This window comes from [Zimmermannella] alba NBRC 15616 (assembly GCF_001570905.1).
In the GTDB taxonomy this organism is placed as follows: domain Bacteria; phylum Actinomycetota; class Actinomycetes; order Actinomycetales; family Microbacteriaceae; genus Pseudoclavibacter; species Pseudoclavibacter albus.
This window is the reverse complement of the sequence record NZ_BCSO01000001.1, coordinates 223,737-338,492: the sequence shown is the minus strand read 5'-3', so window position 1 is coordinate 338,492 and position 114,756 is coordinate 223,737. Positions and strand designations below refer to the sequence as shown.

Sequence of the window (114,756 nt, the reverse complement as noted above, 5' to 3'; positions counted from 1 at the left end):
TGTTCGAGGTAGCTGCGCGAGTTGCCGAGCGCCCCATCCACGCACTTGGGGTTCTGTTCGGGTGCCCCGAGCTGGTCGGGGCTCACCACGATCGGGGCGAGGCCGTGGTGCTCCGACTGGATCTGTTCGAGCACCGAGACGGCGTCGCCACCGCCTGCCACCACGTCATCCGGGCTCCCGGGCTGGCCCGAGAGCATGAGCACGACCGGAAGGGAGGGCGGGTTCGCAACTTGCGCGGCAGGAGGTAGCCACACGGATGCGTTGCGTGCGGCAAAACCAGAGGTGGTGCCGGGAATGCTCACGTGCATGAGGGTGCCGGACGATGGCATGTCGCTCGGCGGCGTCCACTCGGATTCCGTGATGGCGTGGGATGCTGCTGGCTGCGCGAGCGGTGCGATCGTTTCAGCCGGTGAGCCCGCGAGCGTCGAGGCGAACTGCTCGGTAGTGCGCACCACGCCGAAGACGGAGTTCACACCGAGGGTCGCGCCAACGATCAGGGCCAAGCTTGCAAGGACCGCGAGCGTACGACTCACGGGGAAATGACGCCGTTCGGCGTGCGCTGGTGACTCCGCTGCGCGTGCACAGGCAATCCCGAATCCACCGCACATGACCGCAACGCCGACGACACACCAGGCGCGTGCAGCGAACGGGACATCCACCGGGATGAGGGCGAACACATCGCACACCAGCCACGTCGCCAGAGCTGCGACGGCAAGGCCGCAGACAGCCGAGACGCCAGCACCGCGAAGGCGGAGGCGCCGCCCAAGGCGCGCGGTCACGATCGCAAGCATCGCGATGGCAACAGCAACCACTGCCGCTGCCAGAAACGGGGAATCCACGCGCATCTCGTCCTCCTCGTTCCGGGGTTCCGGAGGGAGAAACTACCCCCTTCGCGTCGGATGTTTCCCCTGAGTGTGAGCGTTTCTGCCGAGCGGCAACAACGCTCTATCGCGAGGACGAGGACACCCTGCGCGCTGGCTGTTCTGCTGCACCCGTGTTGAGCTCGACGACAACATCACACGACTCGACAGCCTTCGTATTCGTCGTACACAGCACGGTGGTCACGGCGTGCTCCTGCACGAGCGCGCGCACGAGCGCCATGAGCACAGCGCCACCGTGCGCATCGTCCCCGGTGAAGGCTTCACGAAGCAGCAAGAGCCCCGGCCGAAGCGCCAGGGCGCGAGCGATGGCGGCACGGTCGTGCCGGGCGCTGCAGAGCTCGAAGGGGTACCGGTGGAGGTCATCGCCGAGACCAAAGGTTTCGACGAGGCGATCGAGCCAGGCACGGTCGGTGTCGCGCAGTGGCATCTCAGCGATCTGGAAGGGAAGCTTCAGGTTTTCGGCGAGCGTACGCGAGGAGGCGAGGCGGTACCCGGGCCCAACGATGCCGACCCGCTCGCGGCGCAGGCGTAGCACTTCGGCACGCGTGAGCTGCGCGATGTCGACGCCGCCCACCAGCACGGTGCCCCGGGCAGGATGGATGCCGCGCGTCAGGGCTTCGAATGCTCCATCGACGGCGTCTCGCTCAGGCGAGTACAAAGCAGTGAGTTTGCCCGGCGAAATGGTGGCGGTGAGACCGTGGACGAGCGTGCGGCCGCCGACAACAAGATCAGCGTCAGTAAAGACGAACCCGCCGAGGCTCCCACGGCGATGCCCGAACAACGTCGGGATCGTTTGGGATGAGTTCACGGTCATGCCTCCACAGTAGAAATCCGCAGCGAAAAGGGCATCGGAAGGGGTTCTGAATCGCCGTCATCCATTCGAATGACACGCGCACACGCAACAGCACAACCCCACGAACGGTGCTGCGGCAATGCGTGACTAGATGAGGCCGTGCTCGTAGGCGTAGACGACGAGCTGCACGCGGTCGCGAAGCTCAAGCTTTGCGAGCACACGCGAGATGTGGGTCTTCACGGTCGCCTCGGAGAGGAACTCCTGTTTCGCAATCTCACCGTTCGAAAGACCCTTCGCGGCGAGGAAGAACATTTCGCGCTCCCGCTCGGTGAGCTGCTGGAAGGCTTCAGGCTCACCACCGAGACGTCCCGGCGACTCCGAAAACTTACGGATGAGCTCAGCCGTTGCCTGAGCGGCGAACACGCCCGCGCCCGAGTACACGGTGCGGACCGCGGCAAGGAGGAACTCGGGGTCGGCGTCCTTGAGGACGAAGCCCGAGGCGCCAGCGGCAACGGCCTTCGCGACGGCCTCGTCAAGGTCGAAGGTCGTGAGCACCAGGATGCGGGACTGAATACCGCGCGCCACGATCTCGCGCGTTGCCTCAAGGCCATCCACGCCCGGCATGCGCACGTCCATGAGGATGACATCCGGCTGGATCGTCGCGGCGAGGGCAACCGCCTGGCGACCATCGCTCGCCTCGCCGACGAAGGTCATGTCGGGCTGGCTTTCGATCAGCATTCGGATGCCGCCGCGGAACAGCGGCTGGTCATCAACGAGCGCGACACGAATCTTGTCTGCACCTTGGCTCATTGCTCGAAGCTCCGTTCTCGGGCGTGGTCGCGAGTACTGGCAAGAATATCGCTCGGTGCCGTTGCGGGCGTCTCAGACACGGGCGCGGGGCGCGAGCTGCCCGCTGAGACCGGCACACGGGCGGCCACAACAAACTGATCACCAACAACGCCCGTCTCGACGGTGCCGCCGATCATGCCTATGCGCTCTCGCATGCCGATGAGGCCATGGCCCGAACCCTCGCGGGGTGGCTGCGGTGTCGGGTTCAAGTAGTTCTCGATCGTGAGTTCGAGGTGCGTCTCAGTCCACAAGACCGTCAATCGCGCGCCACGCTCGGGGGCCCCGTGACGAAGCGCATTCGTGAGCGCTTCCTGCACGAGACGGTACACGGCAACTTCTGCTGCCTGGCCAATCGGTCGACGGGTGCCGCGGAGACGATGCTCAACGCGCAGCCCTGCGCCTTCCATGCGAACGAGGAGCGTTGCGACATCGTCGAGGCCAGCCTGCGGCCCCTCCCCCTGTGAGTGACGCAGCTGCGCGAGAAGGCTGCGCACATCCGTGAGTGCTTCACGGGCGATCTCGCTAATGGTCTGAAGGGTCGGCTCGGCCGCCGCCGGATTGGCTCGCACGGCGTAGCGTCCACCGTCGGCCTGCGCGACAACCACGGCAAGTGAGTGCGCGATGACGTCGTGCATGTCGCGTGCGATGCGGTTACGTTCCTGCTCGACGATGAGCTGCTCTTGCGCGCGCAGCGACTCGAGTTCAGCAAGCTCGCGCTGGTGCTGCACGCGGCGCGAACGCATCTGCGTACGTCGCAGAATTCCGGCCGACCAGAAGAGCACGTTGACGGTCGCGATCGCGAGCCAGAGGAATCCACCGACCATAACGACGATCACGGCGCCATAGGCGACGGTCTCGGCGAGGATGCTCCACCCAGCAACATTCAGCGGCACGAGGAAGACGTAGAGCGCGAGGAGCGCCGGTGCAACCAGCGACATAATGCCCGCCGCAATCTGACTCGTCCGCGAGCCGAAGGCTGCCGCCGAATAAATGAGGATGCAGAGGCCGAGGTCACAACCGTGCGGCGGCGCGTGCAGGAGCGGCTGCAGCGAAATCGCGAACATGCCGAGCACGAGCGCCGGCCCCGGCATCCAGCGGCGACACGCGATCGCGACAGTGAGCAGGATGACGGTCGGGATAAGTTCAAAACCGAGCCGAAGACTCAAGTCGGTCGAAATGACGAACGGCCAGCCGATGATCGTTTCAAAGGCGACCGCAAGGGCGATGTCGACCACCCAGTTCACCCAGCTCATGTGCCGGGGGTGAATGGTGAACGCCCCGTGCTCCGGGTCCGGCAGGCGGTCGTGATCGTCACCGCGAAGCTGCGATTTCGTTTCCCCCGCGTGCTTGTCGTCGTGTGTCGTCGTCGGCACAGCCCGTCCTAGAACCCGAGACGACCCAGCTGCTTCGGGTCGCGCTGCCATTCCTTCGCCACCTTGACGCGGAGCGAGAGGATGATGCGTCCCTCAGAAATCTCTTGAATTTCGCGCTGTGCACGCTCACGAACCGACTTGAGTCGTGAACCGCCGTGCCCGATGACGATGCCCTTCTGGCTTTCGCGTTCCACGATGAGGTTCGCGTACACCTCACGTGTGTCGTCATCGTCTTCGCGTTCGACGATGTCTTCGATCGTGACGGCGATCGAATGCGGCAGTTCGTCTCGGACACCGTCGAGCGCGGCTTCACGAACGAGCTCTGCCGCGCGCTGGTCGAAGCTCTCTTCGGTGATCATGTCGGCCGGGTAGAGCGGTTCTGATTCGGGCATGAGCGCGAGCATTTCGGTGACGAGCGTTTCCAAGTGGATGCCGTCAACCGCGGACACCGGAATGATCGCCTCCCAGTCGTCACGAATCATCGAAACGGCGAGGAGCTGGTCACCAAGCTCGGCCTTCGTCACGGTTTCTGCCTTCGTGACGAGCGCGATTTTCTTCGCGCGCGGCGCTTCGTTGAGCTGCTCTGCGATGAAGCGGTCGCCCGGGCCGATCGGTTCACCGGCAGGCACACAGAAGCCGATTACGTCGACATCCGACAGCGTCGAGGCAACGAGGTCATTGAGGCGCTCACCGAGGAGCGTGCGCGGACGGTGGACACCGGGCGTGTCCACGATGATGAGCTGGCCGGCATCCCGGTGCACGATGCCGCGCACGGCACGACGCGTGGTCTGAGGCTTCGGCGAGGTGATGGCGATCTTCTCCCCGACGAGGGCGTTCATGAGGGTCGACTTGCCAACGTTCGGGCGACCGACGAAGGTCGCAAAGCCTGCGCGGAATGGCTCGCTCATGTGCTCTTGGTTCGTGTCCGTCATGGTCATGCCCGTTCTGCTGGGTTGGTGTCGTGCGTTCGTTCGCGCATCGATTGGGTTGCACGCGCGTGCAGCGCCTGTTCAACGACGTCGTCCTCGTGGAGCGCTTCATTGTCGAGTTCGTCATCCGTGAGTTCACGAACAATGATCGTTTCGATCCTGCCACGTCGGCCGACCCGCTCTGCCGTGAGCTCGAGCCCGAGGGCAGTGGCACGCTCGCCCGGATCGGGGATCGTGCCGAGCGCCTTCTGCAGAAGACCACCTACCGAGTCGACATCGCCATCGTCGAGTTCGCGGCCAAGGAGCTCGGCAAGGTCCGCGATGCTCATACGCGACCAGACGCGGAGCGTGCCGTCGTCGAGAAGCTCGTATTCACGGTGACCGCGATCATACTCATCGGCAATATCGCCGACGAGTTCTTCAATGAGGTCTTCCAGCGTGACCAGGCCAGCCACACCGCCGTACTCGTCGATGACGATCGCGACGTGAGTTGCCTCGCGCTGCATGTCACGAAGGAGCGGCTCGGCGCCGAGCGACTCCGGAACAAAGCGCGCGTCACGAGCAATCGAGACCGCGGTCGCTGTGCTCTGCTCGTCGGTGAGGAGGCTCCGCGCGAGGTCCTTCGTATAGACGATGCCGAGGACGTCGTCGCTGTCCTTACCGGTGACGGGAGCGCGCGAGAAGCCGTGCTTCAAGAGTTCTTCGAGCGCTTCGCGCGCCGTCACATCGTGGTCGATCGTGACCATGTCGGTGCGGGCGACCATGACCTCGCGCACGAGCGTGCCGGAGAAGTCGATGACGGCGTGAATGAGCTGACGGTCTTCGTCTTCGAGGACGTCGTCTTCTGCTGCTTCGTCCACCATCGACAGTAGCTGGCGCTCGCTCGTAAGTGCGCCCGCGCGTCCGGGCCGTCCCGGGGTGACCCGGTTGCCGATCGCGACGAGGAGATCTGCGAGCGGACCAACGAGCATGCGGCACACGCGGATCGGCTTCGCGGCTGTCTTCAGCACGCGCAATGCGTTCGCGCGCGCGACCGAGCGAGGACTCGCGCTCGTGATGATGAACGAGACGAGGATCATGACGCCAACCGCGACGAGGAAGACCTGCCACTCTTCGGTGAAGAGGCGGCCGAGGATGAGCGTCGTGAGGACGACGGTCACGGTCTCGAGGAGGACCCGCGCGAAGGTGAGCGCGTTGAGGTGCGCGCTCGGGTCGTCCGCGATGGCACGAAGCGCGGTCGCAATGCGGGGCGAGCGTTCAGCGAGCTGTTCGATTTCGTGTCGGGAAGCTGATCCGATCGCCGTTTCAGCGGCCGCCATGAGGCCGCTGATCCCGATGAGCAGGATCGTGACGATCGCAAGCAGGACGATGATCACGCGCGCTGCTTCTCCTCGCGCTCGCGCAGAGCAAAACCCACGAGCAGATCACGCTGCAGACCAAACATGACGCGGTGCTCTTCGGGCTCGGCGTGGTCAAAGCCCACGAGGTGCAGCATGCCGTGCGTGACGAGGAGCAGAATCTCCTCCATCATCGAGTGTCCTGCCGTGCGCGCCTGCTGTTCGGCGACCTCCGGGCACACAACAATGTCGCCGAGCAGGCCCGGGTCGGTCGGTCGGTCGACGGCGCCAGGGCGAAGCTCGTCCATGGGGAAGCTCATGACGTCGGTCGGGCCCGGCTCATCCATCCACTGAATGTGGAGTTCTTCCATGGGACCCGTCTCGACGAACATGATCGCGAGTTCGGCGTCCTGATGGATGTGGAGCTGGTCGAGCACGTAGCTCGCGAGCTTCAGAATGCGCGCTTCGTCGACCTCGGCGCTGGTTTCGTTGGTGATTTCAATGCTCACGAGGAACTCGTTTCCTGCTTCGCGGTGGATGCGGTCGACCGCTTCTGCTGCCGGTGTCGTGCCACCTGCTGACGGGCGTCATAGGCGGTGTAGGCGTCGACGATCTTGCCGACGAGCGTGTGACGGACGACGTCATCGCTCGTCAGATTGGCGAAGGCAATGTCGTCCACGCGGTCAAGAATCTTGCTCGCGAGTTTGAGCCCCGACGCACCTGTCGGCAGGTCCACCTGCGTGATGTCGCCGGTGACGACCATGCGCGAGCCGAAGCCGAGTCGCGTGAGGAACATCTTCATCTGTTCCGGTGTCGTGTTCTGCGCCTCGTCGAGGATGACGAAGGAGTCGTTGAGCGTACGGCCGCGCATGTAGGCGAGGGGCGCGACTTCGATGGCGCCAGTCGCCATGAGCTTCACGACGAGCTCCGGGTCCATCATCTCGTTGAGCGCGTCGTAGAGGGGACGCAGGTACGGGTCGATCTTGTCGGTGAGGGAACCGGGCAAGAATCCAAGCCGCTCCCCCGCTTCCACCGCGGGCCGGGTGAGGATGAGGCGCGAAACTTCCTTGCGCTGGAGTGCTTGGACGGCCTTCGCCATGGCGAGGTAGGTCTTGCCGGTACCTGCGGGCCCGATGCCGAACACGATCGTGTGTTCGTCGATCGCTTCGACGTACGCCTTCTGACCCTGCGTCTTGGGGCGCACGACCTTGCCGCGGCTCGCGACGATCGCTTCGCCGAGCACCTCGCTCGGGCGCGAGCCATCGCTGTCGAGGAGCTCTTGCGAGAAGCCGACGGCGGAGGGATCGAGGTCGATGCCCTTGCACGTCATGTCGACAAGTTCGGTGATGAGCCGCTCGGCTCGGGCGACGTCGTGCTCTTCACCACTCAGGTGAATCTCGTTGCTGCGCACGAGCACACGCACCCGCGGATGCTCGCGCTCGACCATCTTCAAGAGGCGGTCTCCTGGACCGAGCAGCCGCACCATTGCCACCCCGTCGACCGCAATCGTGCGCTCGACGAAGGACTGAGCACTACTGGCCAAGGGATGCTTCCGAGAGGTCGCCACCCAGCACGTGCGCGTGCACGTGGAAAATCGTCTGACCGCCACGCTCACCCGTGTTGAACACGAGGCGGAACTCGCCGCCGCACTCGCGGTCAGCAATATCTTGTGCGAGGCCGATGAGTTCGGCGAGGAGCGCCGGGTCTCCCTTGGCAAGCTCCGAAACGTTGCGGTGCTCGGCGGTCTTCGGCACGACGAGCACGTGCACCGGCGCCTGGGGCTGGATGTCGCGGAAGGCGATGAGCGTTTCGGTCTCGGCGACGATGTCGGCCGGGATTTCGCGGTCGACGATGCGGCTGAACACGGACTTCTCTGCGGCGTCACTCATGCTTCAAGCCTAGGCGTTTCCGTCGGGGCGTTCGCTGGTCGCTGCCAGTGGCCGGTAAGAACCGAAAGCGCCGAGATCGCGGCAGGCCCTGCCGTCGAGGTGCGCAGCACGGGTGAGCCGAGCTGTACCGTGAGCGCGCCGACTTCACGGAAGTGTTCGATCTCCTCCGGCGAAATCCCGCCCTCGGGGCCGATGACGAGTGCAATGTCGCTCGCCGCGCGGTATTCCTCCACGTGTTCGTCAAGCCACGTGTCGGCTGCCGGATCAAGGACGACGACGAGCACATCCCGCTCTTGGAACCGTGCGACAAGCTGCGCGGTCGTTGCGAGCTCATTGACGTGCGGCACCTGGGCCCGGATGCTCTGCTTCGCGGCTTCGCGGACGATCGTCTGCCAGCGCTGCTGACCCTTCACCTGCTTCTTGGCATCCCACCGGCTGATGCTGCGCGCGGCCTGCCAGGGCGTCACCTCTGCCACGCCAAGTTCGGTGACGGCTTGGACAGCGAGCTCGTCGCGGTCGCCCTTGGCGAGCGCTTGCACGAGGTGGAATCGGGGGCTCTGTTCCTTATGGCGGGTGATGCGCTCGGCACGCACCTCGACACGGTCACGGCTTGCCGAGGTGACCTCACCGTCGACGAGCGTGCCGCGGCCGTCCCCAACGCTGATGTGTTCGCCGACGCCAATCCGGGAGACCACGGCAGCGTGCTTCGCCTCGTCTCCGGTTACCGCGACGAGATCTCCGACACAGAGCGTGCCGGGAAGCTCGTCAACGTAGTACAGCCAGGCCACCTAGCGGCCTCCGAAGCGGCTACGGAACTTCGAGAAGAGGCCCTGTCGCTCCTCCGAGAGGCTCGGTTCCGGAGCCTTGATGCGCGCCGCGAGCTGCTCGACGAGCTCACGCGAGGTGGCGTCGAGCTTCTTGGGGGTCACGAGCTGGACGTGAATCTCGAGGTTGCCGCGCTCAGTGCTGTGGAGACGGGTCACGCCGCGCTGGCGAATCGTGAGCACCTCACCCGACTGGATACCCGCGGGAATCTCGACTTCGACGTCACCGTCGAGAGCCTTGATACTCGTGGTTGTGCCGAGCATGGCATCCGGCAGTGACACATCAAGCTGGCAGTGCAGATCGTCGCCATCACGGGTGAAGGCATTGTGGTGGCGAACGCGCAGTTCGAGGTAAAGGTCGCCGTTTGGGCCACCGCCGGGGCCGGTCTCGCCGTGGCCGGCGAGGTGGATGCGCATGCCGGTGTCGACACCGGCGGGGATGTCGACGGGGATCGTCACGTCATCCCGCACGCGGCCCTGTCCGTGGCATTCCACGCACGGGGATTCGATGATCGTGCCGTAGCCCTGACACTGGTGGCAGGCCTCGTTCGTGACGACGATGCCGAGGATCGAGCGCACCTGTCGCTGCACGGAGCCCTGGCCCTGGCAGGCGGCGCAAGTCACCGGGCTCGTACCCGGCTCACAGCAGCTGCCCTCACAGCGCGGGCATCGCGTCGCCGTGCGCACCGGCACCTCGCGGTGGGTGCCAAACATGACCTCGTCGAGGTCGAGTTCGACGTGGACGAGGGCGTCCTGGCCGCGAGCCTGTCGGGAACGTGGGCCGCTGCGACGTCCGCCCGCGGCACCCCCAAAGAAGGTGTCGAAGAGATCCGAGAAGCCAAAGCTCTGGGCGCTATCGCCGCCCATGTCATACTGGCGACGACGCTCGGGGTCGCTCAGGGTGTCGTAGGCGTGCGTGACGAGCTTGAACTGCTCAGCGGCTTCTTCACTCGGGTTGATGTCCGGGTGAAGTTTGCGTGCGAGCTTGCGATACGCCTTCTTGATCTCCTCTTGGGATGCGTCGCGTGCGACGCCAAGCGTCTCGTAATGGTCGTGCTCTGCCACGTGTGTGGACTCCTTAGCTGTGGAAATGGATGGAGCGACTAGCGCTGTTCGTCTTCAAAGATCTTGCTCAAGTATCTGGCGACGGCCCGGACGGCGACAATGTTGCGCTGGTAGTCCATCCGCGTCGGACCCAACACGCCAAGGCGCGCCTCACCCGATTCGCTCGCGTAGCCGGTGGTCACGATGGCCGTCTCAGTGAGGGATGCATCCTCGTGTTCGCCACCGATGCACACGCCGAGATCGCGATCATCAAGGCTCAATTCGCTGATGAGGCGAAGCAGGGCGACCTGTTCTTCAATCGCTTCGAGCACGGGCGTGATGCTCGACGGGAAGTCACGCTCGGTGCGGGCAAGGTTTGCCGTACCGGCCATGATGAGCCGATCTTGTGTGTTCGAGAGCACCTGGTCGAGGAGGTTCGCCACCACGGGCGCGATGAGGTCCGCGTGCTCAGCTTCGATGAGCTCGGACACATCGCGCAGCTGGGCGGCTGCCTCCGACACCGTGCTCCCCACGAGTCGCTCGCCGAATCGGTGGCGAAGGCGCTCAACGAGCTCGTCGTCGATGATCGCGTCGAGCTCCCCGATGCGCTGCTCGACGCGGCCAGCATCCGTGATGACGACCGTCATGAGGCGGCGTTCGCTGAGCTTCACGATCTCGACGTGGCGGATGCGTGCCTGCGCGAGCGACGGGACCTGGAGCACGGCGACCGACTGCGTGAGGTGCGCCAGTGTGCGCACGGCCGTCGCGAGCGTCTGATCGTAGTCGCCCCGGCCCGGCTCGAGAAACGCCTCGATGGCTCGCCGCTGCGCGAGGGTGAGCGGCTTGAAATCGGCCAAGCGGTCGACGAAGAAGCGGTAGCCCTTGTCGGTGGGGATGCGACCAGAGGAGGTGTGCGGCGCGGCGATGAGCTCTGCTTCTTCGAGCTGCGCCATGTCGTTTCGAATGGTCGCGGCGGAGACATTGAAGCGGTGGCGTTCGACGATCGACTTCGAACCGACCGGCTCCCGGTTCTCGACGTAGTCACTCACGATGACTCGGAGCACTTCGAGTCCACGCTCAGAAACATCGTGTTCGCTCACTACAGTCACCTCCGTGCCACCTTGTGTTCGCCTTGGCAATCTCCGAGTTTAGCGAGGCGAGTACCCTGTTCTTTCGTGCGCGCTCGCGCCATGAGCGAACGTACCCCGACAAGACTTTGAACTGAAGGGCACTGTCCACCATGAGCTATCCAGAGAACACCGGTCAGAACCAGCCGAACCCGTACGGCCAGTCAGCAGACGGCCAGCAGGGTTGGGGCGGCCAGGCTGATGCACCCTCGGGGCAGCCCGATCAGCAGCCGAGCTACGGTCAGCAGGCAGCGGACTATGGTCAGCAGGCTCCGCAGTACGGTCAGCAGCCCGATTACGGTCAGCAGCCCGGTTACGGGCAGCAGCCCGGTTACGGGCAGCAGCCCGGTTACGGGCAGCAGCAGTTTGCGTACACGCAGCCTGGCATGTTCCCGGGCGGTGCGGTCAGCGCTGAGGACCACTCGGGCGCCTACATCTGCCACTTCCTTGAAGCGCTTGGCCCGGTGGGTTCGGGCATTGGCTGGGCGCTCATGAAGGACCGCGGCCCCGCCTCGAACCGTGAGGGCAAGGAGGCCTTCAACTTCGGCCTCACGATGGCGATCATTATTGCTGGCCTCTTCGTGCTCCAGACGATCCTGGCCTTCACGATCGGTCTTTTCGACTTTGGCCTCACCTCGGCGCTCGTCGGTCTGCTCTATCCGGTCGTCACGATCGGCAACATTGTCTTCGCGATCATTGGTGGCATGAAGGCGAAGGACACGGGCTCGTACCGTTACCCGATCAACTTCCGCCTCATCAAGTAGCGGCATCACGGAACGGGGCCAGGCAGCAGTGCTGTCTGGCCCCGTTCTCGTGCAGGTGAAGCGCTATGCCACGTCGAGGCCATGCACGATGCGGTCGGCGAGGAGGCGCCCCTTGAGCGTCGGGATGACGCGTCCTGCAAGCGCCGCGCGCCCGTCCACGAGGCCATCCGCGATGAGGCCCGCAAGGGGTGTCCGATCCCGCAATACCGCGACCGGCAGCCCTTCACGGATGCGGGTTTCGAGGAGGATCCGTTCGGTTCGTCGCGTTTCCTCATCCAGCACCTCGCGGCCAACAGCCGGGGTGACGCCGCGACTCAAACGTTCTGCGTAGGCGGCGGGATGCTTCGCGTTCCAGAAGCGCACGCCACCGATGTGGCTGTGTGCACCGGGCCCGAAGCCCCACCAGTCCGCGCCGCGCCAGTAATTGAGGTTGTGACGCGAAGGATGCGCTCCCCCGCGCGACCAGTTCGAGATCTCGTACCACTCGTAGCCTGCCGCTGCGAAGCGTTCATCGGCAAGCTCGTACATGGTCGCCTGGAGGTCGTCGTCCGGCGCTGGCACCTCGCCGCGCGCGATCTGACGGGCAAGCTTGGTGCCCTCTTCGACGATGAGCGCGTAGGCGGAGATGTGGTGTGGCTCATGCTCGAGCACAGCATCGATTGAGGCTCGCCAGTCCTCGAGCCGTTCCCCCGGCGCACCGTAGATGAGGTCAACGCTCGTCTCGAGGCCGACCGCCTTGGCTGCCGCGACGACGGGGCCGATTCGCTCCGGATTATGGGTGCGATCAAGCACACGGAGGACGTGAGGAACCGCCGACTGCATGCCGATGCTCAGGCGCGTGACGCCAGCGGCGGCAAGCTCCTCGAGCTCTCGCGGCCCGACGGTGTCAGGGTTTGCTTCGACCGTGACTTCCGCGTCCGGCTTCCATCCGAAGGTCTCGCGGAGCGTGCCGAGCATGCGAGCAAGCTCTCCGGGTGGCAAGAGCGTGGGCGTTCCGCCACCGACGAAGACGGTCGCGGCCTCACGAAGGACGCCCGCATCGTCCATCACGCGATGTGCGAGCGAAACTTCTTTCGCGACCTCATCCGGGTAGGACGCCTGTGAGACGCCGCGCAGTTCCGTCGCGGTGTACGTGTTGAAGTCGCAATAGCCGCAGCGGACGCGGCAAAACGGCACGTGCAAGTAGATACCGAACTCGCGCGAATCGACGCCATCGCGGCAGCTGGCGGGAAGGGCACCGTCGTCCGGAACCGGCTCGCCGAGCGGAAGAGCGCTAGGGGGCAACGCGACCGTTCTCGTCGAAGGTTTCGGCGGTGAGCGGCATGAGCTCGCGCCAGAACGCTTCCATCTTCTCGGCGCACATTTCGATCTCACGCTGCGGGAACGACGGGAAGCGCGAGTCTTCACGCTTCGTGCGCAACGAGAGGAAGTTCATGAGCGCGCGAGCGTTCATCGTGACGTACATCGACGAGTAGATGTTGAGCGGGAGGACGGCGCGCGACACCTCGCGAGCGATGCCGGCCGCCAGCATTCGCTGGTACGACTCATAGGCGCGGATCGAGCTCTCGCGAATCTCACGGTCGACGAGTTCGTGCTGCTCGGCGCTGCCCGGGACGAAGACGTACTTGCCGGGCTTGCCTTCCTGGACGAGGTTGCGCTCGGGAGCGGGCGTGTAGAACACGGGGCGAAGTTCGCGGTAGCGGCCCGACTCCTCGTTGTAGGACGCGATGCGGTGACGCTGAAACTCGCGGAACACGAAGATCGGTGCCTGCACGTAGAACGTCATCGAGTTGTGCTCGAACGGCGAACCGTGACGGTCGCGCATGAGGTAGTTGATGAGGCCGCGGTCGCGGGCGCTTGCCTCGGCGTCCGACTGGGCCGATTCGAGCGTCTGCTCACCCTGCGTGGACACGCGTGCTGCGTAGAGCACATCGCGGTCGCTCGCGGCGGCGCGGACAAGCTCAACGGTGACATCGCTACGGAACTGTGGTTCGAGGTGTTCAGCGTTCTGGCTCACGCCACGAGAGCCTACCGGACGCGTCGTTCCTCCGGCCGCCTCAGGCGAAGCGCTGTCCGGATCCGACAGGCGCGTTGAGGAGAGCCTCAAGCCGTGGCGGCATCCCCCGCGCGCGACTCGGCACGCTCGAGTTCGATCGCGCGACGCACGCTCGCTCGGGCCCGGCCATTGTCTCCGCTCGCACGGTACGCGAGCCCGAGGCGATACCAGGCGCGCCAGCTCTCCGGCTCTGCCTCGACCTGAGCCTTCCACTTCGGGAACTCGGCGTCGGCGGCGGCACGGTCAGGGCGTCCACTCGGGAGCTTCGGGAGCGAATCCTCCGGCAGTGACCCTTCGGCTTCCATGCGCTTGAGCAGGTGCTCAGCCTGGAATCCGAACATCACTTCGCGTCCGATGAGCCACGCGCCGAGCACCGGCAAGATGATCATGCCGACGCCGAGCGCAATGTTCACGGCGTCGCCGGAGCCAAGGAGCGTCCAGGCGATGCGGATACTCATGACGAAGTAGAGCACGAGGACCGTCGCGATGACGAGGGCGAAGATCTTGGCGCGGGTGCGTGCGGTCATGACAGCTCCAGCAGTTCGTCAAGGCCCGTGATGAGGCCGCGGGCTTCGGGCGCACTTCGAAGGGCGAGCAGGATGCCGCGGTCGTAGGCCGTGGATGAGGTGGTGAGGTGGCGGATGTCGAGGGTCTCCCCCGTGCCGCCGAAGATGACACGCTGTTCGGCGACCACGCCCGGCAGACGCATGGCGTGCACGGGTACGCGGCCGATCGTTTCACCGCGCGAGGTTGCATCTGCGTTGGCCTGCGGCGACGCATCCCGTGCCACGAGCACCTCGTTGATGCGTTCTGCCGTGCGGACGGCGGTTCCCGAAGGTGCATCGACCTTGCTCGCATGGTGGGCCTCGAGAATTTCCACGTCGTCGAAGAAGCGCGCCGCGATCGTCGAGAGGTGGGTGCCGAGCACGGAGCCGATTGAGAAGTTCGGGACCACAAGCACACCGAGATTGTCGGGAATGCGCGGTGCCAGCTGCACGAGGCGCTCAGCGTTCCAGCCGCTCGTACCGACGACGACCGGCACACCCGCCTGCAGTGCGTACTTCACGAGAGGCTCGGAAGCATCGATGTGCGTTACATCAATGACGACATCGGCACCGGCAATCTCCTCGAGTGAGGACCGGCTCGACAGCGCCGAGTGTAGTGTGAGATCTTCGGCATCGTTCACGAGCTCACAAATGTGTGAGCCGAGGCGACCGGTGGCGCCGTACACAGAAACCGCGAGAGTCATAGGCTCCAGCGTACGCGGGCTAGAACGGCAGTTGCGCGAGGGTCGCCCCGGTGCGCTCTTCTGGCGCGAGGTGTGCGACGTCGTTGAGGACGAGGAGTTCGGCTGGCTTCGTTGAACGAATGCGCAGCACCGAGATCGAGGCATTGAGCGTGTTGAGGCCGAGCCAACGCCAGCTCGGGCAGTCGAGCGCCTTCGCAATGAACGCGCCGATCACGAAGTTGTGGGTCACGATGAGCGTGTGCTCATCGCCGCGGGTACGCGTGAGAAAGGCGTCGAAGGCGTCGTGCATCTGGGCGATGCCCGCGTCGATGTCTTCGTTCGGAATGCCGGTGAAGAAACGCTCATAGAACGCAGGTGTCTCGTCGGTGAGGCCAGAGGGAATGCAGTCAAAGAGCAGCGTCGACTCCTCAGCGTCCGGCCCTTGTGTGTAGCCGTCGATGATGCGCGCTGTTTCGAGTGCACGGTCGAGCGGTGAGGTGTACTTCGCGGTGAACGGCACCTGGGCGAGACGCCGCCCTACCTTGTGGGCCTGGCGCTTGCCGAAGTCATCGAGCGGTGCATCGACGACGCCGTGTTCTGCGTCACGCTGCTGTGCGTGGCGGACGAGGTAGATGTAGTGGCTCACGGCAGTTCCTCGAGTGCGGTGCGGGCGTCGTCGGGCAGCGTGCCGACGGCTGCTGCTTGGAGTGATCCGCCGAACACACGCTCCGCGACACGTCGGCAGTCTTCTGTCGTGACGGCATTCATGCGCTTGAGCGATGCGGGGAGGTCAAGGAACTCCCCCAGGTGAATTTCGCTGCGGCCCAGGCGGTGCATACGCGTGTCGCTGTCTTCGAGCGCGAGGGCCGAGACACCGGCTGCGGCGCCCTTCGCGTCGCTGAGTTCTTGTTCGGTGACGCCGTCCTGGATGAGCTTGTCGAGTTCTGCGCGCATGACGCGGATGACATCAAGCGTCCTCTGCGGCGCGCATCCCGCGTACATGCCGGCGAGGCCTGCATCCGAGTGTCCGCCCGCGAAGGAGTGCACCGAGTAGGCGTAGCCGCGCTTCTCACGGATTTCCTGGAACAGGCGCGAGGACATACCGCCACCAAAGATGCGGTGCGTGAGGGCGTGCGCGTGCCGGTCACTGTCGTGGATGGTGAGGCCCGGCGTACCGATGAGGAGGTTCACCTGCTCAAGCGGGCGTTCAACGTGCACGAGCTTGGGGCCCGCCTCACGCTCGGGGGCGATGTGGGGACGGCGCGCGCAGGGGCTCTGCACCTCATCGAGGTTCCAGCCGCCAGCGCGGAGTGCGCGGTCGACCTGGTCGACGAGCGCCGCGTGATCGACAGCACCAGCAACGGTCACGACGAGTTCGGCCGGACGGTAGTGGGCGCGGTAGTGGTCCCACACGTCGTCCCGCTTCGCTGCGCGGATCGACTCTGGCGTGCCTCCGATCGGGCGTCCGAGCGGGTGACCTTTGAGGATGGCCTCGTGGAAGCGTTCCCAGAGAACGTCGTTCGGGTCGTCGTCGGCCATCGCGAGTTCTTCGAGGATGACGCCGCGCTCGGTCTCGAACTCGTCTGGGTCGATGACGGAGGCGCAGAGCATGTCGGCGAGCACCTCGACGGCCATCGGGAGGTCGGCGTCGCGCACCTTGGCGTGGTAGACCGTGTGCTCCTTCGCGGTAGCGGCATTGTGTTCGCCACCGACTCGGTCGAAAGCGAGCGCGATGTCGAAGGCGCTGCGCGTTGCCGTGCCCTTGAAGAGGAGATGCTCGAGGAAGTGGGTTGAGCCGTACTGGTGCGGCGCTTCATCACGCGAACCAACCGGCACCCAGAAGCCGATGCTCGAGCTTGCCGCGCCCGGCACGGACTCGGAGAGGATGCGAACGCCCGAGGGCAGGATCGTTCGGCGAAGTCGCGTGCCCTGCTCGAGGGTGATGTCGAGTTCGGCTTGGTCGAGAGGAAGGCTGATGGCGTCCGTCATGGCTCACCCACCCTAGGCGATGGACGGACAGTTTCGGATCAGCCTCGCGACGGTTCCACATGCCACGATGGGCCGAGCTCGGGTTTCTCACGCCGGGCGGATTGGAGACAGCGAAGTGAAGAACGGAAACGACCCGTACGCGCAGCTCGATGAGGTGCCGATGATTCGTGTCACCGCCGAGTTCCAGGATGGCGGCGAGCTGCCCCTCGCGCAGGTGTCGAAGGACCAGGGTGGCAGCGAGCGTTCGCCGAAGCTCGCATGGGAGCACGTACCGAACGCGAAGAGCTACATGGTGACGGTGTACGACCCGGATGCGCCGACCATGTCGGGCTTCTGGCACTGGGTCGTGACGGACATTCCGGCGTCGGTGCAGGAGCTTGCCGAGGGTGAGCTGCCGGAGGGTGCGACGGCACGCCTCAACGAGGCTGGTGGCACGGACTTCATCGGTGCTGCTCCCCCGGCAGGCCACGGTCCGCACCGCTACTTTGTGACGGTGCAGGCGCTTGATGTGGAGCGCCTTGAGGTTCCGGCCGACCTCACGCCGGCCCGCGTGCACTTCATGGCGCGCGAGCACATCATTGCCCGCGGCCATGTCCACGCGACGTGGGCCAACCCCGACCAGCGCGCATAGCGCCCGCTCCCGCGCCTTCCCACGCCAGCTCAGGTCGCAGTTTCGACCTCAGGTCGCGCGACCTCAGGTCGAAACTGCGACCTGAGCGGTGGGGACACGGGTGTCAACGGCGAATGGCCCCGGCATGGTGCCGGGGCCATTCGCCGTGTGAGAGGAACCTACTCAGCGTCTGCTGCGCCTTCTGCAGCCTTCTCCTCGAGGACGGGAGCGAGCGAGAGCTTGCCGCGGTCGTCGACCTTCGTGATCTCCACGAGGATCTTCTGGCCAACGCCGAGGACGTCTTCAACGTTTTCGACTCGCTTGCCACCGGCGAGCTTGCGGACCTCCGAAATGTGGAGGAGGCCGTCCTTGCCCGGGAGGAGCGAGACGAAAGCACCGAAGGTGGCGATCTTCACGACCGTACCGAGGTACTGCTCACCAACCTCAGGCTGCTGTGGGTTCGCGATCGCGTTGATCGCGGCGCGAGCGGCCTCGGCCGAGGTGCCGTCGGTTGCGCCGATGTAGACGGTGCCGTCTTCCTCGATCGAGATCTCGGCGCCGGTGTCGTCCTGGATCTGGTTGATGACCTTGCCCTTGGGCCCGATGACCTCACCGATCTTGTCGACGGGGACCTTCACCGAGATGATGCGCGGTGCGGTCTCGGCCATTTCGTCCGGCTCGTCGATGACGGCGGTAATGGCCTTGTCGAGGATCTGGACGCGGGCGTCGTAGGCCTGCTTGAGGGCGGCGTCGAGGACCGACGAGGGGATGCCGTCGAGCTTCGTGTCGAGCTGAATGGCGGTCACGAATTCCTTCGTGCCGGCAACCTTGAAGTCCATGTCGCCAAGGGCGTCTTCAGCGCCGAGGATGTCAGTGAGTGCGGCGTAGCGCATCTCACCGTCGACCTCGTCGGAGACGAGACCCATCGCGATACCTGCGACCGGGGCGCGCAGCGGCACACCGGCGTTAAGGAGCGAGAGAGTCGAGGCGCAGACCGAACCCATCGAGGTCGAACCGTTCGAGCCGAGAGCCTCCGACACCTGACGAATGGCGTACGGGAACTCTTCTCGCGACGGGAGCACCGGCACGAGGGCGCGCTCGGCGAGGAAGCCGTGGCCGATTTCGCGACGCTTCGGCGAACCCACGCGGCCGGTCTCACCGGTCGAGTACGGCGGGAAGTTGTAGTGGTGCATGTAGCGCTTCGCGGTGATCGGCGAGAGCGAGTCGATCTGCTGCTCCATCTTGAGCATGTTGAGCGTGGTGACGCCGAGGATCTGCGTCTCACCGCGCTGGAAGATGGCCGAACCGTGGACGCGGGGAACGACGTCCACCTCAGCGTCGAGCTGACGGATGTCGGTCATGCCGCGGCCGTCGATGCGCTTGCCTTCACGGAGGATGCGGCCGCGAACGACCTTCTTCGTGACGGCCTTGTATGCGTTCGAGACCATGCCGAGGATTTCCTCGTCGAGCTCGCCCGCTTCAACCTTTTCGGCGATGGCAGTCTTGACGCGCTCCTTGAGAGCGTCATCAGCGTCCTGACGCTCGAGCTTGTCGGCGATCTGGTAGACCGAGCCGAGCTCCTCTTCGGCGAGTTCTGCGACGGCGTTGTAGGCGGCATCGTTGTACGGGAGGAAGATCGGGTATTCGCGAACTTCCTTCGCGGCCTGCTCGGCGAGCTGCTGCTGTGCCTTCACGAGCTGCGAGAGGAACGGCTTTGCAGCCTCGAGACCCTCAGCGACAACCTCTTCGCTCGGCTTCTTCGCGCCAGCCTGGATGAGCTCCCAGGCGTGCTCGGTGGCCTCAGCCTCAACCATCATGATGGCGATGTCTTCCGAGCCGTCAGCCTTCGTGATGATGCGGCCAGCGACGGTGAGGTCGAACACGGCGTTTGCGAGCTGCTCGTGCTTCGGGAAGGCAACCCACTGGCCCTCGATGAGGGCGAGGCGGACACCAGCGATCGGCCCCGAGAACGGGACGCCCGAGAGCTGCGACGACATCGATGCGGCGTTGATCGAGAGCGCGTCGTAGAACTCGCCCGGTGCGATCGAGAGGACCGTCACAACAACCTGCACCTCGTTGCGGAGGCCGTCAACGAAGGAGGGGCGCAGCGGGCGATCAATGAGGCGGCAGGCGAGGATCGCTTCCGTCGAGGGGCGGCCCTCGCGGCGGAAGAACGAACCCGGGATCTTGCCGGCTGCGTAGGAACGCTCTTCCACATCGATGGTGAGCGGGAAGAAGTCGAAGTTGTCCTTCGGCTGCTTCGAGACCGAGGTGGCCGAGAGGAGCATCGTTTCGTCGTCGAGGTAGGCGACGGCGGAGCCCTGCGCCTGCTGGGCGAGGCGGCCAGCCTCAAAACGAATCTTGCGGGTACCGTGCTTGCCGTTGTCGAGAACGACTTCGGAGAACTTCACGTCAGGACCTTCCAAGGACCTGTCCTTTCTGTCGATCGCGGCAGACAGCAACAGAACATGTACGTGCACGTCTGGCTGATCGTCAGAAGTGGCGCCTCTGGACGCTGCCCAGAAACCCGCTACCGAGGATCAGCATGTGCCGACCGCGAGTATGTACTTGCGAGGCTGAGCCTAGCAGCGGGGTCTGACATTTCCGGAAGTCAGTGTCAGCGTTCCTTGAAGAACTTGACGAGGTGCGATTCGCGAATTGATCCAACACAGCAGGAAACAGCAAAGAGGACGGCGAGCGCGCCAGCCGCTATGGATGGCACCCCATGCCGGAACGCGGTCTCAGCATCGATCTGACAGTTCCACGCCACAATGCTCGACGCCAGGGCCGCAAGCACCACGCCGCACAGAATCCATGTGCCACTCTCGAGCAGCTGCCACGTCAACAGTTCGTGTTGTCGTGCGCCGCAGTGTCGCAGGGATGCGAACTCGAGCCGCCGCCGGCTTGAGGCGAGACATCCGAGGGCGGCGCCCATGAGTGCGCTCAGACACGGTGCAAATCGCGACAGGCGCCCCATGAATCGATCATGACCGTCAAAATGCGCTCCATGGCTCATGTTGAGTTGACCGACGATGGGCTGCGCCCCATGCTGGTCACCGCTACCACGAAGCGTCGAGCGCACGAGCGAGGCCGCGTCCTCCCGTTCAGGCCACATCGCGATCCAGCACTCGTCGTATCCTGTCGCGCTCACCGCCTCCTCTTCCAAGGCAGCGAAACCAAACCCACCGCGACGACCGTCGTCGGGGTAGGGGAAGACGCCTGCGACAGGTAATTGCCCTTCACTGGTTGCGAGCTCGCGCTGAAGTCCAAGCGTGCGGACGACTTCCTCGGAGAGGAATAGTCCGGCGCGCCCCTCCCCCACCAATTGAACAAAGAAGACTTCACGCACATCTCCAGCCACCACATAGTGTTCGAGCGGTGTCGTGGTGAGCGATGTGACGTTGATTGGATCTTGCTCGTGGCGGAGTGCTACCGATGCAACGCCCGGCAGTTGCCCAAGAGCCACGCAGGCGCTGCCACTCACGAGACCCTCGCTCTGGACGGTCATCACATTTGCACCCGAGCTCCGGTACTCATTGGATTCGGCTGTGAGCTGAGCGATGGACAGGAATTCAAAGGCAACGGGCACGCCAACGGCCACTGTGAACGCCATCGTCCACAAACCCAGTCGTGTCGTGCCGGTCAAGACGTTACGCCAGATCTCACTGATCAGCACTCCAATTCGCATGTTCACCCCCAAGCGGTCTGTCGCGATAATCGGCCAGGTTAATGACGCGGTCGCACGCGGCGGCAGTGTCATCATCGTGAGTCGCCACGATGACAATCGCCCCACCGTCGCTCAGACGTTGAACCGCCTCATTCACCGCTTGCGCGGAAGCTCGATCAAGCTGTGCAGTCGGCTCATCCACGAGCATGAGCTGAGGCCGACTGGCAATGGCGCGAGCGAACATGAGCCGCTGCGCTTCGCCACCAGACAAGCGTGAAAAGGGCCGCCGATCCACGAGATGCTCAAGATGAAGCGATGCGAGCAGATCAACCGCTTCCTGCTCCGCATCGGCGCGTGTGAAACCACCGACGAGCATCGGCAAGACAACATGATCGAGTGCATCCCGGTGGGCAACGCCGTGCGGATTCTGAAATACCCATTGCGTGCGTTCAATGCCCGCGAGCTCGACCGTGCCCGCTGCGGGTTCGATCCATCCTGCAATCAGCCCAAGTAGCGTGCTCTTTCCGCTCCCGCTTGGACCGACAAGCGCCACTCGCTCACCGGCAAGCACAGACGCACTCACATCGCGAAAGAGCCACGGTTGGTCGTCGCGAAACCGGTGTCCAATGTTGTCGAGGTGCAGACTTGGTGAGTCCGTCATGTCGCGTGACTGCAGGTCAGGCTGAGATCGTTCGGTGCAGTGGCGACATGCGGCAGGGGCTTCTCACCTGCTGGTTCAACGAACGTGACGCCTGTTCGCGAACCAAGAACCGTCACCGGCACGATCTCCGTACCATCCGTCATGCATGCCTTCGTGCCAACGGTTCCGAACAGGGCCGCGGGTGACACCGAGCCAACCGTGCGCGGTGTCGCCAATGACAGCATCACGGTGAGCGTTGCGTGCTGCGCCTCGCTACTTGTTGAGCTGTTCGTCGCGTCCGTCCCTGCGTCGCTGTTTCCATTGGCTGGGGCCCCAGCCAATTGCATCCGCGCATCCTGAACCTCGCTGCTCGCGGCAAGCTTGGCAAGATCGGAGTCCGCGATGCGCCCGGCGTCGTCTACGGCAATTCCTTGCTCGCCAACCTGAAGGACGTGGGCGCCGGTTGCGACGTCACGCGGATAGTCGACCACTTGAGCTGACTCGACTGCACCAGAGATATGAATCGCCGCAGCATTCTCTTCGGCTCTCATACCGACACGCAAAGGACACGATTCAACGAGCCCACCTTGGTCGGAAAGCCATATAAACATGCCGGGATTCACCGACTTCACCGTCTCGTGGGGCTCACCGATGAAATCTGCAACTGCGGCAAGAACGCTTGAGTTGAGCGAACCTGTTCTGTCAAGTGGCGCGCCAAGGTCTGCAAGCGCAGCACGAAGAGCATCCACATCCTCCCCGGAGTCACCATTCTTGAGTTCACGCCACAGCGGCTTTGACGTGGCGAGGGCTAGCACGGCCTGTCCATCAATCTCGATGGGGGTCGTGCCTGAACTCACCGGCTTGCCAACCTCACATGAGACCGCTGTCACTGTTCCCGGACGATTGACTGTGAGTGAAGTCGATTCGGCAAACCCGATATCGAGTTCAACGTCGCGAGCATCATCGAACAACTCCTCGGCGACGGGATAACTGCCATCTACGGGGGCCGCCAACTCACTCGGCCCTTGTTGCGGAGCGAGAAAATATCCCACGAGAACACCGGTGAGGAGAAGACCCAGCCCACCAATGAGTCCAAGCGAGATCAGGCCGCTTCGTCGATCAGCCCGCATACGCGTGTTCGGGGTCTGCATCGCACGAGTTGTACGCCGTGAAGTACTCCTGTCGGGACACCGTGGCCTGCTCGAGGTCCTTGCCCGCCTTGAGATCTTCCACGGTCAAGGTAGAGGGGACGACGCCAGCTCGAATCAGACATGCAACCATGGCTTGCGATGTGTCTGCATTTGTTGGATTTTCGCGAACCGTGTAGTACATCCACATCACAGCGTCGACGCCTTCACTCCTCGAACACTCGTCTGCGGCAGCATTGGCTTCGTCCGAGGTCATTCCTGATTCGAATGTGAATGAGGAGCTTCCATCCGATTCAAAACCCCCGTGAGTAACGCCTCGGCTCGACAAGCATGTGGAATATCGCTGCTCAACGGTCTGAAATTCCTTATCCGAAATCGTCTCGTCGACAAGCATTTGCCGAATTTCATCATCCGGGGCCAACGCAAACGCCTGGTGGAACTCCGCGGCATAAGGACCTGAGAAATTGGGTTCTGGAATAGTGGACGGTTCTGCGGCTGGCGAAGCAACTTCCCCAGCGGACGACTCTGCGCATCCTGCCAGTGCGCACAGCACCCCCATGAGCGCCACGGCCGTCGCCAATCGTTTCATATGCACCCCATTCACAAAGTGGTGGGGCCACTAACAGCTGCCCCCACCACATAGTTGTCAGTAATTGTAGTAGTAGGCCTCGTTGACCTTGCCAAACAAGGAGACCGTCGTAACGACGCTCGCCTCAGAGCATTTGCCGGGGTTGGCATTGCGGCTGCGCACACACCCCTTGGTGCCACACGCAGTGCTACGGTGGACGGTCTTCGGGTGGAAGTAATCCGAAAACACAATGAACTGGCTGGACGGTTCCTTCACTCCGTAGTGCCACTTGCCACCATCAACATACTTGGTGATGTCAGTGGCCGAGGCTGGCTCGCTCACGACGAAGCTGCCGCCAAGCAGGGCAGCGCCGAGTGCAAGTGCCCCAATGACTCGATTCAGTTTCATTACCCCTCCATGGGTCCCTAGATACGTGGCGCTCGGCGCTGCAGCATTGTTCGAGCAACATCAATATCCCACGCCGGGGGGGTAGCGCAATTCACAACACTTATCAGTAACCGTCTCGTCACCGGATGTTCTCACCCCGGAGGATGAACTGAGCGGGATCGTGTCAGGACACAGTCTCAGGAGGTCGACTCGAAGACCGCTGCCGCACGGGCAATGCCCGCCTCGAGATCACCAAGCAGCGCCTCCACCGGCTCAATCCCGATCGAGAGGCGCAGCAGCTCGTCACTCACGCCGGCATTCGCGCGCGCCTGCGGTGTCATCGACGCGTGCGTCATGGTGGCGGGATGCGCAATGAGGCTTTCCACTCCCCCAAGAGACTCGGCCAGGCTGAAGTACTCCAGGCCGTCGAGGAATCGCCGGACAGCAGCCTCACCACCTCGCAATTCGAACGAGAGCATGCCACCGAACCCCAGCTGCTGGCGACGTGCAAGCTCATGTCCGGGGTGCGTCGCAAGGCCGGGAAAGTGCACGCGCTTCACTGCGTCGTGCAATGCGAGGAACTCGGCGACCACCTGGGCACTCTCCTGATGCCGGGCAAAACGAAGTTCGAGCGTGCGAAGCCCCCGGAGCGCAAGGTAGCTGTCGAAGGGACTTCCCGTCAGGCCGAGTACGTTGCCCCACCAGTCGAGCTGCTCGGCCAGTTCCTTGGTGCGTCCGATGGCGACACCGGCCACGACATCCGAATGACCGTTGAGGTACTTCGTCGCCGAATGGACAACAACACCCGCACCGAAGTGGAACGGCCGCTGCCCCAAGGGGGTCAGGAAGGTGTTGTCGACGACGCTCGTTGCACCAACGTTCTTGGCCACCCCGATGAGCGCTTCGAGATCGGTAATGCGAAGGAGCGGATTCGATGGGGTCTCGAGCCACACAAGCTTCGGCTCGATGTCGCGAATGCGCGCTACCGCTGTCTGCGTGTCCGTGAGGTCGAGCGTGTGCACAACAATCTCACGCCGTGTTGCGAGCGAGTCGAAGAGGCGCCACGAGCCGCCGTATGCGTCATGCGGCACGACGATGTGGTCGCCTGCTTCGGTGAGTGCAACGACAGCGAGCGCGATCGCTGACATCCCGGTCGAGACAACGGTCGCTCCGGCACCGCCTTCGAGGGCTGCCACCGCATCACCAAAAAGCGCACGAGTTGGGTTCCCGCTCCGCGTGTAGTCGAAGCGACGCGGCACTCCAAACGACTCGAAGCTGAAGTTCGAGGAGACATGGATCGGCGGTGTCACTGCACCGTGTGAGATGTCGGATTCGATTCCCGTGCGCAACGCACAGGCAAGTTCATCGGGCGTGTGTGTCGTCATGCCTGAGACCGTAGGAAGAGCCAGCCACACGGCGCATCTTGCGTCGTGACCTACGGTCAAATTCCGTCACCTGGCGTCATCTGGGCCCTCACACAATCGACGGCGGCAAACCGAAGCCTGCCGCCGCCGTGGATACCGTTAGAACCGGTGCACCGAGCCAAATTCGCCCGAAGGCTGCTCGCCCTCGTCGTAGATCACGCGGGGCGAACCGACAATCTTTTTGTCGGGCTTCGTCGCAACCTTCGTGTTCTTCTGCGGGTAATCGAAACGCGAGAGCACGTAGCGCATCGCTTCGAGGCGGGCACGCTTCTTGTCGTTCGACTTGACGACTGTCCACGGCGACTCAGCCGTGTCCGTGTAGAAGAACATGGCTTCCTTCGCCGCTGTGTAGTCGTCCCACTTGTCGAGCGAGGCAAGGTCTGTGGGGCTCAGCTTCCACTGACGCACCGGGTCATCGCGGCGCGACAGGAAGCGGGCGTGCTGCTCTGCGCGCCCCACCGAGAACCAGAACTTGATGAGCGAGATCCCCGAATGCACGAGCATGCGCTCAAACTCGGGCGCCGAACGGGTGAACTCAAGGTATTCCTCAGGTGTGCAGAAGCCCATCACGCGCTCGACACCGGCACGGTTGTACCATGACCGGTCAAACATGACGATTTCACCAGCTGCTGGCAGATGCTGCACATAGCGCTGGAAGTACCACTGGCTCCGTTCACGCTCGGTCGGCTTCTCGAGCGCAACCACGCGAGCACCACGCGGGTTGAGGTGCTCCATGAAACGCTTGATCGCACCACCCTTGCCCGCAGCATCGCGACCCTCAAAGATGATGACGATCTTCTTACCCGATTCCTTCACGTGCGTCTGCAGCTTGAGGAGTTCAATCTGCAAGGCACGCTTCTGACGCTCGTACACGCGGCGCGACAACTTGGATGCATACGGGTAACCGTGGCGCCACGCCTCACCATCAGCTTCGTCACCGCGGAGGTCTGCGAGCTCGTCCACTTCGGGAGTCATATCCGGGATTCCGGCAGGGTTCAGCGTGAATTCATGGGATGCGGGCATAGTTCCAGTTTACGTTTGCGCGCACCGCGCGCCGCGCCACGGTCAACACCCAACAACGCAACATCGCCCCAGGCCGTAGCCCGGGGCGATGCGAAAGATTGTGGCGCGAAGTGTTATCGGCGGAGACCGAGGCGCTCGATGAGCGAACGGTAACGCTCAATGTCAACCTTTGCGAGGTAACCGAGCATGCGGCGGCGCTGGCCGACGAGCAGGAGCAGGCCACGGCGCGAGTGGTGGTCGTGTTTGTGCGACTTGAGGTGCTCGGTGAGCTCCTTGATGCGGTACGACATGATCGCGATCTGGACCTCGGGCGAGCCGGTGTCACCGGGGTGCGTTGCGTACTCGTCGATGATCTGCTTCTTGATTTCGGCGTTGAGTGCCATGTGGCTCTCCCTTTCGTGTCCGTTGCGCGGCGCCCAACACCCGATGTGTGAGCTCTCTGGTTCCGCGGCCGGTGGACGGCAACTTGTCAATGCTACCACCGAGTAGACAAGCCAGCGACCGCACGGGAGAAGAGCCGTCGGAAACGCGACAGGCCGCCCGAGTCCGAGCGGCCTGTCGAGCAAGTCCGCGCCTACTTCACACCGAGCAGGTCGATGACGAAGATGAGGGTCTTGCCCGAAAGTGGGTGACCCATGCCGGCCGGACCGTAGGCGAGCGCCGGCGGGACGATGAGCTTGCGGCGACCGCCAACCTTCATGCCGGGGATGCCCTCCTGCCAGCCCTTCACGAGGCGCGAGAGCGGGAACTCGATCGACGAGCCGCGGTCCCACGAGGCGTCGAACTGCTCGCCCGAGTCGTACTCAACGCCGAGGTAGTGCACGTCGACCGTCGAGCTGGCCTGCGCCTCAGCGCCGTCACCGACAATGATGTCTTCAATGACGAGCTCCGCGGGAGCTGGCCCCTCGGGGGCGTCGATCTCAGGCTTGGTACGGTTCATGTCCATGTCTGCTCCTTGATTGGGGGCGAGTTGGGTCGGTCGAAGCGTAGCGCGGGAAACGCTGTGGAATCGCTCCGTCTAGCCGAAACGATGCTGCTGGGCCTGATTGAGGCGCGTGCGCAGCGAGCTCAGGATGTCGAGGGTTTCCTTCTCATCGAGGCGATAGCGCTGCTCATTCGGAGACTTGAGGATTCGGTACCGGCACACGGCGAGGTGCGTCGATTCAGAGATGAACTCGCGCATGTCCTTGCCGACGCCCGGCCCCATGTGACGCGCCCAACGACGGGCGGCACTGCGGCCACGCATCGTCGAGAGCATGTCAACCTCGGCGGGTGAATACCATCCGACCGCTGCGTAATCCTGGATGCGGGAGCGTGTGAACTTCGACTCACCGCGACGCAAGAGTCCCACGAGCACGATCCAGCCGACGAAGGCCGGAACCATGATGCCAAAAAAGCCAATGAGGAGCGTCGAGAACGCTTCGTCCTCGGTGGATGCGGCACCTGCGAGCGTGGCGGTCGAGTTCCACGCGAAGTGGAGCAGCATCCCGGGGATGAGACCGAGGTGCCAAGCAAGGATGATGCGGAAGGCTCCCCCACGACGTGCCGCATACCCCACGGCAAGACCCGTCATCGACACACAGATAGGGTGCAGCAGCGGCAACGCAATACCGCGGACAAAGAACTGCTGCGTGATCCCGGCAACGCCATACTCGGCGAGGGCACCGCTGAAGTACAGGATGTTTTCAGTGAAGGCGAACCCCGCGCCCATGAGCGCGCCATACACGATGCCGTCGACCGGGTTATTGAGGTGACGCTTCGCAGCAAAGGCAATGAGCAACAGCCCGAGTCCCTTTGACCACTCTTCCGTAAGAGGTGCACCAACGACAGCGCCGGCGGCTTCCTGTTCCCAGCCGAGCAGGGCGAAGACGGGCATCATGAAGACGAAGTTGAGCAAGAAGGTCAACCCGACCGCGATACCACCACCCCAAAATACGGCAGCAAAGAGGTAAGACGGAGGCTCAGGCTCCCAGCGGTCGATAAACCAGACAACAAGCCACACGAACGAGATGGGAAGCACCGCGACGAGAACGCTAATCGCGGCAGCCAGACCATTTCCGCTCATCCACATCATGAACAGAAAGAACGCGAGCACGATGGCAGCAATCACGCCCACGATAATCGTGACAGCCACCATGCCGACGTTCTCACGCTTGGGCGGTGCGGCTTCAAGAAAGCGACTGTGGAGGTGCGCCTGCTGTGATTGAGGTTGTGCGACCGCACCGTAGGCGTTCGGCGATGCGAAGCCGCCCTGGCGGTAGCCACTCGCCTGCTGAGCGCCGTAGGGCTGCATGCCAGCTGGCTGAGCGTACTGTCCGTACGGCTGCTGCGGAGCACGCGGCTGCTGGTAGGACTGCTGTGCCTGGCCATAGGGCTGCTGCTGGGGCTGGCCGTAGCCGGGAGCCTGCCCGTAGGGCGCGTTCTGGCGATACTGCGGGTTCTGTCCCGCGCTCGGCTGCATCTGCGCAGCAGGCTGGCCCTGATGCCATCCCGCCTGCGAGGCACCCGGCGAAGCCCCAGGCCCTGCGGCGGGCCGGCCATCGGCTCCGAGCACAGGCTGTCCGTACTGCGAAACTCCCCGATTGGGCTGCTGGGGTGCTTGCCATTGACCGGTCACAGATGAAACTCCTCAGATGGACGCGGGCCGCGAATGCGACACCGGGCACCTAGGGTAAAGCCCGCGTGTGTCGAGAAAACTGCATGCCGAAGCGCATCCGGCGAGATTCCATCTTGCGAGGGAGACTCGTGAATCCCAGCACGGAGGAATTACGCGGGAGTCAGGGGCGCCTGATCTTCGTCACGGAGTGTCGGCTCGTCCTGGCGAATGATCGGGATCTGTCCCGTGGCGGCTGCGGCAATCGCGGTGGCTGTCGTTCCTGCCCGCTGGATGCGGGAACGGTCTTCCTGCACGCGCTTCAGGAGCGAACGCTCGACGCGACGACGATCAGGGTCACGCTTGTCGATTCGTGCGTGCTCGCGTGCATAGGCGAGGCGCGTGGCGTCCTCGATGAAGTCACGCATGGCGCGGTGTCGTTCGTCGCCGCCTTGCTTCGCCCACCGGAGCGCTTTCACGCGGGATCCCCAGTCGGTGATCATGGCGACCTCGTTCGGGGTAAACCAGCCCTTTTCACAGTATTCCTCGAGGCGCGCCTTCGTCATGCGGCGGTCGCGCTCGCGAAGGTGCAGGAGGAACCAGACGATGACGCAGAACAGCGGGATCTGCACGAGCACATAGAACGCGATCCACGCCACCGGGTTCGACGGGTCAACCCCGACAAGCGGCAGGAGCAGCACCGAACCGGTGTTCCAGAACGCGTGGGCAAGAATCGCGAGCACGGTGCCGCCAACCCACCCCGCGACGACACGCCACGTGCCGCCATAACGAGCTGCCCATCCAAGCGCCATGCCGGCGAGGCCAGTAAAGAGCGCGTGCGCGAACGGCGAGAGGATGCCGCGGACGACGAGCGTCCACACGAGGCTCTCTTCACCGGCATTCGCAAAGTAGAGGATGTTTTCGGTGAAGGCGAAGCCAGCGCCGATCATGGCGGCGTAGATGAAGCCGTCCACGGGGCCGTCAAACTCGCGGCGCGCGATGGCGAGGATGAGGAGCAGGCCGAGGCCCTTCATCACTTCCTCGACAACCGGGCCCTGCACCGAGATCGCGATGGCTTCACCGATCGGAAGCTCAAGTGCTTTGCCGGTGACGCGCATCATGAGATTGCCACCCCAGAGGGTGCCGAGCACAGAAGCACCGGCGCCATAGACAAGGCCGAGAGCAAGCAACAGGCGAGGCTCAGGCTCCCAGCGGTCAAGCCACCAGGCCGAGCCAAGCACGATCGCGAGCGGCACCATTGCTGGCAGCGCCATGATGATCGCGCTCGCTTCGAGCGTGACGAGCAGCCAGCCAACGACGATGAGCAAAAAGACGAGCAGCACACCAACGACCGCAACCCACAGGCTGTTGCTGGCATCGCGGCGACCCGGTGCGGTCTCTTCGATGTATCGCATCCCGTCCCTCTCGTCGCGTCGAACGAGTGTACCCAGTCCGCATGTCATCTCGACGACGCACCGCGCGCTGACCTTGGACCGGTATCGTGAAAGACATGAACCGCGTCATCTTCTTCCTCGGAGCCGGAGTCGGTTTTGTCCTCGGCGCCCGCGCTGGGCACGAGCGCTACCGTCAGATCCAGCAGTTCTCCCGCCATGTTGCGTCGAGCACACCGGTGCAGCGTGGTTTGGCCAGCACCCAGCGCGCGATCGACAACGCGACTCCCCGTGTGTCGCAGGCTGCCCGTCAGCTCAGCGGTGAAGGCGGACAGGCAGGTCGCCTCGTCCTCGGCCGTGCTGGCGAAAGCGCCCAGCAGCTTGCCCAAACTGTCGTCGGTGGTACTCGTGACCTCGCCGAACGCTTCACGACCCAGGCCGAAGACCTCCAGTCGAAGGTCACGCTCACGGCAGAGGACCTCCGCCGTCGCAGCGAAGAGCTCCGCGCCTACTCAACCGAGCAGCTCGAAGAAATGCGCAACCGCATCGACGAGGAGATCGCACGCAGCCGTGAAGCCACGAGCGACGGGTTCGTTCGTTTCGGTGCCGCTCGCGAGGACGCCCTCGAGACGTGGGAAGACGACGAAGACGACGACATGGTCTCCCCCACCGAGCACGACGGCAAGTAAGCCTCTGGGTCTCGGCCCGTGGTTCGCTACCACGCGCCGAGACACGAAGAAGGCCCCCGCACACAAGGTACGGGGGCCTTCTTCGTGTCGAGCCGACTAGCTCAGGTCGAGACGGTCGTGCGAGTCGAGGCGAGCCTCACGCTGCGCAAGGTCTTCCGGCGAGATGACCTGGATTGCGCCGGTTTCAGGCTGGACACCCGAGAGCTTCTTCGGCTGGAGCGCTGCTTCGACCTCTTCGCGAGTGAGCAGGCCACGCTCGACCACGAGATCAGCCACGTTCGCGTTCGAGGCCAGCGCCTCCTTCGCGAGCTTCGATGCCGGCGCGTAACCGATGACCGGGATGAGGGCCGTGATGACGCCAACCGAGGTGGCAACCATGTTCTGCAGGCGCTCTTCGTTCGCGGTGATGCCGGTGACGCAGTTCACGCGGAGCGTGCGGGCTGCGCGGCGGAGCCACGTCGAGTTCTGCATGAGCGTGTGAGCGATGACCGGCTCGAAGGCGTTGAGCTGGAGCTGGCCGCCCTCCGAAGCCATCGACACGGTGACGTCGGCACCGGCGATGACATAGGCAACCTGGCTCACGGCCTCCGGGATGACCGGGTTGACCTTACCCGGCATGATGCTCGAGCCAGCCTGGCGCGGCGGGAGGTTGATCTCACCGAGACCGGCCTGCGGGCCCGAGGAGAGGAGGCGGAGGTCGTTGCAGACCTTCGAGAGCTTCATGGCGGTGCGCTTCATGACGCTCGAGAGCGACATGAACACGCCCGTGTCACTCGTGGCCTCGATGAGGTCACGTGCGGTGACGAGCTGCTCGTAGCCGGTGATCTCGCGGAGGTGGCGGATGACGGCCGGAGCGTAGGCCGAGTCAGCGGCAATACCGGTACCGATCGCGGTCGCGCCGAGGTTGAGCTCGAGGAGGAGCGGAAGCACGTCGCGAAGGCGCTGGACGTCCTCACCGAGCGTCGTAGCGAAAGCGTTGAACTCCTGGCCGAGCGTCATCGGCACGGCGTCCTGAAGCTGGGTGCGACCAATCTTCAGGATGTGCTTGAACTCGAGGCCCTTCATGGCGAAGGCGTTCTGGAGGAGCTCGTACTCAGCGATGAGGCGCGTGACCGTGTGGACGAGCGCAATCTTCACTGCCGAGGGGTAGGTGTCGTTCGTCGACTGTGAACGGTTCACGTGATCGTTCGGCGAGAGGAACTCGTAGTCGCCGAAGGGGCGGCCAGCGAGCTCGAGACCGCGGTTCGCGATGACCTCGTTCGCGTTCATGTTCGTAGAGGTACCAGCACCACCCTGCACGACGCCGACGACGAACTGCTCGTGGAGCTTGCCGTCGATGATGTCCTGGCAGGCGCGGTCGATGAGGTCTGCACGCTCTTCGTCGAGCACGCCAATCTCACGGTTGGCGCGAGCAGCGGCCTGCTTGACCTGTGCGTAAGCGATCACGAAGTCCGGGTAGACGCTCACCGGACGGCGAGAGATCGCGAAGTTTTCGACGGCACGTGCCGTGTTGATGCCCCAATAAGCCTCGGCGGGGATCTGAAGTTCCCCAAGCGAGTCCCGCTCGGTTCGGTAGTTGTCCGACTCAGCGCGGAGCGGGTTATCGAGATCGATCATAGTGAAAGGCCTCCTAGCGAAGCACTCGTAGTGGATGAATCCTCAGCGATCCAGCCTACCCATAGAAACTGCCCGTTCCCCGTGGGCAAGAGTCCAAGGGAAACGGGCAGTTTCGGGCGCAAGTGCAAAGCTCTAAGAACGCGTTGCGCGTGCCTCCAGCGTTTCGCGCAGCAGCGCCGCGAGTGCATCCACCTGGATGGAATCGTGCGAGTCGTCACTGTGCTCATCGCCATCGAGTGCGCGAGCGGCGAGGCCCTGCTTCGCGTCGATGAGTTCGGCGATGCGCGCGTCAATCGTTTGCGCGGCCACAATGCGCCACGCCGTCACGGGCTCTTCCTGACCGATGCGGTGGACGCGGTCGATCGCCTGCTGCTGCTCGGCGGCAGTCCAGCTGAGCTCAGCGAGGACGACGTCCGACGCCGCCTGGAGGTTGAGGCCAACACCTGCTGCCATGAGCGAGCAGACGACGACCTGCACCTCGGGGTCGTTTTGGAAGACAGCGATCGCCTTTTCACGTGCGCTCGAGCTCTGGTCACCGCGGATCGACACCGATCGCAGGCCCTGGTCCGCGAAAACGGCTTCAGCACGGTCCATCGCTTCAATGTGCTTCGCGAAAAACACGACCTTGCCGGCCGAGCGCGCGAGCTGCGCGGTGTATTCGGCGGCGAGTTCTGCCTTCGCAAGGCCGAGACGGCGCAGCATCGAGAAGATCGATTCGCCCGAGCTCTGCGCCTTCGATTCCTCGACCTCCTGACGGGCAATCATGCGCAGGCGCTCGACGTCGATCGTGCCGCTCGGAAGACCAGCGGCGGCGATCATCCGCTCGTAGCGGCCCAGCAGACGCGACACGAGCGAGCGTTCGGCCTGCTGAATCGACTTCGTTTCGGCCGTGTCCAGTTCCACGGGCATGTCGACGACACGCTTCGCCGGGAGGTCCTTCGCGACGTCGATCTTGCGACGACGCACGATGCCCTGGTCGATGACGGCTTGGCGTGCCGCGGCGAGGAAGCCGTGGTCGCTTGGCACAAGGCCATCCTGGTCGAGGCGGTCGAGCAACTTCGGCGAGGGGCGGTCCTGGTCATCGAGCCAGCCGAGGAAGCGCCAAATCGCCTTGAAGTCCTCGACGTCGTTGATGAGGGGCGTACCGGTGAGCGCCATGAGGAGCGGTTCAGACCCGGGGACGCGTTCGCGGACGCCGCGCGCGAGCTGCATGACGAGGCGCGAGCGCTGCGACTGCAGGTTCTTAATGAAGTGCGCTTCGTCGACGATCATGCCCTTGATGCCGAGCTGCGAAAGCCAGCCGAGGTGACGGTCGAGGATCTCGTAGTTCACAATGAACACGTCGGCGAAGGCGTCGACATCCGCACCGTCACCGCTAATGACCGTGGCGCGACGCTGCGGCGTCCAGCGCTCAACTTCGCGCGCCCAGTTCGTCTTGACGACGTTCGGCACAACGACAAGCAGTGGATACGCCTGGGCGATGGATGCTGCGAGCACCGACTGCGCGGTCTTGCCGAGGCCCGGTTCATCGGCGAGGAGGAAGGTGCGGTGGCCGCGCTTGACCGCCTCAGCGAAGCGCGCCTGGTGCGGCATGAGCTCGAGGCCCTTGGGGGTGATGCGGTCGTGCTTCGGCACCTCCGGAAGCGGCATGCACGCGGATCCACCACCGGCGCCCTGCTCGAACGCACGCAGGAGAGGGCCAAGGAGTTCCCAGTCACGCAGGCGCGAGTAGCGGGGAACGACCGGCTCAAGCTTGTCGAGCTTCGGCTCGAGGAAGGGGTTTGAGCGCACGCGCGAACGGACGCTCACCGGGAGCACCTGACGCTCAGCGATCTCCGGCGGCACGATCTTTGCTGCACGCGTGGCGGGAGTCTCGGGTTCGTCGTCGGCAACAATGTCGACGCCGCCTGCGAAGAGCATCTGCTTGCGCAGCTTCCGGCCCTGCTCCGTGATGGGGGTTTCGGGTGCGAGAAGCTGGATGAGGGAAGGGTCGCGTGCTGCGGTCTTCGCGAGGATCGAGGCGAGGCCATCGAGGCGCTTGAGCGCATCTGCCCGCTCGTGGTCGCTGAGCTCCTGCCCCTCACGGGCCTTCGCGCGCTCTTCACGCATGAGGAGGGCAACCACCTGGAACTTCGTGCGGTTCGCAGGCGAGAGACGACCGCGCTGGGCAGCCGCCTCTACCTCGCGCGCGGCGCGCGCAAGCTGCGGGATGACACCCTCGTTATCGACTGCTCGACGGTGACGGTTGTTGGCGCGTGAAGCACCTCGGGCGCGGGCCTTGCCAGCCATGCCCCTCCTCTAATGCACTGCGGAATGGGAGAACACCTGTGTGGCTCGGCGGGCGAAGAAGGCAGACACCGCACGCGAGCACAACGCGGCGCGGCAATCGTGGCGGAACAGATCAGGCCAACAGCGATTGCGGCGCCACAAGTCTACGGGATTTCCCGTATGCCGTCGCGTGTCGCGGACCTTCAGCAGCTCTCGAGCAAACATCTGCGATACTCGACGCGTGTCTGACGCTCCCATTTCGCAACCCCGGCCGTACTTCACGCCGTCGAGTCGCGTTTCTGGCGACTGGAGCGCACACATTGCGACGACGCTCGACCGTACCGCGGCCATGTTGCTCTCGCTCGATGACGCCGCATGGGATGCCCCGAGCATGTGCTCGGAGTGGCGCGTCCGCGATGTTGCCGGTCACCTCATTTGGCGCCTTGGCACCACGCGCTGGTCGATGATTGCCAGCGGTGCTGGTGCCTACTTCGGCAAGCACTTCTCCCCCAGTCACGCGATCGCCGAGATTGGCCGCGAGATTGGTTCGCGTCCGGTGCCAGAGCTCGCACAGGAGCTTCGCGCCATCGCAGACAACAAGGTCCGTGGCCGCCAGCGCGTCTCGATCATTGAGCTCACCGAAGCGATCGTCCACGCGTACGACATGTCTGAGGCGGTCGGCGCTGACATCCGTTTGAGCCCCCGTTCGACGGCTGCTGTTGTACTCAACCGTCTTCGCGTGCCGGGCCACGGCCGTACGCTCGCTCGTTCGTACACACTGAGTGCTGTGGATGCTCGCTGGCAGCTTGGCAAGGGCCCGCGTATTGAAGCGAGCGCTGGCGAGCTCACGATGCACGTCTTCGACCGTCGCCGCCTCGAGCTCGTGCCGGTGAGCACGACCGAGCAGCGCATTGTGCGCCCGGGGGAAACGTCCGAGTCCGCCTGCGAGCACTAAGACTCCGCGCGTCCCGCTCTGATTGGGGCGCTAGTCCTGCCGCTGTGCAGCAAGTGATGCTCGGACGCGCGGTGTCGGCGTCTTCGCGAGCAGCTCGCGCGCTTCGTCGACGTCCTGGTGCATGCGCGCAATGAGCGCGGGCAGGCCGTCGAAACGCTCCATCCCACGCAGTCGCTCAACGAAGGCGACGCGCACGCGGCGGTCGTAGAGGTCAAGGGTTTCGTCGATGACGTGTGCTTCGACCTGCTTGGCGGGGACGCCCTCGAAGGTGGGGTTGTCTCCGACGGAGATTGCGGCCGGATACACGCGTTCGCCGTCATCCAGCCAACCCGCATACACGCCATCCGCCGGAATATAACCCTCAAGGTCAGGCGAAAGGTTTGCAGTCGGGAAGCCGAGTTCACGTCCGCGCTGAGCACCGTGGACAACGATGCCCTCGAGGATGTGGTCGCGGCCAAGCACCTCGGCGCAGGCGCCCACATTGCCCTCGTCGAGGAGCTGACGCACCCAGGTGGAGGATGCTCGGCGTCCACCCGGCCCTGCCTGGTCTGCCGTGACCATGAGCTCGTAGCCGAGTTCGTCTGCGTGAGCAGCCAGCATGTCGATATCGCCGCGCCCCTGATTGCCGAACTTGAAGTCTTCGCCGACGAGGATAATTCGCGCGCGGAGCGCAGCAACGAGGATGTCACGGAGGAACGCCTCCGCCTCAACCGCAGCGAGTTCGCGCGTAAACGGCATCACGAGCGTTGCTTCGAAGCCCGCTTCTGCGAGCAGTTCGAGCTTTTCCTGTAGCGAGCAGACGGGCTTCGGTGCGTGCTCGGGGGCGAAGAGCTCGAGCGGATGACGGTCGAAGGTCACCGCGAGGCTCAGGAGTCCGTGCTCAACGGCGGCACGCTGCAGTCGCGCGGCGAGCTCTCGGTGGCCGCGGTGGACGCCGTCGAACTTGCCGATCATGAGCGCGGTCCCGGCAACGTCCTCCGGCAGCTCGCTCGGGTCGTGGATGATCATCATGAGGTGGCGGCTCCTTGCGACCCGTGTGAGGGGGCGTGCTTGCTGGACTCGAGCCAGGCCATTCCGAGGACCGGCAGGATGGCGGGGACATAGCCGTAACCTTGCCCGAAGTGCGACCAGACGGTGTCCTTCGGGAAGAGTTCAGGCGCGAGGCTTGAGATGAGCCCCACCGTCACGACGCCAATGAATTCGATGACGACAGCACCCCAGGCGAGGGTACGTGCGCGTTCCCCTTGCGCCAGTGCGATCGTTGCCACGAGGTAGATCACTGCGGAGACAGCGGAGAGCGTGTAGGCGAGGGGTGCGGTGGCGAAGGAGCCGAGAATCTGCACTGCGCTTCTGCCAAGCGCCGCCAGGGCGAGGATGGCGTAGGCGGCTACAAGCACACGCCCGGCGCCGCGGACGCCGTCCCGACGTTTGCGCCGCGCCTGGCGCTCACGGAGTCGGGACACGATCTTCACGGAGATCAAGTATCCCACTAGCCAGCAAGGAGGGGGCCGTGACCGGCCCAAATCTGCTGCATGCGCACCATCATGACAGCGACCGAGAGCATCGCGACCCCGAGGATCGCGGTGCTCCACCGGTTGCGCTCGATCACCCCCCAGAAGAGGGCGGCCGGCGGAATGATGATGGCCGAGACGAGGTACACCCAGAACTCGATGCCGTCGCCGAGGCAGGGGTTGCCCGTCATGGGGCCGACGATCGCGATGACGGCGTCAACAATGAGGGCGAGCCAGCCAAGCGCAGCCGCTGCGGCAGTGTCATCACCGACGGGCGCGTTCATGCCCGCCCGGATGAAGCAGAACACGCCTGCCGCGGTAGCAATGACGGCTTGTACTATGGTCCACCATTCGATCATGCGAGCGGCTCCGGGAAGTTGAGGCACGACTTCATGGTCGTGCGCGAGCATTCGACAAGGCCGACGAGTTGCCCCGCTGGGTTGAAGGCTGCCACAGGCGTCTTCTCTTCGGGCGGCGTCCATCCAGCAGGCAGTGCAATGCGTTTGCCGTGCCAAATGTCGAGCGCTTCATCATCGCTGAGGTCGATGCTCGGGAATCGGCGCCAGGCAACGACACTGCTCGGCGTGAGGTTGGCCGGTGTGAGCGGAGTCGTCGTGTCGACAGCATCCTCCAAGCTCATATTGCCGACTCGTGTGCGACGAAGCGCCGTGAGATGTGCGCAGGTGCCAAGGCTCACACCGAGGTCGCGCGCGAGGGCACGGATGTAGGTGCCGGAGCTGCAGACAACGCGCACACGGATGTCGAGCGTGAGCGTGCCGTCGTGTTCCTCCGGCTCGTCGATGTCGAGCAGTTCGAACTCGTGAATCGTGACGGGACGCGCTTTGAGCTGGACGTCTTCGCCGTCGCGGACGCGCTGATAGGAGCGCTTGCCGTCAATCTTGATCGCGCTCACGGCCGAGGGCACCTGTTCGATGCCGCCGGTGAGCAGTGCCATGGCTTCCGTGAGACGTTCGCGCGTGATGGCGGCGACAACGTCCGGCACCGAGCGTTCGACGATCTCTCCTTCGGCGTCTTCGGTGGAGGTGCCGATGCCAAAGCGGATGGTCGCGAAGTATTCCTTGTCTTCGCCGACGAGGTACGTGAGCAGGCGCGTCGCGTGCCCCACGCCGATGACGAGCAGTCCCGTTGCCATTGGGTCGAGAGTGCCGGCGTGGCCGACCTTCCGCGTGCCGAGGCTCTTGCGGGTCCAGGCGACGATGCCGTGGCTTGTGTGTCCCTGGGGCTTGTCGACGAGGGCGATCCCGTGCGGGACGTCAGCTGGAGCGGCAGTCATGGTGTCTCATAGTCTAGGCGGGCCTCGGACGTCGGTTCGGGCCGGACGCAGTCGAGAGCAGGAGGAGAGGGCATGCAGATCGGTGTGATTGGTGCTGGCGCGATTGGCGGCACACTCGCTGCCCTCCTGCACCGAAATGGGCACGAGGTGGTGATCGCCTCACGCCGCGACACCGCGAACGAGATGGAGCTCATCCTCCACGGAGCATTCGGCGAGTACCGCGCGACCGTCGAGTGCATGCCGCAGCTGCCGGGCGAAGTGGATGTCGTCGTCTGCGCGACGAAGGTCGGCGACCTTGGCGAGGCGCTCCGCACGAACCGTGGCGGATGCCTCGGCTCCCCCATCCTGTGCGTGCAGAACGGCGTCCGCGGGCCAGAGATTGCACGAGACGCGCTTGGTCCGCGCGCCAGACTCCTCCACGGACTTGCTTCCTTTGCCGCCCGAGCGGATGCTCCCGGTGAGGTGACGGTGACGGGAGGCTCAGGTCTTGTCATCGGTGCCAGCGAGGGTACGCGGGGAAGCCTGGCGGAGGCGGTTGCCGGGCTGTTCCCACCCGAATTGTGCTGCAGCGTCACGGACGACATTGCCTCGGCCATGTGGTCGAAACTCCTCGTGAACCAGCTCAATGCGTTGCCCGCGATCACTGACCTGCCAATGCAAGCCCTCTATGCCGCGGATGACATGGCACGCATCACCGCGCAGGCCATGGTCGAGGTGTACGAGCTTGGTTGTGCCCTCGGGCACTCCTTCCCCACCATCCCCCTCTTCACGGATGCGGCGAGGGCCTCACTCGAAGCCGCACGCACGAGCAGCGCAGCAGTCATGCCAAGTCTTGTCACAGACATGGTTTCGACCTTTGGTGAGGTGCCGAATCTCGGTTCGACGTTGCAGAGTCTCCGTCGCGGCGTCGCGAGCGAAAACGTGGCCCTCGGTCATGACCCCGTGCAGCTTGCGCAGGACGCAGGACTCATGCTGCCTGTCGTTGCGCGCCTGGCCACGCTCGTGGATGCGCGTGAACGTGAGAGGCGTGCCCCGTTGTGCCTCGACGAGGTGCGTGGCGAGTTCGCGGAATGGTGCGCCGCGTCATGACATCCGTCGATGCACGTCTCGCTGAACGAAACATCGAGTTTGCGAGTCAGCTTGACGAGTGGTTCCGTGCCCAGGCGCGGCCTCTCCCCTGGCGAGCGCCCGGGACAACACCCTGGGCCGTGCTCCTCAGCGAAATCATGAGCCAGCAGACGCAGGTCGCGCGCGTCATTCCGAAGTGGCAGGAATTTCTTGAGCGCTGGCCCACGCCCGCAGATCTTGCTGCTGCGAGTGACGCCGAGGTGATTCGCGCCTGGGATCGGCTCGGCTACCCGCGACGTGCCGTGCGCCTGCGCGCGCTTGCCGAAGCGATTCGCGACCGTCACGCAGGCGAAGTGCCTGACACGGTCGAGGAACTCCTCGCGCTGCCCGGCATCGGCCCGTACACCGCGGGTGCTGTCGCGGCCTTCGCCTTCGGCGTGCCAGCGCAGGTGGTCGACACGAACGTCCGACGCGTGCTCGCCCGCCACAGGTTCGGCCACGCCGAGGCGTGGGCCCCAAGCGTCGCCCGAGATACCGCCGCCTGGAACGAAGTCACCCAGGCCGTGCCAGCGCCGCTCGTGGTGAGTCTCGCGCAGAACTCTATGGAACTTGGCGCCCTCGTGTGCACTGCCCGAACCCCCGCTTGTGAGCGCTGCCCCATCGCCGAGCAGTGCGCGTGGCGTGCTGAGGGGTATCCGGCGGCAGACGATTCGCTGCCGAAGCGGAAACCGCAGGCACGCTACGCGGGAAGTCTCCGCGAGATGCGAGGGATGCTCCTCGCCGAACTCCGCGAGCACGCCGAACACAGCGAAGCAGAACTCCGCGCCATGCACACGACAGCCGGCACCGAAGATCCCCGCTTCGAGACTGCCCTCGAAAGCCTCATCACAGATGGTCTCGTCGTGCGCAGCAGCAAGGGATCACTCCAGCTCCCCTAGCGAGGAGTGCCGGAGCGCCGACTAGTCCTCATCGTCCTCGATGACATGCGGCTTCGCGTACGGGTCTTCATCCCCCGCGTACGTCGCGTGCTTCTTGAGCTCTTCGGTTGCCACATCACGCTCGTGCGCTTCACGAAGCAACGCCTCAATCGCGCTCGCGTTCTCGGGCAGTGCGTCGGCGATGAACTCGATCGTCGGCGTGAGGCGCACCTTGAGGTTCTTGCCCACTTCCTTCCGCACGATGCCCGTCGCCGAGGCGAGCGCCTTGGCGGTGTTGGCACGGTCTTCGTCGCTGCCGTACACGGTGTAGAAGATGCTCGCGTGCTGGAGGTCCCCGCTCACACGAACATCCGTCACCGTGACAAAACCGAGGCGCGGGTCCTTGACACCGCGCTCAAGCGTCTGGGCGACGATGACCTTGATGCGGTCGGCCATGCGCGCCGCACGTGCGTGATCAACCATGGTGTTCTCCTTCAGATTCATTGTGGCTCGCGCCCCTGAGCACTTTCAGGGACAGCGCGAGCGGGCGGGCCGAAGAGCTTCGGCACCGCCCGCTCGTTGGAAGCGGCGTGGCTTAGACGCGCGGCTTCTCCACCATTTCGGTCGTTTCGATTTCGTCGCCGATCTGGATGTCGTTGTACTTGCCGAGGCCGATACCACATTCGAAGTCCGTACGGACCTCAGTGACGTCGTCCTTGAAGCGGCGCAGCGACTCGATCGCGAGACCGTCGGCGATCACAACACCCTCGCGGATGATGCGTGCCTTCGCGTTGCGCGTGATCGTGCCCGAGCGAACGATACAACCGGCGATGTTGCCGAACTTCGAGGAGCGGAACACCTCGAGGATCTCGGCGACACCCGACTGGACCTCTTCGTACTCCGGCTTGAGCATGCCCTTGAGCGAGTTCTCGATGTCCTCGAGGGCGTTGTAAATGACGGAGTAGAAGCGGATGTCCACGCCCTCGCGAGCCGCGCGGTCGCGCGCCTTCGTGTCGGGGCGGACGTTGAAGCCGAGGATGATGGCGTTGTCGACCGTGGCGAGGTTGACGTCCGACTCGGTAATCGCACCAACACCGCGGTGGATGATGCGCAGCTGCACCGTCTCGTCGACCTCGATCTTGAGGAGCGACTCTTCGAGGGCTTCGACAGCACCCGAAACGTCACCCTTAATGATGAGGTTGAGCGATGCGACCTTGCCCTCTTCGAGTGCACGGGTGAAGTCTTCGAGCGAGATGCGCTTGCGAGCCTTCGCGAGCTGAGCGTTGCGCTCAACCGCTTCACGCTTCTCAGCGATCTGACGTGCCGTTCGGTCTTCATCGGTGACGAGGAAGTTGTCACCGGCGCGCGGAACGCTCGAGAGACCCTGCACCTGCACCGGACGCGACGGGCCAGCCTCAGTGACGTTCTTGCCGTTCTCGTCGAGCATGGCGCGAACGCGACCGTAGGCGGTGCCGGTCACGATCGGGTCGCCGACGCGCAGCGTTCCCGACTGGATGAGGACGGTTGCCACCGAGCCGCGGCCCTTGTCGAGCTTCGCTTCGATCGCGATACCGCGAGCATCCTTGTTGGGGTTTGCGCGCAGGTCGAGGCCAGCGTCGGCGGTGAGCAGGACGGCTTCGATGAGGTCATCGATACCGGTGCCCTTACGAGCCGAGACGTCGACGAACATGACGTCGCCGCCGTACTCTTCGGCCACGAGATCGTACTCGGTGAGCTGCGAGCGCACCTTCTGCGGGTTCGCTTCGGGCTTGTCGACCTTGTTGACGGCCACGACGATCGGCACATCCGCAGCCTGAGCGTGGTTCAGCGCTTCGATCGTCTGCGGCATGATGCCGTCGTCCGCCGCGACCACGAGGATCGCGATGTCGGTGACGTTCGCACCACGGGCACGCATTGCTGTGAAGGCCTCGTGACCCGGGGTGTCGATGAACGTGATGGCGCGGTCGATGCCTTCGTGCTCACGGTGCACCTGGTACGCACCAATGTGCTGCGTGATGCCGCCAGCTTCGCCTTCCTGCACGTTCGCCGAGCGAATCGCGTCGAGGAGGGCAGTCTTACCGTGGTCGACGTGACCCATGACGGTGACGACCGGCGGACGCTGCTCGAGCACGTCGTCGTCTTCCATCTCGAGTTCTTCGTCGAGGTCGATGTCAAAGGACTCGAGGAGTTCCTTGTCTTCGTCCTCGGGCGAGACGATCTGGATCTTGTAGCCGAGCTCGGCACCGAGCACCTCGAACGTGGCCTCGTCGAGCGACTCCGTCGCCGTGGCCATCTCACCGAGGTGGAAGAGCACCGTCACGAGGTCGCCGGGGCTTGCATTGATCTTCTCGGCGAAGTCCGAGATCGACGCGCCGCGACGCATGCGGATGAGCGTGTCGCCTGAGCCGCGAGGAACCTTCACACCGCCAATCGACGGTGCCTCCCGCATCTCAAACTCTGCGCGCTTCGTCCGCTTCGACTTGCGTGCCTTGGACTTGCCGCCACCGCGGCCGAAGGCACCAGCTGCCTGGCCACGACCGCCCGGGCGACCGCCACCGGGACGACCGCCACGACCGGCAAAGCCACCACCACCGGGGCCACCACCACCGGGACGACCGGGACCGCCGCCACCGGGACGACCGGGACCCTGCGGGCGAGCACCCGGCAGCACACGAGGCTGGCCGGGACGCGGTGCGCGCGGACCACCCTGGCCACCGGGAGCCTGCGGACGCGGACCACCCGGACGCGGACCCGGGCGCATGCCCTGGTTCGACGAGAAGGGGTTGTTGCCCGGGCGCGGACGGCCCATGCCCTGCTGGGATGCGAAGGGATTGTTGCCGGGACGCGGGCCGGGGCGCGGGCCACGGGGACGCGGGATCGCGTTCTCGCCGGGCTTCGGGCCGGGCGTCGGCGGCTTCGAGGCGCCAGGCTTCGGCGCGCCACCCTGGGCAGCGGGCTTCGCTGCCGGGCGTGCCGGGGTCTCAGCTGCCGGCTTTGCGGCGGGCTTGGGTGCGGAAGCCGGTGCTGCTGCACCCGGCTTCGGGGCTGCCGAGCCGGGCTTCGGGGCTGCCGAGCCGGGCTTCGGACCCGGCTTGTTGGCAGCAGGCTTCGGGCCGGGCTTGGGCGCCTGGCTGCCAGGCTTCGGGGTGGGCTTTGCCGACGATGCTGCGTCAGCCTTGGCGTCACCGCCGTTGTTCTGCTTCGAAAGGGCCTCACGAAGGCGACGAGCCACCGGGGGCTCAACGCTCGAGGAGGCGCTCTTCACGAACTCGCCCATCTCTTCAAGCGTCTTGAGTGCGACCTTCGACTCGACGCCCATTTCACTGGCGATTTCGTGTACGCGTGGTTTTGCCACTGTTCTCCTGTCCGGGCTGATCCCGGACAGGATCAGCCATTAACGTCGGATGTTGTGCCTCATCGTGAGCCACTCATGAGTTGTCCATGTTCCGATCTGCTTTCTCGTGGTGTAGGGCTGCCGAGGCAGCCAATTGCGCGGCGAGTTCGCCGACTTCGCTCTCATCCAGCGCGCGGACTCGGAGTGCCCGTTGAAAGGCCTTTCGTGTCAGTGCGGTTTGGATGCAAGCGGAGTCCGGATGCAACCACGCGCCCCGTCCAGCATTGCTCGCCGTGAGATCGACGAGGAAGCGGTCTGGACCGGCCGTTACGCGAACAAGCGACGACCTTGGTGCACGCGCGCGACAACCGACGCACGTTCGTACGGGCTCCATAGTACCCCCAACCACCCGAACGGCCGCACGAAACGGCCGTTCGGAGGGTTACTTACTCTTCGTCGTCCTCGAGGATCGAGTCAGGCTGGATGTCGATACGGGCGCCCGTGAGCTTTGCTGCCAGGCGTGCGTTCTGACCTTCCTTGCCGATCGCGAGCGAGAGCTGGAAATCGGGAACGAGCGCGCGGACGGCCTTGGTGCTGCGGTCGAGCACGAAGGAACTCGAGACCTTGGCGGGGCTCAGCGCGTTCGCGACGAAGGTGGCGAGGTCTTCCGAGTAGTCGACAATGTCGATCTTCTCGTTGCCGAGCTCGTTCGTCACAGCGCGCACGCGAGCACCGAGTTCACCGATGCAGGCACCCTTTGCGTTGATGCCTTCCTGCGTGGCGCGGACCGCGATCTTCGTGCGGTGGCCGGCTTCGCGAGCAAGTGAGACGATCTCGACGATGCCGTTCGCAATCTCGGGCACCTCGAGCGCGAAGAGCTTGCGCACGAGCGAGGGGTGCGTGCGCGAGACCGTCACCTGCGGGCCACGCGTGCCGCGCTCAACCTTGGTGACGTAGACGCGGAGGCGACGACCGTGCGAGTAGTCTTCGCCCGGAACCTGCTCCTCCGGCGGAAGCACCGCTTCCACCGTGCCGAGGTCGACCTGGATCATGCGCGGGTTCGTGCCCTGCTGGATGACACCAGCGATGATGTCACCCTCGCGCTCACGGAACTCGCCGAGGACCTTGTCGTCACCGAGGTCGCGCATGCGCTGCGTGATGACCTGCTTCGCGGCGAACGCGGCGATACGGCCGAAGTCTTCCGGGTGCTCGATGGCTTCGCCGATGACGTTGCCGTCTTCGTCGAGCTCGGGCGTGAAGACATCCACCTGGCCGGTCTTGCGGTCAAGCTGCACACGCGTACCCTCTGCCGGTGCCGCGCCGAGTTCCTGACTGGCGTGCTTCTGGTAGGCGGTGAGGATGGCCTGCTCAATGATCGAGGCAAGTTCTTCAAAGGGAATTTCACGCTCACGCTCAAGCATCCGCAGGACTGCGAGATCGATCTTCATGGGAGGCCTCCTGTATTCAGCTGAAACGCAAAGTCTACCGGAGGACCGCGTTGCGGCGCGAGATGAGTTCGCTCGCCGCGTCGTCGATCTTCACGGCTTCACGCTCACCGTCGGCACGGCGCCAGATCTCGACCTCACCATCGGCCACACCGCGGCCGGCGATGATGATCCACGGGATGCCCATGATCTCGGCGTCGCTGAACTTCACTCCGGGCGAGACCTTCGGACGGTCGTCCACGAGCACCTCGAGGCCCTGCTCCGAGAGCTCGGCAGCAATGCGCTCGGCGGCGTCGAAGGCCTCCTGGTTCTTGCCCGTGGCGACGACGTGCACGTCGAAGGGGGCAACCGATTCGGGCCACACGAGGCCGCGCTCGTCGTGGTTCTGTTCGGCGACGAGGGCGAGGTCACGCGTGACGCCGATGCCGTAGGAGCCCATGGTGACGGTCACGAGCTTGCCGTTCTCGTCGAGCACCTTGAGGCCAAGCGCTTCGGCGTACTTGCGGCCAAGCTGGAAGACGTGGCCGATCTCGGTACCGCGAGCAGTGCGGATAGGGCCGGAGCCGTCGGGAGAGGGGTCGCCGTCGAGCACCTCGGCCGCCTCAACGCGACCATCGGCGGTGAAGTCGCGGGCGACCGTGACCCACATGGCGTGGCGGTCGGAGACGTTGGCACCCGTCACCCAGGTGCTGCCATCGGCGATCGTGGCGTCGAGGAAGAAGCGGATGCCGGTGACGGACTCTTCACCGAGGACCGGGCCCTCCGAGGACCACGGGCCGATGTAGCCCTTCACGAGCGCCGGGTTCTTCGCGAAGTCTGCCTCGGTCGCTGGCGCAACTTCGGCTGGCTGGAAGGAGGTCTCGAGACGCTTCATGTCGGCTTCGCGGTCGCCCGGGATCCCGACGACAACGAGCTCTTCTTCGCCGTCCGGGTGTGTGAGGACGACGACGACGCTCTTGAGCGTGTCTTCGGCCTTCCACTCGCGACCCTCGGGGTGCTCGACGTGCTCATTGAGGTGGTCGACAAGCGCTGCGATCGACTTGGTGTTCGGACTGTCGAAGACGACGGGCTCAGGGTGCTCCCGCTCAACGACCGGGCGCGGCGTGGACTGGTACGTCTCGACGTTGCCCGCGAAACCGCTCGGGGCGATGAAGAAGGTGTCTTCACCGACCTCGGTCGGGTGCAGGAACTCCTCCGACTTCGAGCCGCCCATCGCACCCGCGTTTGCCGAGACAATGACGTAGTCGAGGCCGAGGCGCTTGAAGATGCGCTCGTAGGCGTCACGCTGCTGCTGGTAGCTCACCTCAAGGCCTTCGTCGCTCACGTCGAAGGAGTAGGCGTCCTTCATCGTGAACTCGCGGCCGCGGAGCAGACCCGCGCGCGGACGAGCCTCGTCGCGGTACTTGTCCTGGATCTGGTAGATCGAGAGTGGGAGGTCCTTGTACGAGGAGTAGAGCTCCTTCACCATGAGGGTGAAGGCCTCTTCGTGCGTCGGCGCGAGCACGTACTCGGCACCCTTGCGGTCTTTGAGGCGGAAGATGCCGTCGCCGAAGTCGTCGAGGCGGTTCGTGGCGCGGTAGAAGTCCGCCGGGAGCAGGCCTGGGAAGAGTACCTCCTGCGAGCCAGCCGCGCGCATCTCTTCTCGGATGATTTCTTCGACGCGGCGCTTCACGCGCAGTCCGAGCGGCATCCAGGCGAAGACGCCCGGGGCCTGGCGGCGGATGTATCCGGCACGGACAAGAAGCTTGTGGCTGGCAACTTCGGCGTCCACCGGGTCTTCCCGAAGGGTCCGCACGAAGAAGGTAGAGAGGCGCTCGATCATGGGGTTCATCGTAGTGCGAACCTCCCCCATTCGGGGTTACCAGGGTTTCTCGGCGCCTCCCGAGCTGCTGTTGTTCTCCTCATCGAGCTGTTCTTCGCGCTGCTGCTGGTTCTCGCCGAGCTGTTCCTGCAGCTGTTCTTCTGCGGATTGCGGGCTGGCCGATGCCCCCGGCGTCTCATTCTCCTGCGACTGCTCGTCCGGCGTGTTTGAGGGGTTCGGCGTCGGGCTCTCGCTCGGTGAAGGGGTCGGACTCGAGGTCGAGTCCTGCGAGCCTTCGTTGCTTTCGCCGGTCTTCTGCTCGAGACGTTGCTCGGTCTCTTGCGACGACGGTTCAGAGCTCGACTGCTCGCACGAGGGGTCCCGTTCAGCGAGTACCTTCTTCGCCTCCTCGTAGTAGGCCTTCGAAGCTGCCTCGTCACCGTTTGCGAGCGCGAGATCACCGAGGCGCTCAATGGTGATGGCGAGGTTTGCTCGCACGGGGCACGCCTCGCTCGGCGCCGCGAGCGCGAGCGCCTGTTCGAGTTCGGCCTTCGATTCGGGCAAGACTCCGAGCTGCAGGTAGTTCGTACCGACGTCGTAGTGCGCCTTCCACGGTTCGATGACGTTGCCGTAGGTGAGGAGTTCCGAGGTGTTGAGCGACTCCTCGTAGGAGCCTGCTTCGTACTGTTTCACAGCTTGGTTCGCGATGAAGATCATCGAGAGGAGCTTGAAGGCGACGAGTGCAAGGATGACGACGACGGGTGTCCCCCACAGGATGAGTCGCTTGCGTCGGGCGCGCCGCACGCGACGGTCAGCTGCTTCCAGCTCTTCTTTGCTCGGTGGAGCGAGTTCTGCTTCGACAACCTCGGGCGCGCCATCCTGGGGCGTCTCGTCGTGCTCGGACGGGAGCTCAATGTTGGCCCCGGAGTGTTCCGGCGCGCCGACGTCCGTCATCTGCTCGTCGTCGATGTCGCTGGTGTCGGTGTTACGGCTCGTCACGTTCGACCCCCTCTCGAGCGGCGGCGAGTTCGGCAGTGGCGCGGCTGGTTCGCCAGAGTTCGATGAGCAGGAGGAGCGTCGCCGCGATGAGGAGGATCCAGTACAGCTCGAAGGCGCGTTCGACGTCGTTCGAGCGGGACGTGTCGGTCTCCTCGGCATTCACTTGCGCGGCCTGTGCGGTGGTTCCGGCATCACGGTGCTGGTAGCTCACGCCAAGCTGCTGGGCGATCTGGTTGAGGTTGTTCTCGTCAATGACAGATTTTGCGGGCTGTCCCTGGTACTCGATGTAGTCGGGCGTTGACGTGGCGAGGCTGCTCGCGGTTTCCCGCATCTGCCCGCCCTCGGGGGTGCCGTATCCGAAGACCCCTCCCCCGCTCACGTACTGGGCCGACTCCTTGAAGGATTCAGGTTCCTTCGTCGATGTCTGTTCGCCGTCGCCGAAGTAATAGACGACGCGGGCTCGCGGCGTGCTGTCCTCCGAGGCCTTCTTGAGCGTCTTTGCGAGGAGTTCTGCGGCTCCTCCGACGGAGGAGCCAGACGAGTACTTCGTCACTTCAGGGCGGAGAGCATCGAGTGAAGACTCGAGTGCGCTCGTGTCGGTCGTGAGGGGCAGGCGCTGGACGACGTTGGAGTCGAAGGTGATGAGCGAGAAGCGTGCACCGGGGTGGGCTTCAGCGAGGGCCTTCACATCCGCCTTCACGCCATCCAGGCGCGGCTTCGTGCCATCCCAGTCTTCGGCGATAATGCTCGCGCTCGTGTCGACGACAAAGAACACGTCGAGTGCACGCTCGACGACGGCCGCGCGCTGGGAACCAATGCCAGGGCGGAAGCACGCGAGCATGACCAGGACAACAACGACGAGGCGGATTGCCCAACCGCGACGACGAGCGCCCTTGGGTGCTGCGATGAGCTGCCAGATCACGAAGCCGATCACCGCGAGCGCGATGATGAGCACAAGCCACCACGGGAAGATGGGATTCCAGGTCATAGCTTGAGCCTCCACGCGAGGACGAGATATCCGACGAGGACGCCAAGGATCGCGATGAGCCAGCCGGCGGGGCGGTCGGTGATGAGAACGATTGGGGCGCCGCGGATGATCGAGGTCTGTTCGCTCGTGATGTCGTCCACGATGGCGCTGATGCTCGATTCGTCGGAGAGTTTGAAGTATTTACCGCCGTTCTGTTCGATCTGAACGCGGTATTCGTCAGCGAAGGCGTCTTCGAATTCATTCGCGTCGAGGCCGTAGACGGTGATCTTGCGCTCCTTGGTGAGGGCTGCTGCCTCGGGGAGGGACATGAGCGCGTCACCGTTCACGGCGTTGTCGGTGGCGAAGATGATGGAGCGGCTGCGGCCGTCGTCGGTGGTTTCGCCGAACATGAGGGCGCAGCTTGCAAGGCCGTCGCCGACGAGCGAGGCGCCGCCGCTGTTCCGCGTGCCAGCGAAGTATTCGCTGCCCACCGAGCCGTAGCTCTCCATGGAGTCGGCGACGAGCTTGAGCTGGTCGTTCACGAAGTCGTAGTCGTCGGTGAGTGGGAAGACCGGGACTGCGGTGGCATCCCAGAGCACGAGGGAAATACGTTCGCCCTGGAATCCGGGCAGCATTTCGAGGTACCGCTGGATGACCTGGACGTCGTAGTCGACCATGGAGCCTGAGACATCCAGGCAGAGCACGATGTCGCGGTTGAACTTCTCGGGCTGTTCCACGCGCTGGTAGATCCAACGGCCGGAGCCGATCGCGGCGAGCACGACGAGGACGCTGAGCGTCACAAGGGCGAGGCTTGCCTGCAGACTTGAACGCTTGAGGGCGCGACGGTAGCCGGGGATGCGGGTCAGGCGGTGTGAGTTCGCGATGGGGCGTGCGTGTTGCGAGCGCGCCCTCCGAGAACGTATCCACGCCACCACCCCGACAACGGCGGCGGCGAGGATGAGCCCGGCGGTGAGCCACCACATTCCTAGAGCCACTGGGTCATCACGCTCCTCGCGGCACGAGCACCCTCGGAGACGCCCCGATATTCGCGGGCACCGAACACGATCGGGTAGTACTGGGCGATCGTGTGTGTGGTGCCGCGCAGGCCCGTGCTGCGCAGCTGGGTGAGGTCCATCTTGTCGGCGGGGATGCCGGTGGCTGCGGCGACGTATTCGCGGATGATGCGCGAGAGTTCGGCGTGCGCCTTGCGGCTCGAAAGTTGTCCCTGCAGGTAGCGCGCTTCGACGGCATCCACTTCGCGAAGCTTTGCCATGCGGATCGCGCCGAGGTCTGGTGCCGGGCGGGGTACCTCAAGCTCCGGCAGCGGGTCGCGCTTGCGGGTGTTCCACCACACAAAGAGGTAGTAGGCGAAGATCGCGAGCAGGATGGCGACGGCGAGGAGGCCCCAGATGGGCCAGTAGCCGACGATCGGCATGATGGTCCCCTGTGGCGCTTCTGGCGCGGCCAGAACGCTCGTGGAGGTGATGCAGAGGCTAGGCATGTGTCCTCCCCCGTCGCTTGAGCAGCTCGATGAGTGCCGGCATGACGTCCTCTTCGGAGTGGACGCGCGCGAAGCTGGCACCGAGCTCGGTGACAAGCGCCGAAAGCCGCCTGGTGCGGTTACGCTCATTCGCCCGAAGTTCTGCGGCGAGCTGTTCGTTCTGGGCAAGGAGCGACGGCATCCGCCATGATCCGCTCACGTCATAGCTGAGGCTTGCCGCGTTGCCGCCAGCAAGTGGGTTCGCATCGGCGATCTCGATCCACACGAGTTCGTGCTGCACGGTGAGCCGGCGAATGAGCTCTTGGATCTCATCCGTGAGCTCGGTCTCGTCCGCAATGACAACAAGGAAGTGATGCCCGCGAAGCCGCTGGCGGATGTGCTGCAGCAGGCCCGGCAGGTCGCTCTGCGGCCCGTCGAGGCTCACGTGGTCGTGGGCTTCGTGCAGCATCCGCTCAAGCTCGCGTTCGCTCGTGCGGTACGGCATGAGGCGGTGCGATTCGGCGTCACCGGTCGCGAGGGCAACTTCATCGCCGTGACGAATGGCGAGGTAGCCAAGGATGCCGGTAATGAGCACGGCGAGCATGCGCTTCTCGGTGCCGCCGTCAGACTGGGCGGCCATGTTGCGACCTCGGTCGACGACGAAGAGCATCCGGTGCCGGCGCTCCGCGTGGTAGCGCTTCACGAGGGTCGTACCAAGGCGCGCGGTCGCGTTCCAGTCGATGTCTTTGACTTCGTCGCCCGTCGTGTATTCGCGGAGGTCTTCAAAGTCCATGGAGCGTCCGTGCTGCAGCGAGCGGTACTGCCCGTCGAGGGCATGCGTGACGCGCCGCCGGGCCGTGAGGTGCAGCTTCGACTTGACGCGAGTGAGCAGTGGGTCGGCCACGGCTTACGGGGTCCTCACAGCCTGGAACATGGCGTCGATGATGTCTTCGGGCGTGATGCCCTGGGCGTCGGCTTCGTAGCCGAGGATGACGCGGTGGCGGAGGATGCGGTGCGAGAGGCGGCGGATGTCGTCCGGGATGACGTGGTCGCGGCCGTTGAGGAGCGCGAGGGCGCGTGCCGCCTTCGAGAAGTTGATTGAGGCGCGCGGTGAGGCACCGACTTCAACGAGTCGGGCGAGCTCCGGCGGCAGGTACTGGCCTGCGTGGCGGGTGACGTAGCTGATACCGACGAGGTATTCGGTGATGCTCGCGTCGAGGTAGACGCGCTTCGTGAGCCGCTGGAGGCGACGCACGTCATCGAGGCTCGCGACGGCCTCGCTCGACTCGTCAAAGACGCCACCGTCAATGCGGCGGAGCACTTCAGCTTCTTCGACCGGGGTTGGGTAGTCGAGGACGTCCTTGAGCATGAAGCGGTCGAGCTGTGCTTCGGGGAGCACGTAGGTGCCTTCTTGCTCGATGGGGTTCTGGGTTGCCATGACGAGGAACGGCGAGGGCAGCTCGTAGACGGTGCCGCCGATCGTCGTCTGCTTCTCCTGCATGGCCTCGAGCATCGCCGACTGCGTCTTCGCGCTCGAGCGGTTGATCTCGTCGAGGAGCACGAAGTTCGCGTGGACGGGGCCAAGCTGCGTCGTGAACGCATTCTGCGTGGCGTCGTATATCTGCGTGCCGACGATGTCGGAGGGCAGGAGGTCGGGCGTGCACTGGATGCGCTTGAAGGAAGCATCCACAGCCTCGGCGAGGGCGTGCGCGGCAGTCGTCTTCGCGAGGCCCGGCACGGATTCGAGGAGGATGTGGCCGCCCGTCATGAGGGCGATGAGCAGACTTTCACGCAGGCGATCCTGGCCGACGACCTTGCGCTGGTAGGCCCGCGTAATCCCTCCGAGGAGCTCACGCGCTTCGGCAAGTTCAGCGTTCGTGAGGCGCTCGGGGCGCTGCACGGGCACCTGCTGCGGCGCTGCCGTGGCGCCGTTCGTGGCCTGCGGTGCGCGAGGTGCTTCCTGCTGACGCTGCGGCGGCCACCCCATCATCTGCTGGCTGGCCTGCTGCTGCGGTGCCTGCTGCCCGGGGTATGCGGAGCCCTGCTGCTGATACTGCTGGTTCGGAGCCTGCTGCGAAGCGTTGGGGTAGCTCGGCTGCGGGGCGGGCTGTCCGGGTTGCGTCACGGTCTCTCGCTTTCTGGCTTCTCGAAGCTGTGTGGCTCCACGTGGCCACGTTACGGGGGCTCCTTGAACAACGCATCCGCTCGCACGGGGAAACGCTCCCCCACTCGCGGATGACTTGGGGTGGCCGCGGGAACAATCTGCGCCGGAGACGCATCAGGCGCCATCCATGACTCTGGATGACACCTGATGATCGGGTCCTTAGACGATCACTTCCGGGGTGCCGGTTGCGCTCGTAGGCATCTCAGCAGCGATACGGTTCGCTTCCTGGATGAGCGTCTCGACGATCTCGGATTCGGGCACCGTCTTGATGACTTCACCCTTGACAAAGATCTGGCCCTTGCCGTTACCGGAGGCGACACCGAGGTCCGCCTCACGCGCTTCGCCGGGGCCGTTCACAACGCAGCCCATGACGGCCACACGGATCGGCACCGTGAGGTGCTTGAGGCCCTCGGTCACGTTCTCGGCGAGCGTGTACACGTCAACCTGGGCGCGGCCACAGGACGGGCAGCTCACGATCTCAAGGCGACGCTCGCGGAGGTTGAGCGACTGCAGGATCTGCAGGCCAACCTTGACCTCTTCGGCAGGCGGAGCAGAGAGCGAGACGCGAATCGTGTCACCGATACCCTCAGCGAGCAGGATGCCGAAGGCGGTGGCCGACTTGATCGTGCCCTGGAAGGCGGGGCCCGCTTCGGTGACGCCGAGGTGGAGCGGCCAGTCGCCGCGCTCAGCAAGCATCCGATACGCCTTCACCATGACGATCGGGTCGTTGTGCTTGACCGAGATCTTGAAGTCGTGGAAATCGTGCTCTTCGAACAGGCTCGCTTCCCACACCGCCGACTCAACGAGAGCTTCCGCGGTGGGCTTGCCGTACTTCTGCAGCAGACTCGGCTCGAGCGAACCCGCGTTCACGCCGATGCGCAGCGACACACCGGCATCCTTCGCGGCCTTCGCGATCTCGCCGACCTTGTCGTCGAACTTGCGGATGTTGCCCGGGTTCACACGCACCGCCGCGCAGCCCGCGTCGATGGCCTTGAACACGTACGCCGGCTGGAAGTGGATGTCTGCGATAACCGGAATCTGGCTCTTCTTCGCAATGATCGGAAGCGCTTCCGCATCGTCGCGGCTCGGCACGGCCACACGCACAATGTCGCAACCGGATGCGGTGAGCTCGGCGATCTGCTGCAGCGTCGCGTTGATGTCCGTGGTGGGAGTCGTCGTCATCGACTGCACGCTCACGGGTGCGTCGCCACCGACCTCCACATTGCCGACCTTGATCTTGCGCGACTTGCGGCGCGGGGCAAGGGTTTCGGGGACCTTGGGCATTCCGAGATTCACTGCTGGCACGTGGGCCATTGTAGGCCCGGTGCCTTCATGTGCAGCCGAAGCTCGCCCGGTGTTACTTCCCGGTCAGGCTGATCGGATTGACGATGTCGACGTAAATGAAGAGTGCGCTCATTGCCAGGAGGAGACCGGCAACCACCATCGTGATCGGCAAAAGCTTTGCGGTGTCGAAGGGGCCCGGGTCTTCCTTCCCGAACGCCTTCGCGAGGCCGCGGCGGATCATGTCGACGATCGAGGCGAAAATGTGCCCGCCGTCAAGCGGCGGCAGCGGGATGAGGTTCATGATGCCGAGCGCAATGTTCACCGAGCCGACAATCTGAATGACCGTCGCGATGCGGTCGAGCACCGGGATTTCCGTGAGCGCAGAGACTTCGCCGACGATTCGGCCGACACCGACCACCGACTGCGGGCCGTTCGGATCACGTTCAGCTCCGCCGAAGCCTGCGTGCCACATGTCCACAACACGCTGCGGCAGGCTCATGATCATCTCGAATACCTTGCCGATGTTGAAGCCCGCGAATTCGAAGGCGTAGCTCGGCGGCATCTGCTCGCGTGCGCTCGTCGGCGAGACTCCGACAAAGCCGACGACCTCAGTCTTGTAGTTGCCGGCCTCGTCCTTCACCCGCTCGCCCGAAAAGTCGTCCGTGACGAACACGGTGTTCGCGCGGGGCGTGATCGTGACGGTCTGCTGCTGACCTGCGCGTTCGATGACCGTCTCGATGGGCTTATCCGCGTTCGCACGGATGATGGCGGTCGCGTCTTTCCAGTCGTGCAGTTCGGTGCCGTTCATTGACACGAGCTTGTCGCCGGGCAGGAGCCCAGCCGCGGCCCCGGGGGCAGGCGTCGAGCAGTTCTCTGCGGCAGCGTCGCCGAGCTGGGCGGCCTCTGCCTGCGAGACCATGCACTTGGAAACCGAGTAGAGCGTGGTCGTGGGCTGGTAGATACCGAATCCGCTCACCACGATGAGGAAGCACACGACCGCGATGACGAGGTTCATAACGGGGCCGGCGAGCATGACGATGATCCGCTTCCACGCGGGCAGGAGCGAGAACGCGCGGTGCTCCTCCCCTGGCATGATCGTCTCTTGGTTCGCCTCGCGGGCGTCCTCGATCATGTTCGAGAGAAAGCCCGTCCCGCCGTCGCGGGGCGCTTCACCAGCATGCTTCGGCGGGTACATGCCCGAAAGGGCGACGTAGCCACCGAGCGGCAGGAGCTTGAAGCCGTACTCGGTTTCGCCCTTCACCTTCGACCAGATCGTCGGGCCGAATCCGATCATGTACTGCGAGACCCGAACGCCGAACATCTTCGCGGTCGTCAGGTGACCGAGTTCGTGCAGGGCGATCGAGACGGCGAGGCCGATGAAGGCGACGACAACACCGACGATGAAGAGAAGGACCTGTTCCACGAGCACCTAGCGTACGTTGAGCCGCTCGCGTGCACGCTGACGCGCCCACACTTCGGCAGCTTCGAGCGATTCAAGCGTGACGTCACCAGCGTCCGGCTCGTGTTCGTCGACAATCTTTGCGACTGCGTCAACGATGTCGAGGAAGCCGATCTTTCCCTCGTGGAAGGCGTCGACCGCCTCCTCATTCGCCGCGTTGAAGACGACCGGGTAGCTCGATCCTGCCTCGGCGACCTGCTTCGCGAGGTTCACGGCAGGGAAGGTCTCGGTGTCCAAGGGCAGAAACTGCCACTCGTGCGCCTTCGTCCAATCAACCGGGGCGACGGCCTCCGGGATGCGGCGCGGCCAGTCGAGACCGAGTGCGATCGGCAGACGCATGTCGGGGTTTGAGACCTGCGCAATCGTCGAACCGTCGACGAATTCGACCATGGAGTGGATCATCGACTGCGGGTGCACGACAACGTCAATCTGTGCGAGCGGCACATCAAACAGCACGTGTGCCTCGATCACCTCGAGCCCTTTGTTCATGAGCGTTGCGGAGTTCGTCGTGACGACGCGGCCCATATTCCAGGTGGGGTGTGCGAGGGCCTGGGCGGGTGCGACGTCCTGAAGTTCCTCCCGCGTCTTGCCGCGGAAGGGGCCGCCCGATGCAGTGAGGACGAGTCGGCGAAGCTCACTGCGGGTGCCGCTGACAAGACACTGCGCGATCGCAGAGTGCTCCGAGTCGACGGGGACGATCTGCCCCGGCTGACGACGGGCACGGACGAGATCTGCGCCGACGACGAGCGATTCCTTGTTGGCGAGGGCAAGGCTCGTGCCGCGCTCGAGGGCGGCAAGCGTCGAGCGAAGACCGGCGGACCCGGTGATGCCGTTCACGACGACGTCCGCATCAACCGAGCGCACGAGAGCCTCGGATTCGAGGGTACCGAAAGCCAGGTGATCACTCGGAACGCCAAACTCAGCCGCCTGAGCAGCGACGAGCTCACGGTTTCGCCCCGCCGAGAGCCCGACGACCTCAAATTCGCCGGGTCGTTGGCGGATGACGTCGAGAGCCTGCGTGCCGATCGAGCCAGTGGATCCGAGCAAAAGTACGCGTCGTGCCATGGCACTATCTTCCCGCACATTGTCGAGCGTTCGGTCGGGATGCTCGTTGCCCCGAATCATTGCGCAACGCGGCTGTTGTGGCCGTCGATCGAGGGGGCTGCAGAGTTCTATGCCGTCGCACCATGATGTTGTGCGATTTTGATGACGTTTTGTACGAAGAACGGGGCTACCCTGGCGCCATGACTGACACCACGTTCGAACCCGTCCGCAAGGTCGTTACCGCTATCCCTGGCCCGAAGTCGCAGGAGCTCATGGCTCGCTATGAGAAGGCTGTCCCGAAGGGCATCACCCCCGGCTACGCATCCGTTGCTGAATTCGCTGAGGGCGCCATCATCCGCGATGTCGACGGCAACCAGTTCATCGACCTCGGTTCGGGTATCGGTGTGACCACGCTCGGTCACCGCCATCCGAAGGTGGTTGAGGCGGTCAAGGCTCAGGCCGACCAGTTCCTCCACATGGCCGCTGGCATCACCCCCTACGAGCTCTACATCACGGTTGCCGAGAAGCTCGCTGCGAACGCCCCCGGTGACTTCGCGAAGAAGGCCTTCTTCATGAACTCGGGCGCCGAGGCTGTTGAGAACGCCGTCAAGATCGCTCGCGCTTACACCGGCAAGGCCAACGTCGCCGTCCTCGACCACTCGTTCCACGGCCGCACAAACCTCACGATGGCCATGAACCACAAGTCCGTCTACGCCACGAAGATGGGCCCGCTCGCTGGCTCGGTGCACCACGCTCCGAACTCGTACCCGTACCGCGACGGTCTCTCGGGTGAAGAGGCTGCTGCCCGCACGATCGAGTTCCTCGAGAAGCGCATTGGCGCTGTCGACCTCGCTGCGGTCATCGCCGAGCCGATCCAGGGTGAGGGTGGCTTCATCGTCGCCGCTGACGGCTACTACAACAAGCTCATCGAGTGGTGCCACGCCAACGACGTCCTCTTCGTTGCCGACGAGGTCCAGTCGGGTATTGCTCGCTCGGGCAAGTTCTTCGCTTCGGAGTACTACGGCATCGAGCCGGACCTCATCACCTTCGCAAAGGGTATCGCCGACGGCATGGTCCTTTCGGGTGTGCTCGGCCGCGCCGAGGTCATGGACGCTCCGCTCCCCGGCCGTCTCGGTGGCACCTACGGCGGCAACCCGACCGCGCTTGCTGCTGCGAACGCCGTCATCGACGCCATCCACGAGGAGAACCTCTGCGAGGAAGCCCTCCGCATCGAAAAGGGCCTGCGCGCCTTCTTCGAGGAGCAGAAGACGAAGACCGACGTCATCGGTGACATCCGTGGCCACGGCGCCATGTTCGCTGTCGAGTTCGTCGAGGCTGGCACCGCTGAGACGACGAAGAAGCCGAACACGGCAGCAGTGAAGACGATTGTCGACCACGCTTTCGCGAACGGCGTCATCCTCCTCACCTGTGGTAGCTACGGCAACGTCATTCGCTTCCTCCCGTCGGTGACCCTCACCGACGAGCAGCTCCAGGACGCACTCTCGGTCATCGCCGAGGGCATCGCGAAGCTCTAAGGAGCTCACTCACGCACGGCGCGGCCTTGCGGCCTCGCATGTGACAGTCACACCGGTGCGGTGGTTGGTCTTCGGACTGACCACCGCACCGGTGTTTTGCACGCTGCTCGGGAGTGCTGCGTGCGGATGTGTGTGGCTGCGGCGTTGAGTTGGCAACCTGCCGGTTGTCAACATCCCCAGATGAGGGCCTGTTTGCGGACACGACTTGGTAGTCGCAACGGGTGTTCTTGGTGGGTTGAACAGCATCCACGGAAGTTCGGGGACGTCCTCACTACGATCGGTGTCGTGATTGAAACGTTCTCCGCAGCTTCTGCAGTCGAATTGGCCGTTGTTGAGCGCTCGGGATTTGTCGAGTCGCGTCACGTGGGATCCGCTGTGCTCGTGGATCCGGAGGGCGAAGTCGTCCTTGCGCTCGGCGACGCGTCGACGCCGATTTTTCCGCGTTCGACGCTAAAGTTTTTCCAGGCGATTGCCTCGCTGAACTCTGGCGCTGTGCTCACTGAGGAGCAGGTGGCAATCGCTGCGGCGAGCCACGGCGGCACGGCCCGCCACGTGGCTCTCGTGCGCGAGATCCTTGCGAGTGTGGGTCTGGATGACCGTGCGCTCGGTTGTCCGCCGGACTGGCCGCTTGATCGTGCAGCGCGCGACCAGCTCGTTCGTGCGGGTGAGCAGAAGCAGCCGGTGTGTATGAACTGCTCGGGCAAGCATGCGGCGATGCTCGCAGCCTGTGTCGCCCAGGGCTGGCCACTTGAGAGCTACCTCGACCCGGAGCACCCGCTGCAGCAGCAGGTGCGTGAGGTGATCGAGCGCCTCACGACTGAGCGTCCTGCCGCGAGCGGTGTCGATGGCTGCGGCGCACCAGTGCACGCCATTTCGCTCACTGCCCTCGCTCGCGGTGTTGCGCGCGTGCGCACGGCCAACCCCTCCTCCCCCTTCGCGCTGTTCCGGAACGCCTCGCGCGTCGCGCAGGCCATGCTCGCGCACCCGTGGGCCGTGGATGGCCCGGGCCGCCCGAACACGATCGTCATCGAGGAGCTCGGTGTCATCGCAAAGACGGGCGCTGAGGGTGTCATCGTCATGGCTGCCGAGGATGGCACGACCGCCGCGGTGAAGATTCTTGATGGTTCGCCGCGTGCGCTCACGCTCGTTGGCCTGCAGCTGCTCGTGACCGCGGGCAAGGTTGCCGTCGCCGATGTGCAGGCACTCGTGCCCCGTCTCGAGCTTGAGGTGTTCGGTCGCGGCGCGCAGGTCGGTGCAATCCGCATCGGCAAGGACGTGCCGCTCACGCTCGCATAGCCTCCACCGACTGTTTGGGCCGCGGCCGCGCCGGGCGGATGCGCAGCTCGGTCGAGGCCGTCGTGAGCCGTGCGGCTGCTCGCGCGGAGTGTGAGATACCAGCGTGTTCTCCCCCGCCTACCTTGTCGACGTCGGATGGTTCGACGAGACGGTAGGTGTCATCGGCGCGATACAGGATGTACTGGCTTCGGTGGTTCGTCGGCGGTGGCGCTTCGTGCCCGCGCAAAAGGGCACGGAACTCCCCCGCTGACACCTGATCCAGCAGAATCTCGGCACGCGTTCGCGAGGCGGCGAGTGCACCACCGGTCGCGATCCACTGTTCCGGTGTGCCGAGGACGGCGACGCCTCGCGAGGCACACCGCGTGTGTCGTGCCTCGTCATCCTGCGATGGGCTCTCGAGTTCACGGACCAGCCAGCCACACGATTCGAGCTGCGATCGGATCGAGCTGCCTCGGGTCACAACGGCAAGGTCACCGCGCAGGTTGGCGAGGTGGCAGCTCACCGTGATGCCTTCGCTCGTTCCCTCGGGCCATACGCTCTCGTGCAGGAAGTGGATGTGGGTACTGCCGAGGAGCGCGCGTCCCGGCACCGCGCGCTCATTCCAAAGTGCAGGGTCACCGCCAGCGAGCAGATAGTCCTGTTTCGTGTTGCTCCGCAGCAGCAACCGCGTCGTGCAGTTCGCGAGCACATTGCTCCATGGTGCGTTCGGTCGCTGCAGTGTGAGGGCCACGCTGAGGTCGTCGTTCGCGCTCCTGAGGAGCGCTGCGAGAGATTCCGCGAACTCGTGGCGACGCGCTTCATCGAGACGGTGTCCGAGGGCATCGAGATCGTCGATGATGAGCATTCGCGGGTGATTCGAGGCGCCGGCTTGCAGTTGGCGCAGTTGCAGCCAGGCAGTGCCGGGGTCCGTGCTCATACGGATGAGGTCCTGGCCAGTGTTCGCCGCGGCGTGCGCGAGAGCCCTGAGGGCTGTGGTCTTGCCGCTTCCGCTGCCGCCGAGGACAATCGCACGCAGGCCCGGTTCGAACTGGATCATCCCCTGCCACTGTTCGTCGGGACGATCTCCGATCGCATACGCGGCCGGCGAGGAATCACGTACGGAGGCTCCCTCGACCATCGTTGGCAGCGCAGGATGTACGAGGCGCGCACACGCAGTTGCGTCGTGCCAACGCTCCGCGATTTCCTCACGATTACGTGGCGTACACAACGGTGCCTGAGCTTCCACCGGTCCATTACCGACATCAATGAACGCCCGGCCACGCGCGGCTGCCGGGATCGATGCCGCATCGTCGGTACCGATGACCGCTTGGCTTTCCTGGTTTGCGGTGACGCGGAGGCAGACGCGAATCGAGCAATTTGCCATGAGCGCGTCGCGGGCAGCTGCATGCGGCCGCTGCGTGCAGAGGATGAGGTGAATCCCGAGGCTTCGGCCTCGTGCTCCAAGATCAGCGAAGAGCTGTTGGAGGCGCGGATGCCGTGTGAGGAGCGTTTGGAACTCATCAACGACCACGACCAGTCGTGGCGGCGGAAACGTGAGCTCGTCCACATCGCGGCGCCGTTCAGCTCGGAGCAGACGTTCTCGTCGCACAATTTCTGCTGCGAGGCTCTCGGCGCAGCGCTGTGCCTCATCCTCGCCGTCGAGATCGGTCACGACGCCCGCGCAGTGCGGCAGCTCGATGAGTGGGTCGAAGGTCGCGCCGCCCTTGAAATCCAGGCCGAGGAACACGAATTCCTTCGGCGAATGCCGTGCCGCAAGTCCCGCAATCCAGGTGATGAGCAGTTCGCTCTTGCCGGATCCGGTCGTGCCGCCGATCACCGCGTGCGGCCCGTCGGCGACCAGGTCGACGACAACGTGCCCGTCCGAGGAAACGCCGAGAGGTGCCGCGAGACTCCCTCGTCGATTGTTCGGAGTTCCGAGGTCGAATTGCGCGGCCTGTTCAAGCAGGGACCCGCTGTCAGCGACGCTGCCTGCGATGTCGCGCCAGCGCGCGAGTTCAGCGACCGATGCCCGTTCTGGAGTGACGATGCGTTCACCGTCATCATCAATGAGCCGGGCGAAGCCCAGTACTGGCGTATCAAGGTGCAGCTCGGCGCATCCGCTCGTGCGGCATCCATTCGTCCCAGCGACGCGGCGAATGCGGCGATCGAGTTCATCGTCTGAGAGGCCCATTGCCTGCCCCTGCACTCGGAGTGCCGCGACGGTGGCCCGCGCCGCGACGGGTTCTCCCACAACGACCAGCTCGGCGCTTGAGGTCGTGATGGGGCATCCGCTCGTGAACCGGGCATGGCGGGCAAGCTCGAGCAGTGCCTCGTGACGTCCAGGTGCCCCCTCGATGGTGATGCCGCTCGATGTGGCGGCTGTCCCGACACACCACACGAGCTTGCTGTCCCGACCATCCGGCACGGTGCGAGCTGGTCGGATCCCCTGCAAAAGCTCTGGAATGAGCGGATGCCTGCGTCGCCGCTCGGCCCGGATGACGTCGTGGAGTTCGTCGATGTGTTTCTTGGCCTCACGAAGTTCTCGCTCGAGACGCGCGCGCTCGCGCCGAATGAGTCGGCGCGAGCTGCGCCGTGTTTCCAGCCACGATGCAGTGCTGAGGACCGGCCCAAGCGCGGCAAAGAGCAGCATGTGCTTTGACGAGGTGAGTGAAAACATAACCACCGCAACGACGACCGGTGCAATGAGCATGATGACCGGGAACGGGCGACGCTGCGGTTCAGCGGGAGCTTCGGGCAGCTGAACCCGATATTCGAGCGGGAGCTGCATTAGGCGACCGCTCCGAGCCCGTATGGGTTCTCGCCCACTGGCACGACGCCAAACCAGGGCGGCACTACCCCGTGCTCGCACAGCCACACGACGAGGTGCGCGAGCCAGAAGTCCTCGTCACGCTGCAGTGCGAACAGCGCACATTCGACGGCGAAGGAACCTCGCCCGCGTGCCCACTCGAGAATGGCGAGCGCGGCGAGCACCTGCGCTTCAAGCTGGGGCGGGGTCACCGTGAGGAGGTCGCGCGTCTGAAAGGCCGCGCGTTCAAGGCGCTCACGTTCGACGGTCGGGAACGAGTGTTTGAGTTCCATCACATCGAACGGCGTCCCGCTGTCCGCAGCCTCGAGCATCGCGAGCCACATCTCCTCGAGTGCGCCATCAGCACCCGCGCCAAGGCCGAAGAGCGTGCTGGATGTCCAGCGGACGACGCTGCTGACCTCTTCGAAGAGGGCGAGCTGCAGCGCTGCGCACGCTCGGGAGAGGCCTCGCTTGTTCCAGCGCGGGCTCGTCAGGCGTTTGTCCCAAGCCGTCAGGGCACGCTCAAACAGCGTCTCGTCCCGGCGAACGCTGGCCATGCGCTCCGCGACGAGCGTGCGGCGCTCGATGTCGTTGCTTTCCAAGAGGAGCGTGAGCACATCACGCGGCGTCGTGAGCCCAATGCGTGTGACGCTCTCCTCCGTGACCTCGCTCAGCGATCGCGGGCCGAAGCCCGAGCAGTCTGGATCGTCGCAGCCGTACTCGCCCCATCCATTCCCAGCGCGGCACAGTGACGCGATGGTGGTGAATCCTCCGCGCGTGAGCGCTTCGTGGAGTGCTTCTTCGACGAGGCGCCACGGCGGCATGCCGGGGCCGTCAAATTCCTGCTCGGTAAACACTGCGGTGACGACCCGCTGATACCCCTCCAGGTGGCAGAGATATCCCACGACGGCCGTCGCGTACTGCTCGGCTTCGATGGGATTGAGGTTTTGGCGCGGGAGGTCGAAGCGGAGCACCGCGCCGCCGTGGTTGTCGTCAAAGGGCAGGATGACGAGGCTCTCCACGAGCGTGTGCTCGATGAGCTCGGGAATCTTGCGGAGGATGTCGATGGGTGTGCGAAGCGTCGTGGTCTCGGTCATGGCGACGAGGCTAGGAACACCGAAACTTCGATGCCGTGCGAGACCCAAGATTCTGTGAGCGCCCGCAAGCAATGAGGCCTGTGAATGGATTTGCGCGAATCGAGTTGCCCCAGAAACAGTAAACTGCGGCCCGGCCCCGAAGGACCGGACCGCCGTGAGTCAAAGAGCCTTAGTGCTGGCCGTACTGCTGCTGGCCGTACGCCTGCGGCTGCTGCTGGCCGTACGCCTGCTGGCCGTATGCCTGCGGCTGCTGGCCGTATGCCTGCGGCTGCTGGCCGTATGCCTGCTGCTGGCCGTACTGCTGCTGACCGTACGCCTGCTGGCCGTACGCCTGCTGGCCGTATGCCTGCTGGCCGCCGAGCTGCGGCTTGCCGCCCTGAGCGGTCGGCATGAGGCGCTCGTTGTACTGGTCCTTACCGAAGCCGAGGTGGAGCATCCAGATGTTCGCAAGGAGGATGGCGTAGGCGAGCCAGCCACCGTTGTCCTTGCCGAATGCCTTGTTGATGTTCATGGCGGGGAGGATCCAGCCGGCGAACGGAATGAAACACCACCAGCCTTCCTTGCCACCAACCTCAGCGAAGGTCCAGCCCTGCAGGATCGGCACCCAAGCCTTCCAAGCCGGCTGGCCAGCCTTCTTGAAGATGCCCTGGAAGCCAAGCGCCGTCACGACATAATAGAGCGCCAGGAAGAAGAAGTACATGCCAAAGAGCACGAGCAGAATGCCCACAGCGGCGTCGGAGTCGTACGTCGACACGAATTGTCCCTTTCGATCGGTTCGCGAACACGAACACCCTAGAAGACTCTGGGAAACGATGCTTCCTCTACATACCTCTTTGGTGTCATCCCGTGGTTGTAGATTGCCCTAGTCGCTGTTGTCGAGGATCGTCAACGGTGACCATCGCTTCACGCTCTGAAACGGGGTCGATCTCGATGCCAAGCGCACGGAGAACACTGCAGAGGCCTTCCATGTCCCCCACGGCATCGAGCTGCTCGTGCACCTCAGAATCGGCCAAAGCGAGCGTCCGCAGAAACTCGCCCTTGCCTTGCTTGTTGAAGTGGTTGAGCTGCTTGAGCTCACCAGTCGGCATCCGGGTCACAAATTCCAAGACGAGCGCATCGTCGCGATCCGGCAGCGGCCCAAGCGCTGCATAGCTCTTCGAACGCAGATCAAGGACGACGCCCTTGTGTTCAGCGAGCACGGCAGCGCATTCGCGTGCCCATCGCTGCTTCATCGAGCGTTTGCCGAGGCCCGTTGACGCCGAGCAGCGGTACGCGGGGATGGCATCGCTCCCCCGCACGAGGCCCCACAGCGCCGACTGGATGACATATCGCTCCAGTGCCCATGTGCGTGCAGCATCGGGCAAGCTCGCAACATCCAGCGCGTCGTACAGCACGCCCGTGTAGCGCTCGAGCGCTGGCATCCGCGGCGCATCACACAGCGCGAGATTCCGTGCACGCTCGGTCTCGGCGAGCTTATCCGAAAGCTTCAGCGCACGCTGATGCGCCTCGGCGTCGCCCGCGAGGGCCCGCAGTTCGGTCAGTGCTTCTTCGCGCGCCTCGTCCTGCACCGGACCGAACAAAGATGCAGAAACGGCGCTGCCGCCATCCCGTTTGGTTTCGGATGGCGGCAGCAGCGCAATCAGCGAGTTGGTCAAGCCGAGAGCGACGCCTCACGAGCGACGATCGTCACGCGGTCCTGTGCGACCGAGAGGAAACCGTCATTGGCGAGAGCAGTCGTGCTCTGACCCTCGGCGTCGGTGATGCGCACCTCACCGGCACCGAGCATCGCAAGCACCGGCTCGTGACCGGGCAGGATACCCATTTCGCCTTCGGTGGTGCGGGCGACGACAGACTTCGCTTCGCCCTCCCACACCTGGCTGGTCGCCGAGACAACGCTCACGGTCAGCGTATTTCCAGAAGCCATGCTTAGGCCATTTCCTTCTGGATGTTCGCCCACTTCTCTTCGACGTCGGAGATACCACCGACGTTGAAGAAGGCCTGCTCGGCCACGTGGTCGAAGTCACCGCGGCAGATCGCGTCGAACGACTCGATCGTGTCCTTGAGCGGAACGGTCGAACCCTCAACACCCGTGAACTTCTTCGCCATGTAGGTGTTCTGCGAGAGGAACTGCTGGATGCGGCGGGCGCGTGCGACCGTCACCTTGTCCTCTTCCGAGAGCTCGTCGACACCGAGGATGGCGATGATCTCCTGAAGTTCCTTGTTCTTCTGGAGGATCTGCTTCACCGTGGTGGCCACGCGGTAGTGGTCCGCACCGAGGTAGCGCGGGTCCAGGATGCGCGAGGTCGAGGTGAGCGGGTCGACAGCCGGGTAGAGACCCTTCGACGCAATCTCACGCGAAAGCTCGGTGGTGGCGTCGAGGTGGGCGAAGGTGGTTGCCGGAGCCGGGTCGGTGAAGTCGTCAGCAGGGACGTAAATTGCCTGCAGCGAGGTAATCGAGTGACCACGCGTCGAGGTAATGCGCTCCTGGAGGAGACCCATCTCGTCGGCGAGGTTCGGCTGGTAACCCACGGCCGAAGGCATACGACCGAGAAGGGTCGACACCTCCGAACCGGCCTGCGTGAAGCGGAAGATGTTGTCGATGAAGAGGAGCACGTCCTGCTTCTGCACGTCGCGGAAGTACTCAGCCATGGTGAGGGCCGAGAGGGCGACGCGAAGACGCGTCCCCGGCGGCTCGTCCATCTGACCGAACACAAGGGCCGTCTTGTCGAAGACGCCTGCTTCTTCCATTTCGTAGATGAGGTCGTTACCTTCACGGGTACGCTCACCGACACCGGCGAACACCGACACACCACCGTGGTCCTGGGCGACGCGCTGAATCATCTCCTGGATGAGGACGGTCTTACCGACACCTGCACCACCGAAGAGACCAATCTTTCCACCCTGCACGTACGGGGTGAGGAGGTCGATGACCTTAATACCCGTCTCGAAGAGCTGGGTCTTCGACTCGAGCTGGTCGAATGCCGGCGGGGTGCGGTGGATCGGCCAGCGCTCGGTGATCTCGTAGGGCTCGGTGAGCATCGACTCGTTGAGGACGTCACCGGTCACGTTGAAGACCTTGCCCTTGGTCACGTCACCGACCGGCACCGAGATCGGTGCGCCGGTGTCGCGGACTTCCTGGCCGCGGATGAGACCGTCGGTCGGCTTGAGGGCAATGGCGCGCACGAGGTCGTCACCGAGGTGCTGGGCAACCTCGAGCGTGAGCTTGTGCGCCTGGTCGCCCATCGTGACGGTCGTCTCGAGGGCGTTGTAGATGCCAGGCATGGCGTTGTGAGGGAACTCGATGTCGACCACGGGGCCCGTGACGCGAGCGATCCGGCCCACGCCGGCCGCCTGCTCGGGCGCCCCCTGGTCGAGGAGCATGTTCTGCGTCATTGTCGTCCTTATCTGTGTTCGTGCGCGAACGTGAAGGTGCTTAGGAGGCGAGGGCGTCCGCGCCGCCCACGATCTCGGAGATCTGCTGCGTGATTTCGGCCTGGCGAGCGTTGTTCGCAAGGCGCGTGTAGTCACGCATCAGCTTGTCTGCGTTGTCGGAGGCCGACTTCATTGCGCGCTGGCGTGCAGCGAGCTCGGAAGCTGCCGAGTGGAGCATCGCGTTGAACAGACGCGACTCGATGTAGGCCGGCAGGAGCGCCTCGAGGACGTCCTGCGTGTTCGGCTCGAAGTTGTAGAGCGGGTAGAGCTCAGACGAGGTGTTCGTCGCGTCGTCCTCTGCATCGACCACTTCGAGGGGCAGCAGGCGCACGATGCGGGGTTCCTGCGACACCATGTTCTTGAAGTGGTTGTAGATGAAGTGGATCTCGTCGACGCCACCCTCTTCGTACGGCATGGTGAAACGCTCGACGAGCTCGTCGCCGATCTGCTTTGCTGTGCCGAACTTCGGTGCGTCCGTGTTGCCCGTCCACTGGCGAAGCGAGTCGCGGTCGCGGAAGCTGAAGTAGCCAACCGCCTTACGACCTACGAGGTAGTAGACGACCTCCTTGCCCTGCGAGGTGAGCAGCTCGGTGAGCTGCTCGGACTCGCGCAGGACGTTGGCCGAGAACGCGCCGTTGAGGCCGCGGTCGCTCGTGAACAGAACGACCGCAGCCCGACGCACCTCGGGACGTTCGGTGAGAAGAATGTGGTCGATGTTGGAGTACGACGCCACCGACGCGACGGCCTCAGTCACGGCCTTCGCGTAGGGGTTCGACTCCACCATACGAGCCCGCGCCTTCGCGATGCGCGAGGTGGCGATGAGCTCCATGGCGCGGGTGACCTTCTTCATCGTCTGGGCAGACCTGATCTTCTGCCGGTAGACCCGAAGCTGTGCTCCCATGGTTCTCCTGTACTAGCGAATCGGGAAGCGAGCGCCTAGTGGCGCTTGCTCCGAACGATGCGCTCCTGGTTGACGTCCTGCTCGAAAGCAGCTTCGAATTCCTCACGGCCAGCAGCGATGAGCGGCGTGCCCTCGCCGGTCTGGAACGTGTGGCGGAATGCGTCCACGCCCTCTTCCATGGCCTTGAGGGTGTCGTCCTCGAGCTTGCCCGAGTCGCGCAGGCGGTCGAGCACGTCCGTGTTGCGGCGGAAGTACTCGAGCATCTCCTGCTCGAAGCGAAGCACGTCTTCGACTGCGACGTCGTCGAGCTTGCCGTTGGTACCGGCCCACACCGAAACAACCTGCTCCTCAACCGGGTACGGCGTGTACTGCGGCTGCTTGAGGAGCTCAGTGAGGCGGGCACCGCGCTCAAGTTGCTTGCGGCTTGCGGCGTCGAGGTCCGAGGCGAACATCGCGAAGGCCTGCAGCGAGCGGTACTGAGCAAGCTCGAGCTTGAGGGTACCGGAGACCTTCTTGATGTGCTTCTGCTGTGCGTCACCACCAACACGCGAGACCGAGATACCCACGTCGACTGCCGGACGCTGGTTGGCGTTGAAGAGATCGGACTGGAGGAAGATCTGGCCGTCGGTGATCGAAATCACGTTGGTCGGGATGTAGGCCGAGACGTCGTTTGCCTTGGTCTCGATGATCGGAAGACCGGTCATGGAACCAGCACCGAGCTCGTCCGAGAGCTTGGCGCAACGCTCGAGCAGACGCGAGTGGAGGTAGAAGACGTCACCCGGGTATGCCTCGCGGCCCGGCGGGCGGCGGAGGAGGAGTGACACGGCACGGTAGGCCTCAGCCTGCTTCGACAGGTCGTCGAAGATGATGAGGACGTGCTTGCCCTGGTACATCCAGTGCTGACCGATGGCCGAACCGGTGTACGGAGCGAGGTACTTGAAGCCAGCGGGGTCGGATGCCGGCGACGCCACGATGGTCGTGTACTCCATGGCACCGGCGTCTTCGAGTGCGCCCTTCACCGAAGCGATGGTCGAACCCTTCTGGCCGATGGCGACGTAGATGCAGCGCACCTGCTTCGTCGGGTCGCCCGACTCCCAGTTCTTCTTCTGGTTGATGATGGCGTCGATCGCGATGGCGGTCTTACCGGTCTGGCGGTCACCAATGATGAGCTGACGCTGACCACGGCCAACCGGGATCATGGCGTCGATGGCCTTGATACCCGTCTCAAGCGGCTCGTGCACCGACTTGCGCATCATGACGCCAGGAGCCTGGAGCTCGAGGGCACGGCGGCCTTCGAGGCCAGCGATGTCGCCGAGGCCGTCAATCGGGTTACCGAGCGGGTCGACGACGCGGCCGAGGTAGCCCTCTCCAACCGGAACGGAGAGGACCTCGCCGGTGCGGCGCACGGCCATGCCTTCGACAATCTCGTCGAATTCACCGAGGACGACGACACCGATTTCCTGCTCGTCAAGGTTCTGAGCGAGGCCGAGCACACCGTTATCGAAGGTGATGAGCTCGTTGGCCATGACACCCGGAAGGCCCTCAACGTGGGCAATACCGTCGGCCGCGTCAATCACGACGCCGGTCTCGGTTGCCGATGCGCCCTCCGGACGGTACGACGAAGCGAAGTCCTTGAGGGCGTCGCGGATCTCGTCCGGGTTGATCGTAAGTTCTGACATGTTCTTCCCTAGTCGTTCGGGGCGCACCCCGGGGTAGTAAGCGAAGCGCTACGCGAGCGCGCGTCGAAGGTCGTTGAGCCTGGAGGCAACCGTGTCGTCGATGACGTCGTCACCGAATTCCACGCGAATGCCGCCGAGGACGGACGGATCGATGAGCGTTGCGAGCTGCACCTGACGACCGTACTTGCGGCTGAGTACCGCTTCGAGCCGCGTGAGCTGCTCCGCGGGGAGGGGCGCGGCGCTCGTGACCGTGGCCACGGAACGCTGAGCCTGAGCACTGGCGATGTCGGCGCCCCATGAGAGGAGGCGACGGACACGACGGCCCATGGGGTGCTCGATGAGGCCGAGGAGGACTGCGAGGGTTGCCTCGCCGACCTTGCCGCCGAAGAGTCGCTCTGCGATCTCGCGCTTGGCCGCCGGAGCGGTGAGCTTGGAACCGAGCGTGAGCTCAAGCTCGCCGTCCTCGGAGATGGCCTCCGCGATGGCAAGCAGTTCCGTCGAGATCTCCTGAGCCTTGCCCGAGGACTGCGCGACGGCCCGAACACCGAGTTCCTGGACTCCGAGGAGGAAGTCCTGATCGTTCGACCACCGGTGGCTGGCAGCTGCTGCGAGGAGTGCGCGTGCGCGCTCCCCCGCCGATGCTGCGAGCACACGCTCGATGAGCTGACGCTTGCGGTCGTTGTCGTGCTCCGAGTCAGCGAGTGCGCCGCGCAGCGACGCCTCCTTCTCGAAGACACCAACCGTGGCAAGCACTTCGCGGGCTGCGGCGAGGTCGCCGCCCCACGAGTCCAGCTCATTCGAGAGCGCAGTGAGCGCCTGCTTCGTCGCGCTTCCCATTAGCGAATCGTCTCCTGAGTTCCACGGGCCTCGCCGGCCTCGAGGCCGGCGAGGAAGCGGTCGACGATCGCGTGCTGGCGCTGGTCGTTCGAGAGCTCTTCACCGACAACGCCCGAGGCGAGCGTGACAGCGAGCTGGCCAACCTCAGAGCGGAGCGAGACGAGTGCCGACTGGCGCTCTGCTTCGATCTGGGCCTTGGCAGCGGCCGTCATGCGGTCGAGTTCTGCCTGAGTCTCGGCCTTCTTTTCGGCCTTGATCTGCTCGCTCTCGGCTCGTGCAGCCTCACGAATCTCGTTGGCTTCGGCACGTGCCTCAGCGAGCAGGCGCTCCTGCTCACCGCGCTGACGCGCAGCTTCTGCCTGAGCGAGTTCGGCCTTCTTGATGCCGCCCTCAATCTTCTCCTCGCGCTCTGCGAGGGTCTTCGTGAATGCCGGAATAACGAACTTCCAGAAGAACAGCGCGATGACGACGAAGACGACGAGCGACCAGACGATGTCATAGATCGCCGGGAAGAGGACATTGAATCCCTCGCCCGTCGATGCAGATGCGATGCTGATCATGCGTCAACCGCCTTACGCGAAGATGAAGTACGTTGCGACGCCGATGAAGGCGAGGAGCTCGGTGAAGGCGATGCCGAGGAACATCGTGACCTGGAGCTTGCCAGCCATCTCGGGCTGGCGAGCCATTGCCTCGACGGTCTTGCCTGCAACGATGCCGATACCGATGCCGGGGCCGATTGCAGCGAGGCCGTAACCGACGGTTGCGATGTTGCCGTTGATCTCGGCGAGCGTGGTGATGTCCACTGGGGTTTCCTTCCGGTTGGAACGGGGTTGAAGCCGGGCGGCTTCGAGCTTTGGATGTTGGGGCTTGAGGTCTGGGTGGTCTTTTAGTGCTCTTCGGACGCGGCCTGCTGAATGAAGACCGAGGTGAGGAGCGTGAACACGAAGGCCTGGAGCACTGCGGCAAGAAGCTCAACGAGCGTCATGACGAAGCCACCGAGGAGCGTCGGAACACCGAAGAGCGCGTTGACGCCGCCGAGCGTGAACACGAAGAAGTGTGTCGCGCTGAAGCAGAGGACGAGCAGGAGGTGCCCAACCATCATGTTGAGGAAGAGTCGGAGTGCGAGCGAGATAGGACGCACCACGAACACGTTGATGAACTCAATCGGCGTGAGGAGGATGTACATCGGCCACGGCACACCCGGGGGGAAGAGGGCGTTGCGGAGGAAGGTAGCTGCGCCTGCCTCGCGAATGCCCGCCCAGACGAAGGCGATGTAGGCGACGATCGCGAGGACGATCGGCATACCGATGAGCGAGGTTCCTGCGATGTTGAGGCCCGGGATGATACCGGTGATGTTCATCGCGAGGATGCCGAAGAACATGGCGGAGAGCAGCGGAAGGTACTTCTTCCCGAGCTGCTCGCCGAGGACGCCATCGACGATGTTTTCCTTCACGAAGCCGATCGCCATCTCAGCCACCGACTGCCCCTTACCGGGGATGACGCGGGGCTTGCGGAAAGCGAGCCAGAACAGCAGCAGCATGACGAGAACCGCGAGGACACGCACCATGATGATGCGGTTCATCTCGAGTGGACCAGCGTCGAAGCCGAAGAAGGTCTGGAAGAGCTTGGGAAGGTCGAACTCGTGGTCGAGGCTCGGCGGCGTGAACGAACCGTCCTCAGCCGCCGCGACGATGGCCTGCGTATTCAGGGTTGAAGCGAGCAGCTCTGTCTCCTGTCTCGGGGCACGGCATTCATGTCCAGTGCGACGCGGTTGGGACCGTTGAGCGGGGCGCGGGGCCTCACGCTCACCCGGTGCATCCTATCAAGAAATTCACAGTCAGGTTCATCGTTTCGTGACCTACGGCGTGTGGTCAGGGCTGGTCTCGTGCACGATCGCTGACGTACGGCATCCGTGCACGAAGCACACACAGCACGTCAACCACGAGGGTTCCAATGAGCGCCGCGACGAGGCACGCCCAGAGCGCAACGGGGTGAATCCAGGCCTGGTCACGGACGAACCAGAGCACGACCATGAAGAGCACAAACTTCAGCAGCCAGCCGAAGAGGATCGTGGCGAAAAAGTAGATCGTGTCGAGCTGCACGGCGATGATGAGGATGACCACGGTCACCCCTGCGAAGCCGAATCCAATTGCCGATGCGACGAGTGCGCTCCACACACCGTTCATGCCTACGAGGAGCCCCGCCACGAGTGATCCGATGACCGCAACAGCAATGGCGAGGACGGCTGACCAGCGAAGCACCTTGCGGTAGACGGCGATCGATGAGGGCTTGTTGGGAGTCGTCATGCGGTCTCAGCTTCACTCGGAGTGTCGGATGTGGAACTTGTCTGTCGCGCCTGTCGCTTGGCTGCGTAACGTGGGAGGGCCCGGCGGATGGTGTCTGCTTGCGCCTCGCCCTGCGAGTCGAGCGGGTCATCCGACTCGTCAAGGAGTGTTGGCGTCTTCTGGGCGCGAAGCTCGCGAGCCTTGCGGCGGCTGATGGGTGCCACGGTGAAGGCCGTGCAAATGATGAAGCCAACCGTGACGAACACGAGCGCGATCCATGCGTCCTCGAGGACGAAGGCGAGGAGCGCTCCCCCGGAGACGACGGCAGTCCACGCGTAGAAGATGAGCACGGCGCGAAGCTGCGTGTGCCCCATGTCGAGAAGGCGGTGGTGGAGGTGCTTGCGGTCGGCCGAGAACGGCGACTTGCCAGCGCTCATGCGTCGGACGACCGCCATCGTCAAGTCGAGGAGCGGCACGATGAGCACTGCAAAGGGAATGACGATCGGGAGAAACGCGGGTAGGAACTGCTCGGACTTAATCGTCATCGGGTCCACTTCACCGGTGACGGCAACGGCGGAGGTGGCCATGAGGAGCCCCAGCTGGAGGGCACCGCCATCGCCCATGAACATCTTCGCGGGGTTCCAGTTGATGGGGAGGAAACCCAGGCACATGCCGATGATGATGGCCGAGATGAGGGCCGCCATTGTGAAGCGTCCGGTCTGGCCAGCGAAGGCCGAGAGGAAGTAGCTGTAGAGCAGGAAGACGCCATTTGCGATGAGCGCAATGCCCGCGACAAGGCCATCCAGACCGTCGATGAAGTTCACCGCGTTCATGACGAGCACGACCGCGAGGACGGTGAAAGCGAGCGACATGAGGGGCGAGCCGACGGTGAGGCCACCGATTGGCAGCGAGGTAATCGCAACGCCTTGCCAGGCGAGGATGACGGCCGAGATCATCTGGCCGCCGAGTTTCGTCATCCAGTCGAGATCGACAAAGTCGTCAAGGACACCGATCACCATGATGAGCGTTGTCGCGCCAACGATCGCCCAAACGCGTTCTGGCTGCCCGAAGACAAGGTGGAACTGTTCGATCTGCGAGGCAACAACGATCGCGACCATGAATCCGAGGTACATCGCGACGCCGCCCAGGCGGGGCTTTGGCGTCGAGTGGACGTCTCTCTCACGCACCGGCGGATGCCAGCCGTGCTTCATCGCGAGCGGGTACACGATGCGGCACGCCAGGTAGGTGACGATCGCGGCGACGAGCACGATGAGCGCGTAGTTGCGCATTAGCCGTCCTCAGCGGGCGCGAGCCATTCGCAGAGCACCGCGGCTAGGCGTTCGCGCGCGAGGGCTCCCTGTCGAACAATGCGGGCGGGTTCTGCGGGCGTACGCGTCAGTGGTGTCGCATCCACGATCGTGGAGGCTTCTCCCCCGGCAGCACCACCGTCGAGAATCACCTCGAGCCGGTCACCGAGCGCTGCCTCAGCTTCAGCGGCGTTCGAGGAGGCCCGCTCGCCGTGACGGTTCGCGCTCGAAACCGCGAGCGGACCCACATCGCGCAGGAGTTCGCGGGCAAGTTCATTGTCGGGGATGCGAAGGGCCACCGTGCCGCGAGTCTCACCGAGGTCCCACTGCAGGCTCTGTCGGGCGGGCAGGATGACGGTGAGCGGCCCGGGCGAGAAGGCGATGATGGCCGAACGAATCGGGTCTGGCACGTGCTCGGCGAGCGCTTCGAGCGTCGCGAGGTCGGCGACAAGCACGGGCGGTGGCGACTGCCGGGTACGGCCCTTCGCCTCGAGGAGCTTTGCGACGCCGCCGTGCGAGAAGGCGTCGGCGGCGATGCCGTAGACGGTGTCGGTGGGCATGACGATAACGTCGCCTCGACCAAGTGCTGTACGCGCGGCACGAAGCCCTTCGAGGAGCTCGGTGCGATCTGCGCAATCGTAGATGCGTGCCATGACGCGGGCCAGTCTACTTGGCAGCTCCGGGACGGCGGGCGCGACTCACGCGATCGCGACCGAGAAGATCCTGATGCGTCGATGGATCGTGCCACCCTCTCGCAGCGAAGAGTGCCCGGATGGCGGGTCCCTGAGATTCGTCGTGTTCGAGGAACAGCGCACCGCCCGGAGGCAGGAGCGCTTCGCTGCGTTGGAGGATTGCACAGATGAGGTCGAGACCGTCCTCGCCGGAGAAGAGCGCTTCCTCGGGGTCGGCGCGACGCACCTCCGGCTCCTGGGGGACGTTTCGGCTCGGGATGTAGGGCGGATTCGAGACGATGACGGCCGGCCTAGCCTCCGACTGTTCGAGGCCTGTGGTGATGCTCGGCTCCTCGAGCCGGCCAAAGCGGGCCTCCACGCGCCCGTCTCCGTACCTCGCCACATTTCGCCGGAGCCATGGCCACGCCTCTGGCGACGCTTCCACCGTCACGACACGTGAACGCGGAAGTGCACGGGCAAGGGCGAGCGCGATGGCCCCACTACCGGCACAGAATTCGAGTACTCCCGGCGCATCCGTTGAGCCAAGCTCCGCGAGTTCTGTCAGCGCGAGTTCGACGAGAAGTTCCGTCTCCGGCCTCGGCACGAACACACCCGGACCGACCTCGAGTTCCATGTCCCAGAACGGGGCGCGGCCGGTGATGTGCTGGAGGGGTTCTCGGCGACGGCGCCGTTCCACAGCATCCTCGAGGCGTCGCTTGGTGTCCGCATCAATCGCGTCGCCGCGAAGGAGGGCGAGCTCGAGCTCGCCACGCGACATACCAAGACACGACGACAGCAGGATGTCAGCTTCGCTTGGGCTCGTGAGGCCTGCAGCGGCCAGCGTGCGACGAGCACGGTCACGAATCAAGCGAAGGTCATCCACGCCTCCATGCTCCCACGCGCTCAGGACGCCGACACTGCCGCCGACGCTCCGCCGAGGGCGAACAGGCTGTGCAAGTGCGTCGGAATATGACGTACCTCCATGCGCCTTCATGCTCTGGATGACAGCATGGTGACACCGACGGGCCACCGTCCGCCGCACGAGACCTCCCCCGAAAGGCCGCTCATGCCCGCAAAGATTCACGACAGCATCGCCGAGACGATTGGCGGTACTCCTCTCGTTCGCCTCAAGGCAGCCGAGGGCACCGGTGCGACGGTGCTCGCGAAGCTCGAATACTTCGCTCCCGGCTCCTCGGTGAAGGACCGTCTGGGCCTTGCCATCATCCGTGCCGCCGAAGCGGACGGCTCGCTCAAGCCCGGCGGTACGATCGTCGAGGGCACCTCCGGCAACACCGGTATTGCACTTGCTGGCATCGGTGCTGCGCTCGGCTACAAGGTCATCCTCACGATGCCGGAGACCATGTCGATTGAGCGCCGCATGCTCCTGCGTGCCTTCGGTGCTGAGCTCGTGCTCACGCCGGGCCCGGATGGCATGCGCGGTGCGGTCGAGAAGGCGGAAGAAATCGTCGCCTCCACGCCTGGAGCGATCCTCGCTCGCCAGTTCGAGAACGACGCGAACGCCCGCATCCACCGCGAGACGACCGCCGAAGAGATTTGGGCGGACACTGACGGCGCCGTGGACGCCATCGTTGCCGGTGTCGGCACGGGCGGCACCATCACCGGCATCGGCCAGATCCTCAAGGAGCGTAAGCCCTCGGCACGCGTCATCGCTGTTGAGCCGAAGGACTCACCGCTGCTCACCGAAGGTCACGCAGGCCCGCACAAGATCCAGGGCCTTGGCGCAAACTTCGTCCCGGCCGTCCTTGACCGTGAGGTGCTCGACGAGGTCATCGACGTTGAACTCGACGACGCACTCACCATCTCCCGCGCACTTGCCGCGAATGAAGGTATCTTCGCCGGTATTTCGGCCGGTGCCAACGTTTGGGCCGCTCTCGAGCTCGCGAAGCGCCCCGAGTTTGCGGGCAAGACGATCGTCGTCATCATCCCAGACACGGGCGAGCGCTACCTCTCCACGCCCTTGTTCGATCACCTGCGCGACGCCTAAACCATGACGAGCGACATGCGCACGCCGAAAGGCCGCCTCCCCGGGGACGCGGCCTTTCGGCGCATTCGAGAAGACCTTGCTGCCGCCCGTCGCGGCGACCCTGCGGCTCGCACGAAGCTCGAAGTAGCTCTCAACTACTCCGGCCTTCACGCCCTCTGGGTACACCGCCTCTCGCACCGCCTCTGGCAGCGCGATGGGACGAAGCTTCTCGCGCGCTGCATCTCGCAGTTCACGCGTTTTCTCACCGGCGTCGAGATCCACCCCGGCGCAAACATTGGCCGCCGCGTGTTCATCGACCACGGTATGGGGATCGTCATCGGCGAGACCGCAGAAGTGGGCGACGACGTCCTGATCTACCACGACGTCACCCTCGGCGGTGTCTCAACGAAGAAGGTGAAGCGTCACCCGACAATTGGCGACCGCGTGCTCATTGGTGCAGGCGCGAAGCTGCTCGGCCCGATCGAGATTGGCGCCGACTCAAAGGTGGGCGCGAACGCGGTCGTCACGAAGTCTGCTCCTGCGGGGTCCATCCTGACCGGCATCCCGGCGAAGGTTCGGCAGGCCCCGAATCCCGCCGCGCGCGCCGAGGGCTACTACGAGATCTAAGCCAACACGGCGAAGGGGCTCCACACCATCTGGTGGGAGCCCCTCCTCGTGTGCGGAACTAGTCGTTCTGTCCGCCGAGCGCCTTGAGCCGCGCCTCTTCGTCAGCTTGGATGGCTGACTCGATGACCTGGCCGAGGGCACCGTTGAGCACAGCATCAAGGTTGTACGCCTTGTACCCGGTGCGGTGATCCGCGATGCGATTCTCCGGGAAGTTGTACGTGCGGATGCGCTCCGAGCGGTCCATCGTGCGAATCTGCGACTTGCGAGCATCAGCTGCAGCAGCGTCCAACTGCTCCTGCTGGTGTGCAAGCAGTCGCGCCATGAGCACGCGCATCGCGGCAGCACGGTTCTGGATCTGCGACTTCTCGTTCTGCATCGACACGACGATGCCGGTAGGAAGGTGCGTAATACGCACCGCCGAGTCGGTCGTGTTCACCGACTGACCACCGGGGCCCGACGAGCGGTACACGTCAATCTTGAGGTCGTTCTGGTTGATCTCGATCTCTTCCGGCTCGTCAACTTCAGGGAAGACGAGCACGCCCGTGGTCGAGGTGTGGATGCGGCCCTGCGACTCGGTCGCCGGCACGCGCTGCACACGGTGCACGCCACCCTCGTACTTGAGCGACGCCCACACACCCTCAGCCGGGTCGTTCGAGGAGCCCTTGATTGCGACCTGGACGTCCTTGTAGCCGCCGAGGTCAGACTCCGTCTTGTCGAGGAGCTCAACCTTCCAGCCACGCTGTTCCGCGTAGTGCGAGTACATGCGAAGGAGGTCAGCAGCGAACAGTGCCGATTCTTCGCCACCTTCACCGCCCTTGATCTCCATGATGACGTCGCGGCCGTCATCCGGGTCGCGCGGGATGAGGAGGCGGCGCAGCTTCTCGCGCTGCTCCTTGAGTGCCTCTTCCAGCGTGGGGACTTCCTCAGCGAAGGCCTCGTCTTCCTTGGCGAGTTCGCGGGCGGCCTCGAGGTCGTCCTCAAGGCCACGGCGAGCGTCGTCAGCGTTGATGATCTGCGAGAGTTCCGCGTAGCGACGGTTCACCTTCTTGGCGCGCGCCGGGTTCGCGTGCAGCTCCGGGTCAGCCAGCTGCTCCTGAAGGTCGGCGTACTCCTCGCGGAGCGCACCGATCGAATCAAACATGTCGCTCATCGCGTCACCTTTCCAGCCTGAATCGGACGCTGACGCACACTCTCGACGAACTCAGCGTTCGAGTTCGTGCTCTCGAGTCGCTCAAGGACCGACTCGAGGACGCTGCCAGCGTCCGTGCCCGAGAGCGCGCGGCGGATGGACCAGGTTGCCTCAACCTCGGCCTTGGACAGGAGTGTCTCCTCCATGAGCGTCGAGGAATTCTGGATGTCGAGCGCCGGGAAGATGCGGCGGTCGGCAATCTCCTTCGAGAGGCGAATCTCGAGGTTCTCGGTGCCGCGGAACTCTTCGAGGATAACCTCGTCCATGCGCGAACCGGCCTCGGTCATCGCGGTCGCGAGGATCGTGAGCGAGCCACCGTTCTCGACGTTGCGGGCTGCACCGAAGAAGCGCTTGGGCGGGTAGAGGGCCGATGCGTCAACACCGCCGTCAAGGATGCGGCCCGACACCGGCGCCGTGAGGTTGTAGGCACGGCACAGGTGCGTGATCGAGTCGAGGAGGACGACCACGTCAAGGCCCAGCTCGACGAGACGCTTCGCACGCTCGATGGCGAGCTCTGCGATCGTCGTCTGGTCTTCGGCCGGGAGGTCGAAGGTTGCCGCAACAACTTCGCCACGGATCGTGCGCTGCATGCGGGTGAGTTCCTCAGGACGCTCGTCGACGAGGACGAGCATGAGGTGCGTCTCCGGCGAGGTCTCGGCGATCGCGTTCGCGACGCGCTCGAGGACGACCGACTTGCCCGACTTCGGCGGTGCGACGATGAGGCCGCGCGAACCCTTCCCGATCGGGGCGAAGAGGTCGATGAGGCGCTGGCCGACGTGGCCGCCCGCGGTCTCGAGCTGGAGTCGCTCGCTCGGGTAGAGCGGCGTGAGCTGGTCGAACTCGGGGCGCTCCTTGATCTCCTCCGGCGTCTTGCCGTTGATCGTGTCGAACTTGACGATCGCGTTGTACTTCTGGCGGCCGTGGTGGTGCTCGCCCTCACGCGGCTGGCGGATGGCGCCGACAATTGCGTCACCCTTGCGCAGGCCGTACTTCTTCACCTGGCCGAGCGACACGTAGACGTCGTTCGCGCCCGGCAGGTAGCCGGAGGTGCGCACGAAGGCGTAGTTGTCGAGGACGTCGAGGATGCCCGCGATCGGGAGGAGGACGTCATCCGGTGCGATCTCGGGGTCGACGTCGTCATCACGGCGGTTACGCTTGCGGTCGCGGTTGCGGCGCGAGCGGCGGGCCTCCTGCTCGTCCTCGTCGTTCGATGCGTCGGCGTTGTTGTCGCCGCCCTGCTCCTGGCCGCCGTTCTGCGCGCGGCCACGACGGTTGCGGTTACGGCCAGCGGTCTGGTCGTCGTCGTTCGAGTCCTGCTGGTTCTGCGACTCCTGGTCGTCCTGCTGGGAATCGCCACCGTTGCCACGGCCACGGCGACCACGACCGCGGCTGCGCTTGCGGGTGCGGCGCTCGCCCTGCTCGTTCTCGTCCTTGTTCTCGTCGTCCTGCTCACCGCGTGCGGGAGGAAGGACGAGATCGTCGAGGCTCATAGGAGCCTCAGCGTCGGCGTCGGCAGGCGTCTCGGTCGGCGCCTGCTCGGTGGCGGGAGCCTCCGAGGCGTCGGCTGAAACGGTGGCGCTCACGCGGCGGGGACGACGTCCACGGACCCGAGCCCCGGTCGGTGCCTCGGCAGCGCCATCCGCTTGCTCTGCAGCGTCGCTCGCGTTGGTCGTGGTGGTCTCAGCGTCCTCGGCGGGCGTCTGAGCCTCGGCCGTGCTCTGCTCGGCGTCCTGCCCCGTGGTGGCTTCGGTCGTGGCAGCGGTGAGCTGTTCGACGCCCTCGCTTGCCTCGGCCTGTGCCGCTTCGATGGCGGCGATGAGTTCGCTCTTGCGCAGGCGGCCCTTAATGCCGTAGTTCGCGGCGAGCGCCTGGAGGTCGGCGACGCGCATCGAGCTAAGCGCAGGCGTTGCGTCAGCGCTCGCGGCGCTGGTGTTCTCGGTCATTCTGAAGCTGTCCTTCGTTCGGCTCCGTCATGGAGCATTCAGCGGCATCGCCGAGCAGAACTCCGAGCGTCGAAACCCACGCGAGATGAGGCGTCGGGCGAATATCGGGTGATCCGGCGAATGCCGAGTGATGAGTGGCTTCCCGGCGCTAGGCGGACAGAGACTCTGTCTTCGTGGAAGCCACAGACACTGTAGCACCGCGCGAGTCGATCTCGACTGGGAACGCGCGCCAGCCGTCATGCTCCGCGGCAATCTCGGTGGCGCGGTCGCGTGCGTGTTCGGACTCGGCGAGGACGAGGACGCTCGGGCCAGCACCGGAGATCACGGCAGCGAGGTGCTCGGCACGGAGTTCTTCGACGAGTTCTGCGCTCGCCGGCATCGCGGCAGCACGGTACGGCTGGTGCAGGAGGTCTTCGGTTGCCGCGTACAGCAGTTCGGGCTCGTCGGTGAGTGCGAGCACGAGCAGGCTCGCGCGGGCAACGTTAAAGACGGCATCGCGGTGCGGCACCTCGCTCGGCTGCAGTCCGCGAGCAACCTTTGTGGAGAGCTTTTGCTCCGGCACGAGCACGAGCGGGTAAATGTCCTCGTGCACTTCGCGGCGCACCATATACGGGCGGTCGGCGTCGGTCCACGCAATCGTGAAGCCTCCGAACAGGCACGGTGCGACGTTATCGGGGTGGCCTTCGAGCTCGGTGGCGAGCTTGAGGAGCTGCTCGTCGCTCACATCGACGTCGTCGCCAACAAGCTGGGCGGCGAGGAGCACACCGGCGGCAATCGCAGCGCCGGAGGAGCCCATGCCGCGGCCATGCGGGATGCGGTTGACGGCGCGCAGACGGAGCCCTTCGCGACCGAATCCGAGCTCGGCGAGGCTCGCGTCGAGAGCACGGATGATGAGGTGCTGTTCAGTGCGCGGCACCGAGTCTGCGCCCATGCCCTCGATTTCGATGTCGAGAACGCCCGGTTCGCAGGTGGTGAGTTCGATCTCGTCGGCAACGCTCAGCGCGAGGCCGAAGGTGTCGAATCCGGGGCCGAGGTTGGCACTCGTGGCGGGGACGCGCACGCGGACGGTGCGGCCCTGGGGAACGGTATGGAAGCTCATGCGGCCGGCTGCTCGTTCGGGGTGATGCCGAGCGCTGCGGCAACTTCGCCCGTGTCGGCGCGGACAACCGTCGGGGCGAGGTCTTCGCCGTCGGCACCCTTGAGCGCCCACTGCGGGTCCTTGAGACCGTGGCCGGTCACGGTGAGGACGATCTTGGCGCCGGCCGGAATCTGACCTGCGTCCGAACGCTCGAGGAGACCGGCGACCGAGATGGCCGAGGCAGGCTCGACGAAAATGCCCACCTCAGAGGAGAGGACGCGCTGCGCCTCGAGGATCTTGGCGTCTTCGATCATGCCGAAGTAGCCGTTCGTTTCGTCGCGTGCTTCGAGTGCGTGGCCCCACGAGGCTGGGTTGCCGATGCGGATCGCGGAGGCGATCGTCTCGGGAGCCGTGACGACCTCGCCGCGGACGATGGGGGCAGCGCCAGCAGCCTGGAAGCCGAACATGCGCGGCATTCTCGTGGCGTGGCCGGCAGCCGCGTACTCGCGGTAGCCGCGCGTGTAGGCGGTGTAGTTACCTGCGTTGCCGACCGGAATGAAGTGGAAGTCCGGGGCGTCGCCGAGGACGTCGATGATCTCGAAGGGTGCCGTCTTCTGACCCTCGATGCGGTCGTTGTTCACCGAGTTCACGAGGTGCACCGGGTAGTTGTCGGCGAGTTCGCGCGCGATCGCGAGGCAGTCGTCGAAGTTGCCTTCGATCTGCAGGAGGTTTGCACCGTGGGCGATGGCCTGTGAGAGCTTGCCCATCGCGATCTTGCCCTCGGGCACGAGCACGGCCGAGCTAATGCCCGCGTGGGTCGCGTACGCGGCAGCCGACGCCGAGGTGTTACCAGTCGAGGCGCACACGACGACCTTGGCGCCATACTCAACCGCCTTCGAGACAGCCATCGTCATACCGCGGTCCTTGAAGGAACCGGTCGGGTTGATGCCCTCGTACTTCACCCAGACATCTGCGCCGGTGCGGCGGCTCAGTGCCGGAGCCGGGATGAGAGGTGTGCCACCTTCACCAAGGGTGATGATCGGGGTCGACTCAGTGACGTCGAGGTGATCTGCGTACTCACGAATGACGCCCTGCCACTGCTTGGCCATGACTTACCTCTGCTTCCGTTCAGTGCTTAAGCGGCGCTCTCGACGCGAAGAACGCCGGTGACGGCGTGCACAGAGTCATCGCTCGAAAGGGCCTGCACGACTGCGTCGAGCGCATGCTCTGCAGCCAGGTGGGTTCCAATCACCAGCGTAGCGTGCGCTGCTGCGGGCTCGTGCGACGCACTCGCGTCACGCTCAGGGATGGACTGCTCGAGTGTGGCAAGCGAGACGCCGTGGTCACTGAACAGGCCAGCGATCTTCGCGAGCACACCCGGCTCGTCCTTCACCTGGAGGGCGATCTGGTAGCGCGTGTGGACCTCACCAATCGGGAGGACCGGCAACTCTGCGTGGCGAGATGCGGCAAGACCCGGGCCACCGGCAACCTGACGGCGTGCCGCCGAGACGAGGTCGCCGAGAACAGCGGATGCGGTTTCGACGCCGCCCGCGCCCGCACCATAGAACATGAGGTCGCCAGCCGCCATCGACTCGATGAAGACGGCGTTGTTGCCACCGTGGACGGCTGCAAGCGGGTGGGCTGCCGGGACGAGTGCAGGGTGCACGCGCGCCGACACGGCCGCTTCCCCCGCCTCGTTCTGGACTTTCTCGCAAATCGCGAGGAGCTTCACGACGTAGCCCGCACGCGTCGCGGCCTTGATCTGCTCGCTCGTGACGGCCGTGATGCCTTCGCGGTAGACCGAGTCGACGGGAACCGTCGTATGGAAGGCGATGGATGCGAGGATCGCAGCCTTCTGCTGAGCGTCAAAGCCCTCGATGTCGGCGGTCGGGTCGGCCTCTGCGTAGCCGAGTTCGGTCGCGATCCGGAGCGCCTCGGCGGGCGAATCGCCGCGCTCATGCATGCGGTCGAGGATGAAGTTCGTTGTCCCGTTCACGATGCCGAGGATGCGCGTGACCTGGTCGCCCGCGAGCGAGTCGCGGAGCGGGCGGATGATCGGGATGGCACCGGCGACGGCAGCCTCGTAATTGAGCTGAGCACCGCGCTCCTGGGCGATCGCGAAGAGCTCCGGGCCGTGGGTTGCGATGAGCGCCTTGTTCGCGGTCACGACATCCGCGCCCCGCTCAAGCGCCGTGCGGATGCGCGTGCGGGCGGGCTCGATACCGCCAATGAGTTCGACGACAAGGTCGGCTCGTGCAATGAGCGACTCAGCGTCGGTCGTGAAGAGCTCGCTGGGCAGATCAACATCACGCTTGGCATCGACATTCCGCACCGCAATGCCGATGAGCTCAAGCTCCGCGCCCACACGATGCGCGAGTTCGTCGCGTCCCTCGAGCAAGAGACGCGCAACCTGCGATCCGACCGAACCTGCTCCGAGCAGGGCGACCTTGAGGGGTTCGTGCTGACTCATGCCGTGGGCTCCTGTTCATGTGGGGTCGGGGCTGCGCTGAACGTCATGTCGCGCATGAGGAGGTCTTCGATCGTCTCACGACGCACCATCAGCTCAGCTGCTCCATGACGAACTGCGACGATCGCGGGGCGTGTGAGGTAGTTGTAGTTGCTCGAGAGCGAGTGGCAGTAGGCGCCGGTTGCCGGCACCGCCACAAGGTCGCCGAGCGCGAGGTCGCTCGGCAGGTAGCCGTCGTGGACGACGATGTCGCCGGACTCGCAGTGCTTCCCGGCAACGCGCACGAGCATCGCATCTGCGGTGCTGGCACGGGAGGCAAGACGCACGGTGTAGTCGGCGTCGTACAGCGCGGGGCGGGCGTTGTCGCTCATGCCGCCGTCGACCGACACGTAGTGGCGGACGGCATCGCCGTCACCCACGTGCACCGCTTTGATGGTGCCCACTTCGTAGAGGGTGACGCCGGCGGGGCCGATGAGCGAGCGTCCGGGTTCAAAGGCGACGTGCGGCAGCGGGATGCCTCGTTCTGCTGCCTGCGTGGCGAGTTCACGCGCAAGCTCCGTAGCCATGTGTGCCGGGGCGAGCGGGGTCTCGTGCTCGAGGTAGGCGATGCCGAAGCCGCCGCCGAGGTTGAGCTCGGGGAGACCGCGACCGATGGCCTTCGAGGTGCGCTCGTGGAGGTCGAGCAGGCGATCGGCTGCGGCGAGGAATCCGCTCGTCTCGAAAACTTGCGAGCCGATGTGCGAGTGGAAGCCGAGCAGTTCGAGGACGTTCTCCTCCGCAACCTGGACCGCCATCCGCTCAGCGTCGGCGATGGTGACGCCAAATTTCTGGTCTTCGTGCGCGGTCGCAAGGTAGGAGTGCGTGGACGCGTGGATACCGGAATTCACGCGAATGCGCACGCGCGGGCGTGCGCCCATCTCGCGTGCGAGCGTCGTGAGGCGCTCGAGCTCATGCCGTGAATCGAGGACGATCGAGCCGACACCCTCACGGATGGCGCACGAGAGCTCTGCCACTGACTTGTTGTTGCCGTGGAAGCCGATCCGCTCCGCTGGGAACCCGGCACGAAGCGCGAGCGTGAGCTCACCGAGCGAGGCAACATCAAGATTGAGTCCCTCTTCACGGACCCACTGCACGACGGCGCCGGTGAGAAAGGCCTTCCCCGCGTAGTAGATGGAGGCACTCGTGCCTGCCTCGGCAAAGGCGGCGGTGAAGGCTTCGAGGGTGCTCCGCATCCGGCTGCGAGCATCATCCTCATCGATCACCATGAGCGGCGTGCCGAATTGGCTCGCAAGCTCGCTCGCCCACAAGCCGCCAAGTTCAATCTCTCCCCCGCTGTTCCGCCGCGCATTCGTGGGCCAGAGCTTCGCGCACAGCGCATTGAGATCGCCCGGCTCAGGCAGCCAGTCGGGAGCGATCGAGGCGGCAGGGTCGGGTGCAACACTCACCTTCTCAGGCTACCCGGCACCTCCGACAGAGCATTGTGCGGGAAGGCGGGGGCTTCCCCCATCCCGCTATGCAGCGGGACAGCTCCCCCGCGCTGAAAGGTGTGCTTCGTCCAGCGGAAGATTGTCACTCGAAAAGCTTGCGACAACGCCCGAGGTCCGCACCTCAAGGCCAGTCACTTCGATGTCAGACGGCAGGTATTCCTCGGCACACACGGGCAGTCCGCCATCGCCAAGCTCAGGCCAAATGCTGCTCGGATCGACGCTGAGGTCCCCGACATGTGCCTTCGTCTGCTGCACGTCGAGCATGACCTGACCGTTGGAAATACCAAGCCCCGCGATGACATCCACACCGACGGGTATGCCGAGCACATTGAGTTCGCTCACGAAGGCAAGCTGGCCGTCTCGGAATTCGAGCTGGTCAACGACACCCGGGATCCCAATCGCCTGGGCCGCAGCCTCGGGCGTCAGCGTGATCGTGCCGCGAACATGTTCGGCCTGCGGTGTCGCGCCCAATTGGACGCCACTGAGCTGCGTCGACACGTCAAGCGGCACAACACCAACCTTGAGGTCACGCGAATGGAGCTGGATGTCGCTGAATCGACCCGAGATCGCCTGCGGCAGGAAGAGTCCACCGCCGATCGTCGCGTCAACGTGGCCGCTCACGCCGTCCGGGAGCTGCTGTTCGATGCGAGCCTCAAGCTCGGACTGGGCGATGCTCCGCCCCAAGAACTCCGCGACGACAAGGCCGATCGCAAGCACGACGAGCGCCAGAACCGCCCAGAACAGACGGCGACGGCCGCCCCGCGTATGCCTGGAGGCAGGCGTGGCGGTGGCGGCCGAGGCGGTCGTGAATCGGATCGCTACATCCGTTCCGGTGCGGCAACGCCAACGAGGCCGAGGCCGTTGCGGAGCACCTGGCTGGCGGCGTCGTTGAGAACGCGACGGGAGTGGTGCACAGCCTCAACCTCTTCGCCGTCGCGCGGGACGATGCGGCAGTTGTCGTACCAGCGGTGGTAGAGGCCCGAGATCTCTTCGAGGTAGCGGGCAATGCGGTGTGGCTCACGCTGGTCGGCGGCGTACTCGACAAGGCCCGGGAACTCCTGGAGGGCACCGAGGAGTGCCGACTCGGTCTCGTGCGTGAGCGTCGACGGGTCGAACTGCTCGCCCGTGACGCCGGCTTCCTGCGCCTTGCGGGCAACGTTGCACGTACGAGCGTGTGCGTACTGCACGTAGTAGACCGGGTTCTCATTCGTGTTCTTCGCGAGCAGGTCGAGGTCGATCGAGAGCGTCGTGTTCGCCGAGGCGCGGACGATCGCGTAACGGCCAGCGTCCGCACCAACGGCGTCGACGAGGTCGTCCATCGTGACAATGTTGCCGGCACGCTTCGACATACGAACGGGCTCGCCGTCCTTGACGAGGTTCACCATCTGGCCGATGAGGAGCTCGAGGTTGTAGTACGGCTTGTCGCCGAAGGCGCCACACATGGCCATCATGCGGCCGATGTACCCGTGGTGGTCGGCACCGAGCATGATGAGGCACTGGTCGAAGCCACGCTCACGCTTGTTGAGGTAGTAGCCGATGTCGCCCGAGAGGTAGGTGGGCTCGCCGTCGGAGCGGATGATGACGCGGTCCTTGTCGTCGCCGAAGGGCGTCGTCTTGAGCCAGGTTGCGCCGTCCTTCTCGTAGACGTAGCCACGCTCGCGGAGGATGTCGATCGAGCGAGCAACTGCACCCGACTCGTGGATCGAGTCTTCGTGGAAGTAGACGTCGAAGTCGACGCCGAAGTCGTGGAGCTTCTGCTTGATCTCGTCGAACATGAGGCCGACACCGACCTTGCGGAAGGTTTCCTGCTGCTCTTCGGGGCTGAGTGCGTCGATGTCGCCCTCGTACTTTGCGACGACGTCGCGGGCGATCTCAGCAATGTAGGCCCCGCCGTAGCCGTCCTCCGGAGCCGGCTGGCAAAGGTGTGCAGCCTGGAGCGAGCGCGCGAAGCGGTCGATCTGGGCACCGTGGTCGTTGAAGTAGTACTCACGCGTCACATCGGCGCCGGTGGCCTCGAGGATGCGGGCAAGCGAGTCACCAACGGCGGCCCAGCGGACACCACCCATGTGGATGGGGCCGGTCGGGTTCGCCGAGACGAACTCGAGGTTGATCTTGATGCCGTCGCGGCTGTGCGACTTACCGTACTCGGCACCCTGCTCGACGATCGTCTTCGCGAGCTGGCCAGCAGCGCCAGCATCGAGCGTGAAGTTGATGAAGCCGGGGCCAGCAACCTCAGCCTTGGCGACGGCCGGGTGCTCGGCCATCTCGTCGGCGATTTCCTGGGCGAACTCGCGCGGGTTCGAGCCGGCACGCTTGGCCAGGCGCATCGCAATGTTCGTCGACCAGTCGCCGTGGTCGCGGTTCTTCGGACGCTCGAGCGTGATGTCGTCGACGCTCACCTCGATCTCTCGGCCAGCCTCGCGTCGCTCGAGAGCGTGATGGACAGCGGTGGCAATGGGCTCGAGAAGATCGTTCGCGTTCATAGTCCCTCTAGTCTACGCAGGGGCGGATGGATGGATTCCGCCTATCCTCCCATGTTTTTCCTAGGCACTTCGCACTACAAGCACTCAGCTCACATCCCCCAGAAACGCGCGGGCGCTCGCCTGGTACGCTGGACGCTGGTTCGCCTCCGTAGCTCAGTGGATAGAGCGCCGGTTTCCGGTACCGTAGGTCGCAGGTTCGACTCCTGTCGGGGGCACGAAAAATCAGGGCCTCACCAGCAGGTTGGTGAGGCCCTGATGCTTTGTCTGATTACTGCCCGTGCTGTTGCTCGTGCTCCATGAACACGTGCTGCAGCCGGTCGAGGAATTCGTCAACTTCCTTCGGCGAATACCCTTCGCGGTAGCGGGTCTGGGTGAATCGCACGTCTTCAACAGCCTTCGCATCGACCGGGGTCTCGTCGATGGAAGCGCCCTGTTCGAGTCGCTCAAGGGATGCCTTGACCTCGTCGAGGAACACGTCGACTTCGCGCTGGTCGTAGCCGACTTCGAACTTGGTGGCGCGGAAACGCTCGCGCACAACGTCATCGCTTCGCATGGGGCTCCTTATGGCTTGGGCGGGCCAGGACGCGCGGCCATGGTAGGCACGGGATCACGAGAAGCTCTCGGATTCTCGACCCATCTCGGGCGTTGTTCAGCCGTTATTGACGTGACGTTTCGGTAGCGTTCGAACTTGCGGCAGCCCGGGGCGAACACTCGGCTGCGTGTCATCTGTCGTCGATACCCTCCAGCTATGTCGCGCTATTCCTCTCTCGCGCTCCCCTACCGGGTGGTCCTCGCACTCGCGGTAGCCGTGTTGAGCGCCGCGTTTGCGAGCACCTTCCTTCTGCCGACGTCGCCAGCTGTTGCAGCGACCGCCAAGGCTGTCGATACCGCGGTCTGGGATGAGGCTGGCGCGCTCGATGGCCGTCAGGCAGAGGTCGAGCAGGCCATCGAAGTGCTCGAATCTGAGACCGGTGCCCGGCTCCACGTCATTGTCGTTAACCGTTTCGACGGCGCCTCGAACGGGTTCGACTGGGCAAGCCAGGTTGCCGAGAAGTCGGGGTACGACAAGCAGGACGCCATCTTCTACGTGGGGATGCGCGCGGGCGACTTCGGCATCAACGCAAGCAAGGAATTGGGCCTCAGCTCGGGCCAGATCCGCGACATTGAGTCGCTGGCCCGCACCAAGCTCGAGGCGAACGACATTGCCGGTGCCGCCATCGCGGTGGCTGACGGTGCCCGCCTCGGGCTGCAGGGGAAGGACATCACCGGGGCGTCGAGCGGCTCCGGTGCGAGCAGCGCGCCAAGCACCTCGATGGCCTCGGCCATGCCGTCAATCTTCCTGCTGGGTGGCCTTGCCATTCTCCTCTTCAGCATTTTTGGTATCGCCACGTGGCGTCGTTCACACACGCGCGCGAAGGAGCAGCAGGCACTCGCTGCGGCGTCCCAGCAGCGCATGCACGATCTCGCCACGCGCGCCGGTCAGTCACTCGTGCGTCTGGATGACGCGCTGAAGTCTGGCGAGCAGGAGCTCTCCTTCGCGAGTGCCGAGTTTGGTGAGGAGGCCATTGCGCCGTACCGCACGGTGCTCGTCTCGGTACGTGAGCAGGCGGGTGAGGCGTTCAAGCTCCAGGGCCTCCTCCTCGACCACATCCCAGACACCCCCGAGCAGCAGTTCGAGTGGAATACCCGGATCCTCGAGATCACCGAACGGGAATCGCAGCGGCTCGCCCAGGCTGGCAAGGAGTTCGACGACCTTCGCGCCATGGCGAAGAACGTTCCGTCGACGCTCATGGCCGTGACTGAAGCTGCCCAGGCGGTGCAGGCCCGCATCGCTTCGGTCGAGCAGCTCCTCGAGCGACTCAAGCAGCGTCACACACCCGAGTCGCTCTCGACGCTCGTGGATACTCCGCAGCAGTCGCGTGACCGCCTCGCGTTCGCCCTCGACCGTGTCACCGACGCGCAGTCGGCCCATGCATCCGGTCGCCCCGGTGAAGCCGCCGTGTTTGCTCGCGACGCGCAGGAAGCGATCTCGCAGATCGACGTCCTCCTCGGCCGTGTCGAGCGTGCCGAGACGGAACTGGATGCTGCCGCGCAGCTCATCCAGGCCGAGATCGCCGACATGCAGAACGACATCACGCTCCTCGAGCAGTCGAACCCGGCACAGCCCGCGATCGACGCCATCGCACGTGCCCGCAAGGAAATCGCTGCTGCCAGCTCGGCGCAGAACGCGCAGCGGAACCCCATCGGGGTCCTCGATGCGCTTCGCGCCGCGGATGACGAACTGGATGTCCAAGTGCGTGCCCTGCGTGAGGCACAGGCACAAATCGCGCGCGACCGTTCGCGCGTCGAAGGCATCCTCATGCAGGCGCGTTCGCAGTTTGACGGCGCAAGCTCCTACATCAACGCGAACCGCGGTGCCGTGGGCACCGAGGCGCGCACGCGTCTTGCTCAGGCAGAGTCCGAGCTCGGTCTCGCCCAGCAGCGCATGAACGATGCCCCGCTGGAGGCTCGCCCGCACGCTGAGCAGTGCATCGCCCGTACGAAGGAAGCCATGCGTCTCGCGGAGAACGACGTCCAGCAGGGCGCCATGATGCTCGGCGCTCCAGGTTACGGCGGCTACGGCAGCGGCTACCGCTCCCGCTACGGCGGCTACTACGGCGGCCGCTCCTCCGACTTCGGCAGCGCCGTCATCGGCGGCATCATCGGCGGCATGCTCTCGGGCGGCGGCTCAAGCCGAAGCGGTGGCTTTGGTGGCGGCTTCGGCGGTGGCGGCGGTGGCGGATTCTCCTCCGGTGGCGGCGGCTGGTCGTCCTCCGGCGGTGGCGGATTCCGCTAGGCGCTCGGCTCACGTTCAACCGGGCACGGCAAGCTAAACCACACGACCAACGACTCACCTTTTCGTTTCGACCAATTCACATCCGCGGGACTTTTCCGCACCCCGACAGGAGGCACCATGCCGGCAAAGCAGTCCATCTTCGGCCGTATCTCGCAGCTCGTTCGCGCGAACATCAACGCGATGATCGACCAGGCTGAAGACCCGCAGCTCATGATCGACCAGCTCATCCGCGACTTCACGAACAACATCTCGGAAGCCGAGGCCGCTGTCGCCCAGACCATCGGCAACCTCCGCCTCATGGAAGACGACTACCGCGAGGACGAGCAGGCCGCACAGGAGTGGGGCGGCAAGGCCCTCGCCGCAAGCCGCAAGGCCGACGAGTTCCGCGCCGCTGGCAACGCCACCGACGCCGACAAGTTCGACAACCTCGCCAAGGTTGCCCTCCAGCGCCAGCTCCAGGCTGAGGGCGAGATGCGTGTCGCTGAGCCGCAGATCGCGTCGCAGACCGAGGTCGTCGAGAAGCTCAAGACCGGCATCGAGAACATGCGCACGAAGCTCTCGCAGCTCCAGGCCAAGCGCAACGAGCTCGTCGCTCGCGCCAAGACCGCTGAGGCCCAGGGCAAGGTCATGGACGCGATGGGCAAGATCAACGTCCTCGACCCGACGAGCGACATCGGCCGCTTCGAAGAGAAGATCCGCCGCGAAGAAGCCCGCGTTCGCGGCCAGCAGGAACTCCAGGCTTCGAGCCTTGACGCTCAGTTCGAGCAGCTTGAGGACCTCGGCCAGATGACCGAGGTTGAGGCTCGCCTCGCCGCGCTCAAGGCCGGCAACACGCCGAGCACGATCGGCCAGGGCGAGAGCGCTGCGCTCACGCCGGAGCAGCTCGAGGGTGGCTCGCTGCACGCCTAAGTCGTGATGTGGTGAAGGGGCGGTCCGTTTCGGTGGACCGCCCCTTCTGCTGTCTCGTGTCGAGGCCATGCGACGGATGCGTTCAGGATGTTGCCTCTATGCTCATCGCGTGTCTCGAATCGCTGCTGTACCTCCAGCTCTGGGCCGTCTCGCGCTCAAGATCATCCTCGCGGTGCTGGAACGTCGTGAGTTCGTGAACTCGCCGCTCACTGAGGCGGGCGCGAAGCTTGCCACAGTTGGCGCGCTCATGATCGGTCTTCCGCTCTCGCAGGGCCGCGTCGAGCGCGTGGATGGCCTCATTGTGTGTCGTGGGCTCCCGAAGTGGGCGTACGCGCGCGGCGGCACCTGCGTTGGCAGCGTCTACCTCACGGGCAATGTCGTGAGCGATCGGGTACTGCGCCACGAGCGCGTCCACGTTGATCAGTGGAAGAAGTACGGGCTTCTCTTCCCCATCCTGTACTGGCTTGCCGGTTCCGATCCGCTCAAGAACCACTTTGAGATTGAAGCGGGCCTTGAGGATGGCGGCTACGTGCGTCGGTCTGCTCGCTAGCGCACCGTCTCGAGCGGGCACGCCCGTTTGCGCCAGGCAAATTCGCGTTCGAGCTGCTGGCCAAGGCGAAGCAGGGTCAGTTCGTCGCCAGCCCGGCCAATGAGCTGCACACCGATCGGCAAGGGATCGGCAGCGATTGGCAGGGCGATGGCTGGAAGGCCCGCAACATTCACATACGAGGTGAAGGGCGTGAACTGGCATTGCTGCTCGAAGTTGCGCTCGCCGTCCTCCGGATCGAAGCTGCCAAGGGCTGGCGCGACGTCGTTCAAGATGGGCGTCAGGATGACGTCAAAGGCTTCGTAGGCGGCGATGACGCGCGCCTCGAACTCGGTCAGCCACTTCAGCGCATGCGCGAGTTCGGCGGCGGTGCGCTGTCGACCAACGCCGACGAGCCAGCGTGTGAGCGGTTCGACGTGCTCGAGTGCTTCATCTGTCACGGGGAGAGCTGCTCCCCCGGCCTGCCAGACGGTACGGAACGCGTCCGCGTAACCCTGCCAGCGTTCCGGCGTCGGCGCAGGCAGGACGTCATGGCCGAGTGCGGCGAGACGTGACACGGTGCGCTCGAGGACGTCCTGCACACCGTCGGACCAGCTGATCTCCATCCGCTCGGTCCACGGCGTCCAGGTGGAGACGCCAACACGCAGGTTCCTCGGTGTTTCGCTCGCACGGAGAGCTGCCAAGTAGGAGCGCTCCGGGTGCGGTGCGTCGAGTGCGAAGGGATCGTGTGCTCGGCCGTCGCCGTGACGCGGGCCGATCATCCCGTCGAGGAGGAGCGCCGCATCCTCAACCGTGCGTGTGAGCGGGCCGGACACGGGCAGGCCGGCAAGTTGGTCGATGCCCGTGCCGCCGGGCACACGGCCGCGCGAGGGCTTGAGGCCGACGAGTCCGCAGGCTGCGGCGGGGATGCGGATGGAGCCGCCGCCGTCTGAACCCGGAGCGCAGGGCAGCATCCTCGCAGCAACCGCAACGGCCGCTCCACCTGAGGAACCGCCGGGCGTGCGCGTCGTATCCCACGGGTTTCGTGCCGGTTCGCCGATGAGGTTTTCTGTGTAGGCGGGGAAGCCAAACTCAGGGCAATTCGTCTTGCCGATCGACACGGTGCCGGAGGCGTCGAGGTCGCGGGCAAGGCGCCCACTTTCGGGCTGTGGTTCGGAGCTCCCGAGCCGGGACCCCCAGCTCGTCGGCATGCCCGCCCGATGGTCGAGATCCTTGTCACCGATCGGGATGCCCCAGAGCGGCAGGGTATGTTTCAGGCCTTCTTCTCGCTCGAGCTCGTCGACCCGGGCGCGGGCGCACTCTGGCGAGAGGTGCGTGAAGGCACGGAGTTCTCCGTTGAGCGCTTCGGCGCGGGAGAGGAAGTGCTCGCTCACCTCGCGTGCGGTCACCTCACCGGCGAGCATCTGCTCGCGCAGTTCGATGGCTGTGAGGTCGTGCAGTTGGTTCGTCATCTAGGCCACCCGCCAATCGATCGGGGCGCTCCCCTGCTGCACGAGGAGCTCATTTGCGCGTGAGTAGGGCCGCGAGCCGAAGAAGCCGCGGGACGCCGAGAGCGGGCTCGGGTGTGGGGATTCGATGCGCGGAATCTGGCCGAGCATCGGTGCCGCGGACTGAGCATCCCGGCCCCACAAGATCGCGACGAGCGGGCCGCCACGTTCAACGAGGGCGCTCACGGCCCGTGCCGTCACCTGTTCCCAGCCAAGCCCGCGGTGCGAAGCGGGCGCGCCCGGACGAACGGTGAGGCAACGGTTGAGCAGCAGCACCCCCTGCTCGCTCCAACGCGTGAGATCACCGTGTTCGGCGGTCGGGATGCCGAGGTCGCTCTCAAGTTCCCGGTACATGTTCTGCAGGCTCCGCGGGAGCGGACGCACATGCCGTTCGACCGCGAAGGAGAGACCGATCGGATGCCCTGGCGTCGGGTACGGGTCTTGTCCCAGGATGATGACGCGCACCTCGTCGAAGGGCTGCGCGAACGCCCGGAGGACGTGCTGACCCGCAGGAAGGTAGCTTCGTCCGGCAGCGCCTTCCGCGCGCAGGAACTCGCCCATCTTCGCGATGTCAGCGGCAACAGGCTGGAGCGCCTTCGCCCATCCGGCATCCATGAGCCCATCGGCGACGAGTTCCTCGAGCGTGTGCGCGCTCATGCGGCGCGATCCGAACGGACCTGGACGCCTTCCTCACCGCCGAGCACGCGCCACACGCTTCCCGTGCCGAGGATTTCGAGAGCGCCTTCGGCAATCACGAGCGTGGCCTGTTCGTCGATCGCGAGGATGGCATCCGCGAGGCCTGCTTCAACGCTCGCAATGGCGCGCGTGAGCATCCCCTGCTCGACCGCGTGCGAGTCGATCGTGACGTCAATGAGGCCGATAGCATCGCGCAGCTCGACCTCATCGAGGCCCTCATTCCACGCTTCGCGCAGCACGGGCACGCCGCCGATTCGCCAGCCACCAACGATGGCCTGGGCTGCCGCGAGCATCGCGCCAGCCGAGCTGCCAAAGTACGGCACGCCCTCGCTCACGAGGCGACGGAGATCGTGGAAGATCGGCTCGAGGACGGCGTGGACATGTGGGACGGTGCCGCCAGCGACGACGATGCCGCTCGCGGTCGAAATCTCGGTGAGGTCGATCTCACGCGTGGGCGTACCGTCCGCGGTGATGTCGACGATGACCTCGCACACGCCCGCGCCCTGCGCAGCAAGACGCTCGATGAGGGCTCGCTGAAACCCCGCGACCTCGCCACCGTCTGCCGCAACGATGACCGCAATCTCACCCGTACCGCGAGCGCGAGCCTCTGCGACGAAACGCTCAAGCGGGGCGTTCAGGGCGTCGCCGATGCCGCCGCCGTGCAGAAAGACACTCATGCGCTTACTCCTTCGTTGGGCTCGCGGATGGCAAGTGGGCCGCGAACGAGTTTGTGCTGGGCCGCCTGAGCGACCGGCCGAACCATGATCTCATCCACGTTGAAGTGGCCGGGCAGCTCGAGTGCCTGAGCGATGGCGAGGGCAATGTCGTCTGCGGTGAGCGGGTGGTCGACGCCCTCGTACACCTTCGCTGCTGCCGCTGCGTCGCCGCGCAGTCGCACGGTGGAGAACTCCTCGGTGTGCACGAGCCCGGGAAGCACTTCCATGACGCGGATGGGTTCACCCGCGAGTTCGAGACGAAGCACCTTCACGAGCATGTGTTCTGCAGCCTTCGCTGCGTTGTAACCGGCACCGCCCTCGTACGGGGTGACGGCTGCTGTTGACGTGACGGTGATGATGTCGGCGTGCGGGAAGCCGTCCTTATCGTCGGCGGCGCTCGCGCGGAGGATCGGCAGCATCCCGGCGGTGAGTTCCTTCGTGGCGATGACGTTGATCTCGAACATGCGTCGCCAATCGTCCGCGCTGCCATCCTCAATGGAGTCGACGCCAATGGCGCCGCCGGCGACGTTCACGAGCGCGTGGATAGGTGCGAGCGTTTCGAGTTCGACGAGGAGCTCCTCGCGTGCATCCTCGTCGGTGAGGTCGCACGGAATGCTCACGGCGCCCGTTGTCGCAGTGAGCTCGGCGAGACGGTCGGCGCGGCGTGCGGTGGCGATGACGCGCCAGCCTCGCTCGATGAGCGTTTCGACGGTGGCGCGGCCGATGCCGCTCGAAGCACCCGTCACGAGTGCGGTTCGGTGGGTATGGTCGCGGCAAGGCTCGTTCGTCATGGCATCCATCGTGGCACTGAACAGTCGGTAATGGGTCGGAATGTGACGCTGCGCATTGCCGAAGTATCGCGGGACGGGGATGGTAGAGGTACTTGAGCGATGGGGAGACGTCATGACTGATCAGGCAACGCGGTTTGAGACCCGACAGATTCACGCTGGTGCGCAGACTGACCCGACGACGAAGGCTGTCGTCACGCCGATCTACCAGTCGACCTCGTACGTGTTCGATTCCGCGGAGCACGCGGCAAAGCTGTTCTCGTTGGAAGAGCCTGGCAACATCTACACGCGCATCATGAACCCGACGACGGCGGTGCTTGAAGAGCGGATCGCGTCGCTCGAGGGCGGCACGGGTGCGCTCGCGCTGTCCTCCGGCCAGGCGGCTACGACCTTCGCGATCCTCAACATTGCGCAGGCGGGTGACCACATCGTCTCCTCGGCGTCGATCTACGGCGGCACGGTGAACCTTTTCCAGCACACGCTCGCGAAGCTCGGCATCGAGGTGAGCTTCGTGGAAGACCAGAACAACCCGGCTGCGTGGCAGCGTGAAGTGCGCGAGAACACGAAGGCGTTCTTTGCGGAAACGATCGGCAACCCGGCCGTGAACATTCTTGACATCCAAGCGATCGCGGATGCCGCGCACGAGGCGGGCGTGCCGTTCATCGTTGACAACACCATTGCGACGCCGTTCCTGATCCGCCCGGTCGAGCACGGCGCCGACATCGTCGTCCACTCGGCGACGAAGTTCCTCGGCGGCCACGGTTCGGTCGTTGCGGGTGTGGTCGTGGATGGCGGCAGCTTCCCGTGGAGCGAGCACGTGGAGCGTTTCCCGGGCCTCACCGAGCCCGACCCGAGCTACGACGGCCTCAGCTACACGGGCGCCCTCGGCGACGGTATCGCGTTCATTACGAAGGCGCGCGTACAGCTGCTGCGTGACCTTGGTGCGACGCTCTCCCCCGCATCCGCGTGGCAGATCATTCAAGGCATCGAGACGCTCTCGCTCCGCGTGGAGCGTCACGTAGAGAACGCGCTCGCGATTGCAGAGTGGCTCGAGTCGCGTCCCGAGATCGTGCAGGTGAACTACGCGGGCCTCGCCTCGAGCCCCTGGCACGAGCTCGCCGGGAAGTACGCGCCGAACGGTGCCGGTGCGGTGCTCTCCTTCGAACTTCGCGGCGGCCAGGATGCGGGCCGAAAGCTCGTCGAGTCGGTGAAGCTCTTCAAGCACCTCGTGAATATTGGCGATGTGCGCTCGCTCGTGTGCCACCCGGCGTCCACGACGCACGCCCAGCTCACGCCCGAGCAGCAGCACGCGGCGGGTATCTCGCCGGGCCTCGTGCGCCTCTCGGTCGGTCTTGAGCACAAGGATGACCTCATCGCCGATCTCGAGCGGGCGATCGCCGAGACCTCGCGCTAACGATGCGCTGGGAGCACGATCCGAGCGCGTGGGGTGAAGTCGATCACCTGGGCGCTGATCCGCGGGCGACCGTGTTTCGCCCGCCTGCGACGGGTGCTTGGCAGGACGGCGACATCGTGGGGTGCCGCCGCTTCGCGCAGGTGGGTTCGTTCACGACGGAGCACGGTGGGGTCATCCCGAACCTCCGCGTCGCCTACGAAACCTTCGGCACGCTCGATGAGTCGCGCGGAAATGCTGTGCTCGTGTTTCACGCGTTCACGGGTGACTCGCACATTGCGGGCCCCGCCGGGAACGGGCATCTCACCCCTGGCTGGTGGGATGCCCTTGTCGGGCCAAGCAAAGCGATCGACACGGACCGCTTCTTCGTGGTGTGCAGCAATCTTTTGGGCGGCTGTCAGGGCACGAGCGGGCCTGCGTCCTACGACACGAACGGTCACCAGTTTGGGCCACGCTTCCCGCGCGTGAGCGTGCGCGACCAGGTGCGTGCCCAGTTGCTTCTCGCCGACGAGCTCGGCATCGACCGCTTCCACACGGTCATTGGCGGTTCGATGGGCGGGATGCTCGCCCTCGAGTGGGCGCTCTTGGCTCCGGAGCGGCTCGAACGCCTCGCCGTGCTCGCTGCCCCGCCCGAGACGGATGCGCGAACGATCGCCGAGAACACGCTCCAAGCGGATGCGATTCGTCTGGACCCCGAGTTCCGCGGCGGCGACTACTACGACTCGGTGGGCCCGTGGCGAGGCCTTGCCCTCGCCCGGCGTCTCGCGATGATCAACTACCGTGCCGCCGACGAGTTCGGCAACCGTTTCGGGCGCTCTTGGCAGTCGGAGCGGTCCCCGGTCACGAGCGATGGCCGCTATGCGGTGGAGTCGTACCTCGATTTCCACGGCAACCGCTTCACGCGCCGCTTTGACGCGAACAGCTACCTCACGCTTCTCGAAGCGATGAACTCGCATGATGTCGGCCGTGATCGAGGCGGCGTGGAAGCGGCACTCGCAACGATCGCCTGTCCGACGCTCGTTGCTGGGGTCCCAAGCGACACGCTCTTCCCGATCGAGACGCAGCACCGCATCGCACGCGGCATCCAGCACTCGATCACGGGCGACGAGGCGTTTGTCATTGAGTCGCCGTGCGGGCACGACGGCTTCCTCGTGGAGGACGTGATCCTCGGGCCGAACCTCGCAGAACTCTTGGCGCTCGAGATTTAGCGCGCGCAGTCGGAGTCGTTGGCGGGAGCCATGCCGGTGTCCTGCAGAGCGTCTGCCGGGCGCTCATGGGTTCGGCGCCAAAGCTCCCGCAGCATCCACGCACAGAGCACAAGCTCAAGGGCGTTTCGAACCGTCACCATCATCGCGCCGGAAATGTTGATGTCTTGAATCGAGTCGTAGCCCCACGGGTAGATCCACTGCGTGAGGAGGGCAATCGCAAGCGAGAGGAAAGCCGCAGCTCGCCACCGTTCCCCTTCCAGGAGCAGTCCAGCGAGCGCAATCGCAATGATCCAGCAACTGAACTGCGGCGATCCAACCTTGTTGCACACGATGAGTACGAGCGTGAAGCTCCCTGCGAGCGGCATGAGCAGGCGCTGCCCGGCTTCGCTTCCCGGGCGACGGAGCACCGTGACGGCTCCGATGAGCGCGAGAGCAGCAACCATGAACGGAGTCAGGATGCTTGCGGCAGCGTCGGTCCCTTCGCCTCGAAGCTGGAAGGTGAGGATCTCGAAGGAGTAGTAGACCTCGTAGCCGGGCACGCCAAGTGCCGCCAGCCATACGAAGGGTGTCGCGGCGACGGATTCCACTTGCAGTCCTCGGCCCGTCTGTTCCGTCACGAAGGACAACACGTTCGGCCAGCCGCCGAGCGTGAGCGCGAAACCGAGGACTGCCGCGCAGACGCCAACCGCGCCGATGGTGAGCCTCCGCCGTGACTGGCGTTCGCTGAGGAACGCTGCCGCGAACGGCGCAACGGTCCAGATCTTCATCCAGGCGAAGAGCGTCATCCCGGCACTCGCGAGCGCGGGATGACGTCGCAGCGCAAGCATCGCGAGCACGGCGAGAGGTGCGGTCACCGAGTCGATGCGTCCGAGGGCGATCGGGCCAAGAGCAGCAAGCGCGGCTACGGTCCACCACGCGATACGGCGACGACCGGCAGCAGTGCTGCTACGTGGCTTCCACAGCGTCAGGTACGCGATGAGCACCGCCCACGCGAAGCTCGCGATGACGAGCCAGGCAACACCGAAACCGAACCGGTCTCCCCCGCTCACAGCTCCCGCGAGCAGCATGGGCACGAGCGACACGATCGGGTACACATAGGGCGCATCGATGCCGGGGATGCTGCCGTTCGCGACCTCTTCCGTCCACCCGCGGTACACGTCGAGCACGTCACCCATGGGGTATGCGGCCGAGTAGAGGTTCATTCCGCCAAGGACGAGGCACAACGTCACGAAGCTCAACCAAATGAGCCAGATCGAATGCCAATGCCGCTCGGCTTGGGGTGGGGTTGGCTGGAGTTCCTTGCGATCGTGGATGGTGGTCGGCATCATGCTTCGGCGAGCGTGGCAGCGAGCACGGTCGGCACGGCACGGGCAAGATCGCTCGCACGAATCGGCCCCATGAATCCGGCTGCCATCGCGGGGTGCGACATCGCGTCGAGGACTTCTTCTGCCGTGATGTGGTCGCCGCTTGCGCGACGTGCAGCGGTCCATGCCGCCCAGGCGTGCACCCAGGCGCCGAGGCTCGCCTGCCAGGCCATCTCCTCGTTCGTGAGGGACATGGAGGAGCGGGCTGCCGCGCCCGCGAGGAAGGCGCCGATCATGCCGGAGAGGACGTCGCCGGTGCCTGCGGTGGCGGCCCAGTGGCTCGGTGCTTCGATGAGGTGCGCGGTCTCGGCCCCAGGGGTGACGATGCGGGTGGCAGCACCCTTGATGAGGACGATTTGTCCCGTGTGCTCGGCGACACTGCGGGCCTGCTTGCCGCGGGCCGTGCGCGTGCGGCGACGGCCAGACTTCTGCGTCGAGATGGTGCCAAGGCCAAGCTGTTCGCAGAGCTTGTCAAGTTCACTCTCGTGCGGGGTGAGGATGCAGGACTTCGGCGTCGTGTCAGCGATGAGTTCGAGCGCTCCAGCATCTACGACGGTCGGGAGGTCCATCTCGACGAGTTCACGCAGCTCCGTCGCCCGTGCGTCGTCTCGGGCGCTGCCGATGCCCGATCCAATAACCGCGGCGTCTGCCCTGCCGCCACCCACAACGACCTCAGGCAGGCGTGAGAGGACGAGCGAGGTGGGGGTTTCGGGCCCGAGGTATCGCATGAATCCAGCACCGCCTGCGAGTGCCCCGGCGCAGCTGAGGACTGCGGCCCCCGGGTACTCCTCGGAGCCGGTCGCGAGCAGCGTCACACCGCGTGTGTACTTGCTGTCTCGCAGGGCAGGCGCGGTGACGAGGCGCCGCGCATCATCGAGCTCGAAGGGGCGGGTCGCAATCATGCCGAACAGGCTACCTGGCGAATCTTTTCGCCACGCGAACCCGTCAGCTACCGGCGACGCGTGGCGTCGCGCACCTCGCCGACGAGCTCTTCGATGATGTCCTCGAGGAAGAGCACGCTCGTGGGGGCACCGCTTCGGTCACGCACGAGCGCAACGTGGTTGCCGGTGCGACGCATCGACGCGAGCGCATCCTCGAGCTCGGTCGAATCGAGCATCGTGCGCAGCTGACGAATCCGCTTCGCTGGGACCGGCGAATGGAACTTCCGAGGCGTGTCGAGGTCGATGATGTCCTTCACGTGCACGTAGCCGGAGAGCTCCCCCGACTGGTCCGTGACGAGGTAGCGCGAGTAGCCGTACTGGCCAAGGGCCCGCTGGATGTCCACCGGCGCCGCATCGTGGCGCACGCTCACGATCCGGTCAATCGGCACCGCAACTTCACCGACGCGCTTTGCCGTGAACTCGAAGGCGTTCGCGAGCGTGCCGCTCGGGTCATCGAGCACGCCCTCACGCTTCGACTGCTCAACGATGCCCGCCACTTCGTCGAAGGTGAAGGCACTCGTGGCTTCATTCTTCGGCGTCACCCCGAACATCCGCAGCACCACATTCGCGACACCGTTCAAGAGCGCAACGATCGGGCCAAAAAGCTTCGAGAAGAACACGAGCGGCGGAGCGAGCAGCAGCACCGCACCGTCGGGCACCGAGAAGGATATGTTCTTCGGCACCATCTCGCCGAACACGACATGAAGGTACGAGACGAGCACGAGCGTGATCGCGAAGGCGACACCACCCACGAGCTCGCGCGGGATGCCGGTGAGCCCGAGCGGCCCCTCCAGAAGGTGATGAATCGCAGGCTCGGAGACGTTGAGGATGAGGAGCGAGCAGATCGTGATGCCCAGCTGGCAGGTGGCGAGCATCGCAGTCGCGTGCTCCATCGCGTAGAGCGCCTGCTGTGCCGCCTTGCTGCCCGCTTCGGCGCGCGGTTCGATCTGCGAGCGGCGCGCCGAGATGACGGCGAATTCCGCCGCGACAAAGAACGCGTTGCCCGCAAGGAGCAGCACAAGCCAGAGGATGCCAAGCCAGTCGTTCATCGCTCGCCCTCCCCCTGCTCGTGTTCAATCCGGCGCGCTTCCATGTCGCGCTCAACTTCCGTGCGCGGCACGTAGCGCTCGTTCGGGAGGAAGCGGACGCGGTCGACACGGCGGCCATCCATCCGCTCGACGTTGAGGATGCCCTCGTCGATCGTCACCGCGTTGCCAACCTCCGGCACGCGGCCGAGCTGGAACATGAGGAAGCCAGCCAACGTTTCGTACGGGCCTTCATCGTCGATCGTGAGGTTTAACTGTTCGTGGAGTTCGTCGGGGCGAAGCAGCGCGTCAAAGACGTAGCTGCCCTTGCCCTCCACGACGCTGGATCGGCTGCGGTCGTGTTCGTCGACGAGTTCGCCAACGATTTCTTCGACGAGGTCTTCGAGGGTGGTAACGCCAGCCGTCCCGCCGTATTCGTCGAGCACGACCGCCATCTGAAAGCCGCCGCTGCGAAGGTCGCTGAGCAGCTGGTCGAGGGGCACCGTCTCCGGCACGATGAACGCTTCTTCGCGGATCGCGCCGACCGGGACGACATCTCGGCGTTCCAGCGGCACGGCCATCGCGTCCTTGAGGTGCGCGATGCCTTCGATCTCGTCGATGTCCTCCCCCGTGACCGGGAATCGGGAGTGCCCCGTGGCACGGGCGAGACGGAGGAGTTCGTTGATGGTGGCGCCCGAACTGATCGCCTGAACGCGGCCGCGCGGCGTCATGACATCTGCCGCAGTGTGATCGGAAAAGCGCAGGGTGCGGGCGAGGAGCACGGCACGCTCAGACTCGAGGACGCCCTCCATTGCGGAGCGCTTCACGAGGCTCGAGAGTTCTTCCGCCGTGCGTGCGCCCGAGAGCTCTTCCTGCGGTTCGATACCCATTGCCCGAAGCATCGCGTTCGCGGAGCCGTTGAGGGCCCAGACGGCCGGCTTCAAACACCAGGTGAAAGCAATCTGCAGCGGCGCGACAGCCTTCGCCGCGGCGAGCGGAACCGAGAGCGCAAAGTTCTTCGGGATGAGTTCACCGACGAGCATCGAGAGGAGCGTCGCGATGACCATCGCAACGGTTGCGCCGACGCCCCGCTGGAGTACCTGCGGCACGCCCATGAGGGTGAGGAGCGACTCGAGGAGCTTTGAGATCGCGGGCTCCATGGTGAAACCAGTCAGCAGCGTCGTGAGCGTAATCCCCAACTGAGCACTCGACAGGTGCGTCGCGGTGCGTTTGAGTGCGTTGATGACCGAACCAAGGCCCTGCTCCCCGCGCTTTGCACGGGATTCGAGCTCGTTGCGATCGAGGTTAACGAGTGAGAACTCACTCGCCACGAAAATGCCGGTGCCGAAGGTGAGCAGCACGCCGATGCCGAGCATCAACCATTCGTTCATCGAATGGGATCCTCAAACGTGGCCGGGGAGGGGGCGTCGTCGTGGAGGCCCCCGCTGGGACTATGCGCGTCGTCCATGATTGCCGTTGAGTATACGGTGCCCGCGTGTCAGAAGCTGGGCACGCATCCTACGTTCCGCTACCAGCTGACGGGGAGCGCCTTGCCCTCTTCGTAGCCGGCGGCTGACTGGATGCCCACCTTTGCGCGGATGCGGAAATCGGCGAGATTCTTTGCGCCCGCGTACGTGCAGGAGGAACGAACACCTGTCGTGATCATGTCGAGGAGGTCTTCGACGCTCGGACGCGCCGGGTCGATGAGGATGCGGGACGAGGAGATGCCTTCCGCGAAGAGCTTCTTGCGCGCGAGCTCGTACGGGTCGAGCCCGCCGAAGCGTCCCTCGACGGCCTTCGTGGAGGCCATCCCAAAGCTCTCCTTGAACCAGCGACCCTCATCATCCACGCGGACCGTGCCGGGAGCTTCAACTGTGCCCGCAAACCAGGAGCCGATCATGACGGCGCTCGCCCCGGCGGCGAGCGCGAGCGCGACATCGCGCGGGTAGCGCACGCCGCCGTCAGCCCAGACGACCGCGCCGAGGGAGCTGGCGACATCAGCGCACTCGAGCACCGCCGAGAACTGCGGGCGGCCGACGGCGGTCATCATGCGGGTGGTGCACATGGCGCCTGGGCCGACGCCGACCTTGATGATCGAGGCGCCGGCGTTTGCGAGGTCGCGTGCGCCGGAGCCAGAGACGACATTGCCCGCGACGACCGGGAGCTCGATGCCTGCGGCACGTACGGCTTCGATGGCGCGGAGCATCTGGCCCTGGTGACCGTGGGCCGTGTCGAGGACGAGCACGTCAACGCCCGCGTCCACGAGGAGCTTGGCACGCTCGGCGACGCCCTTGCTCACGCCGATCGCAGCGGAGGCGAGCAGTCGCCCTTCGGCGTCGACGGCGGGCGGGGTGATCGTGGCGCGGAGGGCGCTCGTGCGGGAGATCGTGCCGAGGATACGCTCGCCGTCGCTGACCGCAGCAAAGTCGGCCTCGTGCTCGACGAGGAGATCAAAGGCGCCTCGTGCGTCGCGAATCTCGTCAACCTGCAGGGTGACGGGGCCTGCGTGGAGAAGGTCGCCGAGCTTCGCATCCGGGGCAACCGTTTCCAGCCGCTGCGCTTCGAGTACGCCAAGCTGTTCCCCTTCGTCATCCACAACGAGGATTCCGTGGCCTGCCACCGGCGGCACGACTTCACGCGCCTTGGCTGCCGTCATCGAGGCTTCGAATTCGAAGGTGCGGTCAATGAGCAGATCGCTCGACTTCACCCAGGCGATCGCTTCGAGCATCGCCTCGTCGCTCATGTCCTGTGGGAGGACCGCGAGTCCGCCGCGGCGGGCAAGATGCGCGGCGAGGCGCGGACCCGTGACGGCGTTCATGTTCGAGGCGACGATCGGGATCGTCATCCCGGTGCCATCGTGCGTCGCAAGGTCAACGCCGAGGCGCGAACCGACCTCCGAGCGGCTCGGGATGAGGAACACATCCGAGTAGGTGAGGTCGTATTGCGGGGCCGGTCCGTAGAACTCCATGCTTCCCACCATAGGTGGGCTGTGTGACCGAGAAATGACCTGATTTTCGGCCCGTTTGTGCTCCCATCAGCGGGATTCCTCCGAGGGCGAAAAAGCTAACGCCGTTCATTACTCAGACGTGCCAGATTCACTCTGTTCATGCCGGTAGGCTTGCCCGTCGGAGAGGGCGGCGCACACCTGCGACGCCCGCACGCGGACTCAGAAGTAAGGCGGCGATTCGAAGTGCCGAACGCGAACACGACGCACGGATCCGAGGACCCGATGGCCGATTTTGGTGCCAACGACTGGCTCGTTGAGGAGATGTACGAGAAGTACGTCACCGACAAGAACTCTGTGGACAAGGCCTGGTGGCCGACGCTCGAGCAGTACGCGGCGCGACAGAGCGCCCCGGCTCCGGCTGCTGCAACGACGCAGCAGGCCTCCTCGAGCCCGGCCCCGACGTCCACGAAGGAGGCCCCGAAGGCCCCGGCTCCTGCCCCGGCAGCGAAGGCTGGCGAGCGCAAGCAGGCAAAGACGACGGCGGTTGCCCCGAAAGCTCCCCCGATCCCGGCTGATGCACCGGCCGAGGCGAAGGCCAAGGCTCCCGCGAAGGAAGCCGAGAAGACGGTGCTCAAGGGCATGGCGAAGGCCATCGCCAAGAACATGGACATCTCAATTGAGGTGCCGACCGCGACGAGCTACCGCGACATTCCCGCGAAGCTCATGATCGACAACCGCATCGTCATCAACAACCACCTGCGTCGTACGCGCGGTGGCAAGGTGTCGTTCACGCACATCATCGGTTGGGCGCTCATCAAGGCGCTCATCAAGTTCCCAAGCCAGAACGTCTACTACGACGAGAACGATGGCAAGCCCGCCGTCGTCACACCGGCGCACGTCAACCTCGGTATCGCGATCGACGTCCCGAAGCCGGATGGCACGCGTGCGCTCGTCGTCCCGAGCATCAAGCAGGCCGAGGAAATGAACTTCCGCGAGTACCTGCAGGCCTACGAAGACCTCATCAAGCGTGGCCGCCAGAACAAGCTCACGGGTGAGGACTACGCGGGGACGACGATCTCGCTCACGAACCCGGGCGGTATCGGTACCGCGCAGTCGGTTCCGCGCCTCATGAAGGGCCAGGGTGCGATCATCGGCGCCGGTGCCCTCGCCTACCCGGCCGCGTTCCAAGGCATGTCACAGCAGGCACTCGACGACCTGGGCATCTCGAAGCAGATCACGCTCTCCTCCACCTACGACCACCGCGTCATCCAGGGTGCGGGATCGGGCGAGTTCCTGAAGATCGTGCACGAGCACCTCATCGGTCAGCACGACTTCTACGAAGAAATCTTCGCGGCGCTGCGCATTCCGTACAAGCCGGTCGTCTGGTCGCAGGATGTTCACGTCGACACGGCCGCAGCGCTCAACAAGACGGCGCGCGTCCACCAGATCATCAACATGTACCGCGTGCGCGGCCACATGATGGCGGACATCGACCCACTCGAGTACCGCCAGCGCACCCACCCGGACCTCGAGATCGAGACGCACGGCCTCACCTTCTGGGACCTCGAGCGCGAGTTCGTGACGGCAGGCTTCGGTGGCCAGCAGCGCATGATGAAGCTGCGCGATATTCTCGGCATTCTGCGCGACACGTACTGCCGCACCATCGGCATCGAGTACATGCACATTCAGGATCCGGAGCAGCGTCGCTGGTTCCAGGATCAGCTCGAACACCCGTACAAGAAGCCGACGCATGAGGAGCAGATGCGCATCCTCAACAAGCTCAACGAGGCTGAGGCGTTCGAGACCTTCCTGCAAACGAAGTACGTTGGTCAGAAGCGCTTCTCGCTCGAGGGCTCGGAGTCGGTGATTGCGCTCCTCGACACGATCATTCAGGGCGCTGCCGAGGACGACATGGCATCGGTTGCCATCGCGATGGCGCACCGTGGTCGCCTCAACGTCCTCACGAACATTGCTGGCAAGACCTACGGTCAGATCTTCCGCGAGTTCGAGGGTGTGACCCGCAAGGGCCAGGGCTCGGGCGACGTGAAGTACCACCTCGGCATCGAGGGCGAGTTCACGGCGGCATCCGGCAAGAAGATGCCGATCTACCTCGCCGCGAACCCCTCGCACCTTGAGGCTGTGAACGGTGTCCTCGAGGGCATCGTGCGCGGCAAGCTTGACCGTGACGGCGAGCAGCACGAGCACAACATCCTGCCGGTCCTCATCCACGGTGACGCCGCGATGAGCGGACAGGGCATCGTGTACGAGGTCATGCAAATGTCGCAGCTGCGCGCCTACCGCACCGGCGGCACTGTGCACATCAACATCAACAACCAGATCGGCTTCACCACGTCCCCGCAGGACGGTCGTTCCTCGATGTACTCGACGGATGTCGCGAAGTCCATCCAGGCGCCGATCTTCCACGTGAACGGCGACGACCCGGAGGCTGTGGCCCACGTTGCCGAGCTCGCCTTCGCGTACCGCCAGCGCTTCCACCGCGACGTCGTCATCGACCTCATCTCGTACCGCCGACGCGGCCATAACGAGGGTGACGACCCGTCGATGACGCAGCCGCTCATGTACAACCTCATTGAGGCAAAGCGTTCGGTGCGCAAGCTCTACACCGAAGCGCTCGTGGGTCGTGGCGACATCACGCAGGAGGAGTTCGACCAGGCACAGCGCGACTTCCAGGACCGCCTCGAGCGCGCCTTCGCGGAAACGCACGAAGCGCAGACCGAGTCGAACCCGATCTCGGCGAAGGAACTTGCAGCGGTCGGCTCAGGTGAGGGCGACGAGATCGTACTGCCCGATTCGACGGCCATCTCGCAGGGCACGATCGACACCATCGGTGAGGCACATGACAACCTTCCGGAAGGCTTCACCGTGCATTCCAAGCTCAAGCGGGTGCTGCAGAAGCGCGTCGAAATGTCGCAGAAGGGCGACATCGACTGGGCCTACGGTGAGTTGCTCGCCTTCGGTTCGCTCCTCATGGAGGGCATCCCGGTGCGCCTGTCCGGTCAGGATGCTCGCCGCGGCACCTTCACGCAGCGTCACGCTGTCTTCCACGACCGTGTCAACGACCAGAACTGGCTGCCGCTGTCGAACCTCTCGGATGAGCAGGCTCGCTTCTCGATCTACGACTCGCTGCTCTCGGAGTACGCGGTGCTCGGTTTCGAGTACGGCTACTCGGTCGAGCGCCCCGACTCGCTCGTGTGCTGGGAAGCCCAGTTTGGTGACTTCGCGAATGGCGCGCAGACGGTGATCGACGAGTTCATCGCCTCGAGCCAGCAGAAGTGGAACCAGCGCTCGGGCGTCGTGCTCCTGCTCCCCCACGGCTACGAAGGCCAGGGCCCGGACCACTCCTCGGCGCGCATCGAGCGTTTCCTTACGCTTGCGGCGGAAGAGAACATGACGATCGCGCAGCCGTCGACGCCCGCGTCGTACTTCCACCTGCTCCGTCGCCAGGCGTATGTGCGCCCGCGTCGTCCGCTCATCCTCTTCACGCCGAAGTCGATGCTGCGTCTCAAGGGTGCGGTCTCGCAGCTTGAAGACTTCACCTCGGGCGGATTCAAGCCGGTGCTCGATGACCAGCGCATCCAGGACAAGAACGCGGTGCGTCGCGTCGTCATCCACTCGGGCAAGCTCCACTACGAGATCAAGCAGCGACTCGAGAAGCTCGAGGACACCTCGATCGCGCTCGTTCGCCTCGAGCAGTACTACCCGCTGCCGGCCGACGAGCTTCAGCAGGTGCTCGACAGCTACCCGAACGCCGAGTTCGTGTTCGCGCAGGACGAGCCGATGAACCAGGGCGCATGGCCGTTCCTGCAGGCGCACCTGAGTGAACTCCTTGGCGAGCGCAAGGTCCGCGGCATTGGCCGCCCGGCTGCCTCGGCTCCTTCGGTCGGCACGATGAAGGCGCACCAGGCGCAGGCTGCCGAGCTCGTCGACCAGATCCTCGGCAAGTAAGACGCCTACAGGGAAGGGGCGTGACCGAATCGGTCACGCCCCTTCCCCGTCTTGTGGTCAGACTGAGCTGGTGGCTGATCGTTGCCTAGCAGTCGCCGCCCGAGCCACACGGGGTCACCCGGATGGCGGCAAGCACGCGTGCACGCACCTCGCTCGGTGCCGCTTCCTGGCAGCATTCGCGGACGCGATCAACGAGTCGTTCGGAAACCTCAAGTTCGCCGAAGCATTCCGGGCAGCAGGCAAGGCGGCGACGGATCTCGTCGCGGCGTTCCTCACAGCATTCACGCTGCAGGTATTCCTCGATCTCGCGCTGCGCGTCGCCGCACGAACAACCGGTCATGTCTTGTCCTCCTTCACCGATGCGGTCTGCGCTGCCTGGGAGAGGTGCGCAAGCCGCTCTCGAAGAATCTTTCGCCCGCGGTGCAGACGACTCATCACCGTGCCCTGCGGGGTGCCCATGATGTCCGCGATCTCGCGGTACGGGAAGCCTTCAACATCCGCGAGATACACGGCGAGACGGAAATCTTCCGGGAGGTCCTGGAGCGCCTGCTTCACCGCGCTATCCGGCATCCGGTCAATCGCCTCGGCCTCTGCGGAGCGGGTCGACTGCGAACTCGTCCGCGACTCGGCGCCGCCAAGCTGCCAGTCTTCGAGCTCGCCGAGGGCGTTCTCGAACGGCTGCCGCTGCTGCTTCCGGTAGCCGTTGATGTAGGTGTTCGTGAGGATGCGGTAGAGCCACGCCTTGAGATTCGTCCCGGGCGTGAAGGAGCGGAACGAGGCGAAGGCCTTCACGAAGGTTTCCTGCACGAGGTCTTCAGCGTCGGCTGGTTTCCGCGTCATCCGCATGGCGGCGCCGTAAAGCTGGTCGAGGTACGGGAGGGCATCACGTTCAAAGCGGGCGCGCAGCTCTGCGTCGCTTTCGCTCGCGACCTCAACCGTGGACGGCTTCATTGCCGCGTCAGCATTGGAATCTGCTGTGCGGAGGTCGTCCAGGGATTCATGCACGTCGTGAGCCATTGATGCCAATCGTAGGTGTCGAGGCTGTGCCGCGGCTCGTGGCGCGGATCGTTCCAGCGTGGCAAGCATGGTGCCGTCCTTTCCGTCGCGCCGGTTCATCGGGGTACTCTCAATAACCGATGGCGCACACTTCGTATTCCCCCGACCGGCCCTGGCCTGCCCCGACTGCGCAGGCTCCGCTTGACGCCGTTGTCGAGGTGCCTGGATCGAAGTCCCTCGCGAATCGTGAGCTCGTGCTTGCCGCCATCGCCGATGCCCCCGGCGTCATCCGCAAGCCACTCATTGCTCGAGACACGGCGCTCTGCGAGGCCGCACTCGTGGCGCTCGGTGCCGAGATTGTGCACGCCGAGGGCCAGCTGCATGTCGCGCCAGCTTCCCTCGGCGAGATGACGGGCGAGGTCTCGATCGACTGCGGTCTCGCTGGCACCGTGATGCGCTTCCTGCCGCCACTTGCCGCACTCACCAAGGCGCGGGTTCGCTTTGACGGCGACGAGGCTGCGCGTCTGCGTCCAATGGCTGCGGTGCTTGATGCGCTCGAGGTGCTCGGCGTCACGATTGAGCGCGAGAACGGGGATGCTCTCCCCTTCACTGTGGTCGGCCGTGGCGAGGTCGCTGGCGGTGCGCTCACGATTGACGCGTCGAAGTCGAGCCAGTTCGTTTCAGCGCTTCTGCTCGCTGCGCCCCTGTTCACGGACGGGCTCACGCTCCGACACGAGGGCGCCGAGTTGCCGAGCCTCCCCCACATTGAGATGACACTCGCGTGTCTACGGGCACGCGGAGTCAACGCCCAGGCGACCGGCACGGCAAGCTGGCCCGTGGAGCCGGGCTCGATTGGGGCGCGCGAGCTCACGCTCGAGCCCGACCTCTCGAATGCGGAGCCGTTCCTCATCGCCGCAATCATCGCTGGCGGCCTTGTCTCGATCCCGTCCTGGCCCGCCACGACGGCGCAGGTGGGTGCCCAGCTCGCTCATCTCCTCCCCCGCTTTGGCGCCGTGTGCTCACTCGATCAGCACGGTGTCTTCCGCTGCGACGGCGGGGACGGCATCCTCTCGGGTGCCCGCCCCGACGGCGTGGAGCTCGACCTCTCTGAGGCGGGCGAGCTCGCACCGAACCTTGCAGTGCTCTGCGCACTCTGCAGCACTCCGTCCATCCTTCGCGGCATCGGCCACTTGCGCGGCCACGAAACTGACCGCCTCGCAGCCCTCGCCACCGAGCTCACGAAGATTGGCGCGAGTGTCGAGGTCCTCGACGATGGCCTGCGGATCACGCCGGGTGAGCCGCCGAGCGGCACCACGCACTGGCACAGCTACGCCGACCACCGTATGGCCACGAGCGGCGCGCTCCTCGGGCTCGCCATCCCTGGCATCCGGGTGGATGACATCGCCTGCACAAGTAAGACGATGCCCGAGTTCCCGACCCTGTGGGCTGGCATGCTCTCGCGCAAGGCGGAGGTTGCCGAATGAGCTGGCGCAGCACGGACGCGTACGACGCGTACGGCGATTGGGATGAAGACGCTGTCCGCGTTCGCCCGAACCCGAAAGCGAACCGTCCCCGCACAAAGGACCGCCCAAGCCACGATGACGCCGAAGATGGCCGAGTCCTCACCGTCGATCGCGGCCGCTTTACCGTCTTGGTCGACGAGGACGGCGCCGACGAACGCGTCGTGACCGCTTCCCGTGCCCGCGAGCTCGGCAAGCAGGCAATCGTCACGGGCGACATTGTGCGACTCGTTGGCGACACCTCCGGTGCGGAAGGCTCCCTCGCCCGCGTGGTCGGTATTCGCGACCGTTCGACGCTCCTTCGCCGAAGCGCCGATGACTCCGACCAGTTCGAGCGCGTGATCGTCGCGAACGCCGACCGGCTCTTCATCGTGGCCGCGACCATGAACCCGGAGCCGCGCCCGCGCCTCATCGACCGCACGATTGTCGCCGCGCTCGATGCGGGCATCGAGCCCGCGCTCATCCTCACGAAGACCGACCTCAAGCCCGCCGACGAACTGCGCGCGCTCGTGGATCCGCTCGGGATTCGCGTCTTTGAATCGACCCTCGAACGCCCGCCCCGAGACATCCTGGTGCCGGAGCTCCTCGGGCACGTGAGCGTCCTCGTCGGGCATTCCGGCGTCGGCAAGTCCACCCTCGTGAACGCGCTCGTGCCGGATGCTGGCCGTGAGACCGGCCACGTCAACGAGGTGACTGGCCGCGGTCGCCACACCTCGAGTTCGTCGTTCGCGCTCCGCGTGCGCGAGGGTGATGCGAGCGGCTGGATCATCGACACCCCAGGCGTGCGCAGCTTCGGCCTCGGCCACGTCGATCCGGCGTCCATCGTGACCGGCTTCCCCGACCTCGCCAATACCGTCTCCGAATGTCCTCGCGGTTGCACGCACCGGGCCGATGCGCCGGACTGCGAGCTCGATGAAGCCCTCCGCGAGGGCACCCTTGGCGAGGCCAGCCGCGCACGCGTAGAATCCCTCCGCCGCCTTCTCGATTCGGCACGCGGCGGCGAACGCGGCTAGGGGCACGCCCGAGCTTCGTCGAACCCGGCTCGTCGCCCGGAATCTCGGGCGAGTCTTCGATACGCTCGACTCGTGGCCACAGAACTTTTGCACCCCATCTCCTCCGATCTGCGGCTTGCTCGTGAGCTTGCTGACCTCGCCGATCGGGTGTCGATGGAGCATTTCCAGTCGCGCAACCTCGGCATCTACGTGAAGGAAGACCGTACACCGGTCACGGATGCCGACCGCGCGGTCGAGGCAGCGATCCGCGAGCGTCTGGCCCAAGCCCGCCCCTCCGACTCGTTCTTTGGCGAAGAGTCCGGCCGAAGCGGTGAAAGCCGCCGCCAGTGGATCATCGACCCGATTGACGGCACCGCGAACTTCATGCGCGGCATCCCCGTGTGGGCCACGCTCATCTCGCTCGTCGTCGACGGCCACCCAGAAGTTGGTGTGGTGTCGGCGCCGGGCCTCAATCGCCGCTGGTGGGGCGCAACCGGCCACGGCGCGTACATGGACGACGACCTCTCCGACTCGAACACCGCAACCGACCGCCGGATCGAGGTGTCGGGCGTTGACGTGCTCGAGAACGCCTCCATCAGCTACAACTCCCTCAAGGGATGGGATGAAGCGGGCCGCCTCGCCGAGCTCGTGAGCCTTGAGCGCGAGGTTTGGCGTACCCGCGCCTACGGCGAGTTCTGGTCGTACATGCTTGTCTCTGAGGGAGCGCTGGAAGCGGCCGGCGAGTTCGACCTGCAGCCCTATGACATGGCGGCCATCGTGCCGATCATCGCCGAGGCGGGCGGCCGCTTCACGAGCGTTGACGGCGAGGAAGGCCCGTGGCACGGATCGGCACTCGCCACGAACGGCATTCTCCATGAAGACTTCTTGGCAGCGCTTCGCCCCGGTGGCGGTGCTGCGGACTTCATCGAGCAGGCCTAAGAGACGGCCGGTTCACCCGCGTCGTCGCGGGTCGATGTAACCAAGGTGTTGCAAAGGTCATCCCAAGGTTTTACCGCCACACGGTCGTGCGGTATTACGCGTCAGTTGACGGGATGAACATTGCTCAGACGACTCGTGACGGTTCGAGCGGTTGACTACCATAGAGCCCGAGCTCGTGCATTCAGCATCGAGAGAATTCAAGGGAGTCAAGCATGAACACCACGCGCGTTTCACGTTTTGCTGGCGCCGTCCTCGTTGCTGGCATGGTGACGGCCAGCCTCACCGGCTGCTCGCTGATGGAGCTTGTTGCTGGCGGTGGCAAGGGCGGCACGACGCCGACCGCCGAGACGACAACCGCCGAGACGACGACCGCCGAGGGTACCTCGAGCACCAAGCCCACCGAGTCGACGAAGCCGACCGAGACGAGCAGCGCTTCGGACGACAAGGGCACCGAGACGAGCATCTGGGACATCAAGCCGGGTGACTGCTTCTCATACGACTCGACCGGCACTAAGATCGACAAGGTCACGCTGTTCAAGAGCTGCGACTCAAAGCACCAGTACGAAGCCTTCCACTCGGCAAACATGACCGGTGACAAGACCTACCCAGGCGACTACGCGGTCAAGGACTTCGCCGAGAAGGAGTGCGGCAAGAAGTTCGACTCGTGGGTGAACGACTCGGGTGACTTCAGCTACAACTACATTGGCCCGAGCCAGGACTCGTGGGAGAAGAACGACGACCGTGAGGTCCTCTGCGTCGCAGAGTCGCGCTTCTCTTCGGAAACGACCGGTTCGGCTGCCAAGTAGCAGCCCCGGACATCACTTCGCAACTTCGCACGCGTGCGGCATCGCTTTCTGGCGCTGCCGCACGCGTGTTGTGTCTTCCGTAGAATCTGGCGTGTGATGTCTCGGTCCGGCCTCTGCTTGCGCGCCTGTGGCGCGGCTGCGCTGACGGTCGCGGCAGCGCTGAGCCTGTCGGGATGTGCGGGCGGTGACCCGCAACCGTTTACGCTCGCAGTCACTGAGCTCGAGTCAGGCCAATGCTTTGACCTCGCGGCAGACGAAGCATTTGCCCTCGTCAAGCCGGATTGCTCGTGGCAGCACGATCATGAAGTCTTCGCGATGAAGGAGCTTGATGGCGCGAGTTTCCCGGGTGATGACGCGGTGACGGATGCGGCGAATGACTTCTGCACGACGGAGTACATCGCACGAGCTGCGGCTTCGCCGAGCGAGAACGACCGCTACAGCATCGAGTTCTTCGGGCCGAGCGCGAAGGGCTGGGCCGAAGGTGACCGGGCCGTGCTGTGCTCGATGGTGTCGGCGAGTGGCCAGCCCTCGACCGGGAGCGCCTTCGCTGGCCTCGGCGGGGCCGCTGCATCCCCGACCCCGTAGCCTAAGTCGTATTGATTCTTCCGGGCAATGTCCCGTGTGATGCCAGGAGTCCTTATGCCGAGTGAACGTCTTGCCCGCCTGCGCCTCTTGCTTGGTGACGATGGATTGACCGCTCTCGAGCGCTCGACGGTGCTCGTGCTCGGGCTGGGCGGTGTGGGTTCGGC

At 64.8% G+C, this 114,756-nt stretch carries 108 protein-coding genes and 1 tRNA gene (2 of these 109 running past the window's edge); 23 read left to right on the top strand and 86 right to left on the bottom strand.

What is annotated here, in order from left to right:
• The 12 genes from ZAL01S_RS01620 to hrcA form a co-directional block, all read right to left on the bottom strand.
• Positions 1-845, bottom strand: the 5' portion of a protein-coding gene (locus ZAL01S_RS01620) for an alpha/beta hydrolase (RefSeq protein WP_066078710.1). 478 nt of this gene lie to the left of the window's left edge; only the first 845 of its 1,323 coding nucleotides appear in the window; its start codon is at positions 843-845; the stop codon falls past the left edge of the window.
• A 100-nt stretch (positions 846-945) separates the two neighbouring features.
• Positions 946-1,695, bottom strand: coding sequence for an ATP-binding cassette domain-containing protein (locus tag ZAL01S_RS01615; protein ID WP_066078708.1), 750 nt, complete (start codon positions 1,693-1,695; stop codon positions 946-948).
• Positions 1,696-1,821: 126 nt separating this feature from the next.
• Positions 1,822-2,484: a response regulator gene (locus tag ZAL01S_RS01610; RefSeq protein WP_066078706.1), complete on the bottom strand. Its 663-nt coding sequence runs from the start codon at positions 2,482-2,484 to the stop codon at positions 1,822-1,824.
• A complete protein-coding gene (locus ZAL01S_RS01605; protein ID WP_066078705.1) occupies positions 2,481-3,896 on the bottom strand; it encodes a sensor histidine kinase in 1,416 nt (471 codons plus the stop codon). Before ZAL01S_RS01605 ends, ZAL01S_RS01610 begins: the two co-directional genes overlap by 4 nt.
• Before the next feature lie 8 nt (positions 3,897-3,904).
• Entirely contained in the window at positions 3,905-4,828 is a 924-nt protein-coding gene (gene era / locus ZAL01S_RS01600; protein ID WP_066079347.1) for a GTPase Era, read from the bottom strand.
• Between the two features lie 2 nt (positions 4,829-4,830).
• Positions 4,831-6,201 (bottom strand): hemolysin family protein, encoded by a 1,371-nt coding sequence (locus tag ZAL01S_RS01595; protein ID WP_244875296.1) that lies wholly within the window; start codon positions 6,199-6,201, stop codon positions 4,831-4,833.
• The gene (gene ybeY / locus ZAL01S_RS01590) at positions 6,198-6,671 is read right to left on the bottom strand and encodes an rRNA maturation RNase YbeY (protein WP_066078702.1); all 474 of its coding nucleotides are present in this window, start codon (positions 6,669-6,671) and stop codon (positions 6,198-6,200) included. The genes ZAL01S_RS01595 and ybeY overlap by 4 nt, the downstream gene beginning before the upstream one ends.
• Positions 6,668-7,648, bottom strand: a complete 981-nt coding sequence (locus ZAL01S_RS01585) for a PhoH family protein (RefSeq protein ID WP_083522959.1) — start codon at positions 7,646-7,648, stop codon at positions 6,668-6,670. The genes ybeY and ZAL01S_RS01585 overlap by 4 nt, the downstream gene beginning before the upstream one ends.
• 46 nt (positions 7,649-7,694) lie before the next feature.
• The gene (locus ZAL01S_RS01580) at positions 7,695-8,051 is read right to left on the bottom strand and encodes an HIT domain-containing protein (RefSeq protein ID WP_066078696.1); all 357 of its coding nucleotides are present in this window, start codon (positions 8,049-8,051) and stop codon (positions 7,695-7,697) included.
• Positions 8,048-8,839 (bottom strand): 16S rRNA (uracil(1498)-N(3))-methyltransferase, encoded by a 792-nt coding sequence (locus ZAL01S_RS01575; protein ID WP_066078695.1) that lies wholly within the window; start codon positions 8,837-8,839, stop codon positions 8,048-8,050. Before ZAL01S_RS01575 ends, ZAL01S_RS01580 begins: the two co-directional genes overlap by 4 nt.
• Entirely contained in the window at positions 8,840-9,940 is a 1,101-nt protein-coding gene (gene dnaJ, locus ZAL01S_RS01570) for a molecular chaperone DnaJ (protein ID WP_066078693.1), read from the bottom strand.
• A 38-nt stretch (positions 9,941-9,978) separates the two neighbouring features.
• On the bottom strand, positions 9,979-11,019 hold the full coding sequence (hrcA, locus tag ZAL01S_RS01565) for a heat-inducible transcriptional repressor HrcA (RefSeq protein ID WP_066078688.1): 1,041 nt from the start codon (positions 11,017-11,019) through the stop codon (positions 9,979-9,981).
• A 140-nt stretch (positions 11,020-11,159) separates the two neighbouring features.
• On the opposite strand from hrcA, the gene ZAL01S_RS01560 reads away from it, so the two are divergent.
• Positions 11,160-11,810, top strand: a complete 651-nt coding sequence (locus ZAL01S_RS01560) for a DUF4870 domain-containing protein (RefSeq protein WP_066078686.1) — start codon at positions 11,160-11,162, stop codon at positions 11,808-11,810.
• Positions 11,811-11,873: 63 nt separating this feature from the next.
• Here the strand turns inward: ZAL01S_RS01560 and hemW are convergent, their stop codons facing one another.
• The 6 genes from hemW to ZAL01S_RS01530 form a co-directional block, all read right to left on the bottom strand.
• Positions 11,874-13,094, bottom strand: coding sequence for a radical SAM family heme chaperone HemW (gene hemW / locus ZAL01S_RS01555; RefSeq protein WP_066078684.1), 1,221 nt, complete (start codon positions 13,092-13,094; stop codon positions 11,874-11,876).
• Entirely contained in the window at positions 13,084-13,827 is a 744-nt protein-coding gene (gene thyX, locus ZAL01S_RS01550) for an FAD-dependent thymidylate synthase (protein WP_066078681.1), read from the bottom strand. The genes hemW and thyX overlap by 11 nt, the downstream gene beginning before the upstream one ends.
• 86 nt (positions 13,828-13,913) lie before the next feature.
• Positions 13,914-14,393: a tetratricopeptide repeat protein gene (locus tag ZAL01S_RS01545; protein WP_174519447.1), complete on the bottom strand. Its 480-nt coding sequence runs from the start codon at positions 14,391-14,393 to the stop codon at positions 13,914-13,916.
• A complete protein-coding gene (gene dapB, locus ZAL01S_RS01540) occupies positions 14,390-15,115 on the bottom strand; it encodes a 4-hydroxy-tetrahydrodipicolinate reductase (protein WP_066078678.1) in 726 nt (241 codons plus the stop codon). Before dapB ends, ZAL01S_RS01545 begins: the two co-directional genes overlap by 4 nt.
• 19 nt (positions 15,116-15,134) lie before the next feature.
• Positions 15,135-15,740 carry a histidine phosphatase family protein gene (locus ZAL01S_RS01535; protein WP_066078676.1) on the bottom strand — a complete coding sequence of 202 codons (606 nt, stop codon included), beginning with the start codon at positions 15,738-15,740 and terminating at the stop codon, positions 15,135-15,137.
• Complete coding sequence (locus ZAL01S_RS01530) at positions 15,737-17,083, bottom strand: M16 family metallopeptidase (protein WP_066078673.1); 1,347 nt, start codon at positions 17,081-17,083, stop codon at positions 15,737-15,739. Before ZAL01S_RS01530 ends, ZAL01S_RS01535 begins: the two co-directional genes overlap by 4 nt.
• Positions 17,084-17,198: 115 nt before the next feature.
• On the opposite strand from ZAL01S_RS01530, the gene ZAL01S_RS01525 reads away from it, so the two are divergent.
• The gene (locus tag ZAL01S_RS01525; protein WP_244875295.1) at positions 17,199-17,714 is read left to right on the top strand and encodes a YbhB/YbcL family Raf kinase inhibitor-like protein; all 516 of its coding nucleotides are present in this window, start codon (positions 17,199-17,201) and stop codon (positions 17,712-17,714) included.
• Positions 17,715-17,872: 158 nt separating this feature from the next.
• Here ZAL01S_RS01525 and ZAL01S_RS01520 read toward each other — a convergent pair whose 3' ends face one another.
• The 12 genes from ZAL01S_RS01520 to ZAL01S_RS01465 all read right to left on the bottom strand — a co-directional run bounded on the left by ZAL01S_RS01520 (position 17,873) and on the right by ZAL01S_RS01465 (position 30,558).
• Positions 17,873-20,119, bottom strand: a complete 2,247-nt coding sequence (locus ZAL01S_RS01520) for a polyribonucleotide nucleotidyltransferase (RefSeq protein ID WP_066078671.1) — start codon at positions 20,117-20,119, stop codon at positions 17,873-17,875.
• A gap of 191 nt (positions 20,120-20,310) precedes the next feature.
• On the bottom strand, positions 20,311-21,453 hold the full coding sequence (locus tag ZAL01S_RS01515; RefSeq protein ID WP_217995455.1) for a hypothetical protein: 1,143 nt from the start codon (positions 21,451-21,453) through the stop codon (positions 20,311-20,313).
• Positions 21,356-22,021 (bottom strand): ABC transporter ATP-binding protein, encoded by a 666-nt coding sequence (locus tag ZAL01S_RS01510; protein ID WP_066078663.1) that lies wholly within the window; start codon positions 22,019-22,021, stop codon positions 21,356-21,358. The genes ZAL01S_RS01515 and ZAL01S_RS01510 overlap by 98 nt, the downstream gene beginning before the upstream one ends.
• The gene (locus ZAL01S_RS01505; protein ID WP_159421536.1) at positions 22,018-22,857 is read right to left on the bottom strand and encodes a hypothetical protein; all 840 of its coding nucleotides are present in this window, start codon (positions 22,855-22,857) and stop codon (positions 22,018-22,020) included. Before ZAL01S_RS01505 ends, ZAL01S_RS01510 begins: the two co-directional genes overlap by 4 nt.
• 262 nt (positions 22,858-23,119) lie before the next feature.
• Positions 23,120-23,737, bottom strand: a complete 618-nt coding sequence (locus ZAL01S_RS10195) for a hypothetical protein (RefSeq protein ID WP_159421535.1) — start codon at positions 23,735-23,737, stop codon at positions 23,120-23,122.
• 57 nt (positions 23,738-23,794) lie between these two features.
• On the bottom strand, positions 23,795-24,124 hold the full coding sequence (locus ZAL01S_RS01495; protein WP_066078653.1) for a lactococcin 972 family bacteriocin: 330 nt from the start codon (positions 24,122-24,124) through the stop codon (positions 23,795-23,797).
• A 176-nt stretch (positions 24,125-24,300) separates the two neighbouring features.
• The gene (metB, locus tag ZAL01S_RS01490; protein WP_066078650.1) at positions 24,301-25,488 is read right to left on the bottom strand and encodes a cystathionine gamma-synthase; all 1,188 of its coding nucleotides are present in this window, start codon (positions 25,486-25,488) and stop codon (positions 24,301-24,303) included.
• A gap of 138 nt (positions 25,489-25,626) precedes the next feature.
• Positions 25,627-26,550 (bottom strand): polyphosphate kinase 2, encoded by a 924-nt coding sequence (gene ppk2, locus ZAL01S_RS01485; RefSeq protein WP_066078647.1) that lies wholly within the window; start codon positions 26,548-26,550, stop codon positions 25,627-25,629.
• A gap of 113 nt (positions 26,551-26,663) precedes the next feature.
• On the bottom strand, positions 26,664-26,933 hold the full coding sequence (gene rpsO, locus ZAL01S_RS01480) for a 30S ribosomal protein S15 (RefSeq protein WP_066078644.1): 270 nt from the start codon (positions 26,931-26,933) through the stop codon (positions 26,664-26,666).
• 191 nt (positions 26,934-27,124) lie between these two features.
• The gene (locus tag ZAL01S_RS01475; protein WP_174519446.1) at positions 27,125-27,496 is read right to left on the bottom strand and encodes an FKBP-type peptidyl-prolyl cis-trans isomerase; all 372 of its coding nucleotides are present in this window, start codon (positions 27,494-27,496) and stop codon (positions 27,125-27,127) included.
• Between the two features lie 72 nt (positions 27,497-27,568).
• Complete coding sequence (locus ZAL01S_RS01470; protein ID WP_159421534.1) at positions 27,569-29,167, bottom strand: PrsW family glutamic-type intramembrane protease; 1,599 nt, start codon at positions 29,165-29,167, stop codon at positions 27,569-27,571.
• Between the two features lie 149 nt (positions 29,168-29,316).
• A complete protein-coding gene (locus ZAL01S_RS01465; RefSeq protein WP_066078638.1) occupies positions 29,317-30,558 on the bottom strand; it encodes a PrsW family intramembrane metalloprotease in 1,242 nt (413 codons plus the stop codon).
• A 95-nt stretch (positions 30,559-30,653) separates the two neighbouring features.
• On the opposite strand from ZAL01S_RS01465, the gene ZAL01S_RS01460 reads away from it, so the two are divergent.
• A complete protein-coding gene (locus ZAL01S_RS01460; RefSeq protein ID WP_066078635.1) occupies positions 30,654-31,223 on the top strand; it encodes a hypothetical protein in 570 nt (189 codons plus the stop codon).
• Positions 31,224-31,319: 96 nt separating this feature from the next.
• Here the strand turns inward: ZAL01S_RS01460 and ZAL01S_RS01455 are convergent, their stop codons facing one another.
• Both ZAL01S_RS01455 and ZAL01S_RS01450 read right to left on the bottom strand, forming a co-directional pair.
• Positions 31,320-32,840, bottom strand: coding sequence for an aspartate ammonia-lyase (locus ZAL01S_RS01455; RefSeq protein WP_066078632.1), 1,521 nt, complete (start codon positions 32,838-32,840; stop codon positions 31,320-31,322).
• A gap of 132 nt (positions 32,841-32,972) precedes the next feature.
• Entirely contained in the window at positions 32,973-35,129 is a 2,157-nt protein-coding gene (locus tag ZAL01S_RS01450) for a DEAD/DEAH box helicase (protein ID WP_066078629.1), read from the bottom strand.
• A 220-nt stretch (positions 35,130-35,349) separates the two neighbouring features.
• Between ZAL01S_RS01450 and ZAL01S_RS01445 the strand changes: the two genes are divergently transcribed.
• Positions 35,350-36,063 (top strand): maleylpyruvate isomerase family mycothiol-dependent enzyme, encoded by a 714-nt coding sequence (locus tag ZAL01S_RS01445; RefSeq protein WP_066078626.1) that lies wholly within the window; start codon positions 35,350-35,352, stop codon positions 36,061-36,063.
• Positions 36,064-36,093: 30 nt separating this feature from the next.
• Here ZAL01S_RS01445 and ZAL01S_RS01440 read toward each other — a convergent pair whose 3' ends face one another.
• From ZAL01S_RS01440 to truB, 4 genes are read right to left on the bottom strand one after another with little or no spacing between them, the layout of a single operon-like run.
• A complete protein-coding gene (locus ZAL01S_RS01440) occupies positions 36,094-37,074 on the bottom strand; it encodes a bifunctional riboflavin kinase/FAD synthetase (RefSeq protein WP_066078623.1) in 981 nt (326 codons plus the stop codon).
• Complete coding sequence (locus tag ZAL01S_RS01435; protein ID WP_306301585.1) at positions 37,071-37,535, bottom strand: hypothetical protein; 465 nt, start codon at positions 37,533-37,535, stop codon at positions 37,071-37,073. Before ZAL01S_RS01435 ends, ZAL01S_RS01440 begins: the two co-directional genes overlap by 4 nt.
• Before the next feature lie 17 nt (positions 37,536-37,552).
• On the bottom strand, positions 37,553-37,960 hold the full coding sequence (locus ZAL01S_RS01430; RefSeq protein ID WP_244875294.1) for a hypothetical protein: 408 nt from the start codon (positions 37,958-37,960) through the stop codon (positions 37,553-37,555).
• Entirely contained in the window at positions 37,930-38,868 is a 939-nt protein-coding gene (gene truB, locus ZAL01S_RS01425; protein ID WP_066078616.1) for a tRNA pseudouridine(55) synthase TruB, read from the bottom strand. The genes ZAL01S_RS01430 and truB overlap by 31 nt, the downstream gene beginning before the upstream one ends.
• A 72-nt stretch (positions 38,869-38,940) precedes the next feature.
• Here truB and ZAL01S_RS01420 point away from each other — a divergent pair, with 72 nt between their 5' ends.
• Complete coding sequence (locus ZAL01S_RS01420; RefSeq protein ID WP_066078614.1) at positions 38,941-39,957, top strand: ketopantoate reductase family protein; 1,017 nt, start codon at positions 38,941-38,943, stop codon at positions 39,955-39,957.
• Positions 39,954-40,874, top strand: a complete 921-nt coding sequence (locus ZAL01S_RS01415) for an HhH-GPD family protein (protein ID WP_066079329.1) — start codon at positions 39,954-39,956, stop codon at positions 40,872-40,874. The genes ZAL01S_RS01420 and ZAL01S_RS01415 overlap by 4 nt, the downstream gene beginning before the upstream one ends.
• 21 nt (positions 40,875-40,895) lie before the next feature.
• On the opposite strand, the gene rbfA is transcribed toward ZAL01S_RS01415, so the two are convergent.
• From rbfA to dxr, 14 genes are all read right to left on the bottom strand, one after another.
• A complete protein-coding gene (rbfA, locus tag ZAL01S_RS01410; protein ID WP_066078612.1) occupies positions 40,896-41,336 on the bottom strand; it encodes a 30S ribosome-binding factor RbfA in 441 nt (146 codons plus the stop codon).
• A 112-nt stretch (positions 41,337-41,448) separates the two neighbouring features.
• Positions 41,449-44,208, bottom strand: coding sequence for a translation initiation factor IF-2 (infB, locus tag ZAL01S_RS01405; protein WP_083522957.1), 2,760 nt, complete (start codon positions 44,206-44,208; stop codon positions 41,449-41,451).
• Between the two features lie 73 nt (positions 44,209-44,281).
• A complete protein-coding gene (locus tag ZAL01S_RS09675; protein WP_083522994.1) occupies positions 44,282-44,581 on the bottom strand; it encodes a YlxR family protein in 300 nt (99 codons plus the stop codon).
• Between the two features lie 52 nt (positions 44,582-44,633).
• Positions 44,634-45,635: a transcription termination factor NusA gene (gene nusA / locus ZAL01S_RS01400; RefSeq protein ID WP_066078607.1), complete on the bottom strand. Its 1,002-nt coding sequence runs from the start codon at positions 45,633-45,635 to the stop codon at positions 44,634-44,636.
• 34 nt (positions 45,636-45,669) lie between these two features.
• The gene (locus ZAL01S_RS01395) at positions 45,670-47,454 is read right to left on the bottom strand and encodes a proline--tRNA ligase (protein ID WP_066078601.1); all 1,785 of its coding nucleotides are present in this window, start codon (positions 47,452-47,454) and stop codon (positions 45,670-45,672) included.
• Positions 47,455-47,490: 36 nt separating this feature from the next.
• The gene (locus ZAL01S_RS01390; protein ID WP_066078598.1) at positions 47,491-48,432 is read right to left on the bottom strand and encodes a hypothetical protein; all 942 of its coding nucleotides are present in this window, start codon (positions 48,430-48,432) and stop codon (positions 47,491-47,493) included.
• Positions 48,419-49,420: a vWA domain-containing protein gene (locus ZAL01S_RS01385; RefSeq protein WP_066078596.1), complete on the bottom strand. Its 1,002-nt coding sequence runs from the start codon at positions 49,418-49,420 to the stop codon at positions 48,419-48,421. Before ZAL01S_RS01385 ends, ZAL01S_RS01390 begins: the two co-directional genes overlap by 14 nt.
• On the bottom strand, positions 49,417-50,394 hold the full coding sequence (locus ZAL01S_RS01380) for a vWA domain-containing protein (protein WP_159421533.1): 978 nt from the start codon (positions 50,392-50,394) through the stop codon (positions 49,417-49,419). Before ZAL01S_RS01380 ends, ZAL01S_RS01385 begins: the two co-directional genes overlap by 4 nt.
• Entirely contained in the window at positions 50,385-50,900 is a 516-nt protein-coding gene (locus tag ZAL01S_RS01375) for a hypothetical protein (protein WP_066078589.1), read from the bottom strand. The genes ZAL01S_RS01380 and ZAL01S_RS01375 overlap by 10 nt, the downstream gene beginning before the upstream one ends.
• A complete protein-coding gene (locus ZAL01S_RS01370; protein ID WP_066078586.1) occupies positions 50,893-51,783 on the bottom strand; it encodes a DUF58 domain-containing protein in 891 nt (296 codons plus the stop codon). The genes ZAL01S_RS01375 and ZAL01S_RS01370 overlap by 8 nt, the downstream gene beginning before the upstream one ends.
• A 3-nt stretch (positions 51,784-51,786) precedes the next feature.
• Positions 51,787-53,004 carry an AAA family ATPase gene (locus ZAL01S_RS01365; protein WP_244875293.1) on the bottom strand — a complete coding sequence of 406 codons (1,218 nt, stop codon included), beginning with the start codon at positions 53,002-53,004 and terminating at the stop codon, positions 51,787-51,789.
• A 198-nt stretch (positions 53,005-53,202) separates the two neighbouring features.
• A complete protein-coding gene (gene ispG, locus ZAL01S_RS01360; protein ID WP_174519445.1) occupies positions 53,203-54,348 on the bottom strand; it encodes a flavodoxin-dependent (E)-4-hydroxy-3-methylbut-2-enyl-diphosphate synthase in 1,146 nt (381 codons plus the stop codon).
• A 52-nt stretch (positions 54,349-54,400) separates the two neighbouring features.
• Positions 54,401-55,750, bottom strand: a complete 1,350-nt coding sequence (locus tag ZAL01S_RS01355) for a M50 family metallopeptidase (protein ID WP_066079323.1) — start codon at positions 55,748-55,750, stop codon at positions 54,401-54,403.
• Positions 55,751-55,756: 6 nt separating this feature from the next.
• Positions 55,757-56,851 (bottom strand): 1-deoxy-D-xylulose-5-phosphate reductoisomerase, encoded by a 1,095-nt coding sequence (dxr, locus tag ZAL01S_RS01350; RefSeq protein WP_066079320.1) that lies wholly within the window; start codon positions 56,849-56,851, stop codon positions 55,757-55,759.
• A 179-nt stretch (positions 56,852-57,030) separates the two neighbouring features.
• Here dxr and gabT point away from each other — a divergent pair, with 179 nt between their 5' ends.
• Entirely contained in the window at positions 57,031-58,365 is a 1,335-nt protein-coding gene (gene gabT / locus ZAL01S_RS01345; protein ID WP_066079317.1) for a 4-aminobutyrate--2-oxoglutarate transaminase, read from the top strand.
• Between the two features lie 285 nt (positions 58,366-58,650).
• The gene (locus ZAL01S_RS01340; protein WP_244875292.1) at positions 58,651-59,661 is read left to right on the top strand and encodes an asparaginase; all 1,011 of its coding nucleotides are present in this window, start codon (positions 58,651-58,653) and stop codon (positions 59,659-59,661) included.
• Here the strand turns inward: ZAL01S_RS01340 and ZAL01S_RS01335 are convergent.
• The 16 genes from ZAL01S_RS01335 to prmC form a co-directional block, all read right to left on the bottom strand.
• Entirely contained in the window at positions 59,648-62,428 is a 2,781-nt protein-coding gene (locus ZAL01S_RS01335; protein WP_066078578.1) for an FtsK/SpoIIIE domain-containing protein, read from the bottom strand. The genes ZAL01S_RS01340 and ZAL01S_RS01335 overlap by 14 nt on opposite strands.
• Positions 62,428-63,543 carry a DUF4192 family protein gene (locus ZAL01S_RS01330; protein WP_066078575.1) on the bottom strand — a complete coding sequence of 372 codons (1,116 nt, stop codon included), beginning with the start codon at positions 63,541-63,543 and terminating at the stop codon, positions 62,428-62,430. Before ZAL01S_RS01330 ends, ZAL01S_RS01335 begins: the two co-directional genes overlap by 1 nt.
• 169 nt (positions 63,544-63,712) lie before the next feature.
• Positions 63,713-64,297 carry a DUF5684 domain-containing protein gene (locus ZAL01S_RS10450; RefSeq protein ID WP_066078572.1) on the bottom strand — a complete coding sequence of 195 codons (585 nt, stop codon included), beginning with the start codon at positions 64,295-64,297 and terminating at the stop codon, positions 63,713-63,715.
• Positions 64,298-64,382: 85 nt separating this feature from the next.
• Complete coding sequence (locus ZAL01S_RS01320; protein WP_083522955.1) at positions 64,383-65,198, bottom strand: YaaA family protein; 816 nt, start codon at positions 65,196-65,198, stop codon at positions 64,383-64,385.
• The gene (locus tag ZAL01S_RS01315) at positions 65,195-65,467 is read right to left on the bottom strand and encodes a F0F1 ATP synthase subunit epsilon (RefSeq protein ID WP_066078567.1); all 273 of its coding nucleotides are present in this window, start codon (positions 65,465-65,467) and stop codon (positions 65,195-65,197) included. Before ZAL01S_RS01315 ends, ZAL01S_RS01320 begins: the two co-directional genes overlap by 4 nt.
• A gap of 2 nt (positions 65,468-65,469) precedes the next feature.
• The gene (gene atpD, locus ZAL01S_RS01310) at positions 65,470-66,936 is read right to left on the bottom strand and encodes a F0F1 ATP synthase subunit beta (protein ID WP_244875291.1); all 1,467 of its coding nucleotides are present in this window, start codon (positions 66,934-66,936) and stop codon (positions 65,470-65,472) included.
• A gap of 40 nt (positions 66,937-66,976) precedes the next feature.
• The gene (locus ZAL01S_RS01305) at positions 66,977-67,876 is read right to left on the bottom strand and encodes a F0F1 ATP synthase subunit gamma (protein WP_066078564.1); all 900 of its coding nucleotides are present in this window, start codon (positions 67,874-67,876) and stop codon (positions 66,977-66,979) included.
• A 35-nt stretch (positions 67,877-67,911) separates the two neighbouring features.
• Entirely contained in the window at positions 67,912-69,555 is a 1,644-nt protein-coding gene (atpA, locus tag ZAL01S_RS01300; RefSeq protein ID WP_066078562.1) for a F0F1 ATP synthase subunit alpha, read from the bottom strand.
• Positions 69,556-69,603: 48 nt separating this feature from the next.
• A complete protein-coding gene (locus tag ZAL01S_RS01295) occupies positions 69,604-70,392 on the bottom strand; it encodes a F0F1 ATP synthase subunit delta (RefSeq protein ID WP_066078558.1) in 789 nt (262 codons plus the stop codon).
• On the bottom strand, positions 70,392-70,952 hold the full coding sequence (locus ZAL01S_RS01290; RefSeq protein ID WP_066078553.1) for a F0F1 ATP synthase subunit B: 561 nt from the start codon (positions 70,950-70,952) through the stop codon (positions 70,392-70,394). Before ZAL01S_RS01290 ends, ZAL01S_RS01295 begins: the two co-directional genes overlap by 1 nt.
• Positions 70,953-70,964: 12 nt before the next feature.
• Entirely contained in the window at positions 70,965-71,195 is a 231-nt protein-coding gene (gene atpE, locus ZAL01S_RS01285; RefSeq protein WP_066078550.1) for an ATP synthase F0 subunit C, read from the bottom strand.
• A gap of 83 nt (positions 71,196-71,278) precedes the next feature.
• Complete coding sequence (gene atpB, locus ZAL01S_RS01280) at positions 71,279-72,085, bottom strand: F0F1 ATP synthase subunit A (protein ID WP_306301587.1); 807 nt, start codon at positions 72,083-72,085, stop codon at positions 71,279-71,281.
• A 178-nt stretch (positions 72,086-72,263) separates the two neighbouring features.
• On the bottom strand, positions 72,264-72,698 hold the full coding sequence (locus ZAL01S_RS01275) for a hypothetical protein (protein ID WP_066078544.1): 435 nt from the start codon (positions 72,696-72,698) through the stop codon (positions 72,264-72,266).
• Positions 72,695-73,966, bottom strand: coding sequence for an MraY family glycosyltransferase (locus ZAL01S_RS01270; protein ID WP_066078541.1), 1,272 nt, complete (start codon positions 73,964-73,966; stop codon positions 72,695-72,697). The genes ZAL01S_RS01275 and ZAL01S_RS01270 overlap by 4 nt, the downstream gene beginning before the upstream one ends.
• Positions 73,966-74,637, bottom strand: coding sequence for an L-threonylcarbamoyladenylate synthase (locus ZAL01S_RS01265; RefSeq protein ID WP_066078537.1), 672 nt, complete (start codon positions 74,635-74,637; stop codon positions 73,966-73,968). Before ZAL01S_RS01265 ends, ZAL01S_RS01270 begins: the two co-directional genes overlap by 1 nt.
• A 13-nt stretch (positions 74,638-74,650) precedes the next feature.
• Entirely contained in the window at positions 74,651-75,538 is an 888-nt protein-coding gene (gene prmC / locus ZAL01S_RS01260; protein ID WP_066078534.1) for a peptide chain release factor N(5)-glutamine methyltransferase, read from the bottom strand.
• 183 nt (positions 75,539-75,721) lie between these two features.
• Here prmC and cysK point away from each other — a divergent pair, with 183 nt between their 5' ends.
• A complete protein-coding gene (cysK, locus tag ZAL01S_RS01255) occupies positions 75,722-76,660 on the top strand; it encodes a cysteine synthase A (protein ID WP_066079307.1) in 939 nt (312 codons plus the stop codon).
• Positions 76,661-76,663: 3 nt separating this feature from the next.
• On the top strand, positions 76,664-77,266 hold the full coding sequence (gene epsC / locus ZAL01S_RS01250) for a serine O-acetyltransferase EpsC (RefSeq protein ID WP_083522954.1): 603 nt from the start codon (positions 76,664-76,666) through the stop codon (positions 77,264-77,266).
• Positions 77,267-77,324: 58 nt separating this feature from the next.
• On the opposite strand, the gene prfA is transcribed toward epsC, so the two are convergent.
• The 8 genes from prfA to argS form a co-directional block, all read right to left on the bottom strand.
• The gene (prfA, locus tag ZAL01S_RS01245) at positions 77,325-78,407 is read right to left on the bottom strand and encodes a peptide chain release factor 1 (protein WP_066079303.1); all 1,083 of its coding nucleotides are present in this window, start codon (positions 78,405-78,407) and stop codon (positions 77,325-77,327) included.
• A 5-nt stretch (positions 78,408-78,412) separates the two neighbouring features.
• The gene (gene rho, locus ZAL01S_RS01240) at positions 78,413-80,398 is read right to left on the bottom strand and encodes a transcription termination factor Rho (protein ID WP_066078531.1); all 1,986 of its coding nucleotides are present in this window, start codon (positions 80,396-80,398) and stop codon (positions 78,413-78,415) included.
• A 148-nt stretch (positions 80,399-80,546) separates the two neighbouring features.
• Complete coding sequence (gene thrB / locus ZAL01S_RS01235; RefSeq protein ID WP_066078529.1) at positions 80,547-81,497, bottom strand: homoserine kinase; 951 nt, start codon at positions 81,495-81,497, stop codon at positions 80,547-80,549.
• Positions 81,494-82,585, bottom strand: a complete 1,092-nt coding sequence (gene thrC / locus ZAL01S_RS01230; RefSeq protein WP_066078526.1) for a threonine synthase — start codon at positions 82,583-82,585, stop codon at positions 81,494-81,496. Before thrC ends, thrB begins: the two co-directional genes overlap by 4 nt.
• Before the next feature lie 26 nt (positions 82,586-82,611).
• Positions 82,612-83,946, bottom strand: a complete 1,335-nt coding sequence (locus ZAL01S_RS01225) for a homoserine dehydrogenase (RefSeq protein ID WP_066078524.1) — start codon at positions 83,944-83,946, stop codon at positions 82,612-82,614.
• Entirely contained in the window at positions 83,943-85,388 is a 1,446-nt protein-coding gene (lysA, locus tag ZAL01S_RS01220; protein WP_066078522.1) for a diaminopimelate decarboxylase, read from the bottom strand. The genes ZAL01S_RS01225 and lysA overlap by 4 nt, the downstream gene beginning before the upstream one ends.
• 66 nt (positions 85,389-85,454) lie before the next feature.
• A complete protein-coding gene (locus ZAL01S_RS01215) occupies positions 85,455-86,147 on the bottom strand; it encodes an LmeA family phospholipid-binding protein (protein WP_066078520.1) in 693 nt (230 codons plus the stop codon).
• A gap of 101 nt (positions 86,148-86,248) precedes the next feature.
• Positions 86,249-87,913, bottom strand: a complete 1,665-nt coding sequence (gene argS / locus ZAL01S_RS01210) for an arginine--tRNA ligase (protein WP_066078518.1) — start codon at positions 87,911-87,913, stop codon at positions 86,249-86,251.
• 142 nt (positions 87,914-88,055) lie between these two features.
• On the opposite strand from argS, the gene ZAL01S_RS01205 reads away from it, so the two are divergent.
• A tRNA-Arg gene (locus tag ZAL01S_RS01205) sits at positions 88,056-88,128 on the top strand.
• A gap of 53 nt (positions 88,129-88,181) precedes the next feature.
• Here the strand turns inward: ZAL01S_RS01205 and ZAL01S_RS01200 are convergent.
• Positions 88,182-88,466 (bottom strand): DivIVA domain-containing protein, encoded by a 285-nt coding sequence (locus ZAL01S_RS01200; RefSeq protein WP_066078515.1) that lies wholly within the window; start codon positions 88,464-88,466, stop codon positions 88,182-88,184.
• Positions 88,467-88,661: 195 nt separating this feature from the next.
• On the opposite strand from ZAL01S_RS01200, the gene ZAL01S_RS01195 reads away from it, so the two are divergent.
• The 3 genes from ZAL01S_RS01195 (at position 88,662) to ZAL01S_RS01185 (ending at position 92,208) form a co-directional block, all read left to right on the top strand.
• Positions 88,662-90,749, top strand: a complete 2,088-nt coding sequence (locus ZAL01S_RS01195) for a TPM domain-containing protein (RefSeq protein WP_066078513.1) — start codon at positions 88,662-88,664, stop codon at positions 90,747-90,749.
• 117 nt (positions 90,750-90,866) lie between these two features.
• Positions 90,867-91,658: a PspA/IM30 family protein gene (locus ZAL01S_RS01190; RefSeq protein WP_066078510.1), complete on the top strand. Its 792-nt coding sequence runs from the start codon at positions 90,867-90,869 to the stop codon at positions 91,656-91,658.
• 160 nt (positions 91,659-91,818) lie between these two features.
• Positions 91,819-92,208, top strand: coding sequence for a Fe-S oxidoreductase (locus ZAL01S_RS01185; protein ID WP_066079299.1), 390 nt, complete (start codon positions 91,819-91,821; stop codon positions 92,206-92,208).
• Here the strand turns inward: ZAL01S_RS01185 and ZAL01S_RS01180 are convergent.
• From ZAL01S_RS01180 to ZAL01S_RS01165, 4 genes are read right to left on the bottom strand one after another with little or no spacing between them, the layout of a single operon-like run.
• The gene (locus ZAL01S_RS01180; RefSeq protein WP_066078506.1) at positions 92,205-93,656 is read right to left on the bottom strand and encodes an amidase; all 1,452 of its coding nucleotides are present in this window, start codon (positions 93,654-93,656) and stop codon (positions 92,205-92,207) included. The genes ZAL01S_RS01185 and ZAL01S_RS01180 overlap by 4 nt on opposite strands.
• Positions 93,657-94,349 (bottom strand): uracil-DNA glycosylase, encoded by a 693-nt coding sequence (locus ZAL01S_RS01175; RefSeq protein ID WP_066078503.1) that lies wholly within the window; start codon positions 94,347-94,349, stop codon positions 93,657-93,659.
• Positions 94,346-95,065, bottom strand: a complete 720-nt coding sequence (locus ZAL01S_RS01170; RefSeq protein WP_066078501.1) for a Type 1 glutamine amidotransferase-like domain-containing protein — start codon at positions 95,063-95,065, stop codon at positions 94,346-94,348. The genes ZAL01S_RS01175 and ZAL01S_RS01170 overlap by 4 nt, the downstream gene beginning before the upstream one ends.
• Positions 95,062-95,895, bottom strand: coding sequence for an SDR family oxidoreductase (locus tag ZAL01S_RS01165; protein ID WP_066078498.1), 834 nt, complete (start codon positions 95,893-95,895; stop codon positions 95,062-95,064). Before ZAL01S_RS01165 ends, ZAL01S_RS01170 begins: the two co-directional genes overlap by 4 nt.
• 112 nt (positions 95,896-96,007) lie before the next feature.
• Between ZAL01S_RS01165 and ZAL01S_RS01160 the strand changes: the two genes are divergently transcribed.
• Positions 96,008-97,306: a bifunctional o-acetylhomoserine/o-acetylserine sulfhydrylase gene (locus ZAL01S_RS01160; RefSeq protein ID WP_066078495.1), complete on the top strand. Its 1,299-nt coding sequence runs from the start codon at positions 96,008-96,010 to the stop codon at positions 97,304-97,306.
• Between the two features lie 2 nt (positions 97,307-97,308).
• Entirely contained in the window at positions 97,309-98,511 is a 1,203-nt protein-coding gene (gene metX, locus ZAL01S_RS01155; RefSeq protein WP_066078492.1) for a homoserine O-acetyltransferase MetX, read from the top strand.
• On the opposite strand, the gene ZAL01S_RS01150 is transcribed toward metX, so the two are convergent.
• From ZAL01S_RS01150 to guaB1, 5 genes are all read right to left on the bottom strand, one after another.
• Entirely contained in the window at positions 98,508-99,839 is a 1,332-nt protein-coding gene (locus ZAL01S_RS01150; protein WP_159421532.1) for a glycosyltransferase 87 family protein, read from the bottom strand. The genes metX and ZAL01S_RS01150 overlap by 4 nt on opposite strands.
• On the bottom strand, positions 99,836-100,777 hold the full coding sequence (locus ZAL01S_RS01145; RefSeq protein WP_066078487.1) for an ADP-dependent NAD(P)H-hydrate dehydratase: 942 nt from the start codon (positions 100,775-100,777) through the stop codon (positions 99,836-99,838). The genes ZAL01S_RS01150 and ZAL01S_RS01145 overlap by 4 nt, the downstream gene beginning before the upstream one ends.
• Positions 100,778-100,824: 47 nt before the next feature.
• A complete protein-coding gene (locus ZAL01S_RS01140) occupies positions 100,825-101,865 on the bottom strand; it encodes a hemolysin family protein (RefSeq protein WP_066078484.1) in 1,041 nt (346 codons plus the stop codon).
• A complete protein-coding gene (locus tag ZAL01S_RS01135; protein ID WP_083522951.1) occupies positions 101,862-103,232 on the bottom strand; it encodes a hemolysin family protein in 1,371 nt (456 codons plus the stop codon). Before ZAL01S_RS01135 ends, ZAL01S_RS01140 begins: the two co-directional genes overlap by 4 nt.
• A 137-nt stretch (positions 103,233-103,369) precedes the next feature.
• A complete protein-coding gene (guaB1, locus tag ZAL01S_RS01130) occupies positions 103,370-104,809 on the bottom strand; it encodes a GMP reductase (protein WP_066078477.1) in 1,440 nt (479 codons plus the stop codon).
• Positions 104,810-105,070: 261 nt separating this feature from the next.
• Here guaB1 and ZAL01S_RS01125 point away from each other — a divergent pair, with 261 nt between their 5' ends.
• Positions 105,071-108,754: a multifunctional oxoglutarate decarboxylase/oxoglutarate dehydrogenase thiamine pyrophosphate-binding subunit/dihydrolipoyllysine-residue succinyltransferase subunit gene (locus ZAL01S_RS01125; RefSeq protein WP_066079295.1), complete on the top strand. Its 3,684-nt coding sequence runs from the start codon at positions 105,071-105,073 to the stop codon at positions 108,752-108,754.
• A gap of 85 nt (positions 108,755-108,839) precedes the next feature.
• Here the strand turns inward: ZAL01S_RS01125 and ZAL01S_RS01120 are convergent, their stop codons facing one another.
• Complete coding sequence (locus ZAL01S_RS01120) at positions 108,840-109,094, bottom strand: hypothetical protein (protein ID WP_066078474.1); 255 nt, start codon at positions 109,092-109,094, stop codon at positions 108,840-108,842.
• Positions 109,091-109,705 (bottom strand): sigma-70 family RNA polymerase sigma factor, encoded by a 615-nt coding sequence (locus tag ZAL01S_RS01115; RefSeq protein WP_066079292.1) that lies wholly within the window; start codon positions 109,703-109,705, stop codon positions 109,091-109,093. Before ZAL01S_RS01115 ends, ZAL01S_RS01120 begins: the two co-directional genes overlap by 4 nt.
• A 185-nt stretch (positions 109,706-109,890) precedes the next feature.
• Between ZAL01S_RS01115 and aroA the strand changes: the two genes are divergently transcribed.
• The 6 genes from aroA to ZAL01S_RS01085 form a co-directional block, all read left to right on the top strand.
• Positions 109,891-111,234 carry a 3-phosphoshikimate 1-carboxyvinyltransferase gene (gene aroA / locus ZAL01S_RS01110; protein WP_066078471.1) on the top strand — a complete coding sequence of 448 codons (1,344 nt, stop codon included), beginning with the start codon at positions 109,891-109,893 and terminating at the stop codon, positions 111,232-111,234.
• A complete protein-coding gene (gene rsgA, locus ZAL01S_RS01105) occupies positions 111,231-112,283 on the top strand; it encodes a ribosome small subunit-dependent GTPase A (RefSeq protein ID WP_066078468.1) in 1,053 nt (350 codons plus the stop codon). Before aroA ends, rsgA begins: the two co-directional genes overlap by 4 nt.
• Positions 112,284-112,355: 72 nt before the next feature.
• Positions 112,356-113,201 carry an inositol monophosphatase family protein gene (locus ZAL01S_RS01100; RefSeq protein WP_066078465.1) on the top strand — a complete coding sequence of 282 codons (846 nt, stop codon included), beginning with the start codon at positions 112,356-112,358 and terminating at the stop codon, positions 113,199-113,201.
• A gap of 212 nt (positions 113,202-113,413) precedes the next feature.
• Positions 113,414-114,007: a septum formation family protein gene (locus tag ZAL01S_RS01095; protein WP_066078462.1), complete on the top strand. Its 594-nt coding sequence runs from the start codon at positions 113,414-113,416 to the stop codon at positions 114,005-114,007.
• Between the two features lie 96 nt (positions 114,008-114,103).
• The gene (locus ZAL01S_RS01090; protein ID WP_066078459.1) at positions 114,104-114,592 is read left to right on the top strand and encodes a septum formation family protein; all 489 of its coding nucleotides are present in this window, start codon (positions 114,104-114,106) and stop codon (positions 114,590-114,592) included.
• A 54-nt stretch (positions 114,593-114,646) separates the two neighbouring features.
• Positions 114,647-114,756, top strand: the 5' end (the start) of a protein-coding gene (locus ZAL01S_RS01085) for a tRNA threonylcarbamoyladenosine dehydratase (RefSeq protein ID WP_066078454.1). The gene runs 646 nt beyond the window's last position; the window shows 110 of its 756 coding nt (coding positions 1-110); the start codon lies at positions 114,647-114,649; its stop codon lies off the right edge, out of view.

Coding starts and splice junctions, on each gene's coding strand:
- ZAL01S_RS01560 (WP_066078686.1), top strand. CDS start 11,160: ATGAGCTATCCAGAGAACACCGGTCAGAACCAGCCGAACCCGTACGGC.
- ZAL01S_RS01420 (WP_066078614.1), top strand. CDS start 38,941: ATGCAGATCGGTGTGATTGGTGCTGGCGCGATTGGCGGCACACTCGCT.
- ZAL01S_RS01395 (WP_066078601.1), bottom strand. CDS start 47,454: ATGATCGAGCGCCTCTCTACCTTCTTCGTGCGGACCCTTCGGGAAGAC.
- ZAL01S_RS01615 (WP_066078708.1), bottom strand. CDS start 1,695: ATGACCGTGAACTCATCCCAAACGATCCCGACGTTGTTCGGGCATCGC.
- ZAL01S_RS01330 (WP_066078575.1), bottom strand. CDS start 63,543: ATGACCGAGACCACGACGCTTCGCACACCCATCGACATCCTCCGCAAG.
- ZAL01S_RS01585 (WP_083522959.1), bottom strand. CDS start 7,648: ATGGTGCGGCTGCTCGGTCCAGGAGACCGCCTCTTGAAGATGGTCGAG.
- ZAL01S_RS01415 (WP_066079329.1), top strand. CDS start 39,954: ATGACATCCGTCGATGCACGTCTCGCTGAACGAAACATCGAGTTTGCG.
- ZAL01S_RS01265 (WP_066078537.1), bottom strand. CDS start 74,637: ATGGCACGCATCTACGATTGCGCAGATCGCACCGAGCTCCTCGAAGGG.
- ZAL01S_RS01120 (WP_066078474.1), bottom strand. CDS start 109,094: ATGACCGGTTGTTCGTGCGGCGACGCGCAGCGCGAGATCGAGGAATAC.
- ZAL01S_RS01385 (WP_066078596.1), bottom strand. CDS start 49,420: ATGACCTGGAATCCCATCTTCCCGTGGTGGCTTGTGCTCATCATCGCG.
- prfA (WP_066079303.1), bottom strand. CDS start 78,407: ATGTTTGATTCGATCGGTGCGCTCCGCGAGGAGTACGCCGACCTTCAG.
- ZAL01S_RS01115 (WP_066079292.1), bottom strand. CDS start 109,705: ATGAAGCCGTCCACGGTTGAGGTCGCGAGCGAAAGCGACGCAGAGCTG.
- argS (WP_066078518.1), bottom strand. CDS start 87,913: ATGAACGCGAACGATCTTCTCGAGCCCATTGCCACCGCTGTCCATCAC.
- ZAL01S_RS01515 (WP_217995455.1), bottom strand. CDS start 21,453: ATGACACTGCCGCCGCGTGCGACCGCGTCATTAACCTGGCCGATTATC.
- ZAL01S_RS01090 (WP_066078459.1), top strand. CDS start 114,104: ATGTCTCGGTCCGGCCTCTGCTTGCGCGCCTGTGGCGCGGCTGCGCTG.
- ZAL01S_RS01150 (WP_159421532.1), bottom strand. CDS start 99,839: ATGATGCCGACCACCATCCACGATCGCAAGGAACTCCAGCCAACCCCA.
- gabT (WP_066079317.1), top strand. CDS start 57,031: ATGACTGACACCACGTTCGAACCCGTCCGCAAGGTCGTTACCGCTATC.
- rho (WP_066078531.1), bottom strand. CDS start 80,398: ATGACCGAGAACACCAGCGCCGCGAGCGCTGACGCAACGCCTGCGCTT.
- guaB1 (WP_066078477.1), bottom strand. CDS start 104,809: ATGGAGTTCTACGGACCGGCCCCGCAATACGACCTCACCTACTCGGAT.
- ZAL01S_RS01125 (WP_066079295.1), top strand. CDS start 105,071: ATGGCCGATTTTGGTGCCAACGACTGGCTCGTTGAGGAGATGTACGAG.
- ZAL01S_RS01140 (WP_066078484.1), bottom strand. CDS start 101,865: ATGAACGACTGGCTTGGCATCCTCTGGCTTGTGCTGCTCCTTGCGGGC.
- metB (WP_066078650.1), bottom strand. CDS start 25,488: ATGACGACACACACGCCCGATGAACTTGCCTGTGCGTTGCGCACGGGA.
- era (WP_066079347.1), bottom strand. CDS start 4,828: ATGACGGACACGAACCAAGAGCACATGAGCGAGCCATTCCGCGCAGGC.
- ZAL01S_RS09675 (WP_083522994.1), bottom strand. CDS start 44,581: ATGGAGCCCGTACGAACGTGCGTCGGTTGTCGCGCGCGTGCACCAAGG.
- atpA (WP_066078562.1), bottom strand. CDS start 69,555: ATGTCAGAACTTACGATCAACCCGGACGAGATCCGCGACGCCCTCAAG.
- ZAL01S_RS01190 (WP_066078510.1), top strand. CDS start 90,867: ATGCCGGCAAAGCAGTCCATCTTCGGCCGTATCTCGCAGCTCGTTCGC.
- ZAL01S_RS01495 (WP_066078653.1), bottom strand. CDS start 24,124: ATGAAACTGAATCGAGTCATTGGGGCACTTGCACTCGGCGCTGCCCTG.
- ZAL01S_RS01275 (WP_066078544.1), bottom strand. CDS start 72,698: ATGACGACTCCCAACAAGCCCTCATCGATCGCCGTCTACCGCAAGGTG.
- epsC (WP_083522954.1), top strand. CDS start 76,664: ATGACGAGCGACATGCGCACGCCGAAAGGCCGCCTCCCCGGGGACGCG.
- ZAL01S_RS01545 (WP_174519447.1), bottom strand. CDS start 14,393: ATGACCGCACGCACCCGCGCCAAGATCTTCGCCCTCGTCATCGCGACG.
- ZAL01S_RS01225 (WP_066078524.1), bottom strand. CDS start 83,946: ATGAGTCAGCACGAACCCCTCAAGGTCGCCCTGCTCGGAGCAGGTTCG.
- atpD (WP_244875291.1), bottom strand. CDS start 66,936: ATGACGCAGAACATGCTCCTCGACCAGGGGGCGCCCGAGCAGGCGGCC.
- ZAL01S_RS01165 (WP_066078498.1), bottom strand. CDS start 95,895: ATGACGAACGAGCCTTGCCGCGACCATACCCACCGAACCGCACTCGTG.
- ZAL01S_RS01315 (WP_066078567.1), bottom strand. CDS start 65,467: ATGGCTTCTGGAAATACGCTGACCGTGAGCGTTGTCTCGGCGACCAGC.
- ZAL01S_RS01195 (WP_066078513.1), top strand. CDS start 88,662: ATGTCGCGCTATTCCTCTCTCGCGCTCCCCTACCGGGTGGTCCTCGCA.
- ZAL01S_RS01335 (WP_066078578.1), bottom strand. CDS start 62,428: ATGCAGCTCCCGCTCGAATATCGGGTTCAGCTGCCCGAAGCTCCCGCT.
- ZAL01S_RS01180 (WP_066078506.1), bottom strand. CDS start 93,656: ATGACGAACCAACTGCACGACCTCACAGCCATCGAACTGCGCGAGCAG.
- ZAL01S_RS01135 (WP_083522951.1), bottom strand. CDS start 103,232: ATGAACGAATGGTTGATGCTCGGCATCGGCGTGCTGCTCACCTTCGGC.
- ppk2 (WP_066078647.1), bottom strand. CDS start 26,550: ATGCCCGCATCCCATGAATTCACGCTGAACCCTGCCGGAATCCCGGAT.
- rsgA (WP_066078468.1), top strand. CDS start 111,231: ATGAGCTGGCGCAGCACGGACGCGTACGACGCGTACGGCGATTGGGAT.
- ZAL01S_RS01160 (WP_066078495.1), top strand. CDS start 96,008: ATGACTGATCAGGCAACGCGGTTTGAGACCCGACAGATTCACGCTGGT.
- dapB (WP_066078678.1), bottom strand. CDS start 15,115: ATGACTCTCGCGGTTTCTGTGTACGGCGCCACCGGTCGCCTCGGCTCA.
- ZAL01S_RS01440 (WP_066078623.1), bottom strand. CDS start 37,074: ATGATGATCATCCACGACCCGAGCGAGCTGCCGGAGGACGTTGCCGGG.
- ZAL01S_RS10195 (WP_159421535.1), bottom strand. CDS start 23,737: ATGAAACGATTGGCGACGGCCGTGGCGCTCATGGGGGTGCTGTGCGCA.
- ZAL01S_RS01465 (WP_066078638.1), bottom strand. CDS start 30,558: ATGCGATACATCGAAGAGACCGCACCGGGTCGCCGCGATGCCAGCAAC.
- ZAL01S_RS01270 (WP_066078541.1), bottom strand. CDS start 73,966: ATGCGCAACTACGCGCTCATCGTGCTCGTCGCCGCGATCGTCACCTAC.
- ZAL01S_RS01530 (WP_066078673.1), bottom strand. CDS start 17,083: ATGACGGACGCCATCAGCCTTCCTCTCGACCAAGCCGAACTCGACATC.
- ZAL01S_RS01475 (WP_174519446.1), bottom strand. CDS start 27,496: ATGGACATGAACCGTACCAAGCCTGAGATCGACGCCCCCGAGGGGCCA.
- thrB (WP_066078529.1), bottom strand. CDS start 81,497: ATGAGCTTCCATACCGTTCCCCAGGGCCGCACCGTCCGCGTGCGCGTC.
- aroA (WP_066078471.1), top strand. CDS start 109,891: ATGGCGCACACTTCGTATTCCCCCGACCGGCCCTGGCCTGCCCCGACT.
- dxr (WP_066079320.1), bottom strand. CDS start 56,851: ATGGCACGACGCGTACTTTTGCTCGGATCCACTGGCTCGATCGGCACG.
- ZAL01S_RS01455 (WP_066078632.1), bottom strand. CDS start 32,840: ATGATCGATCTCGATAACCCGCTCCGCGCTGAGTCGGACAACTACCGA.
- ZAL01S_RS01295 (WP_066078558.1), bottom strand. CDS start 70,392: ATGGGAAGCGCGACGAAGCAGGCGCTCACTGCGCTCTCGAATGAGCTG.
- ZAL01S_RS01580 (WP_066078696.1), bottom strand. CDS start 8,051: ATGAGTGACGCCGCAGAGAAGTCCGTGTTCAGCCGCATCGTCGACCGC.
- ZAL01S_RS01095 (WP_066078462.1), top strand. CDS start 113,414: ATGAACACCACGCGCGTTTCACGTTTTGCTGGCGCCGTCCTCGTTGCT.
- ZAL01S_RS01170 (WP_066078501.1), bottom strand. CDS start 95,065: ATGAGTGTCTTTCTGCACGGCGGCGGCATCGGCGACGCCCTGAACGCC.
- ZAL01S_RS01610 (WP_066078706.1), bottom strand. CDS start 2,484: ATGAGCCAAGGTGCAGACAAGATTCGTGTCGCGCTCGTTGATGACCAG.
- ZAL01S_RS01510 (WP_066078663.1), bottom strand. CDS start 22,021: ATGACGGACTCACCAAGTCTGCACCTCGACAACATTGGACACCGGTTT.
- ZAL01S_RS01450 (WP_066078629.1), bottom strand. CDS start 35,129: ATGGCTGGCAAGGCCCGCGCCCGAGGTGCTTCACGCGCCAACAACCGT.
- ZAL01S_RS01305 (WP_066078564.1), bottom strand. CDS start 67,876: ATGGGAGCACAGCTTCGGGTCTACCGGCAGAAGATCAGGTCTGCCCAG.
- ZAL01S_RS01175 (WP_066078503.1), bottom strand. CDS start 94,349: ATGAGCGCGCACACGCTCGAGGAACTCGTCGCCGATGGGCTCATGGAT.
- thrC (WP_066078526.1), bottom strand. CDS start 82,585: ATGGCCAAGCAGTGGCAGGGCGTCATTCGTGAGTACGCAGATCACCTC.
- ZAL01S_RS01375 (WP_066078589.1), bottom strand. CDS start 50,900: ATGCCTAGCCTCTGCATCACCTCCACGAGCGTTCTGGCCGCGCCAGAA.
- rbfA (WP_066078612.1), bottom strand. CDS start 41,336: ATGGTTGATCACGCACGTGCGGCGCGCATGGCCGACCGCATCAAGGTC.
- nusA (WP_066078607.1), bottom strand. CDS start 45,635: ATGAAGATCGATCTCGCAGTCCTGCGGATGCTTGAGCGTGAGCGTGAA.
- ZAL01S_RS01460 (WP_066078635.1), top strand. CDS start 30,654: ATGAACCGCGTCATCTTCTTCCTCGGAGCCGGAGTCGGTTTTGTCCTC.
- ZAL01S_RS01290 (WP_066078553.1), bottom strand. CDS start 70,952: ATGATCAGCATCGCATCTGCATCGACGGGCGAGGGATTCAATGTCCTC.
- rpsO (WP_066078644.1), bottom strand. CDS start 26,933: ATGGCACTCAACGCCGAAATCAAGAAGCAGATCATCGACGAGTACGCA.
- ZAL01S_RS01200 (WP_066078515.1), bottom strand. CDS start 88,466: ATGCGAAGCGATGACGTTGTGCGCGAGCGTTTCCGCGCCACCAAGTTC.
- truB (WP_066078616.1), bottom strand. CDS start 38,868: ATGACTGCCGCTCCAGCTGACGTCCCGCACGGGATCGCCCTCGTCGAC.
- cysK (WP_066079307.1), top strand. CDS start 75,722: ATGCCCGCAAAGATTCACGACAGCATCGCCGAGACGATTGGCGGTACT.
- metX (WP_066078492.1), top strand. CDS start 97,309: ATGCGCTGGGAGCACGATCCGAGCGCGTGGGGTGAAGTCGATCACCTG.
- ZAL01S_RS01145 (WP_066078487.1), bottom strand. CDS start 100,777: ATGATTGCGACCCGCCCCTTCGAGCTCGATGATGCGCGGCGCCTCGTC.